Genomic DNA, 115,343 nt, shown 5'->3' with positions numbered 1-115,343 from the left:
AACCAAATAAAAAAGCCTGCCCCGGGGGGCAGGCTAACGACGCCAAAGCCATGGTCATGAAAGACCGACAATTTTCAAAAAGCGCATTGCCGGGTACGATTTGAATCATCGGAATGGCTGGTTCAATCGTCGGGATGGCCAGTGCTGGCAAACTTGCCGCCCTGATAAACCACGGCGGGGTCATCGGGGTCGAGCTCTCCTGCAGCAGCTTCGGTTTCCGCACGCCACGGTTCGGAACTGTCTTTCGGCACCCAGCCCAGAAACGAGGACTTGCGGTTGTCCCACCAGCGCTCGCTGTTGTTCGAGACACCATAAATCACGGTGCATCCCAGCTTTGGCGCCACAAACGCCCGCTCCAGCAGGGCCACGAAATCTTCCACACTCATCCAGGTGGCCATCATTCGGGTATCGGCCGGCTTAGGGAAACAGGAACCGATGCGCACGTTCAGGGTTTCAACATCGAACTTGTGATAGTAAAGACTGGCGAGATCTTCACCAAAGCACTTGGAGACGCCATAGAGCGAATCGGGACGGCGTGGCGAGTCGGTATCGATATGCGTCGTGCGCGGATAATAGCCAATGGTGTGGTTGGAGCTGGCAAAGACGATTCGCGGCCGGCCATGATGTCGGGCAGCCTCATAAAGATTATAGGTACCGACGATATTGGCCTGAAGAATATCCTGCCAGGGCTTTTCAACCGAAATGCCCCCCAGATGCACAACGCCATCACAGTCGCGCACCAGGTCACTGACGGCCGAGGCATCAGAAAGCTCGCAGCGCACGAACTCTTCGTGATCGTCGCCTGCCTCAAGCTCGACAATATCGGATAGGCGTACATTGCGCGCCAGACGCGATAGATGCGGGCGCAGGGCCTGACCCAACCCACCGGCAGCGCCGGTCACCAGAAGACGATTCAGCATGCATGATTCCTTGTACGAGAGAGTAAAAAGGCAACGCTACTCGATCACGCCCGGCAGCCACATGGAAATCACGGGGATGTAGGTTACCAACATAAGCACGACAAACAGCGCCAGATAAAAGGGCCAGATAGTGCGTACGGCATGCTCCATTTTGATCTTGCCGATCACGCTGCCCACGAACAGGCAGGCTCCGACCGGCGGCGTACAAAGCCCCATGCCAAGATTGATCATCATGACCACACCAAACTGAATGGGGTCCATGCCGAACTGAGTTGCAATCGGCAAAAAGATCGGCGTACAGATCAAAATCAGCGCTGCCATATCCATGATCATGCCCAGTGCCAGCAATAGCACGTTGAGCATCAAAAGAATCACGATAGGATTGTCAGAGATATCCAGCAGCAGATCGGTCAGAAGTTCCGGCACGCTATACAGCGCCAGCAGATAGGAAAACGCCGAGGCGCAACCCACCAGAATCATCACCAGCGACGTCGTGCGCACTGACTGATACACCGCTTTTTTGAAGTTGTTCCAGCGCAGTTCACGATAGACCAGAGCGGTCACCACAATGGCGTAAATGGCGCCGAAGGCACCCGATTCAGTGACCGTCAGGATCCCCGAGAGTACTCCGCCGACAATGATAATGGCCGTCATCAGTCCGGGCAGCGCCGCTATCAGGCTGATGATCAGAGTGCGCCAGCCCGGGAAGGTCTCGGCCGGGTAGCCGCGTTTAACCGCCACCACATAGGCGGCAACGGCAAGGGCCACACACATCAGAACGCCCGGCACGACACCGGCCATGAACAGCTGGGTGACCGAAATACCGCCACCGGCGGCAACGGCATAAAGAATCATGTTGTGGCTGGGCGGAATGACCACACCGGCAATCGAGGAGGTCACCGTGACATTGACGGCGTAATCGGCGTCGTAGCCTTTCTCCTTCATCACCGGAATCAGAATTGAGCCCAGCGCCGAGGTGTCGGCTACGGCGGAGCCGGAAATGCCGCCAAAGAGCATCGAGGAGCTGACGTTGACCAGCCCCAGTCCGCCGCGCACGCGCCCTACTGCTGCTGACGCCAGTCGTACCAGCCGGTCGGAGATACCGCCGTGGAGCATCAGCTCGCCGGCGAAAATGAAAAACGGAATCGCCAGCAGCGAAAAGACCGAAATACCCGAAAGAATGCGCTGAAAGCCGACAAAAAGCGGCAGGCCTTCGTATAGAAAGGTGGTAACGGCGGCCAGACCCACGGCAAAGGCCACCGGCGCTCCAATGACAAGACCGATGGCGAATACGCCAAACAAAATTATCAGACCCATGCTCTTTACACCCTTGTCTTATGGGTAAGGCGCTCAACGATGTTGGCGCCGGCAAACACCACCATCAGGACACCGCAGATGGCCAGAGGCGCTGCCCGCCAGCTCTCCGTCAATCCGATCATGGGGATCGCTCTGGTCGTGTTGTCCATCATCAGGATGCTGCCCTGCCAGGCCATGAATCCGCCAAAGACAAGGACAAAAAGATCGGCAAGATGGCACATGATCGTTCTGGGAATGGCCGGCAGGGCCTCGCGCACCATATCAATGCTCAGATGCGTGTTATGGCGTACGCCGGCGGCGGCGCCCAGACAGGTGATATACACCACGATGAGCAGCGAGGACTGCTCGACCCACGTCGGGGTGTTATTGAGCACGTAGCGGCCAAAGACCAGCCAGCCAAACGAGACGATCAAAAAGACCAGCAGCACACCCGAGACCATGATGCACAGATGGGCGAGCCCATCGAGCATACGCCCTGCCACGCCCGTGCGCGGATGATCCTCGGGTATGTCCCTGATCTGATCGGTAGAACTATCCATGGTGCGTACACTCCCGGACCCGCCTGACTGAAAACATTCAGGCGGGCCTTCCGCGGTGGTTGTTTTACTGTGCGTTGCGAATATCGTTGAGCAGGGGCTCAAGATCGGGATGTTTCTTGACGAAGGCGGCGTAGATCGGCTCCATTTTTGCCTGGAAGGCCGGCTTGTCCACTTCATTGATTTTCACGCCGGCCGCAAGGACGTCTTCACGACTCTTTTTGGAACCTTCCGCCCAGAGCTTTCGCTGAAGCGTTGCGGCATCCACTGCGGCCTGACGCACAATTTCCTGATCCTGGTCGGACAGCTTGTCCCAGCTGCGCTTGGCAATACACAGGCACTCGGGGAGGATCAGGTGCTCGGTCTCGGAGTAATATTTCGCGATCTCGTCATGACCGCTGGATTCATAGGAGGGGAAATTGTTCTCGGCCCCATCAAGCACACCGGTCTTCAAGGACTGATAGACCTCGCCATACGCCATGGGCGTGGCATTGCCGCCGAGCGCATCGATCATCTCGACGTAGAGGTCATTGTTCATGACGCGAACCTTGAGTCCCTGCATGTCCTCGGGTTCATTGATGGGACGCCTGGTGTTGTAGACGCTGCGGGCGCCTGAATCGAACCAGGACAGCGCCACCAGATTTTTCTTTTCCAGCGCATCGGCAAAACGCTGACCGATCTCGCCATCCATGACCTTATGCATGGCGTCAATGTCCTTGAACAAAAACGGCAGCGACAGCACGTCGGTTTCCGGGACGATCGGTCCCATCGGACCCATATTGAAGTTGGCAAAATTCAGCGCGCCACTGCGCGTCTGCTCGATGGCATCAGGCTGATCGCCAAGCACACCGTTGTGAAAGATCTTTGCCTTGATGCGCCCGTCCGTGTTCTCGGTCACTTCCTTGACGAAGCTGTCGAGCGCCACACTGTTGGGGTAGCCAGGCGGATGCACGTTCCACCCCCGCCAGTTATCGGCCTGCGCCGGCAGCGTCATGCCGGCCATTACGCCTACAATCGCTGCGGCCTGAAAACAGTAAACAGGTTTCAGGAAGGATTTGATCGACATGGCATGCGCTCCTTGCGGTTAGAAATCAAAGCATTTCGCCGGACAGCGCTGTTCCCGTACGCTGGGCAGAAAGTCGCCATGTCCAGTGGAAGTCGAGCAGTCCGACTTGATGCTTGTCGGCTGCTGACTATCAAATGCCTGTTCGAATGGGAACGGCATGGCTGGGATGCAATTTGTCATACATCATATCTATGTCACCACTATACGATATGTCATTGAACCTTATATATAGAACATAGGCCTTGACTTATTCTTTGCGTCATGGCGACCACCAACGCCGTGTCAAGGGCGACCGTTCATGAAAAAGGGGAAGGCCCTGTTGGGCCCTCCCCCTTGATAATCAGCGTCTCATCAGCGGTGATGAGGCCTCAACGGCGCGCAATGATCCAGATGGCATGAATGATGCCGGGAATGTAGCCCAGCAATGTCAAAAGGATGTTGACCCAGAACTGCAGCCCGAGCCCTACCTGGAGAAATACGCCAACCGGGGGCAGCAAAATGGCAAAAATGATCCTGATGATGTCCATATCTTAACCTCACTTCATTGGTGAAAGTGTTGTAACGGCGCCAGTCCTGCTGCCGTGTCAGTACGAATATGAGGGCCGTCAGTACCAAAGCCAAGGCCATGCCCCAAAGCGCCCCGGCACATGTGTGTTCTCATATCCAAACACAAGGAGCGCAAGTGTAGACGCTCAAGGAGTATCGCGCGATCAGCCAAGTCGTGGCTGGCCGTTGGAGGCCATGATGCCGCCATCCACCGGCAGATTCACACCGTTGACAAAGCGCGCGTCATGGCTTGCCAGAAAGACGATGACGTCACCGACTTCCTCGGCTTCAGCCGCACGGCCCAGCGGCATGCGATCGGCAAAGGCCTTCATGAGATCCTCATCACCGGTAATGCTGCCGGTCAGATCACTTCGGGTAATGCTGGGGCAGACCGCATTGACGCGCACGCCCTCGTGCCCGTAATCCAGCGCCATGGCTCGCGTCAGATTGCTCACCGCGCCCTTGGAAGCGTTATACATGCTCATGTTCCAGTCACCGCCAAGCCCCGATACCGAGGAGACGTTCACGATGGCCCCCTTCGTTTTCAAAAGCTCGGGGAGAGCGGCGCGACTGGCGTAAAACACACCATCCACGTTAATGCTCATGACCTGCTTCCAGTCATTAACGTCGGCCTCGTGCACCTTTCCACCCGGAGCGACGCCTGCGTTATTGACCAGGACATCAATCCTGCCGAATCGATTGACCACGTCGGTCACCAGCTGATTCATCGCATCGCCGTCAGAGACGTCTGCCACATGAACCAGCGTCTCGCCGTCGATGCTGTCGGCCACACGATCCAGCTTCTCTTTCGTCCGACCGATCAGGACCACTTTCGCGCCCTCACTGGCGAAGCGCCGAGCTGCCGCCTCACCGATGCCTGACCCTGCACCGGTCACCATGACTATCCTGTCATCAAAGCGTTTCATCGTGCCTCCTGATTTATGCTGTGTGACGTTGATATCGACCGAAGCTGATGATGCCCGGCGTCTTTTTGAGACCGAACATCATTCAGGACATCCGGTACTACTGATACTCGGTACCGCACACTCGTGTTTCATGCTCAAAAAGGTAACGGTATAAAATTTAACAGGGCGACTTTTGGAGACTGGCCTGAGACACGTTGCTGTGAGGTTCGACGCTTCGCGTCAGCCACACGTTGCCGCCAATGATCGAGTCGTGCCCGATCGTGACGCGACCCAGAATGGTCGCACCGGCGTAAATGACCACATCGTTTTCCACGATCGGATGGCGAGCATGCCCCTTCTCCAGCTGACCGTTTTCATCGGCCGGAAAGCGTTTGGCGCCCAGCGTGACGGCCTGATAGATCCGCACACGATCGCCAATAATGGCCGTCTCTCCGATGACCACACCAGTGCCGTGATCGATGAAAAAGCCAGAGCCGATGCTGGCGCCAGGATGAATGTCGATCCCTGTGGCCGAATGGGCCGCCTCGGACACCATCCGGGCCAGCAGCGGCGCCCCGGTCGAATAGAGCTGATGCGCCAGACGGTGATAAATGATGGCAGTGATGCCCGGATAACACAGAAGCACCTCATCCACACTGCGCGCCGCCGGATCACCGCGATAGGCCGCCATGATATCGATATCGAGCCAGTGACGAATGGTCGGCAACATGGCGCCAAAATCGCGCACGATGTTGATGGCCTGGTCGGAATGATCCTGCGGCGCTTCGCCGCGACGCATGGCGGTGTGATCGAGCTCCAGCAGAACCTGATCGAGCAGCGCATTGAGCGCGGCATCCAGCGTGTAGCCGACAAAGTAGTCTTCGCTGTGATGGCGCAGGTTGGAAGGCCCCAGCCGCATGGGGAACACGGCGCCAATAACGGCCTCGACTACCTCGTTGATGATCTCGCGTGACGGCAGGCTGCGCCCGCCGGATTCGTTGGTGCGTCCGTGATCGGCACGCCACTGCTCGCGGGCGTCCCGAAGATCATGCACCACACTATCGAGCTGCCAGTCGATGGCGTGATCCGCCTTGCTGTAATGATTTAACCGTGCCATGTGATTGTCCTGGAGTGCCGAACGCATCGCCTGCCAGAGCCCTGCGATGTGTCATGTCGTGAGTCAATATGCTGTTGAGCGTAGCGCAGTCGGCCTGACACGGCTCGTGGATCTCGCCCGGCCCCCATCTGCGTCACGGTCGCGTGTCAGTGCGACAGAAAAACCTGTGCCTTTAAGTGGGCACCGGGGCAGCATTTTTCAATGAAGTCCCGCGGCCGATATACCGACGGCTCAATCAGCGGGCGGAAGCGCCCACCAGCTCGGCAGCAGATGTTGAATCTCGCGACGCCTGAAACGATCATCAATAAGATGGATAACGCCTCGATCCTCGGGGGATCGAATCACACGGCCGGCGGCCTGTACGACTCGCGTGATGCCCGGATAGAGATAGGTGTAGCGGTAGCCATCACCAAACAGGGTATCCATGCGCGCTTTCATCTGCTCGTTGACCGGATTGAACTGCGAAAGCCCGAGCGTCGCTACAAAGGCGCCGATCAATCGCTCACCAGGCAGATCGATGCCCTCACCGAAGATGCCTCCCAGCACGGCAAAGCCGATCCCCTGCCCTTCACGTGTAAAGCGTGCCAGAAAGGCATCACGTTCCGGCTCTGACATCCGTCGGCCCTGGGACCACTGCACAATATCCGGTACGTGGTCGGCCAGCGCTTCGCTGACCTGCTCGAGATAGTCAAAGCTGCTGAAAAAGGCCAGATAGTTGCCGGGACGCTGGCGAAACTGGTGCGCTATCAGTTCGGCGATGGGCTCAAGCGAGGCGCGTCGGTCGCGATAGCGCGTTGAAATATGACCGGCCAGATGGACCTCGAGCTGGCAGGCCATAAAGGGGGAAGCCATTTCAAGCCAGGGCGTGGCGGCATCAAGCCCGAGCTGATCACGATAGTAGTGGCCCGGCGAGAGCGTGGCCGAAAACAGGATAGTGGCATGGGCGGCCTCAAGGCGCGGCGCCAGCAGCGGCGCCGGCACCACATTGCGCAGTGACAGCGTCACGTGGCGTCCCCGTCGCTCGATATCCAGCAGATAATGACCAGGCGCCACCTCACCGGCGAGCTCGGCAATGCGTGTGATCTGCATGGCTTCAAACCAGGCCTCCAGCAGCACGCTGTCCAGGGCGACAGGGGTGTCGACCATGAAATCCCCGACGGCGGTGACGAACTGCGACAGCGCGTTAAACAGCTTGCGCGGCGGCGCCTCAAGACAGACGTAATCGCCCTCATGTTCTCGCAGCAAGGCCTTCCACTGCCGCCAGAGTCTATCCAGCGGCCGCTTGAGTTCGCCCGGGGCATCACGCCGGGCCGCCGCGAAGCGGCCCTGATCAAATTCGGCGCCATACATGGCCCGCCCACGTTCGACGAGATTGTGCGCCTCATCAATCAGGAGACTGACCCGCCACTCATGCTGTCGCGTCAGGGCATACAGCATCGCGCTGGTATCAAACCAGTAATTGATATCACCGATCACGACATCGCACCAGTGCGCCATCTCCTGCCCCAGATAATAGGGGCAGACACGATGGGCCAGCGCGATACGTCGAAGGCCCTGATGGTCCAGCCAGCCTGCCTGCACCGCGGCCCGGCGTGCGTGGGGCAGCCGATCATAAAAGCCGCTGGCCAGCGGACAGCTCTCCCCATGACAGGCAAGCTCCGGGTGCTCGCAGGCCTTGTCGCGCGCGATCAGCTCCAACGTGCGGACGCCGGGGTCACCCTGAATTTCAGGCGTATGCGCCATGCCCAGCGTGGTCAGCGCCTCGAGTGCCAGCCGACGCCCGGTGGTGCGCGCAGTGAGAAAAAACAGCCGATCAAGACGTTGCCCCGGCATCGCCTTGAGAGCGGGAAACAGCGTCCCCAGTGTCTTGCCGATCCCGGTTGGCGCTTGCAGCATCAGATCACGCCGGGTGCTGATCGCCTTGAAGACGCTTTCCGCCAGCGCCCGCTGGCCGGGGCGAAAGTCGGCATGTGGAAACGAAAGCTGCGCCAGCTGCCGAGTGCGAGCGACTTCGTGCGCAAGCTCCTGCTCGGCCCAGTCGGTGAAGCGCTCACACTGCTCGATAAAGAAGGCCTCCAGCACAGCACGCGTCATCTTTTCTACCAGCACACTTTCCCGCTGCTGCTCGATGTCGAAATAGACCAGCGCGACCTCAAGCGAGTCGAGCGAGCGCTCGCGGCACATCAGCGCGGCGTAAATCTTTGCCTGGGCCCAGTGCAGAGCGCGCTGATTGGCCGGCATGGCATCAATATCGCCGCGATGGGTCTTGACCTCCTCCAGCCTGTCGAGCGTCGGATCAAACCCATCGGCGCGCCCCCGCACGATCAGCGAGCCGTACCGGCCTTCGAGCATCACTTCGTGCTCGTAGTGCTCGCCCCGGCGTGAAGCCACCACCTGATGGCCGGCAATGCCCTGCTGCGCAGTAGGTGCAGGCGTGAATCGCAGGTCCAGATCGCCCGTACGGGCGGTAAACTCACACAGCGCCCGCACCGCCACCCGATAACGCGGCGATTCAGCCTCCTGAGCCAGCGTGCTCATGAGAGGTCCTCATCCGGACACCAGCGCACGTGACATACCGTGACCGGCATATCATGGCGTGCGCAAAAGGCAATCCAGCGCTTCTGGTTATCCTGTAGCCGATCCCCGGGGCCCTTGACCTCGATCATCTCGTAGCGCGCCGAGCCTTCAGGAGCGTTCGGATAGAACCGGATGAGATCCGGCATACCGGCGCGGTTGGCCCGAATGTCGGTCACCAGCCGCTCGAACCAGAGGCGCAGATGCGCCGGTGGCAGACATTCCAGTGCCAGCGCCAGCAGCGCTTCATCCAGCGCACCCCAGTGCACAAAGGGGGACTGAATGCCCTGCTTTTCCTGATAGCGCTGCCGGATGTTCTCCTGCCATGTTCCCGCCTCCAGCCGCGCCAGACAGTGGGTGAAATACGATTCGCGCTGCGGATAAAACTCCGGGCGCATCAGGTCGGCAGGGCCGCTTTGAAACGGGTGAAAGAAGGCACCGGGCAGCGGAGCGAAGATGGCCTCCCAGCACAGCAGGCCAAAGAGTGCATTGATCAACGTGTTTTCGACATAAAACACCGGCGCATCCAGCGAATGGAGATGCTCACGTACGGCCCGCTCGACCGAGGTGCTGCGCGGCAGGGTCAGGTCACACCGTTGGACAGGTGCCGGTGCCTCAACCGATGGCTTCGCCATGCCGAGCGCGCGATGCAGTCTCGGCTGGATACGCGCTGCCTGCTGACGCTCGGCTTCACTGGTGGGCACATTCTGGGCATCACGGCACAGCGCCAGCGCCGACTCATGCTCGCCCAGCCGCTCCAGTACTCGAATGCGACGAATACGCGCCTCACCGTGATGACTTTGCGCGTAAAGCTCGACGGCGCGCTTCAGGGCTCCCTGACGCTCACAATGGCGAGCCATGGCGTAGAGCACGCGGCCCCGGCGCGCCTCAAGCCAGACGCTGTCGTGCAGACGCGGGGGCAGTGCCGCCAATACCGCATCGATATCGTGACCGGCCTCAAAGCGCTCCAGGCAGTCATGAATCTGCCAGTAGCGCTCGATATCCGTGCGAGACTGAAAGGCCCGGGAGTCACTCGTGAAAGGCACGACCTCAAAACGGTAAATGCCCTGATCTGCCAGCACGAACTCGGAAAACTGCTGGCGCAGATTGCCAAAAAACATCAGACGAAGCCGCTCACACACCATCATGGTGGTCAGTCGAACCACTTCGGACGCCATGGGCTGCCCTGCCACCGAGTGCCAGTCATCAAACGTCAGCGCCTGATCAAACACCGGCGTCAGGGCGTCTTTCAACAGTGCCTTGCGATCACGGGGCCGGCTCAGGTGATCACGGAACATGCCGACCAGTTCCTCACGCGTAAAAAGGTCGAACAGTTGCTCCAGCGTGAGGCAGGGGCTCGTGTCTACAAGCCCCTGTTCAATCAGCGCAGCAAGTGCCGTTTGAGCCTCTCCGATCTCATCATAGACAAGACGATCGAGTCGAAAATGCTCTCCCTTGCGCATGACCATACGTACCAAAAGTGCTTTCGAAGGGACGGGCAGGGACTGGAAACGCATGATGAAATCGCGCTCCTCCTCATCAAGCAGGTCGGCATAGCGCTCGCTGACCCAGGTCACGACGTTGTCAAAATTGACCAGGTAGTAGAGCGGGTCGTTCAGCGAATCCGCAACGCTTAAAAGGGGGGCATCAGTGGACGCGGCACAGTCAGGTGTACTGTTCATGTATACATGATATCAGTGGGCTCGGGCCGGTGGCGAGCGTCACGCCCGAACACTATTGCATGCGGTGGTGGCCGGTATACACTCGGCGATCAAATCGATGACAACATCGGCTTCAAGACAAGGACAACGACAATGAAAGCACTGTTAAGCGCCACCTGCATCGCCACCCTGCTGATCTCGGGCGGTGTCATGGCCAAAACTCCGGACAACGTCAAGCTGGCCATCGATGTGCCGTATGAGCCCTTTGTCTATCGCGCCCCTGATGGAGAACTCGAAGGCTTCGAGATCGATCTGGGCAACGAACTCTGCAAGCGCGCTCAGCTCAAGTGCAGCTGGGTCGAGCAGCCCTGGGACGGCATTATCCCGGGACTGCTGGCGCGCAAGTACGACGCCATTTTGTCCTCCATGGCGATTACGCCGGAGCGCGAACGCCAGGTCCTGTTTTCGATTCCCTACTACAACACCCCCAGTATCTGGATTACCGCCCGTGACCGCGATATCAACATTGATGATCGTGACAGCCTCAAGGGATTGAGCGTTGGCGTCCAGCGCGGCTCCATCCGCGATGTTTACGTCACCGAAATGTACGGCGACGTTCTCGACATTCGCCGCTATGGGTCTTCCCAGGACGTTGAAAACGATCTTAAAACCGGCCGACTGGATCTGGCCTTTGAAGACTATCCGCTGGCCATCGAAAGCATCGATTTTCGCAATGACGACAGCCCCTTCAAGCAGATCGGATCCGAAATCAGCACGCCCAAACGTATTTTTGGCAGCGGCGCGGCCATGGCATTTCGCACGCGCGACAAGGCACTGGCCGAGAAATTCAATCAGGCCATTCGCGATGTCTACAGTGACGGTACCTTTGACACCCTGATGAACAAGTATTTCGACTACGACCTTTCCATCCACTCGGAACTCGCGAAATAACATCGGTGAAATAACAGGTCAGACCTTACGGGCAGGCACCAGCCTGCCCTTTTCCCTTGATGGCCCTCGCGCCGCCTTTCGAACCGATTCAGGACGATTTCGTGGAACATCGCACTCATGAGCTGCTGGGCTCCGTACCCGGTCATATCAGCCAGCTGCACAGCTTTCATTACGGCCCGCAGGACAGCGAACGCAGCGTCTATATTCAGGCTTCACTGCACGCCGACGAACTGCCGGGCATGCTGGTGGCCTTCAAGCTCAAACAACACATGGCCGAGCTTGAAGCTGCCGGCCTTTTACACGCACGCGTGTGTATCGTGCCGATCGCCAACCCGATCGGACTGACCCAGCAGTTGATGGATGTTCCATTGGGGCGCTATGAACTGGAAACCCTGAAAAACTTCAACCGCCATTACGCGGACATGACCGACGCCATTGCCGACAATCTGGAGTCAGCACTGGGCGAAGGGGAAGGCGATAACACACGCATCATCAGAGATCGTTTTCTGGCCGCGCTGGAAAACAAATCACCCGCCAACGCCCTGGAATCCCTGCAGCTCACCCTGCAACGACTCGCCTGTCAGGCCGATTACGTGCTGGATCTGCACTGCGATTTCAACGCCGTGGCGCATCTGTACACCACCCCCGCCGCCTGGCCAACGTTCGAGCCGCTGGCGCGCTATTTCGGCGCACATGCCAGCATGCTGGCGACCGATTCCGGCGGCCAGTCCTTTGATGAATGCTTCACACTGGCCTGGGAGCAGCTACGCGAGCGTTTCGGTACACGCTTTCCGATTGCCTATGGCACCCAGTCCATCACCCTGGAGCTTCGTGGACAGGATGACGTCGATCATGAACTGGCCGATCACGACAGTCGCGCTATCGTTGACTGGATGACGCATCTTGGGATGGTCCATGGAGAGGCACCTACACTGCCGCCACTCCCCTTTCCACCCACACCGCTGGCAGCCATGGAGTTTCTGGTGGCACCCCACGGGGGTCTGCTGGTCTTTCATGCCCATCCGGGGGATCAGGTGGTCTGCGGTCAGCTCGTGGCCGAAATCATTGATCCGATCGAGGATAGCGTCCATGAGGTACGCGCCACACAGGACGGCATGATCTATGCCAGAAGTCAGCGACGCATGGCTACCGCCGGCATGATCGTGGCAGATCTGGCCGGCCACGAGAGCCGTCGTAGCGGTTATCTGCTGGCTCCCTGAGACCGGGCCTTTTCGCGGGAAACGTCACTACCAATGGTTAAACCCTGCTTTCGTCATGTGACAATTTTGTTGTGCTGAAATGCAGATAATCCTGGCGTAACCGCCAACATGAGATAGATTTAAGACAGTACAAGGTTTATCCATCCAGCGGAGTCAGGACACCATGCTCAAGAATCAGATCGAAGGCGAAACCAAGACTGCAGTAGGCAAGGCGCAGGAAGCCTATGGTGACTTTGCCGATGATAACGAGATGCGTACCGAAGGTCGTCTGCGCAGCGCAGCAGGTCAGGTACAGTCCCAGTATGGTGAAGTCGTTGACAATGCCCGCGAGTTTACGGTCAAGCAGCCGGTCGGCGCGCTGGCCATTGCAGCAACCGTCGGCTTTGTACTGGGTGCGCTGATCACACGTCGCTGATCACCGCTCAGGCACAACGGCCTGCAAAAAACCGGCTCCCATGGGAGCCGGTTTTTATATGGGTGCGTGACAGAATCCGACATCAATGGCCGAGCATCAGGCAGGGGCTAACCCGTCAGATTCACACAAAGGGCAATAAAAAACCGCCCGGGGAAGTGGGCGGTGAACAGGAAACCAGAAGTGATGACGTCCAGTATAGGCGGTCCTGACGGAACTGCCAGGAGAACTGTCGTGTCCTTCAGGATGGCTTACCAATCGAGCGCCTGCTTGACGAAAGGGATCGTCAATCGACGCTGCGCCGACAGCGATGCACGATCAAGGCGGGTCAGAAGTGCCAGCATGTCGCCCAGCTTTCTTGGCCCGCGATGCAAAAGATAACGCGCGACCTCATCAGGAAGCTGCATGCCACGCTGATGCGCTCGAAGCCGCAATACTTCAAGGCGATCCTGATCACTGAGCGGCTGCAGATGAAAGGTCATCCCCCACCCCAGACGTGACGCCAGATCCGGCAGCACCACCGGCAGCACTCGAGGAGAGGCCTGAGCCGCGATGATCAGCCGGCAATTGGCATCTCTCAGGCGATTGAAGCAATGAAAAAGGGCTTCTTCCCAGCGCTTGCGGCCGATCACCCTCTCAAGATCATCAATGGCGATCAGATCCAGCGCCTCCAGATCCTCAAGCATATGCGGCGGGAAATGCCCAAGATCGTCGAGCGGCAGATACAGCGCCCTGGCCCCCCGATTACTGGCTTCCAGACAGGCCGCCTGAAGCAGATGGGTACGTCCGCTGCCGGATGCTCCCCACAGATAAATAAACTGCTCGCCGCCATCATCAAGCTGATGGCGCAGATGGGTGACAAGACCTGCATTGGCACCGGACCAGAAGCTGGCAAACGTGACATCGTCACGCGCGCCAACTCCTAGTGGAAGCTGTAGGGTATCCGGACTCATTACGGCGTCCATGCTCAAAACAAGGGGAACAGCAGTCACATTATCATGAACCCGATGGCTCCGGGCAGCCTATCGATGGACAAGCATGCCGCGCTGCCATTGCGGTGCGATTGGGCATGGCCGATGGTACAATGCCGGCCTTCTTGATTATCGCTCTGGCCCCGGCCGGAACCCCGTCTCATTTTCAGTGACAGGACCCCAACATGACCGAGCCCTCGTCTCGTGATTCCCTCTCCTACAAGGATGCCGGTGTTGATATCGACGCCGGTAATGCGCTGGTCGAGCGCATCAAGCATGTCGCCAAGAGTACAACGCGACCGGAAGTAATGGGCGGGCTTGGCGGTTTTGGCGCCCTGTGCCAGCTTCCCAGCGGCTACCGCGAACCGGTACTGGTGTCAGGTACCGATGGCGTTGGCACCAAGCTCAGGCTGGCCATGGATCTGGGGCGTCATGACACCATTGGTATCGATCTGGTGGCCATGTGTGTCAACGATCTGGTGGTCGCCGGTGCCGAGCCGCTGTTCTTTCTTGACTACTACGCCACCGGCAAGCTGGATGTCGAGATGGCTGCCGATGTGGTCACGGGCATCGGCGAAGGCTGTCGTCAGGCCGGATGTGCGCTTGTCGGTGGCGAGACTGCCGAGATGCCGGGCATGTATGAAGGTTCCGATTACGACCTGGCAGGCTTTTGTGTCGGGATCGTTGAAAAGTCGGAAATTCTGGATGGTTCAAAGGTCGGCGAAGGCGACGTGGTACTGGGTCTGGCCTCAAGCGGCCCCCACTCCAATGGGTATTCGCTGATTCGTCGCGTGCTCGAACGCAGCGGTGCCGCCCCTGATACGCGCCTTGAGGACGGCCAGACCCTACGCGATGCGCTGATGGCACCTACCCGCATCTACGTCAAATCGCTTCTGGCCATGCTCCATGACAGCGACGTGAGCGTGCACGCACTTTCCCACATTACCGGTGGCGGCCTGCTCGAAAACATTCCTCGCGTATTGCCGGACAACACCAGCGTCCATATCGATGCACAGGCCTGGCCGCGTCCTGCCATCTTTGACTGGCTGCAGCGCGAAGGCAACATCGATGAAACCGAGATGCATCGCGTGCTCAACTGCGGCATCGGCATGGTGGTCGTGGTAGCGGCCAGCCAGGCCGAGCAGGCCGAGACCTTCCTGGAAAGTACGGGAGAAACCGTGTACCGACTGGGTCATGTCAGCCGCTCGGATGATACACAGCCCGGCGTTGTGCTTGAAAACGCACGTCAGTAATCGAGCAGGAAACGTCATGTCCGATAGCGAAACCTCCGAGCAGGACTTTCAGCCCGAACAGCCTGACCGCCAGCGGCTGGTCGTGCTGATCTCGGGTAGCGGCAGCAATCTGCAGGCGCTGATTGATGCTGAAGCCCATGATGAGCTGGGCGGTGAAATTGCTGCCGTCATCTCCAACCGTGGAGATGCCTATGGACTGGTACGCGCCCGCGAAGCCGGAATACCGGCCGTGGTACTGCCTCATCATGAGTACGACTCGCGCGAAGCCTTTGATGCCGCACTGGTGAAGGTCATTGACCGTCATGCCCCGGATCTGATCGTGCTGGCCGGTTTCATGCGTATTCTGACACCGGCCCTTGTACGGCGCTATCACGGCCGCATGCTCAACATCCACCCTTCCCTGCTGCCGCAATATCGTGGGTTGAACACGCATGCACGTGCACTGGCAGACGGCGTATCGGAACATGGGGCCAGCGTGCATTTCGTCTCCGATGAGCTCGATGGTGGCCCTGTCGTGGTTCAGGCAGCCGTCAAAGTGGCCTCCGATGACGATGAGGCAACTCTGGCAGAACGGGTGCTCACCCGAGAGCATGTGATCTATCCGATGACGGTGCGCTGGTTCATGCAGGGGCGCCTCAAACTCACGCCTGAAGGCCCACGTCTGGACAATCACCCGTTACCCGCAAGCGGGCTTCGGCTGTCTCCGGACGATGTGACCGAAGAAGACCTCTGAAGCCCTCCGCGCGGCGCTCACTTGAAGCGCCGCGTGTGTGAACAACGCCATCACCGGCCCTCGGTGGTGGCGTTTTTGTTTATTCAGGCCGATTCATTCACACCTGATTCGAGTGTCATGATTTGCCGATCCGCCTTGAAGGCTTTTGTGTGTTCATCGTTCAGACTTGCTGCGTTGATCGGTTATGCCAGGCTTATGACCTGATCAATCACTTGATTGAGTCTGTCAGGAAAACAGGGAAGCTTTCACATGAAATATCGTCCGCTCGGCAACTCCGGCCTGCTGGTTTCTGAAATGGCACTTGGCACCGTTCCCTTCGGTGGCAGCGGTGGCTTTGAAAAGGCGGCCAGTGTCGATGTTGATGGCGCACGACGCCAGTTTGATATGGCGCTGGATGCCGGCGTCAACCTGATCGACACGGCAGATCTCTACTCAAAGGGCGAAGCCGAAGAGCTGGTTGGTCGCGCCCTTGGCGACAAGCGCAACGACATCATTCTGGCCAGCAAGGCGAGAAGCCCGATGAGCGACAACCCGAACCATAGCGGATTCTCGCGCTATCACTTGATTAATGCCTGTGAGGCGAGCCTCAAGCGTCTTGGCACCGACCGCATCGATCTTTATCAGATGCATAACTGGGATGGCATAACGCCGGTCGAGGAGATGCTTTATGCCCTCGACCACCTGATACAAAGCGGCAAGATCCGCTATTACGGCACGTCCAATTTCACCGGCTGGCAGATGATGAAAACCATCGGCAAGGCCGAACTGCATCACCTGATGCCGCCGATCAGCCAGCAGATCTATTACACGCCGGAGTCTCGCGAGGCGGAGTACGAATTGATGCCGCTGTCGATCGATCAGAATATCGGCACGCTGATCTGGGGGCCGCTGGGGGAAGGCGTCTTCAATGGCAAGCTGCGTCGTGGTCAGAAGGCGCCGGAGGGCACACGCCAGGGCAATGGCTGGCCCGAGCCCTACATCCATGACATGGAGCGCGCTTATGACATCATCGAGCTGCTGGCCGAGATTGGCGAAAAATACAATGCATCGATTCCTCGTACCTGCCTTGCATGGCTCAAGGACCGTCCGGGTGTGACCTCACTGATCATCGGCGCTCGCAATGAAGCGCATCTAAAGGATGATCTGGCCGCTGCCGAGATGACCCTCAATCAGGACGATATTGACCGTATTGAAGCGGTGACACGCCCGGCCCCACAGTACCCATACTGGCATCGCGTGGTGTCCGGCATGGATCGTATCGACAGGGCCGAAAAACCCTTCATCGATCATTACCGCAAGACCATCGAGAACCGCAGCGACCAGCGCTGATGATCAGCAGTGTTCATTAAGGCGTAAAACAGGGCCCGCCCATTGGGTGGACCTTGTCAATCAAATACTGCCCTGAACACCAAAGTATGACGCATAAAAAAGGCCCCCAATGTTTAATTGGGGGCCTTTTCGCGCGAAGCCCCGAAGGGCTCCAATCATGCCTGAGGCATTAACGCTTGGGCTTCGGACGGCCCTGAACGGCCTTGAAGCGCGGGTTGGACTTGCAGATAACGTAAACGCGACCGCGACGCTTGACGACCTGACAATCCTTGTGGCGAGTCTTGGCTGACTTGAGTGAGCTGACGACCTGCATGCTACCTCCGTCTCCCTGAATGATCAGGGGCGATTAAATCCGTGATTTCAACATTGTCGCCAGCAGGATGGATACTGCTGACGACAGTGTCATTGATATATCTGAACAGACCTCTACAGCCATCCAGCAGATGGCCGAGAGCGATCTATCAGTCCTGATTCATCTGCTGCTTGATCAGGTCACCGATAGTGGTCGGACCGGAAGTCTCGGTCTCCTGCTCACGCATGTTGCGCATGTTCTGACGAGTCTCGTCCTGATCCTTGGCGCGGATAGACAGGTTGATGACGCGGTTTTTGCGGTCAACACCGACAATGCGTGCTTCAACGCTGTCGCCTTCGTTGATCACGGTACGGGCGTCTTCAACACGGTCACTGCTGATCTCGGAGGCCTTGAGTACGGCGATGACGTCAGTTGCCAGTTCCACGTAGGCTTCACGGGCATCCACTTCGGTCACACGACCGGACACGAGTGCGCCCTTGTCGTTAACGGCCAGGTACTCGGACATCGGATCGCTTTCCAGCTGCTTGATGCCCAGCGAGATGCGCTCACGCTCCGGATCGATCGACAGGATGACGGCCTCGGCTTCTTCACCCTTGCGATAGCGACGAACGGCTTCTTCGCCAGTCTCGTTCCAGGAGATGTCGGAGAGGTGCACCAGACCATCGATGCTGCCATCCAGACCGATGAAGATACCGAAGTCGGTGATCGACTTGATGGTACCGGAGACACGGTCGCCCTTGGCAAAGCGCGAGCTGAAGTCTTCCCACGGATTGGAGGTGCACTGCTTGATGCCCAGCGAGATACGACGACGTTCTTCGTCGATATCCAGCACCATGACTTCAACATCGTCACCGACCTGAACCACCTTGGACGGATGGATGTTCTTGTTGGTCCAGTCCATTTCGGAAACGTGAACCAGACCTTCAACACCCTCTTCCAGCTCGGCAAAGCAGCCGTAGTCGGTCAGATTGGTCACGCGTGCGTTGACCTTGGTGCCTTCCGGGTAACGATTCTTGATGTTGACCCACGGATCTTCGCCCAGCTGCTTCAGACCCAGTGATACGCGGTTGCGCTCGCGGTCAAACTTCAACACCTTGACATTGATCTCGTCGCCAACAGCCACGATTTCGCTCGGATGCTTGATGCGCTTCCAAGCCATATCGGTGATGTGCAGCAGGCCGTCAACACCGCCGAGATCGACGAAGGCGCCGTAATCGGTCAGATTCTTGACGATACCGTTGATCTGCTGGCCTTCCTGCAGTGTCGCGAGCAGTGCTTCACGCTCGGCACTGTTTTCGGCTTCAAGTACGGCACGGCGAGAAACGACAACGTTGTTGCGCTTCGCATCGAGCTTGATGACTTTGAAGTCGAGTTCCTTGTTTTCCAGGTGCGCGGTATCGCGAACCGGACGGACATCGACAAGCGAGCCCGGGAGGAAGGCACGGATGGAATTGACATCGACGGTGAAACCGCCCTTGACCTTTCCGTTGATCACGCCCTTGACGACTTCGTTTTCCTCGAAGGCTGCTTCCAGTTCCTTCCAGGCTTCGGCACGCTTGGCCTTTTCGCGAGACAGGCGTGTCTCACCGAAACCGTCTTCCACGGCTTCCAGCGCAACCTTGACTTCATCGCCGACCTTGATGGTCAGTTCACCATTGTCGCTACGAAACTGTGCCGCAGGGATCTGCCCTTCGGATTTCAGCCCGGCGTTGACAGTGATCCAGTCACCTTCAATGTCCACCACGGTCGCCATGACAATGGCACCGGGTTCCATGTTGATGTCCTGAAGAGACTGTTCAAACAGTTCTGCAAAGCTTTCGCTCATGGTATTCCTATAGTGATCAACAAAAAGCAACCGGGACGGCTGCATTCTCCACGCCACCAACAAGCGCGGGCCAATGACAAACTCCCCGGGGACGTTAACGCTGGTTAGACGTGGCAGGGTTTACAGATGTTGACCGCTGCCACCCCATGACGTCTTGCCGGGGCCTCCGGAAATTCAGGCGCTCATTGCGGGCTTTTCAAACCACGCAGGGAGAGAAGTGCTTCAATGCGTGCCACGACATCCGGGATCGAAAGCTCGGTCGTATCAATCGTGACCGCATCCTCGGCAGGCCTTAATGGCGCCACCGTTCGCTGCATGTCACGCGCGTCCCGAGCCTCTATCTCCTTTAAAAGGCTCGAAAGGCTAGCATGTTGTCCGGCCTGCCGCAACTGATCGTGTCTTCTTCGCGCCCTTTCCTCGGCGCTGGCTGTCAAAAATATCTTGAGCGGGGATTGCGGAAAGACCACGGTGCCCATGTCACGACCATCGGCCACCAGCCCCGGCGCTTTGGCGAACTCACGCTGACGTGCCAGCAGTGCATCACGCACGCCAGTGATCGCGGCAACCTGTGAAGCGCATCCACCGACATGCTCGTTGCGAATGTCGGCGCTGACATCCTCGCCTTCCAGCATGATCCGTGTGTGTTCGCCTTCGCTGACAAAGGTCACATCCAGGTCACGCGCCACCGACTCAAGGGCGACACCATCGGTCATTTCGATACCACGACGCAGGGCAGCCAGCGCCGTCAGACGATAGAGCGCCCCCGAGTCCAGCAGATGCCAGCCCAGATCCTGGGCGACCAGTCGACTGATCGTGCCCTTGCCGGCCCCACCGGGGCCATCGATGGCGATGACTGCTGCATTGGCCTGCTGACTCATGCGTCCTCCGAAACGACCTCAAGCTGCATGCCGACCTCTCGGACCAATGCAGGAAAGTTGGGAAAGGACGTCGCCACGTTGGCGCAGTCACGAATGGTGATGTCTCCCTCGGCGCACAGGGCAGCCACGGTAAAGGCCATTGCAATGCGATGGTCCCCAAGGCTTTCAACTTCGCCCCCGTGATAACGGCCACCCACGATGTCGATACCGTCTTCGACCACCGTGTTGGCCACGCCCAGGATATCCAGACCGTCGGCCATGGCCTTGATACGATCGGACTCCTTGACCCGCAGTTCAAGCGCATCGCGAAGGCGGGTGGTACCACGGGCATTGGCCGCCGCGATAAAGAGCACCGGAAACTCATCAATGGCAAGCGGCACCTGATCCACCGGGATATCAATCCCGTGCAACTCGGCGTGACGCACCCGCACATCGGCGACCGGTTCGCCGCTGACCTTGCGCTCATTGAGCAGCTCAATATCGGCGCCCATCTCGCGCAGGATGTTGATGACACCAACACGAGTCGGATTGATACCCACGTGCTGCAGGGTCAGATCCGCCCCGGGGGTAATGGAGGCAGCCACCAGGAAGAACGCTGCCGAGGAAATGTCCGCCGGCACATCGATGAAGCCGCCAGTGAGCCGACCACCGCCTGCGATATGGGCCACATCCTCATGACGAGCGACCGGATAGCCAAAGGCGGTCAGCATACGCTCGGTATGATCCCGAGTCGGCGCCGGCTCACGCACCCTGGTATCGCCGGTGGCATACATGCCGGCCAGCAGCAGGCACGATTTGACCTGAGCACTGGCCATGGGCAGATCATAATCGATACCGGCCAGGCGCTGCCCTCCGCGAACGGTCAGCGGTGGGCGACCACCCTCACCGGTATCAATGACGGCGCCCATCAGTCGTAGCGGGTCAGCGACGCGCCCCATCGGGCGACGATTGAGAGAGTCATCGCCAGTGAGCGTGACATCAAATGTCTGTCCGGCCATGAGCCCTGCAAACAGGCGCATGCTGGTACCGGAGTTGCCCAGATACAGGGCGCCTTTTGGCTGTTTCAGGCCGTGAAGACCCACCCCGTGGATGACCACACGGCCGGCCTGAGGACCTTCAATCGCCACGCCCATTTCACGAAAGGCCTGAAGCGTGGCCAGGCTATCCTCACCTTCAAGAAAGCCTTCCACGGTCGTTACGCCTTCAGCCAGCGCACCCAGCATGATGGAGCGATGCGACATCGACTTGTCGCCAGGCACTCGAATGTTGCCCCTGACCTGACCGCCGGCGCTCGCACGGTACACAACGTTTCTGGTTTCCATGACCTGATAGCTCTTCTGGCTGAGTAATCTGTCGAAATAATGTCGCGCGTGACTGGCGCGGGAGAATATGCCCAGCATGGCATCGCCGTCACCGCGTGCCACGGCAGTACGAAGTTCGCTGACGCCGGCCTCGAATTCCGAAAGCGCTTCAAGCACCGCTTCCCGATTGGCGAGATAGATGTCGCGCCACATCACCGGGTCACTGCCCGCAATGCGGGTGAAATCACGAAAGCCACCGGCAGCGTAGCGAAAGATGTCGAGCCGATCATCCTGACGCGCCAGCGTGTCGACCAGTGAAAAGGCCAACAGATGCGGCAGATGACTGGTCCGCGCCAGCACCTCATCGTGACGCTCAACCGTCAACTGCTCGATATGGGCGCCACAGGCGCGCCATAGATGTTCAACGCGTTTCAGGGCCTGCGGATCGGTATCGGCTTCAGGGGTCAGAATCACACGATGACGCTGATACAGCGCTGGATTGGCGGCCTCAACGCCGCTTTTCTCTGCACCGGCGATAGGATGACCCAGCACCAGCCAACTTGGTACTCGACCAAGCGCCGCTCGGATCTGATCACGAATGGCCGATTTGGTACTGCCCACATCGGTCACTACCTGACCGTGACGACGAAGCTGGCTCAGCTGCGCCATGACCGGTGCAATCGCCATGACCGGTACGGCCAGCACGATCAGCGAGACATGAGGCAAAAAGGCAGCCGGGTCTGCACCACCATCATCAATCAATCCCATGCGCCGCCCCAGAGCGACCTCATTGGGATTGAGATCAACGCCAAAACAGCGCCCGGCATAACCGGAATCGCGTAGGGCCGCCAGCAGCGAACCGCCGATCAGCCCCAATCCGATGACCAGAATACCGGGCTCTTCGGACAATACGGTCGACGCCCCTGAAATGGCCTGCTCGCTCAAAGCACACCCACCGGATAGGACCCCAGTACGCGCACGTCGGCGGCCCGCAGCCTGACTTCTTCCAAGGCCGCCTGCACGCGCGGCTCTTCCTGATGCCCCTTGAAATCGATGAAGAAGACGTAATTCCAGAGACCATGGCGAGAAGGCCGGCTCTCAAGACGCGTCATATCGACATGATGTCGATGGAAGGGTTCGAGCAGGTCATGCAGGGCACCCGGCTGATTACGCATGGAAGCCACCAGCGACGTCTTGTCCTCACCACTGGGCGGCACATCGTGGTTGCCGATGATCAAAAAGCGCGTCGAGTTGTCCGGCATGTCCTCGATCTTTTCTTCGAGGCGCTCAAGGCCATAAAGCCGCGCGGCCATGTCACCGGCAATGGCTGCGGTGTGCCATTCGCTTTTGACCCGGCGCGCCGCTTCGGCATTGGAGGACACGGCCACACGTTCGGCGTGCGGATAGTGGGCATCAAGCCACTTGCGACACTGTGCCAGCGACTGTGAGTGGGAATAGATGCGCGACACCTTGTCCCGGCGCGTGTTGCTGCCGACCAGTAGGTGGTGATGAATACGCAGAACCACCTCGCCACAGATCCGCAGGGAGGTATCCATGAAGGAGTCCAGCGTGTGATTGACCACGCCCTCGGTCGAGTTCTCGACCGGCACCACCCCATAGTTGGCAGCACCCGCCTCGACCTCGCGAAAGACCTCATCGATGGCCGGCAACGGCTTGCAGACCGCACTGTCACCAAAATGCTTGAGGGCAGCCTGCTGGGTAAAGGTGCCTTCCGGCCCGAGATAGGCGGCACGCACTGGCTTTTCCAGCGCCAGACAGGCCGACATGATCTCCCGGAACAGGCGCGCCATCTCCTCGCCCGCCAGCGGCCCCTTGTTGAGGGCCATGATGCGCTTGAGGACCTGAGCTTCGCGCTCGGGGCGGTAGAACACTGCCTCCGGGTCTTCGGCCAGTTTGACATGAGCCACCTGCTGGGCGCAGGCCGCACGCTCACTGATCAGATCGAGAATCTGCTGATCCAGCGTATCAATGCGATCACGCAGGGCGCCAAGATCCACGCCCTGATCGTTATTGTCGAGAGAAGAAGACTGATCGGTCATGTAGTTACCCGTAGCGACGCTCGAAATCCTGCATGAAGGCCACCAGCCGATCAACGCCCTCTTCCGGCATGGCGTTATAAAGGCTGGCACGCATACCGCCCACGCTGCGATGCCCCTTGAGTGTCAAGAGACCTGCCGCCTCGGACTCGGCCAGAAACGCCTTGTTCAGCGTTTCGTCACCCAGCACAAAAGGCACATTGGTCAGCGAGCGATTGGCTGCAGCAATCGGATTGGAATAGAAGCCGCTGTTATCGATGGCCTCATAAAGCTTTTGCGCCTTGCGACGATTGATCTTCTCGATCGCATCGACACCGCCCTGCTCCTTGAGCCACTCAAAAACCAGCCCCGACAGGTACCAGGCATAGGTTGCCGGCGTATTGAGCATCGAGCCGTTATCAGCAAAGGCCTTCCAGTTCAGCATGGAGGGCGTTTCGCGGCGCGCCTGATCCAGTAGATCATTACGCACGATCACGATGACAATCCCGGCCGGACCGATGTTCTTCTGCGCACCGGCATAGATGACGCCGAATTTCGAGACATCTACCGTGCGCGACAGGATCGAGGAGGACATGTCACAGACCAGTGGCGTCTCGACCTGGGGCACGTAATCCATCTGCAGCCCGCCGATGGTTTCGTTATCACAATAGTGCAGATAAGCTGCATCCTCTGATAGCGAGAGCGCTTCCTGACCGGGCGCAGCGGTATAGCCGTTACCCTCGGAAGAGGCCACCATGTGCGCCTCGCCCAGATGCCGACCTTCCTTCAGGGCCTTCTGTGACCAGATACCGGTATCCAGATAATTACCGCGACCGCCCTTCCCCAGCAGATTGAGCGGTACACACCCAAACTGCTGAGTAGCACCGCCCTGCATGAACAGCACGCTGTAATTGTCCGGTACCTGCATCAGCTCACGCAGATTGGCCTCGGCGCGTTCTGCAACAGCAATGAAGGCCTCACTGCGGTGACTCATCTCCATGACGGAAAGGCCACGCCCCTCAAAATCAAGCATCTCATCGCGTGCGCGCTCAAGCACGGCGGTGGGCAGCGTGGCGGGGCCGGAACAGAAATTGAAATGTCGGGTCATGTCAGGTCTCGACGGGCTTGAAAAAATAACGGCGCCTTTCCATGAAAGGCGCCGATGGTTCTACTCTTCGCGGGCCGGATCGGCATCGCCGTCATCGGTGCCTGCAGAAGCCTGATCGGCCTCGTCGGTCAGCACCTCTTCATCATCAACCAGCGCCTCATCGTCCTTTTCCAGCTCGTCAAGACGAACGGTGGACACGAGGCTTTCGCCCTTGACGGTACGAATCAGGGTAACGCCCTGCGTATTACGCGAGCTGATGGATACCTCGCTGACCCGGGTACGGACCAGTGTGCCCCGATCGGAGATCATCATCATCTCGTCGCTTTCGCCAACCTGGATGGCGGCTACCAGCGGCCCATTACGCGCCGTGGTCTGCATGGCGATGACCCCCTGACCACCACGACCACGCAGCGGAAACTCCTCGAGCCGGGTACGCTTGCCGTAACCATTGCTCGAGGCCGTCAGGATATAGCACTGCCCTTCACTGACCTGAGACGCTTCAACTTCGGTCTCATCGTCAGCACTTTCATCGATGGTGGTCGTGCTGGGAATAATCAGGCTGATGACCCGAGCATCATCCAGCAGACGCATGCCTCTGACGCCGCGTGCCGTACGACCCATGGCGCGCACGTCATTTTCGTCAAAGCGGATGGCCTTGCCGTTGGAGGACAGCAAAATGGCATGATCGCTACCGGAGGTGATGGCCGCCCCTACCAGACGGTCGCCCTCATCAAGATCAAGGGCAATCAGACCGGCACTACGCGGACGCGAAAACTGATCCAACGTGGTGCGTTTGACCGTACCGTTGGCCGTGGCAAAGAAGATATAGCTGTCGTCGCGATACTCCTTCACCGGCAGGATCGCCGTGATCCACTCGCCTTCATCCAGCGACAGCAGATTGACCAGCGGACGCCCACGCGACCCGCGCGAGGCCTGCGGCATTTCATAGACCTTGAGCCAGTAGACCTTGCCGCGATCAGAGAAGAGCAGCACGGTGTCGTGAGTCGAGGCCACCAGCAGATGCTCAATGACGTCCTCATCCTTCATGCTGGTCGCCGACTTGCCACGACCGCCCCGCTTCTGCGCCTGATAATCGGACAGCGGCTGGGTCTTGGCATATCCGCTTCTGGAGATGGTGACCACCATGTCCTCCGCAGCAATCAGATCTTCCATCGTGAGATCGCGACGGCTGTTCTGAATTTCGGTACGACGCTCGTCACGATACTGATCGCGCACGGCTTCAAGCTCTTCGCGAATGACTTCCATCAGTCGGTCGGCCGATGCAAGGATGCGGGTCAGCTCGGCGATGGTATCAAGAATACCCTTATACTCATCCAGCAGCTTTTCGGTCTCGAGACCGGTCAGGCGGTGCAGGCGTAGCTCCAGAATCGCCTGAGCCTGTGCCGCCGACAGTTGATAGCGCCCGCGATCATCCGACAGCCCGCAGCTCTCCTCGAGATTGTCAGGCTTGCAGGAGGTCGCACCAGCACGGTCCAGCATGTCGATGACCTGACCCGGCATCCAGTCGCGCGCAATCAGCTTTTCCTTCGCTTCGGCCGCATTGGGCGAGGCCTTGATCAGCTCGATCACTTCATCGATGTTGGAGATGGCGACCGTCAGGCCTTCAAGAATGTGGCCACGTTCCTTGGCCTTTCTCAGCTCATACAGCGTTCGGCGGGTGACCACTTCGCGGCGGTGGCGAATGAAGGCTTCTAGCAGCTGCTTGAGATTCAGCGTTTTGGGCTGACCGTTTTCCAGCGCCACCACGTTGATACCGAACACTGTCTCAAGCTGGGTCTGGGAAAAGAGGTTGTTGACGACCACATCGCCTGACTCGCCGCGACGGGTTTCAATGACGACGCGCAGACCGTCCTTGTCGGACTCATCGCGCAGCTCGGCAATGCCCTCGATGCGCTTGTCCTTGACCAGCTCGGCAATCTTTTCGATCAGACGGGCCTTGTTGACCTGATAAGGCAACTCGGTCACGACAATGTGATCACGGCCGGTCCGCTCATCGTGCTCGACGGTATGACGGGCGCGAACATGAATACGCCCGCGACCGGTACGATAGGCATCCAGAATGCCGGCGCGGCCATTGATGATGCCGGCAGTCGGAAAGTCCGGCCCCGGAATGTATTCCATCAACTCGTCGATACTGAGCGTATGGTCCTCGATCAGCGCCAGACAGCCATCAATGACCTCGCCCATATTATGAGGCGGCACATTGGTGGCCATGCCCACGGCGATACCGGAGGCACCGTTAACCAGCAGATTGGGCACGCGTGTTGGCAGCACCTCGGGGATACGCTCGGTGCCGTCGTAGTTGTCGACCCAGTTAACCGTATCCTTTTCCAGATCCGAGAGCAGCTCATGTGACAGGCGGGCCATACGCACTTCGGTGTAACGCATGGCCGCAGCGCTGTCGCCATCGATCGAGCCGAAGTTGCCCTGCCCATCCACCAGCATGTAGCGCATGGAAAAGTCCTGGGCCATGCGCACGATGGTGTCATAAACGGCGCTGTCACCATGCGGGTGATACTTACCGATGACATCACCCACAACACGCGCCGATTTCAGATAGGACTTGTTCCAGTCGTTGCGCAGTTCATGCATGGCATACAGCACGCGACGGTGCACCGGCTTGAGTCCATCCCTGACATCGGGAAGCGCTCGACCGATGATGACGCTCATCGCGTAATCAAGGTACGACTGCTTCAGCTCGTCCTCGATATTGACTGGCAGAATCTCTCTGGCGATCTCACCCATGGGTCGTCAAATCCTGGTCCTGTTCAAGAAGTCCTGCAGCCTGAACACCCCGGCCACGCGGGCCATCGGGTAGTCAGGCGCGAACACCCGTAATGCAATCACGACGCACACATGATTGCGCACGGATGATCCAATTGGTTGGTGCCGATTGTACCACAGCCCTGATGCGCTCCGGCAGACAGCGATGCAATCCGACGATGATTTGAGCCCCTGCCCGAAAGGTCGCTGTCAGGCCCGGCATTGATGACGGACATTACCGGTTAGTCCAGGAGTATGGGATCAAGCGACGCCAGCGCTGGCACCTGCGCCTGCCATTCGACATAATGTGCGCCTTCAAGGAAAGGACGCTATGTGGTTCAAGCATTTACAACTTTATCGCCTGCTCGATGAGCAGGACTGGTCACTGGATCAGCTCACACAAGCCCTCGACACCCATCGCTTCACGCCGGTCACCGAGACTCAGGCCCGCCGGGTGGGCTGGGCAGCGCCTGCCGGACGCCATGGCGATCAGCTGGTGCACGAGATTCAGGGACATCGTCTGATGACACTGCTGCGCCAGGAGCGTCTGCTGCCGAGCGCGGTCGTCAAGGAAACACTCGAAGAGCGGGTCGAGGCACTGACCGCACAGCAGGGCTATCCACCCGGGCGTCGTGACAAGCTGGCACTCAAGGAGCGTATCGTCGAGGAACTGCTGCCACGTGCCTTTACCCGCACCACGCGCACGGATCTCTGGTGGGATACGAAGCGCCGTCTGATCGGCATCAATGCCTCGAGTGCCAAACGCGCCGAGGAGATGCTTGACGTATTGCGTGAATCGCTTGGATCGCTCAAGGTCATTCCGCTGGCGCCGCAGACGCCGGCCGGACGCACCATGACCACCTGGCTGACCGACCCGACCACTCGTCCGGAAGGCATGCTGCTGGGGGATCAGATCGAGCTTCGCGCCAAGGGCGATGACGGCATCCTTCGTGCCCGCAGCATCGACCCGGACGGTGAGGAAGTGCGCATGTCACTGGACGTGGGCCGTCAGGCCAGCAAGCTGGCACTGAACATCGAAGAGCAGATGACACTGGTGCTGCAGGAAGACATGTCCATCAAGTCGATTCGTTTTGCCGATGCCGTGCTCAAGGAAATCGACGATACCGATAGCGACGACAATCCCGTCATGCAGATGGAGACCGAGTTTGCGCTCATGGCCCATGTACTGGGTGATACTGCCGAGCGACTGATGCAGTGGCTTGGCGGCGAAGCGACACCGGCACCTGCCGCCCCATGAATCAAACGTCTGACGACCCGGAACCCGAGATGACCTCTTCCCCGGATGCGCTACCGCCCGTAGACGACTTCGAGGCCATACGCCCCTACAACGACAACGAAGTCGTTGATACGCTGGCTCGCCTGGTCAGAAACGATGAATTCATCGATACCATCACGCGCTATCGGCTGCCAAAACTGGCCCGCTTCGCGCCACGCGTGGCGCGGGCGCTGGTACGCCATGGCCTCAGGCGCGCGGTTCGAAACATCCATACCGTGGGGGATTTTCAGGATCACATCTCCCATTACATGGCGCGCATGATTCAGAACACGACCAATACCTTCAGCGTGGAAGGTCTTGAGAAGCTGGATCAGCAAAAGGCCTATCTCTTTATCGGCAACCATCGCGATATCGCGCTCGACCCGGCCTTCGTCAACTACGCGCTCTATCATAGCGGCCGCAGCACCGTGCGTATCGCCATCGGCGACAACCTGCTGCAAAAGCCCTATGTGACCGATCTCATGCGGCTCAACAAGAGCTTTATCGTGCCGCGCTCGGCGCGGGGCAAGCGGGCAATGCTGGTAGCCTACCAGCAGCTTTCCAATTATATTCGACAGTCGATTATCAAGGATAACCATCCCATCTGGCTGGCACAGCGCGAAGGCCGTGCCAAGAATGGCGTGGACCGCACCGACAGCGCGATCATCAAAATGCTGGGCATGGCGCGGCGCATGGAAGACAAGGACGCCTCGGTCAACGACACGATTGCCGAGCTGCGCATCGTGCCCGTTTCCATCAGCTACGAATTTGATCCCTGCGATCAGCAAAAGGCGCGCGAACTCAAGGCCCGCCATGAGGGCGTGGCCTATGAAAAGATCGCCTACGAAGACATCCTCTCGATTGCCGCCGGCATTACCGGCAACAAGGGACGTGTCAGGCTGGTGTTCGGCACGCCGCTGACGGACGAGCACGACAGCTATGACAGTGCCGCTCAGGAGATCGACCGCCAGGTGCTCAGCCACTATACGCTCTACCCCAGCCACTACCTGGCGCTGGAAGCTACCGGCCATGCGCCCGAGCTTGTCGACCTCAGTGACATCACTCCGGCTGATCGTCAGGCCTTCAACACGCGACTGGAGCAGGTGCCGGAAGACCTTCGCCCCTGGTGGCTGTGCCAGTACGCCAACCCCGTGCTTAATCGCGCAGGGCGCGACCCGCTCTAACCCGCTGCCATATGCCTGACCCGACACTGCCTTGAGCATGCGCCCTGAACCGGGGCGCATGGCAGGCGGCGTTATTTACGCCAGAAGGTTGGTGTCAGCAGTACCAGCACGGTCAGGATTTCCAGACGCCCCATCAGCATACCGATGCTCAGCATCCACTTAGCGGCGTCCGGCAAAGGCGCAAAATTCCCCGCTGGGCCGATGATATCGCCAAGCCCCGGGCCGACATTGGCGACGGCTGTCGCGGCGCCCGAAAGCGCCGTGACAAAATCCAGCCCCATCAGCGAGAGCCCAAGTGCCAGCACCGCCACCGTAAAGAAGAAGAAAAAGGAGAAGGCGATAACGCCCCGAATCTGGTCATCGGTCAGCACGCGCCCGTTATAGCGCTGCACAAACACGCCGTTGGCATGAACCAGGTAGCGCAGCTGATTGACCAGCATGATCAGGCCGACCTGAAATCGAAAGACCTTCATTCCCCCACTGGTGGACCCGGAGCAGCCACCGACAAAGGTCAGATAGAAAAAGGCCGCTGCCGACAGCGGGCCCCATGCCGTGTAGTCATCGGTGGCATAGCCGGTGGTCGTCACCACTGACACCACGTTGAACGCGACCTGCGTCAGCGCATCGAAAAACTCCATGCCGCGGACGGTGCGATACAGGGTCAGCAAGGCAATGACGACCACCAGCAGCGCCAGAAGCCCCCTGACCTGCTGATCCTTCCAGAGCACGCCCGACCGTTCCCGCGCCATGCGGATATACAGTACAAAGGGAAGCGCGCCGGTCAACATGGACAGCACGCTGAGCCACAGGATGACAGGTTGATCGGCGTACTGTCCGAAAGAGGCGTCATAATTGGCAAAACCGCCGGTCGCCACTGACGTCATGCCATGCACGACGGCATCCAGTGGCAGCATGCCCGCCAGCCAGTAGCTGACAATCGAGACAATCGTAAAACCGACATAGACCAGACCGATGGCCTTGGCGACCGTACCGGCTCGCGGCAGCACCTTGTCGGACCAGTCCGAGGATTCGGTCTGGAAAAGGCGCATGCCGCCGACGCGCAGAAAGGGCAATACCGCGATGGCCATCACGATGATCCCGACGCCGCCGACCCACTGCATCAGACCACGCCAGAGCTTGAGGCCGTCCGAGAGATGTTCGATACCCACCAGCACGGTCGCCCCGGTCGTGGTAATGGCCGAGACCGACTCAAACACCGCATCGGCCACCGACAGACGCGGCGCGCCGAACTGCATGGGCAGACTGGAAAAGGCCGACATGACGACCCAGCTGGAGGTGGTCAGAATAAACATCTGCCGGGGGCGCAGCTCGATGTGCACACCCCAGGTCAGCAAAATGAACACGACACCCGTGCCGAAGGTGACCGCAAAGGCCCATAGAAAGGGCCACATCTGCCCATCGCCTTCCAGGGCCAGCAGGGCCAGCGGGATCAGCATGAACAGGGATAATACCAGCAGCAGCATGGCCAGAATGCGCAGGACAGGGCCCGCTCCGGCCGGATGACGGAAAAGCGGCAGACGCAGCATGCATCGCATCCAGAATGATCAACAGGTGCGCGCTACTATAGCGGTTTGAGGAAAGGGACGCAGCCGGGAAGGCTGATAAAAACAAAAGCCGGCGCAAGGCCGGCTTTAAACACAATTCTTAAACCTTTGGATCATCACCAGCTTTCGTACACGCTTTTGGCATGTACTGGGCATCAACGGTCGCCGTACAGGACCACGCACCATCCTTGGTTCTATTCAGAGCAATATTTTTACCGGTTAAAGAAGAGCTGGCACCCGTGCCAAAAGCAATTTGCACTGATGCAACGCCGTTATTGCTGTCATTTTTCGCTGGAATGCTTAACGTACCCATCTTCACGTCAGCAGGCGTGATACCGATAAAGCCTGCATCGTTTGGCGTCATGCTGAGGGTCTGCCCTCTCAGCACTGACTCTTCGATACTGACCTGCGAGCTTTTGAGCGTCGCCAGTGCAGAACCCGTTTCCGACCTCGCCACATAATCCTGATAGCGCGGCACGGCAATGGCCGCCAGTACACCGATGATGGCGACCACGATCATCAGCTCGATCAACGTAAAACCACCCTGCCTGCGTGCCATTGTTATGCCCTTTCCATTGATTGCATGTGTCCCTGTGACGACTCACAGGATAACGGTATATTTTGCGCCTGATATCCGACTGACGCAGAGCCTTTAACGACAAAAGCTAACGGAACTTTAGAGAAACGACGCCCCGCCGATAACACGGGGCAAGTCGCCAATCCCTCTGGCCATATGGATTACGTGCATGTCGGATGCTTTCACCCAACTCTCTGCCAACCCCCTGCGCAGCCTTGCCCGTCAGCTGGTCGAAGACGGGCTACTGGACGCCGACCGCGCGCTGGCGCTTGAAACTCAGGCGCAGCAGGAAAAGCGCCCGCTGCTCAGGCTGATTACTGAAGAGACCGATGTGTCACCGCGCGATGCCATTCAGAGTGCCGGCTGGGCTTTCGGGCTGGGCTGTGTTGATCTGGAGGCGATCCCGGTCGCTCGCCTGCCACCGCTGCAAGGTCTGCCGGAATCGATGATCCGCCGGCTGGGCGTGCTGCCCCTGATGCGCCACGAACGCTGTCTGATCGTGGCGGTGGATGATCCCTCTCGCCTGCCAGAACTCGATGAGCTTCAGTTCGTGATCGGCATGAGCGTGGAAGGCATGCTGGCACCGGCCGAGCAGCTCTCTGCCAGACTCGAGCAGTATCTGAAGGTACACGGCGAAGGCGCGCTGGCGCTGCTGGAGGGTCATAACGCCCTTGAGACGCTGGCGCTCGAGGAAAACGACCTTGCACTGGATCAGGCCGAAGATGCCTCATTTCAATCCAGCGATGATGCGCCGGTCGTGCGCTTCGTCAAACAGATCCTGCTCGACGGCATTCGGCGCGGCGCCTCGGACATCCATTTCGAGCCGTTTGAGGAGAGCTTTCGAATCCGCTTTCGCGTCGATGGCATTCTCGTGGAAGCTTCCCGACCGCCGGCACAGCTTCGACAGCGTATTGCAGCCCGCATCAAGGTGATGGCAAAGCTGGACATCTCCGAGCGACGCCTGCCCCAGGATGGCAACATGCGCCTGAAGCTGTCGAGCCGACGACACGTTGAATTTCGTGTCAACACGCTACCAACCCTGTTTGGTGAAAAGATCGTCATGCGCCTGCTGGACCCGGACAGCGCCCGCATGGGCATCGATGCGCTGGGCTTCACGCCCGAACAGCGCGCCATCTTTGAACAGGCCATTGCACGCCCCCAGGGCATGATTCTATCGACCGGCCCTACCGGCAGCGGCAAGACGGTGACACTTTATACGGCTCTGAATCTGCTCAATACCGAGGCGCGCAATATCGCCACGGCCGAGGACCCGGTCGAGATCAAGCTGGAAGGCATCAACCAGGTCAACGTACGACCCAATATCGGCTTTGATTTTGCCGCCGCCCTGCGTGCTTTTCTGCGTCAGGACCCGGATGTGGTGATGGTGGGGGAAATTCGTGATCTGGAAACCGCCGAAGTCGCCATCAAGGCGGCCCAGACCGGACATCTGGTGCTATCGACACTACACACCAACTCTGCTGCCGAAACCCTGACTCGTCTGGGCAACATGGGCGTGGCCGGCTTCAACATCGCCACCTCCATCAGCCTGATCATCGCTCAGCGACTGGCACGCCGCCTGTGTGAACGCTGCCGACAGCCGGTCACCCTGCCCCGCGAAGTGCTCAGACATCAGGGACTCAATGACGAGGAAATTGATCAGGCCACGCTGTATCAGGCCGTAGGCTGTGAGCACTGCACACATGGCTACCGGGGACGTGTGGGGATTTATGAAATGGTGCCGATATCCTCTGCCATGAGCCATTTGATCATGCAGGATGCCGGTGCCATGGCGCTGGCCGAGCAGGCGCGACGAGAAGGTCATCACGACCTGCGCCGCAGCGGTTTGCACAAGGTGCTGACCGGACTGACCACGCTGGAAGAACTCAACCGGACCATTCAGGAGTAATCATCACCATGGCAACGTCTGCCCTGTCAAAACGCTCATCGGCTTCATCGGGCCAGGCCACGACCTTTCGGTGGATGGGCAAGAATGGTCGTGGCGAACGGGTCAGGGGTGAAATGCATGGTATCAATGAACACGACATTCGCCGCCAGCTGTCCTCTCAGGGCATTATTGTTACCCGCCTGAACCGCAAGCGTCATCTGCCCGGCATGGGCCATCGCATCCGGGGCGAGGACATCACCCTGTTTGCGCGTCAGATGGCGACCCTGATTCGTGCCGGTGTGCCCTTGCTGCAGTCTCTTGAGGCGGTTGCCAACGGTACCAACCGTCCGGCCCTGCGACACTTCATCGAAACCATCAAAAGTGACGTTTCCAGCGGCATGAGCTTTTCGCAGGCACTGGCGGCGCACCCACGCCATATCGATCAACTGTTTGTTCATCTGATCGAGGCCGGTGAACAGGCCGGCGCCCTTGACCGCATGCTCGATCGCGTCGCCACCAACAAGGAGCGCCTTGATAATCTAAAGGCACGCGTTCGCAAGGCGCTGTATTACCCTGCCGCCGTGGTGGCCGTGGGCATTGCCGTAACGGCGCTTTTGTTGATCAAGGTCGTACCGCAGTTTGAAAGCATGTTCGCAAGTTTTGGCGCCGAGCTACCGGCCCCGACCCGAATCACCATTGCGCTTTCGGATGCCGCCCAGCAGCTATGGTGGCAAATATTGCTGGCAGCGCTGGCCGCAGGGATGTTTACGCGGCGTATGCTTGCACGCTCACCGGCGCTGGCCTTACAGGCAAGCCGATTGATGCTCAGACTCCCCGTCATCGGGCCAGTCATCGAGAGAGCCGCCATTGCGCGTTTTTCGCGCACCCTGGCCACCACCTTTGCCGCGGGCGTGCCCCTGATGTCAGCGCTGGAAACGGCGAAAGGCGTCTGCGGCAATCTGGTGTTTGAGCAGGCCATTGAACGCGTGCGCCAGGACGTCAATACCGGCCAGCAGCTCAATTTTGCCATGCGCACCACCGGGCTTTTCACCCCCATGACCCTCCAGATGGTAGCGATCGGTGAAGAATCAGGCGCCCTTGAAGCCATGCTCAATCGCGTGGCCGATTTTTATGATGTCGAGGTCGAAAACCGGGTCGATACACTGACCACTCTGATGGAGCCTCTGATCATTGTGGTCCTGGGCTCTCTGGTAGGCGGCGTGGTGGTGTCGATGTATCTACCCGTATTTGATCTTGGCAGCGCCATATAGGAGTCTTGAGGTGTCCCCGTTGACCGATCCCCTTCTGCTGTGTGTTGTAGCGCTGCTGGCACTGGCGCTGGGCAGCTTTCTCAATGTGGTCATTGCCCGACTGCCCCTGATGCTGTCCCGGCAGTGGACCCGAGAGGCGCATCAGACACTGTCGCTGACACCCCCGGTTCAGCCTGCCTGCAATTTGCTCGTGCCGCGCTCTCGCTGCCCCGGATGCGAAGCGCCCCTTGCATGGCATGACAATATTCCCCTGCTGGGCTATCTGAAGCGTCGAGGCCGCTGCGCACAGTGTCGATGCGCCATCAGCGTGCAATATCCACTGGTCGAAATGGCAAGCCTTGCCCTGGTGCTCTGGATCGTATGGCACCATGGCATGACCCTGACGGCCCTGACATTGATACTGGCCTGCCTGACGCTGCTGGCACTGGCCGTCATCGATTGGCGTACGATGCTGCTGCCGGATGTACTCACCCTGCCACTGCTATGGGGCGGGTTGCTGTATCAGCTGACAAACAATGCCGACAGGCTGGCAGAGAGCGTGGTCGGCGCGATGGCGGGATACGGTATTGCCTGGGGATTTTACTGGCTTTTTCGCCTTGCTACGGGCAAGGAAGGTCTGGGTCATGGAGATTTCAAGCTTCTGGCCGCACTGGGCGCATGGTGTGGCTGGCAGGCCCTGCCGCTGATTCTGGTCCTGTCCGCCACCACCGGAGCGGTAGTGGGCATTGTCTTGCAACTGCTCATTCCTCGACTGCGGGGGGCACCGATGCCCTTCGGCCCCTTTTTGAGTGCGGCGGGCATGCTGATCCTGCTGGGCGGTGACAGCCTTGTCGAGCTGTATTACAACATCATCGGCCTTTCCGGAATCTAGGCCATGGACGCCTCTTTCAACTCAGGGCATCACAACGCTTATCTGTGGGAGATTTCATGCTGATTATCGGCCTGACCGGCGGCATAGCAGCCGGCAAGACCACCATCGCCGAAGCCTTTGCCAGACGCGGGGCAGTCTGGGTGGATGTAGACCACCTGGCCCGGGAGATCGTCATGCCGGGCGAGGCGGCGCTGGCAGATATTCGTGCGCGCTTTGGCGAGCCTGTCATGACAGAACAGGGCGAGCTCAATCGGGCCGCCCTGCGCCAGATCATTTTCGATGACGTCCAGGCGCGTCATGACCTTGAGGCCATTACCCATCCCCGCATTCGTGAGCGACTGATTCAGCGTCTTGAAGCCCTGTCGGGACCTTATGCCCTGCTGGTCTCACCGCTGCTGCTGGAAACCGATCAGCATCAGCTGGTCAATCGGATTCTGGTGATCGATGTGCCTCCCGAGGAGCAGATCCGAAGGACCTGCGAACGAGATGGCGTCCCCGAATCGCAGGCCCGCGCCATTGTGGATGCCCAGATGTCACGCAATCGACGACTTGCCAGCGCCGATGACGTTATCGACAATGTCGGCAGCTTTCACGTGGTTGATGCCCGAATCGATCGGCTCGATCTTTTTTACCGCCAGCTTGCGAGCCAGTACAACGCCCCATGAGTAATGAGAATCAGACTCCTATCGTCCCGTGCCCCCAGTGCGGCAAGCGCCTTTACTGGACCAGCGATAACCCGTGGCGTCCGTTTTGCTCCAAACGCTGCAAGATGATCGACCTTGGTGCCTGGGCGGATGAATCTCATCGAATTGCCGGAGAGCCCGCCATGGATGATGCAAGCCTTGATGAGCTCATGAATCGCATCGAGCGCGGCGACTAGGCGCTCAAACGCTCCACGAATGCAAAAGGGCCACCCCATCGGGTGGCCCTTTTTTTAAGTATCCGCCAGCCCGATTTAGCGCCAGAAGTCACGAATCGAGGCGATGCCCTGCGCACCCACGGCGCGAGCACGGTCACCATCATCACGAGAGGTACCGCCAAGGGCATATACCGGCATCGTTACTTCTTCCACCATCTGCTGAAGATCGTGCCAGCCGATGGTCACCGCACCTGGATGGCTCGGGGTCTCGCGCACCGGTGAAAGTGTTGCAAAATCACACCCCAGCCGCTGGGCCTGAGCAAGCTGCTCGGCATTGTGTGTAGAGGCCGCCAGCCACTTGTCATCCCCTATGGGGCGATGTGTAAGGGCCATCAATTCACGGCTGGGCAGATGCAGTCCGTCCGCATCCACGGCACGGAAAACCTCGAGCGAACAGTTGAGGATCAGCGATGCACCGTGCTCTCGACAGGTCGCCAGAGCACGTTCGGCGCGAGCACGATAAGCGTCTTCGCCCAGATCATGCGCCCGCAGCTGCACCAGCTTGATGCCGTCCTCCACCAGCGCACGCTTGAGCTTGCGATCAAAGTCTTCTTCGTCGCTGGCTTCCCCCGTGATCAGATAGTCATGCGGCAGGGTCACGGCACGAATGATCGGGCCGTTGGCCGCCGGGAAAGCATAACGACCGAAATCGTCCGGACTAACCCAGCGTACGGCCTGACCTTCACGCCCCCAGGGTTCGCCCTCAAAATCATGGGTCTCCCAGACGTCGAGCAGGATGTGCTTGTCGGGGTATTCATGATGAACGCGAATCAGCGGCTGAGCCCGTTGAATATTGATGCCCAGCTCTTCGCGAAGCTCACGACGCAAGGCTTCAAGTCCGGTTTCATACGGGGCCAGCTTGCCACCGGGGAACTCCCACAGCCCACCCTGATCGGCAATCGATGGCCGCCGTGCAATCAACACTTGGCCCTGATCGTTGAAGATGGCCGCAGCGGCGACATGTACCCTTCTTTTCGGCATGCTGGCATGACCTTTCATGATGCGTGAATATCAATCGGTAAAGGGAGCGACACGACACTGCCACCCCAAAATGTGATAGCGACCGCGCGGCTTGCGCGTGTCAGCTGCGATAGTCGGCATTGATGGAGACATAGTCGTGGGAGAGATCGGATGTCCACACCTGCTCTTTTGCCGCCCCTCGACCCAGTCGGATGGTGATGTTGATCTCTTCCTCGGCCATGACAGCAGCGCCGGCTTCCTCACGGTATTCCTGAGCGCGCCCCCCCTGACGAGCAATGGTGACACCATTGATATCAATGCCTACCTGACTGACATCAAAATCTTCGATGGGCACCTTGCCTACCGCCATCAAAAGACGGCCCCAGTTGGCATCGCTGGCATAAAGCGCGGTCTTGACCAGCGGAGAATGTGCCACGCTGAAGGCGACCGCCAGGGCTTCTTCAACGCTTGCCGCTTCTTCGATGGCGACGGTGACAAACTTGGTGGCGCCTTCGCCATCACGAACGATCGCCTGCGCCAGTGATAGCAACACCTCATCCAGTGCGTGGGCAAACGTCGCCAGTGCCTCGTCACTTTCGATGGCAACACCTCGTCCCGTGGCCACCAGAGTGCAGGCATCGTTGGTGGACGTATCGGAATCGATCGTAATGCGATTAAAGCTGCGATCAACGCTTTCACGCAGTAGTGCCTGCAGCGTGTCGTGAGCGATGGCCGCATCGGTAGCCACAAAGGCCAGCATGGTCGCCATGTTAGGGCAGATCATGCCTGCCCCCTTGGAAATACCGTTGATGATGACCGGCTGACCTTCGACCATGATCGTGCGCGTGGCGCCCTTGGGGCGCGTATCGGTGGTCATGATGCCTTCAGCCGCGGCCTGCCACTGTTCATCATCCAGCGAGGCCAGCGCCTCATCCAGACCATTGCGAATCCGCTCGACCGGCAGCGGCTCTCCGATCACTCCGGTGGAAAAAGGCAATACCTGCTCCGGCAGCTGACCGGTGCGCTCGGCGAGTGCTGCGCAGCACGCCAGCGCATCCTGCATGCCAGACTCCCCGGTACCGGCATTGGCGTTGCCAGTGTTGATCAGCAGATAACGCGGGGCACCGTCTGCGAGATGGCGTCGAGCCACATGTACCGGCGCCGCGCAAAAGGCGTTGCGTGTGAAGGTCGCGGCCACATGGCTGCCTTCAGCCAGTTCAAAAATGACCAGATCACGACGATCTACCTTCTTGATGCCGGCCCGGGCAGTACCCAGTCGCAGCCCTTCGATACGAGGCATATCGGGAAAATGCGCTTTACCTACGGCCATGACCACTCCCCTGTGCTGTTCCTGTGGCCTGCCCGGCGCCTTTACGGTCACCGGGCAGTGCGGGTACATCAATGATTATTTATCGAGACTGCCGTGACAGTGCTTGTACTTCTTGCCGGATCCACACGGGCAAAGGTCGTTACGACCAACCTTCGGCTCTTCACGACGTACGGTCGGGTTCTGAACGGCTTCAGCCGCAGCAACTGCCTCTTCGCTGATCTCGGGCGCCGGCACATCTTCATGAGCGACATCGGTACGTGTCATCTCACTGGTCTGCTGTTCACGCTGCAGATTTTCACGGCGCTCGCGCTCGAGCGTTTCCGGATCTGCCTGCTGACGCACCTGAACATGACTCAGGATGCGCACGACATCTGACTTGATGTTGTGCAACAGCGTCTGGAACAGCTCGAAGGATTCGCGCTTGTATTCCTGCTTGGGATTTTTCTGGGCGTAACCACGCAGGTGAATGCCACGACGAAGATGGTCCATCGACTGAAGATGTTCCTTCCAGCGGGTATCGAGCACCTGAAGCATGACCTGCTTTTCAAAGCGACGCATGGTCTCGTCACCGACAGTGGCCTCTTTCTCGGCCCATGCCTGACGAAGCTGCTCGTGCAGACGCTCACGCAGCATCTCTTCGTGGAAGCCCTCGTCGTCACGCGCCCAGGCAACGACCGGTGCCTCAAGATTGAACTCCTGACGCAGATGCTCTTCCAGCCCGGGCAGATCCCACTGTTCGGCCAGACTCTGCGGCGGGACGTAGCTCGAGATGGCGTAATCCAGCATCTCGACACGCAGCCCCTGAACGTTTTCGGAGACGTCATCGGAGGCCAGGATTTCATCACGCTGGTCGTAGATAACGCGACGCTGGTCGTTGGCCACGTCGTCATATTCCAGCAGCTGCTTGCGCATGTCGAAGTTGCGCCCTTCTACCTTGCGCTGAGCGCGCTCGACGGCGTTGCTGACCATCTTGTGCTCGATGGCTTCGCCTTTCTCGAGCCCCAGCACGCCCATCATCTTCTGTACGCGCTCGGAGCCGAACAGACGCATCAGGTTATCTTCCAACGACAGGAAAAAGCGGGTCGAACCCGGGTCCCCCTGACGACCGGAGCGGCCACGCAACTGATTATCGATACGGCGTGATTCGTGACGCTCGGTGCCGATCACATGCAGACCGCCCGCCTCAATGACCGCATCGTGGCGTTTTTGCCATTCGGCCTTGATGGCTTCGATAGCGGCATCGCCCGGATTGTCGAGCGCGGCTACTTCAGACTCCCAGTTACCGCCCAGCATGATATCGGTACCGCGACCGGCCATGTTGGTGGCAATGGTGACGGCAGCAGGACGACCCGCCTGAGCGATGATCTCGGCCTCACGATCATGCTGCTTGGCGTTGAGAACATTGTGGGCCAGCTGCTGCTTGCGCATCATTTCGGAAAGCACCTCGGAGCTTTCGATCGATGCGGTACCCACCAGTACCGGACGACCTTCGGCCTGCTTGACCTTGATGTCCTCGATGATGGCTTCGAACTTCTCATGGGTCGTCATGAAGACCAGGTCGTTAAGATCCTTGCGCGCCCTTGGCTTGTTGGTCGGAATGACCAGCACATCCAGGTCGTAGATCTCACGAAATTCGAAGGCTTCGGTATCGGCCGTTCCGGTCATGCCAGAGAGCTTTTCATAGAGACGGAAGTAGTTCTGGAAGGTCGTGGACGCCAGCGTCTGACTTTCCTTCTGGACTTCAACGTTTTCCTTGGCCTCGACTGCCTGGTGAAGACCCTCCGACCAGCGTCGGCCGTGCATGGTCCGCCCGGTGTGCTCATCGACGATGATGACCTCACCCTTGGCCACCACATAGTCCACATCGCGGTGAAACAGATGCTTGGCTCTGAGCGCAGCAGAGACGTGATGCAAAAGCCCTAGGTTATGGGCCGCATATAGTGAATCTTCATCGGGCAGCATGCCGGCCTGACGCAGAAGATTTTCGATTTCGTTGTGACCGCGCTCGGTCAGCTCGATCTGCTTTTGCTTCTCATCAATGATGAAATCGCCGGTTTCGGGATCTTCCGGATCTTCGCTGGGTACCAGCGGCGCGACCAGCTGATGAATGGTGCGATAGATCTCGACGTTTTCATCCACGGGGCCCGAGATGATCAGCGGCGTGCGTGCCTCATCGATCAGAATTGAATCAACTTCGTCGATAATGGCGTAGTTGAGTCTGCGCTGAACCTTGTCGACCTGAGAAAAGGCCATGTTGTCGCGCAGATAGTCAAAGCCGTATTCATTGTTGGTGCCATAGGTAATGTCGCAGGCGTAGGCCGTGCGCTTGTCTCTTGGCTGCTGCCCGGCATAAATAACGCCCACGGACAGACCCAGAAACTCGTACAGCGGGCGCATCCAGTCCGCATCACGGCGGGCCAGATAGTCGTTGACCGTAACCACATGCACACCCAGCGCCGGCAGTGCATTCAGATAGACCGCAAGGGTCGCGACCAGCGTTTTACCCTCACCGGTCTTCATCTCGGCAATTCGGCCCTCATTCAACGCCATGCCGCCAATCATCTGGACATCGAACTGGCGCATGCCCATCACGCGTTTGGTGGCCTCACGCACGGTGGCAAAGGCTTCGGGCAGCAGTTTTTCGAGCGTCTCGCCATTGGCAAGACGCTCGCGAAACACCAGGGTCTGCTGCTGCAGTGCAGCGTCATCAAGAGCAGCAATGGACTCTTCCAGTGCATTGATGCGCGTGACCGCCTTGCGCATGCGTCTGATTTCCCGGTCGTTCTTGCTGCCGACCATTTTACGTAACAGCGTATTCAGCATCTCTTTATCCTGTGTCGTCGTGTCATGTTCTTAACCAATGCAATGACACGTCGAAGGCGGTCCGCGGCGCGACAGCACATCATGGCCTGTCGACATCCCAAGCCAGGGCCTGGCGGGCAATACCGCGCGCACGATACACGGGAGAGCAGCCGGCAAACACCAGACACGCAGCACCAGACGTCTGAGGCGATAGCGACGACGCGACTCGGCGCGAATGTGTTCTGGCGAATGGAAGCAGATCCGAATTAACTGTGCAGCCGTGCCGTCAAGGCGAGCATCGGCCATACCGATCGGCAAAAGGCAGCCAATCAGAATACCGGCCAGCCACCATCGAGTTCTAAAGCCCCGTGGCAGGCGGAATGTGCGAGCGGGATGGGTCATGCTGTCAATCTGAGGATCAGCCGTGATAAATTGGCGCCATCCTTAATGATCGCGCGGCAGGGCCATGAGTATAAAGGGTAAAGGAGTACGCGCCCAGCCCGTGGGGCAATTGTTACGCACCCGAGGTTCTCTGGCACCACTGATCCAGACGGCAGGGGTTCTTCTCGAGGCTCAGGAACATCTGTTGGACAAGCTGCCCGATGAGCTGAAGGACCACGTTCGCGTGGGCGGCTACCATGACGGCCACCTCACGCTGATGACGGATCGCGCCGTCTGGTTGACCTGGCTGCGCTTTGAGCGCCAGCGCCTGCTGACTCTTTTACGACAGCTTCCCGCATTTGAGGGGCTCAAGGGACTGACCTTCAAGGTACGCCCCATCCAGCCGGCCTATACTCCACAGGCGCAAACCCGCGAACTCCCGGAAGCCGCAGCCGACCAGCTTCGTGAATGCGCCCGCGACATCACCAGCCCTCGCCTTAAAAAATCGCTTGAACGGCTGGCGTCGCATTCAGGTCATGACCACGAATAACTACGGTCGCCTCTGATCCGGAATGTCTATCAAAAAAGAATCTTCGACAACGAAAAAGGCATCGATCAGTGATCGATGCCTTTGACTGTTGAGGTTTCTACCAGGGCAACCCGATGGGTTACATGGCCATCGCTGGCTCAGAGTAAGAGATCGGCGAGGTTTCGCGGTCCTCGAAAGTCACGATTTCATAAGCTTCCTGGTGCTGCAGCAACGCGCGCACCAACTGATTATTGAGCCCGTGACCTGACTTGTAACCCCGGAACTCACCGATCAGGCTATAACCGAGCTGGTAAAGGTCGCCGATAGCATCGAGCACCTTGTGACGCACGAATTCGTCTTCATAGCGAAGACCATCTTCATTCAGAATGCGGTACTCATCGACAACGATGGCGTTATCCAGGCTGCCGCCCAGTGCCAAATTCTGAGAGCGCAGAAATTCGATATCACGCATAAAACCAAAGGTACGTGCGCGGCTGACTTCCTTCACGAACGACGTCGTTGAGAAATCGACGCTGGTTGTCTGCTTCTGGCTGGCAAAAACAGGATGATCGAAGTCGATGGCAAAGCTGACCTTAAAACCGTCATGTGGCAGGAAGGTCGCGTACTTGTCGCCGTCCTTGACCGTCAACTCCTGCTTGATACGGATAAACTTCTTGGCGGCTTCCTGCTCGGCGATACCTGCCGATTGAATCAGGAAAACGAACGGACCGGCGCTGCCGTCCATGATGGGCACTTCGGGCTCGCTGAGATCAACAAAGGCGTTGTCGATACCCAGACCCGCGAAGGCTGACATCAGATGTTCGACCGTGGAAACGCGAACGCCGTCGACGGCGACTGCTGTACACATGGTCGTGAAATGGACATTTTCCGGGTGTGCCGGAATGCGAACAACCGGGTCCAGATCGGTACGTACAAACACGATTCCGGTGTTGGCCGGCGCTGGGCGCAGCGTCAGATAAACCTTTTTACCTGAGTGCAGGCCAACGCCTGTCGCGCGAATGGTGTTCTGTAGTGTTCTTTGACGGATCATAGTCTGGGCTACCAGGCAGGAAACATTCAAACAGTTGTTTATATGGTAACAGTTCCCTTGGGGTTCGACAACGAACAGTGTTCGATTAGTCGATTTTTATATTATTATCACCATCATAAAACTTGGCGGCCCCGAAGGGCCGCCCAATCAGATCAATCCGCCTGACGGCGCAGGAAGGCAGGAATGTCCAGATAGTCGTCCATTTCCTGAGACTTCTGGCGACGCTCACGAGACGCCTTTTGCTGTTCCTTTTCCTTCTCTTTTTCCCGCGAGGCTGCCTGCTGTCGTGAAACGGCCGGCTGACGTGCCATTCGACGGTAGTCCGCCTGATCGTTGCGAGAAGTCTGCGTTTGACGCGGTGTCGCCTTTTCGACACGGCCATCAAGGCCTGCGGCCACAACGGTGACACGCAGATCGTCGGTCATTTCCATATCGATGGCGGTACCCACCACAATGGTGGCGTCCTGAGAAGCGAACTCCTGCACCGTGGCACCGACGTCATTGAACTCACCAATGGAAAGATCCGGGCCGGCCGTGATGTTGACCAGAATGCCGCGCGCGCCATTGAGATCGATATCTTCCAGCAGCGGGCTGCGAATGGCTTTCTCGGCCGCTTCACGGGCGCGGTTTTCACCCATCGCCGTACCGGTACCCATCATGGCCATGCCCATTTCGGACATCACCGTACGAACGTCTGCAAAGTCGACGTTGATGATACCCGGGCTTGTGATCAGCTCCGCGATACCCTGAACGGCGCCAAGAAGCACGTCATTTGCAGCACTGAAGGCCGTCAGCAGGCTGGCATTCTTGCCCAGCACCGTCAGCAGCTTTTCATTGGGAATGGTGATCAGGGAGTCGACATGTTCGGAGAGCTCTTTCATGCCCTCTTCGGCAGCACGCTGTCGCTTGGGCCCTTCAAACGGGAAAGGACGCGTGACCACCGCCACGGTCAGAATGCCCAGTTCCTTGGCCACCTGCGCAACAACAGGTGCACCACCGGTACCGGTACCGCCACCCATGCCAGCGGTGATGAATACCATGTCGGCACCCTGCAGGAGCTCTGCAATACGCTCGCGGTCTTCCATGGCGGCCTGACGGCCGACTTCCGGGTTTGCCCCGGCACCCAATCCCTTGGTAATTTCACTGCCCAGCTGCAAGACGGTCTTGGCAGCAACTCTCTTGAGCGCCTGCGCATCGGTGTTCGCGCAGATGAATTCAACGCCTTCGATATTGCTTTCGACCATGTGGTTGACAGCGTTGCCGCCGCCACCACCTACGCCGATTACCTTGATTACCGCGCTGCTGGATGGCGCATTGTCTACAAGCTCAAACATAACCCCGTCTCCTGGACCGCCAAGGCAGTCCTGTCAGAAATTTCCTTTTAACCAGCCCTTGATCCGCGTAATGGTTGAGGAGAGCCGCTCGTTGTCCTGGCGCTCGGACTGGTAACGTCTTGGCTGCTCATCCCGGCGGGGTTGGGCCGTAGAACGCGAGTAGCGAGAATATTTCATGCCGTAGAGTAACAAACCAACCCCGGTCGAATAAATTGGATTGCGCACGACATCCGCCAAACCCCGTACGTTCTGCGGACAGGCAATACGCACCGGCATGTGAAATATTTCCTCTGCCAGCTCCCCTACCCCTTCCATTCTTGAGGTGCCGCCTGTCAATACGATACCGGCGGCGACCAGATCTTCATACCCACTGCGCCGAAGCTCTTCTCTCACCAGGGTAAAAAGCTCTTCATAGCGAGGCTCGACCACCTCGGCCAGATGCTGCCTGGAAAGATCGCGTGCCGGGCGGTCTCCCACACTGGGCACCTTGATCATTTCATCGCTGGAAGCCAGCTGTGTCAGCGCACAGGCATATTTGACCTTGATGTCTTCGGCATACTGGGTCGGTGTCCGCAATGCCATGGCAATGTCATTGGTGACCTGATCACCGGCAATGGGGATGACGGCCGTATGCCGGATAGCGCCTTCAGTGAAGACGGCAATATCGGTAGTACCACCACCGATATCCACCATGCATACGCCCAGTTCACGCTCATCCTCGGTCAGCACGGCATAGCTTGAAGCCAGCTGCTCAAGGATGATGTCGTCCACTTCTAGACCGCAGCGACGAACACATTTTTCGATATTCTGGACGGCGTTGAGTGCCGCAGTCACCAGGTGAACCCTCGCCTCAAGGCGCACGCCCGACATACCCAGTGGCTCACGAATGCCTTCCTGAGTATCGATGGCATATTCCTGCGGCAGCACATGCAGAATCCGCTGTCCTTCAGAGATGGCACGAGCGCGGGCAGAATCAATGACGCGGTCAATATCTGACGGCGCCACTTCGCGCTCCTTGATGGCCACAACACCATCGGAATTCATGGAACTGATATGGCTGCCGGCGATTCCGACATAAACAGAGTGGATGTCGCACCCTGCCATGAGTTCGGCTTCTTCAACGGCGCGCTGAATCGACTGCACCGTGGATTCGATATTGATGACCACCCCTTTTTTCATGCCATGCGAGGGGTGAGAGCCGATGCCGGCAATTTCGATGCCGCCGTCATCAGTGGGTTGTCCAACAATGGCCACAACCTTGGATGTTCCGATATCCAGCCCGACTACCATATTGGAAGCGTTGGTTTCTCCTGCCATAGGTCGGGCCTACTCCCTGATCAACCTGTTAATACGCACAATTATCTCAATCGCGTTTAATTAAAAAAGTAACTGGCGTAATTACGCGTTAATAATACTGAAAAGACTTCCCGAGAATACGGTGATTTCAAAGCGAAAGAAATACCCATTTCCCCTCATGGCCCGTGTTTTTACGCAACTTAACGAGAACGTCTCATTTATCCATCCGAATTATCATTTTCGGGATCATTTTCGCCGTGCCATGCCACCGATACCCCATTGGGATAACGCAAATCAATATAACGGATATCATCACGGTCTTTAGAAAGACCACGCTGCCATGCCGTCATGAAACGCTCAAGTCGCATATCCAGGTCTGTTCGCCCAAGCATGATCCAGAAGGCATTATCAAGTTGAACACGCCAGGCACCACGAGGCTCGAGCCGCAATTGGGTGATGGTCAGATCCAGGCGCGCAAACTGCTTTTTCAGCGCATCATAATAGGCAAGCACTTCGGGGCCACTTCCCTGCGGGCCTGCCAGCCATGGTCTGGTGCCTACATTGCTGATGGGGCCGGCGGCAAAAGGCTCACCCTGGGCATTGAGCAATGAGCCATCATTCCACCAGGCCACAGGGCGCTGCTCATAAAGCTCGAACGTCAGCGCGTTAGGCCACCGTCTGGAAAGACGCACGTCCTTGAGCCAGGGCACTTCGAGCGCTTCCTGACGCAACTGACCGATATCCACCGACAGCCAGCTTTCTCCAGCAATCAGGGGTGAAAGCTGATCCTGCAGATAGGCAGCATTGACATATTCCAGATCCCCCCTGATGGAGACACGCTCGATCGGCTTGTCCAGCCATATCCAGAGGGTGCGACCACCTGCCACCAGCAGTGCCACAATGAGAATCAGCCCCAGCAGGCGATTGGAAGTTGCCGTTGTCATTGCATGCCCTGTATCGAAAAACAGGTTTTAAACACTTTGCTCATTACAGGGCAACGCCATCGAGCCTGAGTTCACAACGGGCCAGCGAAAGGCTGATACCGCCAATATCGCCGGCGCCCTGCGTGATCAGAATGTCATTGTCATCAAGCACGTTGCCCAGAATGTCTGCCAATGCTTCGCGGCTTTCGACAAAAAGCGGCGAGGTCTGCCCACGCTGACGAATGGACCCTGCCAGCGCACGCGAGTCGGCGCCGGTAATGGGCGCTTCTCCGGCGCTGTAAACGTCCAGCAACAGAAGCTGATCCACGCCTGAAAGTACCCGGACGAAGTCTTCATAGAGATCGTGGGTTCTGGAGTAGCGATGCGGCTGATAGATCATGACCAGTCGCCGATCCGGCCAGCCCTCACGAACGGCCTGAATCACCATTTCCACTTCACGAGGATGATGGCCATAGTCATCTACCAGCATGACCGGCAGCCCACTATCGGTACTGGCGGGCAGCTGGTAATGTCCCTGCACCTGAAAACGTCGCCCGACGCCTGCAAATCCTGCCAGAGCCTTAATGATGGACGCGTCGCTGACACCGGCATCCGTCGCTACCGCAATGGCTGCCATGGCATTCAGGGCATTGTGGCGACCAGGCATGGCCAGTCGAACATTGATCGCGGCATGCGGCTCGGGACGACAGGCTGTAAACGAGACGGTATCGCCCTGTTGGGAAAAATCGGTAATCCGGTAATCGGCGTTGTCGTCAAACCCATAGGTGACAAACTGACGCTGAATTCTGGGCAATAGCTCGTGCACGACCGGGTCATCAAGGCAGACAATGGCCAGCCCATAAAAGGGCAGGTTGTGCAGAAATTCGATGAAGGTATCCTGCAGACGACCGAAATCGCCCTCATAGGTTGCCATGTGATCGGCATCAATGTTGGTCACGATCGCCGTCATCGGCTGAAGGTGCAGAAAGGAGGCATCGGACTCATCTGCCTCGGCGACCAGGTATTCGCCCTCCCCCAGCTGCGCGTTACTGCCGGCACTGGTAAGCCGCCCGCCAATGACAAAGGTCGGATCAAGCCCACCCTCGGCCAGAAGGGTAGCCGTCAGACTGGTCGTTGTGGTCTTGCCATGCGTGCCCGCCACCGCAATCCCGTGGCGAAAGCGCATCAGCTCGGCAAGCATTTCGGCGCGGCGTACCACCGGCACTCGATGTTCCCGTGCCGTCACGACCTCTGGATTGGTCGGGTCCACAGCGCTCGACACTACTACCACATCAGCATCACGCACGTTGTCGCCGTGATGGCCGATATTCACCCGGATTCCGCACTGGCGCAGATGTGCCACGACCGCAGACTCGCGCAGATCACTGCCGCTGACACAAAAGCCCTGATTGGCCAGTACCTCGGCAATGCCACACATGCCAGAGCCGCCAATGCCTACAAAATGAATACAGCGTATGCGACGCATACCGCTGCGTGCCTGCATCTGATTACTCAAAACCTGTCTCCATACAGCCCTGGGCCATGATGTCGGTCGCCTCCAGCTGCGCCACGCTTCTGGCACGCCGTCCCATTTCCAGCAATCGATGAGCATCCAGCAATTCGCCAAGCGTGTCACTTAACGCCTGTACGCTCGTCTTCGACTGAGGAATCAATTGCGCCGCACCGGCCTCGACCAGATAATTTGCATTGATGGTCTGGTGATCATCCACCGCGTGTGGAAACGGCACCAGAAGTGATGCCCTGCCCGCCGCGGCAAGCTCGGTCACCGTCAGCGCACCGCTGCGACAGACCACCAGATCAGCCCATTCATAGGCCTGTGCCATGTCGCCAATAAAATCGGAAACGTTCGCCTTGACACCTGCTGCCTCATAGGCCTCGATGGTGGCAGCCTCCTTATTGCGGCCGGCCTGATGTCGAATCTCGGGCCGGACATCGTCTGACATCAGGGCAAGCGCTGCGGGAACACGCTCATTGAGTACCTGTGCTCCCAGTGATCCACCCACAACCAGCAGCCTCAGCGGCCGTGCCGTCAGCGCTTCAATCCCGCGCGAGACTTCACCAATCGCCGCGATCTCCTGACGGACGGGATTGCCGATCACGATCGGATGACGAGCGTCGTCAAAGGCATTGGGAAAGGCGGCATACACGCGGCGGGCCAGGCGGGCCAGCACCTTGTTGGTCATTCCCGGCAAGGCATTCTGCTCGTGAATGATCAGCGGCACCTTCATCAGCCAGGCAGCCAACCCACCGGGGCCGCTGGCAAATCCACCCAGCCCGACCACCAGCGATACATCCAGTGATCGAATGGTGCGCCGTGCCTGATGGACGGCCTTCCAGAGTCGCCATGGCGCCTTGAGCCAGCCCAGCGCTCCGTTACCACGTAACCCGACAACCGACACATGGTGCAGAGGAATGCCCGCCTCGGGCACCAGGGTATTTTCGATGCCCCGGGGCGTGCCCAGCCAGTGTATCTCGACCCCTCTTGCCTGCAGGGCGCGCGCCAGCGACAGCGCAGGCACCACATGCCCACCGGTCCCCCCCGCCATGATCAGTGCCTTCCTGGGACGTGTACTCATGCCGGTGTCTCCGCGGTGGCACTGCGAGAGCGTTTGCGTGCAGCGCGACGACGTCCCCTGGTTTCACCATCAATGCGCAAAAGTACCCCGACCATGGCGCCACTGACCATCAGACTAGACCCACCGTAGCTCAGTAGCGGCAGCGTCAGACCCTTGGTCGGCAGGAGCCCTGCATTGACCGCCACGTTAATAAAGGACTGTGAGGCAAAAATGATGCCGATCCCGTAGCAGACGTAGGCTGCAAACAGATGACCACTCTCTTCGGCATTGCGTCCGATGCGAAAACAGCGATAGACCAGCACGGCAAAAAGGGCGACGGCGCCTACGGCACCCAGCATACCGAGCTCTTCTGCCAGCACTGAGAACACGAAGTCGGTGTGTGCCTCCGGCAGATAAAAGAGCTTCTGGACGCTATTGCCCAGACCAAGACCACTCCAGCCACCGCGACCGAAGGCGATCAGCGCCTGAGTGAGCTGATAACCGGAACCGTACTGGTTGGCCCACGGATCAAGAAAGCTGGAAATACGGGCAAGGCGATAAGGCTCCGATATCGCCACAAAGGCGCCAAGCGTTACTACACCGCCGGCCAGCAGTATAAAGCGCCAGAGCGATGCCCCTGCCAGCAGCAGCACCCCCATGGTGGCCGCCAGCATGACGACCGCTGCACCGTAGTCCGGTTCGAGAATCAGCAGAATACACAGGGAAAAGGTCAGCATCAGCGGTGCCATGAAGCCCCACCAGCTGCGACGCAGACGTGTCAGGTGACGCTCGGTATAACCGGCGATATAGATGATCAGACAGAACTTGCCGACTTCGGAGGCCTGAAGGTTGATGGGGCCCAGATGGATCCAGCGGCGACTGCCGTTCACCTCTCGTCCCACGATCAAAACGGCGGCCAGCAGAATGGCCGCCACAAGTAAAAGCGTCGGCCCGTTGGCGCGCCACCACACGGAAGGAATGCGCATGACCAGCAGCGCAATGCTCATGGAAGCCAGCACAAAAATGCCGTGACGAATACTGTAATACCAGGGATTGCCGGTCTGGCTGCTGGCCACCTCCGTTGAAGCCGAGGTCACCATGATCCAGCCAATAACCATCAATGTAATGGCGGAAAGCACCAGCCAGCCATCGATGGCATGGCGCTCGGTAGAAAAACGTTCTGCCAGAGATTTCATGAATGCGGCTGCCACTGTTTAAGCCACGCACAGAAGAGATCTCCGCGCGCTTCGAAGTTATCGAATTGATCAAGGCTGGCACAGGCAGGAGACAACAGTACCGCATCGCCCGGCTGCGCTACGCCCATCGCATGTTGCATGGCCTGCTCGAGCGTGTCCACGACCACGACCGTGACCGATGCCTCAAGTACATGCGCCAGCTGCGCCCGATCGCGCCCGTAGACCACGACGGTTCGTGCATAACGGGAAAGCGGCTCAGCCAGCGGCGCAAAATCAGCGCCCTTCCCCACGCCACCGGCCAGCAGCACCAGCCGCCCGGACAGGGTCATGCCGATGCCTTCGATGGCCGCAAGCGTGGCGCCCACGTTGGTACCCTTGGAATCGTTGATCCAGGTCACCCCATTGATGTCCGCCACTCGCTGCGCCCGATGCGGCAGGCCTGCAAAGTGCGTCACGGTCTCGATCAGACGCTCACGTGGCCAGCCGGACTCGTGCCCCACCGCCAGCGCTGCCAGTACGTTAAGAAGGTTATGCTGACCCGGCATCATGACATCGCGTGCCGCCATGACTGTCTGTTCGCCCTGCATGAGCCAGACCTCGTCACCGCACGAGTCAAGCCCCCAGTCGTGGCTGCTAATGGGATGGTCACTGCCAAAGGAGCGCGTACGCACCACACGAGCCGCATCGCATGGCATGGTGGCAGGATCATCACGGTTGATGATGGCGACACCGGCCCCGTTGAAGATCTGCTGCTTGGCGCGCCCGTAACCGGCCATGCCGTCATGCCGGTCCAGATGGTCACTGCTGAGGTTAAGATATACGGCCACATCGGCATTCAGCTGCGGCGTGGTTTCCAACTGAAAGGACGAAAGCTCCAGCACGAAGCATGCCGCCTCAGGCCGCTGCGCCAGAAGGGTCAGCGCCGGCGTCCCCAGATTACCGCCCACGGCCACATCGATGCCGCAGGCATGGGCCATATCCCCAACCAGTGTCGTCACCGTCGATTTGGCGTTGGAACCGGTAATGGCAATCAGCATGGGACGCTGGTCCCGCTCGTTCAGCGCCTCAACGAAAAGTGCGGTTTCACCCACAACCTCCGGACCGGAGCGCGGCAGGCCGGGCGTGCGGACATCGACACCGGGACTCAGGATAATTCTGCCCGCCCGCTCAAGTGCCAGTGCACTCAGATCACCGCAGTGCACCGCGACGTCGGGATAAAGACGCTGAAACTCGGCAAGCCCTGCCGGTTGTGCGCGAGTATCGGCCATGACAAAGGGCTCGCCCCGGCGAATCAGATGCTCGGCGATGGCCAGTCCCGAGCGGCCAAGCCCGACAACAACACTATGATGCGACTCGATCAGCATGAGGAAGTCGCCATATCAGCGAATTTTCAGAGTGGCCAGACCCAACAGGACCAGCACCACGGTAATGATCCAGAAACGGATGATGACACGCGGTTCAGGCCAGCCCTTCAACTCAAAGTGGTGATGAAGCGGCGCCATGCGAAACACACGTCGGCCGGTCAGCTTGAACGAGGTTACCTGTACAATGACCGAGACGGTCTCCATGACAAAGACCCCGCCCATGATGAACAGCACGATCTCCTGTCGCACGGCGACCGCCACCATCCCCAGAGCAGCGCCCAGTGCCAGCGCACCAACATCGCCCATGAATACCTGAGCCGGATAGGTGTTAAACCAGAGAAAGCCCAGCCCCGCACCGATGATGGTGCCACAGAAAACGGCCATCTCGCCGGCACCGGGCACCGAAGGAATGTGCAGATACTCGGCAAACATGGCGTTGCCGCTGGCGTAGGCAAAAACACCCAGCCCCATGGCAACCAGCACGGTCGGCATGATCGCCAGCCCGTCCAGACCATCCGTCAGGTTAACGGCGTTGGAGCTGCCCACGATCACCAGATAGGTCAGCAGGATGAAAAAGGGTCCCAGCTGAATCACGATGCTTTTGAAAAACGGCACGATCAGGCTGGTTTCGACCGGAGAGGCCGACGTCGCATAGAGCGCCACGGCCACGGCAAGGCCGATCACCGACTGCCATAGATATTTCCATTTGGCCGGCAGGCCGCGTGGATTCTTTTCGACCACCTTGCGATAGTCATCAACCCAGCCGATCGCTCCAAATCCCAGTGTGACCAGCAATATTAGCCAGACGTAGTGATTGCCAAGGTCAGCCCACAACAGCGTGGAGATCGCGATCGACAGCAGAATCATCACGCCCCCCATGGTGGGCGTTCCAGCCTTGGACAGATGCGACTGCGGGCCATCATCACGAATCGCCTGTCCGATCTGACCGGCGACCAGCCGTCGAATGACCCAGGGGCCAATCATCAATGACAGCAAAAGTGCAGTCAGCGTGGCCAGAATCATTCGCAGGGTCAGATAACCAAAAACGCTGAAACTGGTTTGAAAGGAAGAGAGCAGTTCGGCAAGAAAAAGCAACATTATGAATAATCACCTGAAGATTCTGATCGAAGCGCATTGACCAGACGGTCCATTCCGGCGCTGAGAGATCCCTTGATCAGCACGCTGGCATTGGTAGGCAGAGAATGTTGAGCAAACTCGATCAGCGAGGCCCAATCATCGAAATGGCGCCCACGCTCCCCAAAGGCAGTTGACGTCGCTCTGGCAGGTTCGCCGATCGTGATCATTCGATCAATATCGAGTGTGCGAGCGTACCGCCCCAGCGCCTCATGCGCCTCGTCGCTGTAACGTCCCAGCTCGCCCATGGCACCGAGAAAACACCAGCGGGGCCCGGGACGCTGCACCAGCGTCTCCAGTGAAGCCCGCATGGCGCCCGGATTGGCGTTATAGCTGTCATCAATCAGCGTGGTACCGCGAATGCCTTCAACCATCGCCATTCGCCGGGCCACGCCTTCGGCCTCGTTCAGACCTGCCAGAATATGTGTCGATGCACAGCCCATGGCATGCGCCACGGCAGCGGCACCCAGCGCATTCATGACGTTATGACGCCCCATCAGCGGCAGCGCTACTCGCCCCAGCGCATCGCCATCGATGGTGAGTGTAAACTGATAAAACCCTTCATCACTGACCATATCAATGGCCTGAACGCGGGCAGGCACATCAATTCCGAAGTCCAGAACGTCATGACGGGAGGCAAGCGCCGCCCAGAGACCATAAAAACGATCGTTGCGATTGAGTACCGCAATGCCATCAGGCGACAACCCCGACAGTATCTCGGCCTTGGCTTGGGCAATGTGACCGGCACTACCGAACTCGCCGATATGGGCATCGGTAACGTTGTTGATCAATACCACATCCGGGCATGCCAGCGCGGTCGTCCAGGCAATTTCACCCGTATGGTTGGCACCGGCCTCGATCACGGCCTGCTGACAGCGCCCGTCAAGCTGCAAAAGCGTCAGCGGCACGCCGATATCGTTATTGAGATTGCCGCGGGTGGCATGTGTCGGCGCGCTGCGCGACATAATCGCCTCACAAAGGGCGCGCACCGTGGTCTTGCCACTGTTGCCCGTAATGGCCGCCAGCCGCCCCTGCCACTGAAGACGGTGATGACGCGCCAGCAGTCCGAGCGCCAGCCTCGTATCCGCTACCACCAGCTGTGCGATGTCGGTCTCAAATGCGGTATCAACAATCGCAGCGATGGCACCGCGATCACGGGCCGTCTGGAGAAAATCATGGCCATCGAAACGCTCACCGCGAAGCGCCAGAAACACGTCCCCTGCCTGCAGGCTGCGGGTATCAGTGACAATGCGACAGGTGGCGGCTCGCGCGAAATCACCTCCCGGGTCGATAACGGCATCGGCAGGCAAACGCAGTGCTTCAATGATTTTGGGCGGTGTATCACTCATGCCAGTGGGCCTCCAGCGCCAGAGACGCCACGTCCATATCGCTGAACGGATAGCGTACGCCCTGAATCTCCTGATAATCCTCATGCCCCTTGCCGGCCAGCAGGATAACGTCCTGCGCGCCCGCCCTGGCCACGACATCGGCAATGGCTTGCGCCCGCCCGGCCACTTCGCGAACGTGCGCACCTTGCGGCATCTCCGACATGATCATGCGGCGGATATCCTCGGGTGGCTCACTACGCGGATTATCGTCGGTCACCACGACTTCATCGGCAAGCAGTGCTGCCACGCCCCCCATCAAGGGGCGCTTGCCGGTGTCGCGATCTCCGCCGCAGCCCAGCACACACCAGAGCCTGCCCGGCACATGCTCACGCAGGGCCAGGAGCGCATTGCGAAGTGCATCGGGCGTGTGAGCGTAATCCACCACCACCGCAGGTGCATCGGGCCGTGCCAGCAGCTGCATTCGCCCGGGAACAGGGGTCAGTTGCTCTGCCGCCTTCATCAATGCGTCCAGCGGACTGCCAAGCCCGTAGAGGGTCGCGATGGCCAGCAGTACATTATCCAGATTGAAGCGCCCCATCAGCGAAAGCCGCAGAGTCCGTTCCCCTTCCGGTGTCATGATGCCTGCCTCAAGGCCAAGACGCTGCGCCTGCCAGCGGCGCACCTGAAAGTCATGACTGTCCTGGCTGCCGACCCTCAGCACGCTCGCCTTTTTGGACACACCCGCCAGCATCAGGCGGGCCAGGGCATCGTCTGCGTTGACAACGGCAAGCTCAAGCTCGGGACGCTGAAAAAGACGAGCCTTGGCGGCGGCATAAGCGGCCATGCTCGGGTGATAGTCCAGATGATCGCGGCTCAGATTGGTAAAGACCGCCGCACGAATACAACAACCGCTCAGGCGATGCTGATCAAGCGCGTGAGAGGATGCCTCCAGCGCCACGCGTTCGGCACCGGCAACCGCCAGTTCGCGCAGACGCTGCTGCAGCGAGATGGCATCCGGCGTGGTCAGTCCGGCGTGCTCGAGCATGCCCGGGCGGCCACTGCCCAACGTGCCGATCAGACCGGCAGGCGTTGCCAGCGCCTCGCTGAGCGCAGCGATGTAGTGCGTTACCGAGCTCTTGCCATTGGTACCGGTCACCGCAATCTGCTCAAGCGAGTCAGGCACCCCCATGACCAGTGATGCCAGTTGACCCAGCCGCTCGGGCAGATCATCCAGTATCAGCAGATCATCGGCCGTTTCCTGCCAGGGCGGAGCCACAAGAATCAGCGCTGCCCCCCTGTCGCGCGCCTGGTCAATGTACTGTCGACCATCGACACGGGTGCCGGGCAGCGCCACAAAAACATCACCAGTCTCGACATGGCGTGAATCCAGCACCAGACGTGCCTCATCCGCCAGCGGCAGCGTGTCGGTGTCGGGCCAGAGCCGTGCAATGGCATCGGCCAGCGTGCTGGTCGGCAAATCAGGCACCAGGCGCCTCCTTGCTCTGATCGTCGGGGGGAACATCCAGAAGGCGCAGCGCATTGCCAGCTACTCTGGAGAAGATGGGCGCAGCCACCAGGCCGCCGTAATACTCTTTACCCTTGGCATTATCGATCGAAATCACGGTCACGATGCGAGGATCGCTGGCCGGTGCAATGCCAACGAAGTTGGAGCGATAGGCCTCTTTCTGATACCCCGTATCGCCAATTTTTCTTACGGTACCGGTCTTGCCGGCCACCCGATAGCCTTCAAGCGCCGCACGCGTGCCACCACCGCCGGGTTCCACGACCGTTTCCATCATCTGGATCAGTTCGTGAGCTGTCTTTGAGGACATGACCTGATGCCCCTCGGGTGGCTTGTTCAGCTTGAGCAGCGAGGGCGGCAACTGCTTGCCATCGTTGGTAATCGCCGTATAGGCACTGGCGAGCTGTACGGCATTGACCGATAGCCCATACCCGTAGGAGAGCGTGGCCCGCTTGGCCTTGGACCAGCTGAACGGCGAAGGCAGGCTGCCGGTGGCTTCTCCGGGGAAGCCAAGCCCGGTGGGATGCCCCAGCTTCATCGAGTCATAGACGTTCCAGATGGCATCATCCGGAAGGGCCAGAGCCATATGCGTCATGCCGATATTGGAGGAGTGGGTAATGACCCCGGTCATGTCCAGCTTGCCGAAGTTGCGAGTGTCCTTGATGGTATAACCATCCACCATCATCCAGCCGGGGGTGGTATCCATGGGAGTATGCGGCGTGAACTTGCCCGACTCGAGCCCCGCACTCATGGCCAGGGGCTTCATGACCGACCCCGGTTCGAAGGCATCGGTCAGCGACCGATTACGCAATCCTGCCGGATCCACGCTGGTGCGATTATTGGGGTTATAGGATGGCAGGCTGACCATGGCCAGCACCTCGCCCGTATGGGCATCCATCATTACGAGGGTGCCGCTGTCAGCGTTGTGTTCATTGACCGCCGCCTTGAGCTCGCGATAGGCCAGATACTGAAGGCGCAAATTAATCGACAGCGTCACATCACCGCCCGGATGAGCCTCTCGAATCATGTGTAGATCACGCACCAGCTGACCCTTGCGGTCCTGAAGCACGCGACGCTGCCCCGGACGACCGGACAGATAACGATCAAAGGCCAGCTCCAGTCCTTCCTGACCGTGATCATCGATATTGGTCATGCCCACCAGCTGGGAAGTTACTTCACCGGCCGGATAGTAGCGCTTGTACTCGTGACGACCATGCACACCGGGAATATCGAGTGCCAGCACACGGCTGGCAGGCTCGGGCGTGACCCGCCGCTTGAGATACATGAACTCCTTGTCGCGGTAGCTTTTCACCCGCGCCATAAAGTCCGCGGGCCGCTCATCCAGCGCCTTTGCCAGTCGAGTCAGCTGTACCGGGTCCTCGGGAAGGTCCTTCGGATTGGCCCACAGGGTCACCACGGGGGTAGAAACCGCCAGCGGCTCGCCATCGCGGTCGGTAATCATGCCACGGTGGGCATCGATGCTCTGCACACGAATGGTTCGCGAGTCCCCCTGGCCCTGCAGGAACTGATGGTCGAAAACCTGTAAATAGACAATGCGCCCGACCAGCACGGCCATGGCCATGAAGATGATGGCCAGTACGAATCGGTAACGCCAGATTGGCATGGCCGCCACATGACTGGCAGCCGTATCCCCGCCATACATGCGCGCATTGCGTCCGACGCGGCGGTTTTGTTCACTCATGGCCGCATGACCCTGGTGTGGTGGACATCCGGCACATGCATCTCGAGACGATCACGCGCCAGATTTTCGATACGTGAAGGGGTCGACCAGGTACTCTCTTCCAGCAGCAAACGACTCCAGACCGTTTGAAGCTGGTCATGCTTGTGCTCCATGGTCTGAAGGCGCGCATATTGAGAGCGCGTGTGATAGGCCGTACTGATCACACCCAGCGCTGAAAAGATGACCAGCAGCAGCATGGCCAGAATCACGCCATGCAGGAAGGTCAGGCGGAGCCGAAAGGGCCACTGCCATTGACTGCGCGAAGGAGAGCCGGAAGTGCGTTCAACCATGGCGACTAGCTCTCCTGCCCCAGCTTGCGAGCCACACGCATGACTGCGCTGCGGGCACGGACATTAAACCCGGTTTCCTGATCATCCGGGCGAATCGCCTTGCCGACAGGTGCCATGTCGCGACGAATCTGGTCCTCGCGAAGCGGCATGTGCCGTGGCAGGTGCTGATCGCCCCGTGACTTGTCACGGATAAAGCGCTTGACCAGACGATCTTCCAGCGAGTGAAAACTGATCACCACCAGCCGTCCATCGGGAGCCAGAGCCTCAAGCGCGGCCTCCAGGGCACGCTCGAGCTGACCCAGCTCATCATTGAGATGAATACGAATGGCCTGAAAGGCACGTGTGGCAGGATGGCGTCCCTTTTCCCACGCCGGATGCGCCGTCTTCAAAAGCTCGGCAAGTTCCACGGTACGGGTAATGGGGGCTTCCTTGCGCTGCGTGACGACCGCCCGAGCCAGACGCCTGGCAAAACGCTCCTCGCCCAGACGCTTGAAGACGTCTGCCATCTCGCGCTCGGAGGTTTCGGCAATCCATTGGGCCGCACTGATGCCCGAATCGGGGTCCATGCGCATATCAAGCGGGCCGTCGCGCATGAAGCTGAAACCACGGCTGGCATCATCAAGCTGAGGAGACGACACGCCAACATCCAGCAAAATGCCGGAGAGCTTGCCGTGGACGCCCTGCTGACGCGCTACTTCGCCCAGATCAGCAAACGTGGCGCGCGCGATACTAAATCGTGAATCCTCGATGTCTGCGGCGGCGGCAAGTGCATCAGGATCGCGGTCGATGGCGACCAGGCGCCCCTGATCACTCAGGCGGTCAAGGATGGCGCGGGAATGCCCGCCACGCCCGAAAGTGCCGTCCAGATAGAGGCCGTCGGGCCGCTGAACGAGGGCATCGACGGCACCCTCAAGCAGGACGCTTTCATGCTTGTGGTCTTGCCGGATACCTGGGGTCTGATTCATGAGGACTCAAGGGATGTTTCAAGGGGAAAACAGGTGGGAGTCGGCCTGTAAGCCGGGTTCTGTCGAGAACAGTCATTCCTCTAGGGCGTTCGTCACCGAACGCCTCAAGCAACCTACCCGAACCCGACGCGGGCCACGCCAATGGGTTCCTATTCGGTCTTGCTCCGGATGGGGTTTACCATGCCACGACCTGTTACCAGGCGTGCGGTGCGCTCTTACCGCACCCTTTCACCCTTGCCGTCGGTGCCGAGAGACCCGACACCGCTTGGGCGGTCTACTCTCTGCTGCACTTTCCGTCGGCTCGCGCCGCCCAGGCGTTACCTGGCATCCTGCCCTGTGGAGCCCGGACTTTCCTCCCCCGAACCCGAAAGTTCAGCGGCGACTGTCCGGCCGACTCCCAAGCGCGCAAGAATATCAGTGCCGAACCCCGGCTCCAAGCGCGTTAACCATTTTTATCCTTGTGCACCGGCCCTGGTGACCTACAGGCAACAATTAATTACAAAAACCACCATCCTTGATCGCCTGCGCACGCTGATACCAGTCGCTCTTGCGACCACCCAGTATACGAGTGGCCACACTGGCCGATTGCTTGACCCCCACCCCCTCCTCCAGCAGCGAGGACAACAGCTGATCACCATCAATCTGGCCGCTGTCGGCGGGTGCCTTTTCAGGCGCCGGCGCCATCATGACCACAAATTCACCACGCATCTGATCGGGGTCATCCATCATGCGCGCCAGCAGAGTGCTCGCCGTCCCCTGCAAAAAGGTTTCAAAGGTCTTGGTCAGTTCACGAGCCACGACAAGGTGACGTTCACCGAACACGATCTCGATATCCTCCAGCAACTGGCGAATCCGATGCGGCGACTCATAGAGCACAATCGTTACCGGCAGCTCGACAACGTCGCTCAGACGCTGGCGTCGTCCGGAACTTTTGGCCGGCAAAAAGCCTTCGAACAGAAAACGCTCGGTCGGCAGCCCTGCAGCACTCAGCGCCGTGATCAGCGCGCTGGGTCCGGGAATGGGAATAACGGTGTAATCGGCCTCCCGCAGTGCCTGCACCAGACGATAGCCGGGGTCAGAAATCAGCGGCGTGCCGGCATCACTGATCAGCGCAACGCGCTGACCGTCATCAAGCGCTTGTCGGATGCGCTCGATTCGCGAGGTTTCATTATGTTCGTGAAGCGACACCAGCGGCACCCTCACCCCGATATGATCGAGCAGGCGCACGCTGTGACGGGTATCTTCTGCCGCGATCAGATCGGCCTGTGCCAGGGTATCCATGGCGCGTCTGGAGAGGTCGTCAAGGTTACCAATCGGTGTGGCAACCACGTACAATGCGCCCTTGCTAAAACTATTCATGTCATCACACTACACTGGTTCGGACGCGTCATTGCTTTCGGATTTGCCTGTGTCATGACCAAAAACGGTACAGGCTCGACTGGAGCTGCATGGTACGCCGTGCAGTTCGCGGACGCCACGCTGTGGCGCCATCATGGAGACCGGCAAGAAAAGGAACTGCCCAGGCATGCGAACATCATTTACCAGACTGGCCGGCGCGGCCATGGTGGCACTCACACTGGCAGGCTGTGCCGGCACATCGGGCATTGTTAATCGCTTTGGCGGTCAGTCGCCCAACGACCTGCTGACCCAGGCCCAGCAGCAACAGGGCAGCGAGGCGGCCGCCACCCGCCTCCAGGCGGCCGAACTGTTTCAGCGTCAGGGCGACAACCAGCGCGCATTGGACATTGCCAACTCGCTCGACCGTTCGGTCCTCTCCAGTGATCAGCAGCTTCGATGGGCACTGCTGAGCTCGCGCGCGGCCCTTGAATTACAGGACCCGCAGACAGTGCTGGCCGCAACCAGCCTTCTGGATAGCGCCGCGACCCTGCCGGACAACGAAAGAAATACGCTGCTTGAGCGCCGCGGCCTGGCACAGGCCATGAACAACCAGCCGTTCGATGCAGCGCAGACCCTGATTGCCCTGCAGCAGCAAACAGACGACACCCAGCTCAATGACACCATCTGGCGACAGCTCAATCGCCTTGATCCGGGCCAGCTTGATCAATTGGCCGGCCAGGGCAGCGTGGCTGCCGGCTGGGCAGAGCTTGCACGACTGCAGCGCCAGCAGGGTGCCAATATTGGCGCTCTGACCGATGCCATCAGCCAGTGGCAGTCCAATAATCCTCGCCACCCCGCTTCTCGTCGCCTGCCGTCAGACCTGGGAGCACTGGACGAAATCCGTGACCAGGAGATCCGCAAGATTGCGGTATTCCTGCCTCAGAGCGGTCCGCTGGAATCCATCGCCACCGCGATTCGTGAAGGCATCGAAACACGCGCTGATGATGTCCGAAGCCAGGGCGGGCAGGTTCCCGAGCTGGTTTTCTATGACACTACCGGCCAGGACATCGAAAGCCTTTATGCGCGCGCCACCATGGAAGGCGCCCAGGCCGTCATTGGACCGCTCAGCAAGGAGCAGGTCTCTCAGCTGGAGACTCGCGATAGCGTTGCCCTGCCGACGCTGGCGCTCAACTACGGTACGCATGATCACAACAGCGCCCGGAATCTGTTCCAGTACGGGCTCTCGGCCGAGGACGAAGCGCGTCAGGCAGCCCAGCGCGGCCAGCTCGACGGTCGTCACAGGGCGGGCGTCATGGTGCCAAACAATGAGTGGGGCAGCCGCGTCCTGGGTGCCTTCCAGAAGCAGTGGCAGCAGGAAGGCGGTGAACTGGTCAGCGTCCAGAATTATGATCCTTCCGCCTCTGCCACCTCTGCAGTCAAGTCAGTACTCGATGGCGGTCGTGGCCGACCGGACATGCTGTTCCTGCTGGCCCTGCCCGGCTATGCCCGCCAGGTGCCTCCGACCCTTGATTACTACAACGCTGCCAATCTGCCCATCTATGCGACCTCACACGTCTATGAAGGCTCGCCTCAGCCGAGGCTCGACCACGACCTTGATGACGTGATGTTCGTGGACATTCCCTGGCTGATTCCCGAAGCCGCTGCCGGCGGCAGTGACGCCCTGCCCTTTGAGTCGACTCGCGAGCGGCTTATCCATGATGATCAGCCATCCATGATCAAGCTTCATGCCATGGGCGTTGATGCCTTTGAGCTGGGACGTCGACTACCGGTCATGAACGCCATCGGAGGGTTTGAACTTTACGGCGCCACCGGCCGATTGGCCCCCGGTCAGGATGGCCGGGTCGTTCGCACCCTGCCCTGGGCCGTCTTCCGTAACGGTCAGCCAACGCTGCCCTGAGTTAACGTGGCCTTTCGACCCTTCAGCAATCGCCAGCGCGGTCATGACATCGAGTCGTTGACCGCGCAATGGCTTGAACGACAGGGTCTTGTCATGGTCACCCGCAACCAGCACATCCGCGGCGGTGAAACCGATCTCATCATGCGCGATGGAGAGACGCTGGTCTTTATCGAAGTCCGTTATCGTGCCAGTGCTTCGCACGGCTCCCCGCTGGAAACCATCACACCTGCCAAGCAGCGAAAGCTGATCCGGGCGGCGCATTTTTATCTACTCGACAAGCGGTTATCATGCCCCTGCCGCTTCGATGCGGTCGGGGTGACGGGAGAACCTCCCGGGCATCTGCACTTTGACTGGGTCAAAAGCGCCTTTGACGCCTTTTGAGTCCGGTAGTGACGCCGCGGAAATATAACGCCATTGACAATGTGAAGAGTGCCATGGACTTTCAATCACGCATCATCGATCAATTTAACGCCAGTATCGACGTCAAGACCTGGTCGAGCGAGGTCCTGCCGCCCTTCATCGAAACGGCCAGCCAGATCATGGTCCAGAGCCTGATCAATGACGGCAAGATCCTGACATGCGGCAACGGGGGCAGCGCCGGTGATGCCCAGCACTTCTCATCGGAACTGCTTAACCGCTTTGAACGCGAACGCCCAAGCCTGCCGGCCCTGGCATTGACCACCGACTCTTCGACCATCACCTCGATCGCCAACGATTACAGCTACAACGATGTCTTCTCCAAACAGATTCGGGCGCTGGGTCAGCCTGGTGATGTTCTACTGGCCATCTCTACCAGCGGCAACTCCGCCAACGTCATTCAGGCCATTCAGGCCGCCCATGATCGCGACATGATTGTGGTCGCCCTGACCGGCCGAGACGGTGGCAACATGGCTTCACTTCTGGGACAGGAAGATTGCGAGATTCGGGTCCCGGCGACCGTCACCGCTCGTATTCAGGAAGTGCACCTGCTGGTCATTCACTGTCTTTGCGATTTAATCGACCACCAGCTCTTTGGCAGCAATGAATAAATATACACTTTTCCGACTTACAGGCACCCTGCTGCTCGGCGTCGCGCTTGCGACCAGCGGCTGCAGCACTATCACCGGCAGCAACGGTTATGGGACTCGTACCAGCTATGCCATCGACCAGGACACGCAGACTGCCCGCATGCTCTGGGACAGCATTCGCGCTACCGACAGCCTGGATAACACCCATATCAATGTCGATGTCTATAACGGTTTTGCATTGCTGACCGGTCAGGTAGGGACCGAAGCCCAGAAGGCACAGGCAGGCGAACTCGCCACACACCTGAACGGCGTGCGCCACCTGCGCAACGAGTTGAGCGTCGAACCCAACAGCTCAACGCAACAGCGACTGCAGGACACCTGGATCACGTCGCGTGTGAAGGCCCGCATCACCGCCAGTAATCACATCAACAGCGACAGGGTCAGGGTTCTGACCGAGAATGGCACGGTGTATTTGATGGGGATGGTTCGCGCCAGCGAAGCAGACTACCTTGTTCGGCTGGTCTCACAGACCAGCGGCGTAAAACGCATCGTCAAGGCCTTCGAATATCTGGGCGTATAAGCCCCCGCAAGCTGCCTACCCTTGCCCGATATAAAAAACAGGCAGTCATAAAAAAACGGACCCGCCATCATGGCGGGTCCGTTGGTATAACGATAGCGGGCGATTACTTGATGACTTTCAGGGACGGGCGTCCCTTGGGCGGGCGTGAACCGCCGTCGTCGTCATCATCGTCATTTCCACCCTCGCCATGATCCTCATCCGTTCTTGCCACCGCGCCCAGATGAGAGTCCCGCTCGTCGAGGTCATCATTATCGGGCTCGGCCGAATCCGAAGCGTCGTCCGGCATGACAGGCTCCTGACCGAAGACCATGCCCACACCGTTTTCACGCGCATAGATGGCAATGATGGCATCGATGGGCAGCTCAACGGTCATCGGCTGGCCGCCAAAACGTGCATTGAAAGCCACCATGTCGTTTTCCATGAAAAGCTCTCGAACGGCGCCCGGACCGATATTGAGAACAATCTGGCCATTCTGGACGAACTGTTCTGGTACCACCACACCCGTGCGCTCGGCATCGACAACGACATAGGGTGTGCAGTCGTTGTCCAGCAGCCACTGATACAACGCACGAATCAGATAGGGACGGCTGGAATGCATGATTTCACCTCACTGAAGAATGCATCAAAATATACGTCCTGCGCATCAATCAGTATGTTTGCTGCAGGCAATGACCTGCCTGCAGCGATGATCCGATCAGGTTCGAAGTTCGCGCTCTGACTCAAGAAGCGATGCCCTGAAGGCATCTCGCGCGAACAGTCTTTCCATATACCCCATCAGCGGCTTGACCTGCTGCTCGGGCAGCTCAACGCCCAGTGCCGGCAAACGCCAGAGGATGGGGGCCAGGCAGCAATCCACCAGCGAAAACTCTTCGCTCATGAAAAAAGGGATATCTTCAAAAATCGGGCTGATGCCGATAAGGCTCTCGCGCAATTCCTTGCGCGCCTGCTCGACTTCCTTCTTGGAGCCCGGCGACAGAATACGCTCCACCATCGGGCACCACTCACGCTCGATACGATGCATCCAGAGGCGGCTTTGCGCTCGCGCCACCGGATAGACCGGCAACAGCGGCGGATGCGGAAAACGCTCATCCAGGTACTCCATCATGACCTTGGACTCATAAAGAACCAGATCACGATCGATCAGTGTCGGCACACTATTATAAGGATTGAGGTCGGCCAGCTCCGCCGGACGATGCTCATCGTTGACTTCAATGATGTCAACGGAAATCCCCTTTTCGGCCAGCACGATCCTGACGCGATGGCTGTAATGGTCGTCACTGCCTGTATAGAACGTCATTGACGATCGTTTGGCCACAACACCCATAGAAAGTCCTCACTTTAATGACGAGCTGGATAATAACACGAGAGCACGCCTTTCGGTTGCCGGATTGGCAACCACAGCGCTTAACAGAAATGCAAAAACTGTCCTGCAGACACAAAAACGCCCGGGGAAAACACCCGGGCGTCCTGTGACATGACGTCGAAGCTTAACGCTTGGAGAACTGGGGACGACGACGTGCCTTGCGAAGACCGACCTTCTTACGCTCGACCATACGCGCATCACGCGTGACGTAGCCGGCGCTGCGCAGAGGTGTACGCAGTTCTTCATTGTATTCCATCAGGGCACGAGTGATGCCGTGACGAATGGCGCCTGCCTGTGCAGAACCGCCGCCACCCTGAACGGTGACATAAATGTCGAACTGTTCGGTCAGCTCGGTCAGCTCGAGCGGCTGGCGCACGACCATCTGTGCGGTCACGCGGCCGAAGTATTCGTTGAGCTCACGCTTGTTGACCGTGATCTTGCCATTGCCCGGACGCAGAAAAACGCGCGCGGTAGAGGTCTTGCGGCGGCCTGTGCCGTAGTACTGCTGCTGTGCCATGAAAATGTTCCTTTAGAGATTCAGTGCCTGGGGTTGCTGTGCCGCATGAGGATGCTCACCACCGGCATAAACCTTCAGCTTGGAGTACATGGCGCGACCCAGCGGGCCCTTGGGCAGCATTCCCTTGACGGCGATTTCGATAACGCGCTCGGGAGCGTGGTCGATCATCTGCTCGAAGTTCATCGAACGCAGGCCGCCCGGATAACCGGTATGGCGATAATACTGCTTGGCAAAGGACTTCTTGCCGGTCACACGAACTTTCTCGGCGTTGACAACAACGATGTAGTCACCGGTATCAACGTGAGGCGTATATTCGGGCTTGTGCTTGCCACGCAGGCGGCGAGCGATCTCGGTTGCCAGTCGACCCAGAGTCTTGTCTTCCGCGTCGATGACATACCAGTCGCGCTGCACGGACTGCGGTTTGGCGCTGAACGTCTTCATGTATGAATCACCATGGTTGTGGCGAGAGCGTGGCTTCTGCCCTGCCAATCCCTATTTTTCTTGGTTGTTGCCCCTGCAGGCAGACACAACAACGATAAGCGAGCGCGCATTGTACAGAGCCAGCGTCCGACGAACAAGGGATAATCACATTCAGGGCTTGTGAGTCAACGCCAGATAATCGCTTGATTGCATCTCCTGCAAACGCGACACGGTACGCTCGAATTCAAAGGCAAGCTCGCCACCGCTGTAGAGCGATTCCGGCTCGGCTTCCGCCGACATGACCAGCTTGACGGCGCGATCATAGAACTCATCTACCAGATTGATGAAACGGCGCGCCTGATCCTCGATGGCCGCCCCCATGACCGGTACATTGGAAATCAGAACGCTGTGATACTGCCTTGAGAGCTCGATATAGTCGTTTTGGCTGCGCGGGCCATCACAAAGCGTTTTGAAATCGAACCAGACCACGCCCTCATGGCAGCGGCGAGCCTTCAGCGCTCGCCCATTGATACGCAGTGTCTCTTCTTCACCCGGTTCTCCTGCCAGATGCGCAAAACTCTCCTGCAAGGCCTCGTCAGCACTGTCACCGGCCGGTGTATGAAACACCTCTTCGCGGGTCAGTGTGCGCATTCGATAATCGATCCCCGCGTCGACATTGACCACCTCGCAGTGGCGGTTGAGCAGATCGATGGCGGGCAGAAAGCGATCCCGCTGCAGACCGTTTTTATACAGCTCATCCGGCACGATGTTGGACGTTGTCACCAGCACTACACCCTGGGCAAAAAGGGCATCGAGCAGATTGCCGAGGATCATGGCATCGGTAATGTCCTTGACGAAAAACTCGTCAAGGCAGATGACTCTGGCCTCACCGGCCAGTTTTACCGCTACCTGAGTCAAAGGATTTTTCTGACCCTTGTGAATTTCAAGTTCCTTGTGCACCCGCTGCATGAAGCGATGAAAGTGCGTGCGCATCTTGTCATCAAAGGGCAGGCTGTCATGAAAGGTGTCCACCAGCCATGTCTTGCCTCGACCTACGCCGCCCCAGAAATAGAGCCCCTTGATATCGGGCTCGGCAGGCGCGCTCGGCGCTGACGGAGCACTTTTTTTGCCAAAAAAGCCTGACATTTTCGACTTGATCCCATTATCCGCCGCAGCTGTGGCAGGTTTCGGGCGCGGCCGACTGGTCAGCGCTTCATAAAGACGCTGGAGATGCTCGACGGCCTTCTCCTGAGAGCTGTCATGCTGGAAGCCTTCGCGTTCAAGATCCTGCCGGTACTGTTCTCGCGGGGAAAGTCTGGACATGTTATCTGGTGCCTTGCGGAAGATCGGATGCTCATGATTGTACAGTGTGACACGCCCTGAATCGTCCTGTCGGTAGTGAGATGTCAGCGCTTGCGGGTACGATTATGTCGTGAGTGAATTGACCCGGACAATACGACGCCTTCTATAATGGCCTATCTCAGGGTCACGCTGGTCGTGCATGCAATCAGCATCAAAAGAGGGGAATAGCGGTGAACGAAGGCAATATTGATTGGGTAGTCGCCATTGTGGCACTGCTGGCAGGTATCGTGATCGGCGTGCTGATTCGCCATTTTTCGGGCAGCCAGAGAGCCACCAGCCAGAAACTCAAGCAGCGTCTGGCCGAAACCGAACTTGAACTCAAGGAACTGCGCGAGAACGTGAACACGCACTTTGCGGACGTCACGACGCTGGCACGCAATATCACTCGCCAGAGTGAAGAACTTCAGGCCCGGCTCGACGCCGACGTCAGCGCTCTGGCCAGCGACCCGTCACTCAAGCGCCGCCCGAATACTGATGCACTCGAAGAGAGCGAAGAAGATACCGGCGCTCTTCACATCCCACGTGATTACGCCGACAGCAATGGAACGCTTGATGAAAGCTACGGGCTGCGTCAGAAGCAGGAAAATCACGGTACCGACCCGCAACCTCCCCGCTATTGATCACATCATCACTGTCGCCGGCCCCCCCGGCGACAGCTATACCGGATTGTCGATATCGACAAAGCGATGCTCGATATCATGGCGCTGTGCCAGCCACTCGCCCAGTGCTCTTATACCATCACGCTCGGTGGCATGATGGCCGGCCGCATAATAGGTAATCCCCATCTCCCGGGCCAGATGTGTGGTTCGCTCCGACACCTCACCGGAAACAAAAGCATCCATACCGGCCTCTGCCGCATCAATAATCATGTCCTGCGCACCGCCCGTACACCATGCAATACGTCGGACAGGGCGATCATGACCTGAAATCATCAATGGCTTGTGTGCCAGCTGCTGGTGAAGCTGCTCGGCCAGCGTCTGCTGCGAGCACTCGGCCATCTCGCCATGATATAAAAGTCCCTGCCCCACCTCACCGTCAAGGACGCCCCGTACCGTCCAGCCCATGCGCTGCGCCAGCAGAACGTTATTGCCAAGCGTCGAGTGCGCGTCCAGCGGTAGATGCCAGGCCACCAGATTAATGTCATGACCCAAAAGCGTGGCGATGCGGCGCTGCTTCATGCCGGTAATCGCCACCGGTTCGTTTTTCCAGAAATAACCATGATGAACCAGCACCATATCAGCCTGCCATGCCACCGCTTCATCGAGCAGATTCTGGCTGGCCGTCACTCCGCTCATGACACGCCTGACCCGTTCACTACCCTCCACCTGTAGACCATTGACGGTAAAGTCCTTGAAACGCTGCGGCGCGAGCAGTGACTTCATGTCTTCCAGCAACACCCTGCGCTCAGTCATGCTCTTGTCTCCCGGCCATCGATTTTGAAAGTGTCACACCAGTATCAGGCATTGCTGACCACTGAGTGATAAACTCGCTCAACTTTTATACGACATTGCGACCGGCACAACACAAGGCAGCTTCCCTGCCTCAAATGCCGGTTTGAACAACCTGCAAGTCTGCAGCTCCGGGCTGCCTGTTTCAAAAAGGATGTTGTCATGCGCCGATTTCTGGTGCCCCTGATCTGGCCTGTTGTCTGTGGTGTATTGCTGGCGCTGGTCATGCTGGATCACATGCCACAGATCATCGACAGTGGCGACCGCTCTGCCAGCGATGGCCGGCAGGGCCAGACCGTTACGCTCCCATCCGTGACACCGACGCCCACCCCTCCCGTTCAGCGCACGCCGCCCATCACACGAAATGCAGCACCCCTTCAGCGCGGCCCCGGCACGGCAAGTTATTCCGACGCCGTACAGCATGCTGCCCCTGCCGTGGTCAACGTCTATTCGTCAAGGCTGGTAGAGCGTGATCATCACCCACTGATGTCCGACCCCTTCTTCGAGCAGTTTTTTGGCAACAGTCAATCCGGGCGCCGTCGCATGCTGTCGAGTCTTGGCTCCGGCGTCATCGTCAGCGATGAGGGCTATATCCTCACCAACAACCACGTGATCAGCGGCGCCGATGAAGTACAGGTGGCCCTGCGAGACGGCCGAGAAACGCTGGCCACCGTGATCGGCACCGACCCGGAAACAGATCTGGCCGTGCTCAAGATCGATCTGAATAATCTGCCGGTCATTGACCTTGCCGATGCGACCAATACCCGCGTTGGCGACATCGCCCTGGCCATTGGCAATCCCTTCGGCGTGGGACAGACCGTGACCATGGGCATCATCAGCGCCACCGGCCGCAATCATCTGGGCCTGAACGCCTATGAGGATTTCATCCAGACGGACGCGGCAATCAACCCGGGCAATTCAGGAGGAGCGCTGGTCAATGCAGAAGGAGCACTGGTGGGCATCAACACGGCCATCTTCTCGCGCACCGGCGGATCGCAGGGCATCGGGTTTGCCATTCCCACCAATCTGGCGCATGGCATCCTCAACGATCTGGTGACCCGCGGGCGTGTGGTCAGGGGCTGGCTGGGCATCGAGGCGAGAGAGGTCAGTTCCAGCCTGGCCTCGTCGCTGGACATCAACGCCCCGCGCGGGGTCGTGGTCTCGGATGTCGTGGATGGTGGGCCGGCAGCTCAGGCGGGTATCAAGGTAGGTGATCTGATTCTGTCGATAGACGGCAAGCCGCTGCTGGATGCCCAGACAGCCATGGTGGATATTGCAGAAATCGAACCCGGCAAGCAGTTACCGATAGAGCTTTATCGCAACGGCAAACGATTCCAGGTGACGGTCAGCGTGGGGGAGCGCCCCAGCCGACCGGTGACGCCGGTTCAGCCCGACAGCTGACCGGCGATCAATGACGATCAAACCAATCGATCAGCGCTTGTGGCTATCGATACGGTTTTCTGCCGAACGAGCGTGCGCCGTCAGCGACTCACCTCTTGCCAGCACCGATGCGGTCTGCCCCAGTGTTGACGCACCCTGCGGCGAGCACTGGATCAGCGACGAGCGCTTCTGGAAGTCATAGACACCCAGTGGCGAGGAAAAACGCGCCGTACCGGAAGTCGGCAGGACATGGTTGGGCCCGGCACAGTAATCGCCCAACGCTTCGGCAGTGTAGCGCCCCATGAAGATGGCACCGGCATGACGAACGTGTTCAACCAGCCGCTGCGGCTCTTCTACCGAAAGTTCCAGATGCTCCGGGGCAATGCGATTGATCAGCGTCAGCGCCTGCGTCTCGTCCTCCACAAGAATCAGGGCTCCGCGACGCGACAGCGATTCACGAACAATGTCGGCACGCTCAAGCGTCGGCAGCAGACGCTCGATGCTTTCTGCGACGGCTTCCAGATGCCGAGCATCCCAGCTGATCAAAATGGCCTGGGCATCTTCGTCGTGCTCGGCCTGGGAGAACAGGTCCATGGCCAGCCAGTCTGGATCGGTGCCGCCATCGGACACTACCAGAATCTCGGACGGCCCGGCGATCATGTCGATGCCGACCTGCCCGAACACGGCGCGCTTGGCCGTGGCCACAAAAATATTGCCCGGCCCCACGATCTTGTCGACCTTCGGGATCGTTTCTGTGCCATAGGCCAAGGCTGCCACGGCCTGAGCGCCGCCGATGGTGAACACCCGCGCGACACCGGCCACGTGTGCGGCAGCCAGCACCAGCTCATTGAGCACGCCATCCGGTGTCGGCACGACCATGACGATGTCTTCTACCCCAGCGACATGCGCCGGAATAACATTCATCAGCACCGATGACGGATAAGCCGCCTTGCCGCCGGGCACGTAGACCCCTGCCCTGTCGAGTGGCGTCACCTTCTGACCCAGCAGGGTGCCGTCGGCCTCCTGATAGGACCAGGATTCGGGCTTTTGCCGCTCGTGATAGGCGCGAATGCGATCGCCCGCCACTGCCAGCGCCTGACGCTGCGCTTCCGGCAGCCCCTGCCACGCCCGCTCAAGCCGTTCGGCCGTCAACGTCAGTGCCGACATGTCCTGAACATCAAGGCGATCGAACTGACGGGTCAGATCGATCACGGCAGCATCACCGCGACTGCGAACATCAGCGATGATGCGATCAACGCTTTGCTGGACCTCGGCGCTTGAAACGCTCTCCCAGTCCAGCAGTGCACCCAGCCGGGCTTCAAAATCCGGCTGCCGTGTAGAAAGTCGATGTATGCTCTGTTTGTCCATTACGACTGAATCACTCCTTGCCTTCCGGCGCCTGCCGGAGAGTATCGTGCTGCATCGATGGCGTGATGCCCTGTCGAAACATGGCTGCTGGCAGCCAACCGGATCATGGACGTCAGGAGGTCACATCGCTCTGGCGACGTTCAGCCACCGCCTGCCCCAGACGTTCGATCAACGGCCCCAGTCGCGCATGCTCCACCGTCATGGACGCCTTGTTGACCACCAGCCGGGTACTGATGTCGGCGATCAACTCACGCGGCGCCATGCCGTTGGCCCGCAGGGTATTGCCGGTATCCACGATATCGACAATCTCATCTGCGAGGTTCATGAGCGGTGCCAGCTCCATCGCGCCATAAAGCTTGATGACTTCGGCCTGAATGCCCAGGTCCGAATAGTAACGCCGGGCAATATTGACGAACTTGGTCGCCACACGACGTCGGGCACGCCCGGGGGTGACACCTTCAATACCCGCGGTCATCAAACGACAGCGTGAAATATCCAGATCCAGCGGCTCATAAAGTCCCTGAGCACCATGCTCGAGCAGGACATCCTTGCCGGCCACACCGACGTCCGCGGCCCCCATCTGCACATAGGTCGGCACGTCGACGGCCCGCAAAATAACCAGTTTGACGTTGTCGAGCGTGGTATCGAACAGCAGCTTTCGGCTCTTGTCGAGCGGCTCCAGCGGCTCAATGCCGGCAGCAGCCAGCAGCGGCAGCGTCTCCTTGAGAATTCGCCCCTTGGAGAGCGCCAGTATCAGCGGTTTACTCATGTGATCTTCAATGGCTGCAAAAATGAATCGGCATGGCGTGCACCCCAACGGCCTCTTAGCGCGGCACGCGGCGAATACGCGCCCCCATCAGCTGAAGCTTTTCTTCAATGCACTCATAGCCGCGATCGATGTGATAGATACGATCCACCACGGTTTCACCTTCGGCGACCAGAGCGGCAATCACGAGGCTTGCCGAGGCACGAAGATCGGTCGCCATGACCGGCGCACCGCTCAAGTGCTCAACGCCGTTGACCAGTGCAGTGTTGCCTTCCAGTGAAATATCCGCGCCCATGCGATTGATTTCCTGCACGTGCATGAACCGGTTTTCAAAGATGGTTTCCACTACGCGACCGCTGCCTTCCGCGACGGCATTGAGCGCCACGAACTGAGCCTGCATATCGGTCGGAAAGGCAGGATAGGGTGCCGTGCGGATGTTGACTGCCTTAGGTCTGCGACCATGCATGTCCAGCGAAATCCAGCCATCACCGGTTTCGATCTCGGCGCCGGCCTCTTCCAGCTTGAGCAGCACGGCTTCCATGGTATCGGCGCGAGCATTACGCACCCGAACCCTGCCACGAGTCGCGGCAGCGGCGACAAGAAAGGTACCGGTTTCGATACGATCAGGCATGACATCATAGCGACAGCCATGCAGTCGCTCGACGCCCTCAATGGTGATCGTGCTGCTGCCATGACCACTGATGTTGGCTCCCATCGCGATCAGACACTCGGCCAGATCCACGATCTCGGGCTCGCGCGCGGCGTTTTCCAGCACGGTCCGCCCCTTGGCGAGCGTGGCGGCCATCAGAAGATTTTCCGTGCCCGTGACCGTGACCGTGTCCAGCACGATATGTGCACCTTTCAACCCGCCCGGCGCTCTGGCGCGGATATAGCCGCCCTCGACACGGATATCGGCGCCCATCGCCTGCAGCCCCCGGATGTGAAGATCGACCGGACGCGAGCCGATGGCGCAACCGCCGGGCAGCGAGACATCGGCGGTACCAAAATGCGCCAGCAACGGCCCGAGCACCAGAATCGAGGCCCGCATTTTCTTGACCAGATCATAGGGTGCGTGACAGTCCCTGACGCGACCATCGAGCTGGATGCTCATCTTCTCGCCCATGATGGGCTCAACCCCCATGCGCCCAAGCAGCTCGAGCGTGGTGGTAATGTCCTGCAGATGAGGCAGGTTGCCAATGATAACCGGCTCATCGGCCAGCAACGTGGCCGCAAGAATAGGCAGGGCCGAATTCTTGGCACCCGAGGTCCAGACTTCGCCGGACAGCGGCCGGCCACCGCTGATAATCAGTTTATCCATTCACCAGACTTCCAAGGCAATCAGGCACGATCTGAATCAGGCGACGTCTCGGCCCGCTGAGCCGGTGTCATGGTCCTGATACTAATGGCATGCAGCGCACCGCTGGCAATCTCTTCGGAAAGCGCGGCGTAAATGAGCTGCTGACGCTTTACAGGTGTCAGTCCTTCAAAGACATCGCCGATGGCGGTGACCTGGAAGTTGCACCCTTCTCCCTGAACCTGAAACTCACACGATTCAACGCGCGCCTCAAGCAGGCGCTTGACCTCATCAGGCTGCATGATGACTCCTTTACTGGTTTGTTGGTCGCCAATGGTAAATGAAAAGCATGACCCCGCGCGAATGGACATAAAAAAAAGCGGCGTCATTGACGCCGCTTTCCAATCAAGGAGCCGGAAGACTCGGAAAGTCATGTCTCCTCGGCGGAGGCAAATGAGGTTTCATGGGCCGGAAAGACATCGCCGAGTTCGGCCATCTCGATCAGTTCGCGCATGCTGTCGGAAAGCGTGATGCGATCGACTTCCAGCTTTTTTGACTGTGCAGCGCGCAACCATTCAAGCAACACCGAGATGGTCGCGCTGCTGGTTCGGCTGACACCACACAGATTGAAAGAAACTTGGGGTCCATCGTATCCCTTCAGCCAGTCGATGCCGGCCGTCGCCAGATCGGAGGCGTTGTCAAAACCCGGCGCCCCCTTCAGATAAAGGGCGGCCTCGCGGGCTTCAAGTGTGACAATGTCATCACTGTAGAGCTTTTCGCTCATCAGCCCTGAGCCTTCTGGTTATCCCCATCGCCATCTTTCAGATCAACATCAGGCGCCCAGCCATTGATGACGGCATCAAAGTCACGATTGTTGGAACGCATGGCCTGATCGAACTGGTTACGAAAGGTCAGCCCCAGATTGATGCCATTGACCACCACATTGATAACCTTCCAGCTACCATCGCGATTGCGAAGCGTGTAGGACACCGGGTAGCGTTCACCGCTGGCAGCGATCACTTCCATATCGACACTGGCCTGATCGTCGTAGCGCTGATTCTGATTGTCCATCACCCGAACATCCTTGTAGTCAAACGTCACCAATCCCTGGGCATAAGTATCGATCAGCGTCTGCTTGAATACGCGTGCGAAGCGGCTGCGCTGCTCTGGTGAGGCGGCCTGAAAATATTTGCCCATGACGCTTGCCGACGCGTAACGCCAGTCAACGATGGGATCAATATTCTGTTCGACCACACTTTTCAGCTCGTCAGGATGATTGCGATAGCGGTCCTGATTGTTGTCGAGCTTTGACATCAACTGATCGACGCTTTGACTGACGACCTCGTGCGGAGACTGGCTGGCCGCCTGAGCAGACAGGATGCCCATACCGAGCACCGCGGCAACCAATACGCCAACATAACGGGAGACCCTTTTCATCTACTGCACCTCCTGAATATACAAATTGCACGGATGCCAACCTGCTACGCCGACATCCGACCTTGATCCGGACTACTTGGACATGTTCGAGACAAACTGCTGAATCAGCTCTTCAAGCACCAGCGCCGACTGCGTATCGCGGATGGTTCCACCATCCTTGATCATTTCAGGCGCACCACCGGTCGACAGACCGATGTATTTCTCGCCCAGAAGTCCTGCCGTCAGGATAGACGCCGTGGAGTCTTCCGACAGTTTTTCGCCAACATCACTGTCGATTTTCATCGTCACACGCCCCTCAAGCCACTTCGGGTCCAGCTCGATGCTGGTGATCCGACCAACGGTAACGCCCGCCATGGTGACCCTTGAGCGCTCCTTCAAACCACCGATATTGCTGAAATTCGCATATACCGTGAAATTTTGTTCAGCCTGCCCTGGAGCAAAACCACTTACCTGTAGACCCAAAAAGACGAGTCCCAGAAATCCGGCCAGTACAAAGGCACCGACACCGGCTTCAAGCCACTTAGAGCGCTTCATTAGAATTCTCCAAACATCAGCGCGGTCAAAATGAAATCCAGCCCCAGTACGGCCAGCGAGCCAAAGACGACGGTTCGAGTCGTGGCACGCGAAATCCCCTCGGAGGTCGGTACGAGATCGTAACCCTGAAAGACAGCGATCCATGTCACGACGACACCAAAGACCACGCTTTTCAACATGCCATTCACGACATCATCCATGAAGATCACGCTGCCCTGCATGTTGCCCCAGAACGAGCCCTGATCAACGCCCAGCCAGTCCACGCCCACCAGGTAGCCACCCATGATGCCGATCACGCTGAAAAATACGGTCAGTATCGGCATGGACAAAAAACCGGCCCACAGACGCGGCGAAATCACCCGGCGCAGCGGGTCGACACCGATCATCTCCATGCTGGAAAGCTGCTCGGTCGCCTTCATGAGACCGATTTCAGCCGTCAGAGCTGAACCGGCTCGCCCGGCAAACAGCAGTGCGGTCACGACCGGCGCCAGCTCTCGCAGCAGTGACAGCGCCACCATCTGCCCCAGCGCCTCGTCGGCTCCAAAGCCGGACAGCACCAGATAGCCCTGCAACGCAATGACCATACCGATGAAAAGGCCCGAAACAGCCACGATGGGCAGAGACATGACACCGACAAAGTACATCTGTCGGAGCCAGAGCCTGGCGCCCTCCAGCCGGGGCAGATGACACAGGGCCTGCGCCAGAAAGATGGCACTGCGCCCGAGCGACTCGAGCGTATTCAGCGTCTTGCGCCCCAGAAAGATCAACGGTGACATCAAGACACCTCCGAGGGCGCAAGAATATCCTCGTAGAAATTCTTCGAAGGATAGTGAAAGGGCACCGGACCATCGGGTTTGCCCTGGATGAACTGGCTGACCCGCGGGTCCTGCGCCTCGCGCAGTGAGGCCGGTGACCCGCTGGCCATGACGCGACCATCGGCAATGACATAAACATGATCAGCGATCGACAGCGTCTCCTTGATATCGTGAGACACCACAATGGCTGTCATATTGAAAGCGCTGTTGAGCCGACGAATCAGGGTGACCAGAACGCCCATGGAGATGGGGTCCTGACCGACAAAAGGCTCATCGTACATGATCAGATCCGGGTCCAGCGCAATGGCACGTGCCAGCGCCACACGCCGGGTCATGCCGCCGGAAAGCTCGGCAGGCATGAGATCACGGGCGCCACGAAGGCCAACGGCCTGCAGCTTGATCAGCACGAGGTCACGGATCATGTGCTCGGGCAGGTCAGTGTGGACCCGGATCGGAAAGGCCACGTTTTCAAACACGCTCAGATCCGAAAACAGCGCCCCGCTCTGAAACAGCATGCCCATGCGACGGCGCATGCGAAACAGCGCCTGCCGGGACAGTCGATGCACGTTGTCATCACCGACATGCACACTGCCCGAATCGGGCGTGAGCTGTCCGGCGATCAGCTTGAGCAGGGTTGTCTTGCCAGTGCCACTGGGTCCCATGATGGCGGTAATGCGCCCTTTTGGGATCTCCAGATCAACGCCCGAAAAAATGGGTCTGCCAGCTCGCGAGAAATGCAGATTCTCGACGCTGACCAGTGTTGAGTCGGACATACAACTCCTGAATGAACACAAAAGGATATGGAGTTAGCGAACATCGTATCCGAATTATGCCCGCCCCCACCAGCCTCAGTTATCGGCAACTGCCACAAAGGCATAAAAATCGGCCATTAACACCATTTTCAGGTCAGAAAGGTCTGACATCGATGCCCTTGATAAGGCCTGTCAGGTTACGCTTGTGCCCCGAACCATCCGGCGTCAGAATTCACGGCCATGACCACACCAGATATCGATCACGACTTTTTGGCCAGCGCACGCCGTACTCTCTCGCTTGAGCAAAACGCTCTGGGAGATCTGTCAGCGCGTCTTGATGCCCCCTTCACCCACGCCTGTCAGCATATCCTCAAGTGCCGCGGGCGAGTGGTGGTCACAGGCGTTGGCAAGTCAGGGCATGTGGGCCGCAAGATCGCAGCCACGCTTGCCAGCACCGGCACCCCCTCTTTTTTTGTGCATGCCGGCGAAGCCAGCCATGGCGATCTGGGCATGCTGGTGCGCGATGATCTCGTTCTGGCGCTATCCAATTCGGGAGAAACGGCCGAACTGACCGCCCTTCTGCCGTTGTTCAAGCGCATGGGAACGACCATGATTGCCATGACCGGCAACGTCTCCTCGAGCCTTGCTCGTCATGCCGACGTGCATCTGGATGTCAGCGTCGCCCAGGAAGCCTGCCCGCTGAACCTTGCCCCGACCTCCTCCACGACGGCGACGCTCGCCCTGGGAGATGCGCTGGCGATCGCTTTGCTTGAAGCGCGCCGATTTAGCCCCGAGGATTTTGCCCTGTCCCACCCGGGTGGCACGCTGGGCAAGCGGTTACTGCTTCGCGTGGAAGATTTGATGCATACCGGCGATGAGCTTCCGGTCGTCCGACAGGATGCACGACTTGGCGAAGCGCTGATCGAAATGACGCGCAAGGGCCACGGATTTACCTGCGTGACCGATGACACTGATCGCCTCGTGGGCATCTATACCGATGGTGACCTGCGACGCACGATCGATCGCCACGGTGATGTCCGCCAGCTGATGATCCATGAAGTCATGACACCCGGGGGGCGTACCATCGAGGCACAGACCCTTGCAGCAGAAGCCGTCAGGGTCATGGAAGATCATCGCATTACGGCGCTGGTCATCGTCGATGCCCAGCACCAGCCGACCGGGTTGCTCAAGATGCATGATCTGCTTAGAAGTGGCATCGTCTAGCCTTGAACTCAGCCACGCTCACTGCTCGTACCCCCTGGCTTCACCAGCTACCAGAAACGAGTTCAAATCATCGATTGCCACGCCGGAGAGCTGACCCTGCACGCCATGACACCATCCAACGATATCAGTGCCTTACCAGATAAACTCGCTCACCCCATACGTCTAGTGGCGCTCGACGTTGATGGTGTCCTGACCGATGGTCGCCTGCGCTACGCGGCACAGCCGGAACAGGATGGCGACAAGGTATTTCATGTGCGTGACGGTCTTGGTCTGAAGCTGATCATGCAGGCCGGTGTCGAGGTCGCCCTGATCACCGGCAGGATTTCTCCCGCCGTCGACCGGCGCGCGCAGGAGCTGGGCATTCGTCACGTCATTCAGGGCCGTGAGGACAAACAGGTCGCTCTGAAGGCCCTGATGGCGGAACTGGCACTCCAGCCTGATGAGGTCTGCTACTGCGGCGATGACCTGCCTGATCTGGGCGCCATCCTGTATGCAGGGCTGGGAGTAACGGTTTCAGATGCACCGGACTATATTCGTCAGCGAGCCGATCTGGTAACCCGAACGCCGGGTGGACATGGCGCAGTGCGTGAACTCTGCGAATGGCTACTTAACGCACGAGGCGTCTGGCAGGATATCATTGATGCTCATGAGCGGCTCTGAGGCTGCATCGCTTATTCCGACAGGACGTGCATATGGCTTTTCGAGACAGACTCCCTTCCGGACGCACCCGGGCACGCCTTGGCATTCTGGTGCTGGTGCTCGCTCTGGGGGGCGTACTGACGCTGATCGATCAGCGCAATACCCTGATGTCTCCCGGGCCAGCGCCGGATAGCGAGCAGGGTGTCCCTGATTATTATCTCGAAGGCGTCACCTATACCCGATTCGACGACCAGGGCCGCGTCTCACAGACCATGGAAAGCCCACGTGTGTCTCATACACCTGCTGACGATGTGACCCGAGCCGTCACCCCACACTTCACGTTGCTGGGTGATGATGGCAATCGCTGGACAGCGGATGGTGAGCACGCCACGCTCGGCCCCAATGCCAACACGTTCGAACTAAGCGGCAATGCCGTGCTGCATCAGCCGGCGGACAACTGGCAACTTGAAACGGACGTGCTGCATTATGATATACCGTCCCAGCATGCCTGGAGCGACAGTGGCGCCGTGTTCACTCAAAACGAACAGCGTACCCGGGGCGACTGTTTCAACGGCTGGGTCAGCGAGGATCGCATGACGCTTGAGGGCAATGTACAGGGTTTTCACCCGCCCATTCGTCAGTAATCGCTCTCTTTTTTACACATGAATGATGACAAGGATCTCCCATGACGCGCCCTCTGCTGCTGTGTACCTCTGCCCTGCTGCTGGCAATGCTCGGCCAGCAGGCCATGGCTCTGGAAAGCGATCGCCAGAAACCCATCAACATTGGCGCCGACGCCCTCAACATCGATAACCGCGCCGGCACAGCCGTCTATACCGGGGCCGTCGAAGTCGATCAGGGCACCATGAAGCTGCGCTCCACTCGCGTCGAGCTCAAGCGCGCCCAGAGCGGTGGCCTTTCGAGCCTGACCGCAAGGGGCGGTGATGGTGGACGCGCCTATATCGAGCAGCAGCCGGCACCTAATGATCCGCTGGCAAAGGGATGGGGCAATACCATCATCTATCACGCCGGAGAGCGACGCGTTGAGCTGATCGGCAACGCTGAACTGCATCAAAACGGTGACACCTTCAACGGCGGCTACGTGGAATATTTCCTCGACTCACGCCAGGTCAACGCGCGTGGCAGCCAGAGCGCGAAGAGCAGCAGCTCTGAAAGCAGCTCGGGCGGGCGTGTTCGCATGCAATTGACTCCCGAAGAGCAACAGGGCAGCAGCCAATGAAAACCCTTCACGCAGCCCATCTGGCCAAAAGCTTCAAGGGGCGCCGTGTCGTTCAGGACATCAGCCTGTCGATTCGACAGGGAGAGATCGTGGGGCTTCTGGGCCCCAATGGGGCCGGCAAGACCACCTCGTTTTACATGATCGTCGGACTGATCCAGGCCGACGCCGGCCATGTTGCCATCGATGATCTTGACCTGAGCCGCCAGCCGATGCACAAGCGTGCCCACGCCGGCATCAGCTACCTGCCTCAGGAAGCCTCGATCTTTCGCAAGCTGTCAGTGGCCGACAACATCATGGCCATACTTGAAACACGCAAGGATCTGGATCGCCAGCAACGCCAGGAACGGCTCAATCAACTGCTCGAAGAATTCAGCATCAGCCATATTCGCGACAACATGGGCATGAGCCTGTCCGGCGGCGAGCGCCGGCGTGTGGAGATTGCCCGCGCACTGGCCATCGAACCGGCCTTCATTTTGCTTGATGAGCCCTTTGCCGGCGTTGACCCTATCTCGGTCGGCGAAATCAAGGGCATTATCCGCCAGCTTCGTACCCGTGGCATTGGCGTTCTGATCACCGATCACAACGTGCGTGAAACGCTGGATATCTGTGACAACGCCTATATCGTCGGCAGTGGCCTGATCATTGCTGAAGGCGACGCCAACGCCGTGCTGAATAACCAGCATGTACGCGATGTCTATCTGGGCCACGAATTTCGCCTTTAACCCTCTGGGGTTATTAACTGATGGCATGATAATTGCAGTCTTTAGCGCCTTCAGCACTTGCAAGGGCGCCGCGGACTGGATAGCGTGATATTACACGTTGGCGACCGGGCTTTACGAACATGATGAAACCCGCCTTACAGTTGCGCACGGGCACTCATCTCACCATGACGCCCCAGCTGCAACAGGCCATCCATCTGCTGCAGCTGTCTACGCTGGATCTGCAGCAGGAACTCCAGATGGCGCTGGAAAGCAATCCTTTACTGGATATCGAGGAGGAGCAGACGCTTGAGGTACCGGAGACCCCGTTATCTCAGGAGGAATGGTCCAGTGATATCCCGGAAGAATTGCCACTGGATGCTCGCTGGGACGATGTCTATACCAACGGCAGCGCTTCCTCCAACGTCGCCGATGACAGCTGGAATATCGAGCACAACGCCGTAGCCGTCGACCTGACCTCGCATCTTCGCGAGCAGATTCTGTTGATGGACATGACCCCACGCGAACAGCTGATCACCGATACCCTGCTGGACGCTCTCGAACCCAGCGGCTACCTCGGCACGGGTCTGGAAGACCTTGGCGAGGGGCTTCGGCAGCAAGGCCTCGGGGATCTCAAACAGTCTGAAATGGAGCACATGCTTTCGCAGCTCCAGCGGTGTGAACCCACTGGCGTTTTTGCACGCGATCTGCGCGAATGCCTGCTGCTACAGCTTGATCTATTGCCGGATGACACGCCCTGGCTTGCCCAGACCCGGCGCATGGTTCGTCAGTTCCTTGAACCACTGGGACAAAATGATCGCCGCCTGCTAAAGCGCCGCCTGAGTCTTGATGATGAAGCGCTCGATGACGTGATTCACACCATCCGGTCGCTCAACCCACGACCGGGTCGCGAATTTGAGGCCGTGGACCAACATCTCGTCATTCCCGATCTGGTGTTGCGTTATCACGCCCGCCATGGCTGGCAGGTTGAGCTCAATCAGGAATCCCTGCCACGTCTTCGCATTCAGCCCGACTATGCCGCCCTTGTACGTCGCGCCGACAAGAGTGACGACAATACCTTTCTCAAACAGCATCTTCAGGATGCACGCTGGCTGCTCAAGAGTCTCTCGAGTCGCAATGACACTCTGCTGCGGGTAGGGCAGGAAATCATGACACGTCAGGCCGGCTTCATTGAACACGGCGATGAAGCCCTCAAACCCATGATTCTTGCCGATATCGCCCAGGCCGTGGAGATGCACGAATCCACCATTTCCAGAGTGACCACGCGCAAATACATTCATACGCCGCGTGGCATCATGGAGCTCAAGTATTTCTTCTCAAGCCATGTGGGCCAGGAAGGTGATGCCCATGCCAGCACGGCCATTCGCGCCCGGATACGCAAGTTCATAGAAGACGAGACCCCAAGACGCCCGCTGTCTGATGCTCGACTGGTACAACTTCTGGCTGACAACGGCATCATGGTCGCCCGGCGCACCGTCGCAAAATACCGCGAGGCCATGGGCATTCCCGCTTCCAGCGAGCGCAAGCGTCTGGCCTGAAGGAGGTCAAAAAAGAGAACAACATCATTCAGGGTTTGCGCTGACGGGAAAAGCGTTACAATCTGAGAGTAGCCGGAACAGGCTTGCAGGTCCGGCAGTCCACATGGACAACCGGTTATCCGTTTCGATTCAGGGAGCATGCCATGCAGGTAAACATTACCGGGCACCACGTCGAATTGACCGATGCACTGCGCGAGCACGTCAATCAGAAGCTTGCCAAGCTGGAACGTCACTATGACAACATCACCAATGTTCAGGTGACACTGTCTATTGAAAAGGAGCGCCAGCAGGCCGCGGCCACGCTACATGCCGCAGGTGCCGAACTTCATGCTCAGGCCGAGCAGGAAGACCTTTATGTTGCCATCGATGCCTTGACCGAGAAGCTTGATCGTCAGCTGCTCAAGCACAAGGAGAAAACACAGGCCCGCTCCCAGGGCAACGGCAAATACCTGTAACCCATGACACTTGACCAGATACTCCCCTCCGACCGAATCCTGTTTGATGTGGAAGGGGGCAGCAAGAAGCGCGTGCTGGAATATTTCAGCGGGTTCATCTCACAAAACATTCCCAGTCTCGATAGCCAGGAAGTCTTTTCCCGACTGATCAGCAGGGAACGTCTGGGGAGTACCGGTGTGGGGAATGGCGTGGCCATTCCCCATGCTCGCAATTCACACTGCCGCCAGCCACTGGCTGGATTCATGCGCCTTCAGCAGGCCGTGGATTTTGATGCCATCGATGGCGAACCCGTCGATCTGCTTTTTGTGCTGCTGGTCCCTGAAGCTGCCGAAGACACGCATCTCTCCCTGCTGGCGCAGATTGCTGAAGTCATGAACGCTGCCGAAACCCGGCACGCCCTGCGCAATGCCCATGATGAGCAGGAACTTCATGACATTTTGATGCAGGCCATCAGTCAACTTTCAACGAGAGTATAAGCAGCATGGCCATGGAACTTGTTATCGTCAGTGGACGCTCCGGTTCCGGCAAGTCCATCGCGCTACAGGCACTGGAAGATCAAGGGTTTTATGCCATCGACAATCTTCCCGCGATGCTTCTGTCTGCCCTGATCGATGAGCTCGAAGCCGGTAGCCCGCACCGAAACCGTGTCGCGGTCAGCATTGATGCCCGTAACCTTCCCAGTGAGCTGGAGCGCTTTCCGGAGCATCTGGAGGCACTTTCCACGCGCGGCATTCATTGTAGAGTGGTCTATCTGACCGCGGACTCACGTGTACTGCTGGAGCGCTATGCGGCCACACGACGTCGTCACCCTCTGACGCGCGAAACCCAGATGACACTGGCCGAGGCCATCGAGGCGGAGCATCAGTTCCTCTCTCCCCTGCGGTATACCGCAGATCTGATCATCGACACGTCCGGTCAGTCCGTTCATGACCTGAGGCGCCGCGTGGCCGAACAGGTAGCACGTCATGACATCAATGACCTGACGTTGACCTTTGAATCCTTTGGTTTCAAGCGCGGCGTGCCACTGGATGCCGATATGGTGTTTGACGTGCGCTGCCTGCCCAATCCTTACTGGGACCCACGCTATCGCACCCAGACCGGCCAGGACAGTGACGTCATTGCCTTTCTTGAAGCCCATGACGAGGTCAAGGCGATGTTTGGCGACATCTGCCAGTGGCTGGAGCGCTGGTTGCCTTCCTACCTGGCCAGCCATCGCAGCTATCTGACCGTGGCCATCGGCTGTACCGGTGGCCAGCATCGTTCGGTGTATCTGGCCGAGCAGCTCGGCGAGCATTTTGCCGGTCAGTTCCCGGCCGTACGGATCCGACATCGGGAACTGACCATCCAGCGCGCTGTCAGCGAGGCGGGTGATGCTTCAGCGTGAACTGACCCTGACCAATCGTCGCGGCCTTCACGCGAGAGCCGCGACGCGGCTTGTACAATGCTGTCAGCCCTTTTCGTCTCGCGTGACAATTTATCATGGTGAAAGAAGTGCCGATGCCGCGAACATCATGTCGCTTTTGATGCTGGCTGCTCCCTGTACCAGCGTGGTCCATGTTCATGTGGAAGGTGACGATGCCGAAGAGGCACTAACGGCCATCGTGGCGCTTTTCGAGGCGCGATTCGACGAGGATCAATAGATCCTGATCCGAAGATTGACGGTCGCCGGGCATTCACGAACATTGTTCGACACTCTGCTAGAATACGGCTCCTGAATGGGCTGACACAGGGATGTCACAACAATGAGCAATGATCAGAAAGGACGTCAGCCTCGTCTGGAGCGACTCGAAAACGCCCTGGCACAGCGGGAAATGGATCAGGTTCGTCGCCTGCTTCGACGTGGTCTTCCACCTGCCGATGTTGCCCAGCTGCTGGAATCCATCCCGCCGCGTGAGCGTGACATCCTCTGGGAGCAGGTCGACAACCCCGCCAAGGGCGAGATTCTTCAGTATCTCAACGATGACATCCAGACCGAGTTTCTAAACCGGATGGATGCCTCTCAGCTGTTGGTAGCGACCCAGCAGCTCGACAATGATGATGCAGCGGATCTGCTGCAGCGTCTGCCCCACGCCACGCTCGAAAACATACTGTCGATGATGACGCCCAGCCGTCGGGCGAGCATCGAGATGGTATTGTCCTACCCCGAGGACACGGCCGGGGGACTGATGGATACCAACACCATCACGATCCGCCCGGAGGTCACGCTCGATGTGGTTTTGCGCTATCTGCGTCGACACCGGCGCCTGCCTGAATCCACCGATAACCTGCTGGTCGTGACGCGACACAATGAGCTGATCGGCGTACTGCCCATCAATCGGATTCTGGTCAGCGCACCCGGCATCAGCGTGCGTGAAATCATGGACACCGACGTTGTCACCCTCACGGCGTTGATGCATGAAGATGAAGTGGCCAGCATCTTTGAACGCAGGGATTTGATCTCGGCGCCGGTCATCAGTGCCGACAATCGTCTGTTGGGGCGCATCACCATTGATGACGTGGTCGATGTCATTCGTGAAAACTCGGCGCGCACCATGATGAGCATGGCCGGTCTCGAGGAAGAAGAAGACACCTTTGCGCCGGTGCTGCGCACCAGCCGCCGACGTGCCGTCTGGCTGGGCATCAACCTGATCGCCGCCACCATTGTCTCGATTGCCATCGGCTTTTTCGAAGACACCATCCAGCAGATTGCCGCGCTGGCCGTGTTGATGCCCATCGTTTCCAGCATGGGGGGTATCGCCGGTTCGCAGACCCTGACCGTACTGATCCGAGGCCTCGCGCTGGGACACGTCTCAGGCGCCAACGTACGCTGGCTGGTAGTGCGCGAACTCCTCTCCGGCTCGATCAACGGTGTGCTCTGGGCAGTCATCGTGGCCGTCATGGCCGTGGCGCGCTTTCATGACATGACGCTGGGCGCCATCATTGCCATGGCCATGGTCATTAACCTGCTGGTGGCAGCACTGGCAGGCACCCTGATTCCGGTCATCCTGAAAAAACTTTCAATTGACCCCGCGCTATCTGGTGGTGTTCTTCTAACCACCATTACCGATGTTGTGGGCTTTGTGGCCTTTCTGGGACTGGCCACTGCCATGTACTGATAAAACGCCAGGTCCTTCAGGGCATCACCCTGCCCTGAAGGCATCACTATCTATCTAGCCAGCCACCATCATGTCGTCAATCAGCCAGCTGCCGGTATGCACGCTGCTGCGTCGATCGATGTCATCGCCCAGCCCCACGAGATTGCCGAACATGTCCCGCAGATTGCCGGCAATGGTGAACTCTTCCACCGGGGCCACAATTCGGCCCTTCTCGACAAGAAAGCCTGCGGCACCACGGGAGTAATCGCCCGTGACCGTATTGACGCCCTGTCCCATCAGCTCGGTGACCATGACGCCACGCTCGATATTGGCCATCAGTGCCTCATGAGACGTCAATGGCGCCTGCAGGCGTACGTTGCGCGCCCCACCAGAGTTGCCGGTGGTGACAAGCCCCAGCCGCCGTGCGCTGTAGCTTGAGAGCATCCAGCTGGCCAGCCGCCCATCCACGATGAAGTCATTATCTCGCGTATAGACCCCCTCATCGTCATAGGCACTGCTGGCGATGGCACCATACTCGCGCGGACGTTCGCCCAGACTCAACCATTCAGGAAAGAGAGACTCCCCCATCGCATCGCATAGAAAGGAGGACTCGCGGAAAATGGCGCCTCCGGCAATGGCGTTGAGCAGGTGTCCGATCAGGGACCGCGCCATATTGGGCGTGAAAATCACCGGCATCCTGCCGGTATCCATTGGCCGCGATCCCAGACGCGCCATGGCCTGCTCGGCGGCCACACGTCCGACAGATTCGGGCACCCTGAGATGTGAGGGGTCACAGCTGACGGTATAGTCATGATCACGCTGCATTCCGGCATCGTCTCGGGCAATCATCATGCAAGAAAGCGCGTGATGGCTGGCCCGAGTCGCCCCCAGAAAGCCATGGCTATTGCCGTAGACGCTCACGCCCTCGCTGGTCGTAAGCGAGGCGCCATCACTGCTGTCGATGCCCGCCACGGCAAGCCCGCCCTGCTCACAGCGCCTGGCCAGTTCGATGCCATCATCAGGTGCCAGCGTCCAGGGATGATGAACGCCCATATCGGGCAGCTCACGTGCCAGCAACGCCGGATCCGCCAGTCCGGCAGCCGGATCCTCGGCCGTATAGCGAGCAATATCGAGTGCCCGTTTGACGGCATCCATCAGCGAGGTCTGTGATGCATCACTGCTGGAGACGCTGGCCCGCCGCTTCCCGAGGTAAAGCGTGACGCCAATGCCCTGATCCCGCGCCATTTCCAGTGTCTCGACGCTGCCCTTGCGGACGTTGATTTCCATGCCCTGCTGGACACTGGCACCAATCTCGCAGGCATCGGCCCCGGCGCGACGGGCATGTTCCAGTGCCTGCGTCACGGCCGCTTCCAGTGCTGCCTGCTGACCATCTATATCGAGTGTGCTCGCCATGGCGCTCTCCTGTCTGCCCTGGAGGGGGAACGAGCCTGATATACTCTCCCCCCTTGTTTATTTGTCCTTCGCTTGCCGGAGCTCTTGCATGTCGCCACGAAAAAAATCACGCGCGCCCTCAGTCGAGGAGCCGTCGTCTGATACCGATAGCCAGCATGATGAGTTTCATCATGACAATGGCCGCCCCAACAAGACCCGCCTGAAACAGGAAGCGCAGGACCTGAAGGAACTGGGCGAACAGATCATCGCCATGTCCGAGACCGAGCGTGCACGCCTGCCGCTTTCCGATGACCTGCTGGCGGCCATCGACGAAACCCGACGGATTACCTCGCGCGAAGCCCGACGCCGTCACATGCAGTATGTAGGCAAGGTCATGCGTCACGAACACCTCGACGAGATTCGTACCGAACTCGACAACATGTCCCGTGAAAAGCGTCAGCGCGAACTGGGCTTTCATCACCTTGAACAGTGGCGTGACCGCCTGATCGAAGGCGATAACGATACCGTTACGGCCTTCGTCAGCGAATACCCGGATGTGGATCGGCAGGCACTGGGGCAACTGGTACGTAATGCCCGGGCGGAACGCGCCGCGGAAAAACCTCCCGCGAGTGCTCGAAAGCTCTTTCGCCTGATTCGCGATACCGCCGGGCTCTAGGTATGCACCAGGTCGGCCGCTTTAACCGGAAGTGCCGCCGACCGTCATGGCATCGAGCTTCAGGGTGGGCTGGCCGACGCCCACCGGCAGGGACTGACCGTCCTTGCCACATACTCCCACTCCGGTATCCAGCGCCAGATCGTTGCCGATCATCGAGATGCGTCCCATCGACTCGGGGCCGTTACCGATCAATGTCGCGCCGCGTACCGGAGTGGTAATCCTGCCGTTCTCGATCAGATAGGCCTCGCTTGCCGAGAAGACAAAGCGACCCGAGGTAATGTCGACCTGCCCGCCGCCAAAGCTTGAGGCATAAATGCCATGGTCCACCGAGGCGATAATCTCTTCGGGGTCATGCTCGCCTGCGAGCATGTAGGTATTGGTCATGCGCGGCATCGGCAGATGCGCGTAGGATTCGCGCCGCCCGTTGCCGGTCGGCGCCATGCCCATCAGACGCGCATTGAGACGATCCTGCATGTAGCCGGTCAGAATGCCGTCCTCGATGAGCGGCGTATACTGTCCGGGCGTGCCTTCGTCATCAACGCTGAGTGACCCTCGCCCGCCCTCGCAGGTGGCATCATCCACAACAGTTACGCCACGTGCGGCAACCTGCTCACCGATCCGCCCGCTGAACGCCGAGCTGCCCCGACGGTTAAAGTCACCTTCAAGACCATGTCCTACAGCCTCATGCAGCAATACGCCGGGCCAGCCATTACCCAGCACCACCGGCAACTGACCGGCCGGCGCGTCAATGGCCTCCAGATTGACCAGCGCCTGACGAACGGCTTCCCTGGCATACTGATCAGCCACATCCTGGCGTACGAACTGCGTCAGTGAAAAGCGACCGCCACCACCGGCACTGCCGCGCTCCCGACGCCCATCACGCGTGGCAATCACCGACACGTTAAAGCGCACCAATGGGCGTAAGTCCAGCGCCTGGGTGCCATCACTGTTTTGCACCATCACCGCGTCATAGGAGGCACTCAGGGAGACGCTGACCCGCGTCACGGCCGGATCCGCAGACCGTGCAATCCGGTCGGCACGCTGGAGCATGGCGACCTTGTCGTCGGCGCCCAGCGAATCAAGCGGATTGGCACTGTCATAGCGTGGGACAACAGTCACTGGCGCCTCGACCGCGACCGGCGGCGTGCGCTGACCGGCACGCACGATCAGGGAGGCGGTATGCGCCGTGCTGGCAATGGCTTCGCGACTCAACTGATTGGAATAGGCAAAGCCGGTCTGCTCATGATGCTGCGCCCGAATGCCCAGGCCGCTGTCGATGCTGTAACCGGCTTCCTTGACCTCACCGTCTTCCAGCGCCCAGGACTCGCGCCAGCTGCGCTGTAAAAAGATGTCGGCAAAGTCGATGCCCGGCCCCATGGCGCTTTCAAGGCCCTCATTGAGCGCTGCATCATCAAGCCCGTGAGCCTCGAGCAGCAGGGCCCGGGCGTCATTCGATCGAGTGTCCGAAGGGGATGGCATTGTCATCAGCGCGTATGCTCCAGCTTGACCTGTGGCGTCTCCCATGGACCCGCCACGTGATAATGAACCTGCGATACCCGGTCCAGCCAGGGCTCGAACAGCTTGTGTAATAGATAAAGCACACCACCCACCTGAGGGGCGCCCACCAATACAGCGGCCAGCGGCAGGTTCTGGGTCACCGGCACGGTGACCCACAGATGGGCATCCAGCGTACGTGCCGGTATATCCACCTGTCCAGCCACGGAAAAATGGGTAGCAGAGCCATCAAAAAGGACCGGGTCGACCGTGCGTATCACGCCATCATGCAGCGTCGCGTGGGCCTTGACCGATTTAAAGGCAATCCCGGAGCGAGTGACATCCGAGAAATTGAATTGCAATCGTCGTATCAGGTTATCCAGATTCAGGAGTGACACCAGATTGGCCCAGCGTGACTGAACAAAGGTCAGCCGCCCACTGCCAAGCTCTGCACCGATGCTGCCGTCAACGCTTGTCACATCGAATTGCCACGGTGCCCCCGGCCAGGCCAGCTTCGTGTGGATACTGGCCTGATCGGTCTGCAAAACATTATCAACGCCCAGAGAGGCCATGGTTTTACCCAGGTCTCCCGCACTGGCATCAAGACGAAGACGACTCAGGCTGGGCAGAGTACCGGCCTGCTCCCACACCAGCTCTCCGTCGGCATCCAGGTCGCTCATGCGAATCCGTAACGGCGAGATATCGATGCGCTGATCATCAGAGTGCCAGCGGCCCGAAAGACTGCCCAGAGTGCGCCCGTCGAGTCGCACCTGATCAATGTCAAACTCGCCATCCCCAAGACTCGCCAGCCCTTGCGGATAGGCGGTCAGCGTCTTGTCAGCGCCCTTGCCTGACCCCTCGGCTGTCTCGCTGGTGCGTTTGGCCTCGGTCATGAGCGGGGTCAGATCCAGCCAGTCGATATGAACGGCCACCGGTAATGCCGGATTGTCACGCCAGTCCGCTGTCCCGCTCAAAAAGGAGCTGTCCACGCTGGCGTGCCAGTCGTTCCCCTGCACAACACCGACCCCTCGAGCGCTGCCAAGGCAGGTCACTCCAAACAGAACACAGTCAGTATCGACCGAGATGCGTTCAATGGGCGAAATTTTCTGCGACGGCGCATCCGGGCGTCGGCGGCGGCTGTTGTCATCGGCAGTATCCGAGAGCTGTGAAATGGCCAGCTGCCAGGCCACCAGATCCAGCCGATCGGCATGCCAGTTGACCTGCCAGTGCTCCTGATCGGGCCAGGCAATGCCATCGGGCGGCATCTGTTCCAGCCAGACCTGCCCCTGATGGCTGTTATGACGCCAGCGCGCTCGCACCAGATCGCCCACTTCAAGCTCGCCGGCACCGCTGCCCACATCAACGTCCAGCGTTAGCGGCAGCGGCGTATCCGGGGATTTCTGAAAGGGTTGAGGCAGCTGTAGTGACAGTCCTTTCAGCGGCGTCTGCACATGGATCTGCGCACCGCCATCACCCAGTGTGATCTGCGCCGTGTAGTCGATCGGGCCATGAACAATGGGAATGATATTCTCAAGTCCCAGCCAGCCGGCCACGCCTTCTGCATAGCCATGCCCCGAAATATCGATACCGCCGTCCATCAGGCGCAATCGTGCCCTGACCGGCCCTTCAAAAACGCGAGCATCCAGCGTGCCGGTAATGCTGCTTTGCTGATGGCGATAGCCATAATGGGCATGACCCTCGATATCAGTTACGGTCAGATCCGACTCTTTCGAATACAGCGTGCTGCCGCTCAGCAGGGCATCGCCATCGATGGTGACTGCCTCCGGATCCGTCGTCGGCAGGGACACGTTGACCGAGCCGATCAGGCTACCGCTGGTGCGCCAGGTATCGAGCGTCTCGCTCAGGGACTGATCTTCAAGCGGGGCCTTCTGTAATAGTGACAGTAGATTTCCCGCATCACCGGTCACCAGCGCCGAGAGCGTAAACTGCTGATCGTGAAGCGCGGCCTTTGCCCCACGCGATACCATGCCCATCAGGTTGGCATGGGTAATGTCGGCATCAAAATTGTCGCCCGACATGGTAAAACGACCATCAAGGGCGGTAACCGGCGGCCAGCCCTCCTGCCAGGTCATGCTGACATTGCGCGCCTCGACCGACAGCTTGACCTTGTCTTCATCGGGCGCCTTAGGGCGGTCATCATTGAACACCAGCCGCAGCGCCACATTCCCTTTTGGAATGTCGGCACGGTGGATGCGCTTATCCAGCCAGACCCGCACCTCGGGGTCCTCAATGGCACGTACGGGCAGCCACTCTCTTGGCCTGGTGGTGGAAACATTTTCGAAGGCAACATCCATGTTAAACCGCTCGGGCTTGCCCGGCGGTGCCGTCAGGGCAAAGTCGCCCTGAGCGTTGGCCCCTCGATGTTCAAGCTCAATATCGCGACCGCCAAAGCGAATCTCGCCATCGTCACCAACACTGAAGAACAGCCGACCGCTAACGTTTTCAAGCGTCCACGGCGTCAGGAAGACCCTGGGCAGGTTCAATACGGTTTCGCGCGCACCAAACTGTATCTGCGCATCAAGTCCCTCGGCCGTCAGCCAGCCGTCCACCGGTCCGAATCCCGGGATCTGCTGCACGGGCTGCCCAGAGGCATTTTGAAGTGCTGCACGTGTTTCAATGGGGCCGCCCCTGGTGCGGCGAATGGAAACACCCTCTACGCGGCCCTTGAGCGCCATGCCGGCCAGCATCCGGCGACTTTCTCCGTCCGGCAATGGCAACAGATCCGAAATGGCCGAGAGATCGTCGAGCGCCAGCGGCGTGGTGGTCACGCTGAAATCGGCAAAATCACTTGAGGCATCAAGTTCAACGGCTTTAGGCAGCAGCGAGAGTGCCTGCCCCTCACGTGCGAGCCCCAGCTTTTCGATACCGCCGTGCCAGCGGCCGTCCGGTGTTTGTTTGATGCCGGCTTCCAGCGCCAGGTCATTGAGGGTGAAGGCCGAGTCATGATGCGTGCCGGAAAGTTCGGGCACGTTGAGCGACAGCCTGGCAGATGTCATGGCGCCCTTTTGCCAGCTCGCCCAGAGCGAAGCCTGCCCGCGAGCATTTTCGAAATCGTAATTCGGCCAGAGCCCGTCCCAGAGCGTCGCCAGACGGCGAGCCTGCTCGGCATCGACATTGACCTGGAGCTGCCCATCCAGTGATGAGACATCATCGAAGCGACCCGCCAGTCTGAAGCCGGCCTCATCGGCGCCTTCCCAACGCGCCGAAGCCGCCATCGTGCGCGTACCGTTTCCGGCCTTGCCGATCGTCACCCGATCGAGCAACAGCAAGGCGTGTCCGAGCGAGGCCTCATCAGGGGCCTGATCGTCTGAAGCCTCCTCCGTCGAGCGGGGATGAAAGTTGATACGGCCATTCTCGAAATCGGCCGATTGCTGCATCAGCGACTCGACCCATGCCGTCAGACGCTCGGGAGTGAATTCAAGGGGCTTATCGTTGTTATCCTTCCGGGAAGGCCCCCACCCCCACTGACCCGGCGCGGTCTCATAGAGATCGAGTGTGGCCTCTCGCGCACGAAGGGAAGAGAGCTTCAGGGGCTGCCCTTTCAGCAGGTCAAACACATCGAGATGCGTCTCCAGCGACCCCAGCGAGACCAGCGAGCGCGTCCCCTTATCGCCATCCAGCGCGAGATTGTTCAGCGCCACCACCAGATCACGCCCTTCGAGCTCAATACGCAGGTCCTGCCAGCGCACATGATATTGCGCCGGAAGGTCCAGCAGCTCGAGCACCTGCTGCTGCACGTTGGGCTGATTCAGCACGCCAAGACGCAGTGATGTGGTGATCACCGCCAGCAGCAGTAAAATGATCGCCAGCAGGGTCAGCAGCCAGCGCGTCAGGATTCGAAGCGAAGACATGATCACATCAGTACGATGTCGTACTGCTCCTGACAATAGTGCTGTTCCACCTGGAAACGGATGGTCTTGCCGATAAAGCTTTCCAGGTCCGCCACCGCCGTCGATTCCTCTTCATGCAGCCTGTCTACCACGCTCTGGGCCGCCATGACCAGATAGGTCTCCGGCGAATAGGCCCGCTCCTCGCGCATGATTTCACGAAAGATCTCGTAGCAGACGGTCTCGGGTGTCTTGAGCGTACCGCGCCCCTTGCACACCGGGCATGCCTCGCAGAGTACGTGCTCCAGACTTTCCCGGGTCCGCTTGCGCGTCATCTGAACCAGACCCAGCTCGGTGACGCCGGACAGTCGGGTTCGGGCATAGTCTCGCTCGAGCGCCTTTTCCAGCACCCTAAGCACCTGACGCTGATGATCGCTGTCGAGCATATCGATGAAATCGATAATGATGATGCCGCCCAGGTTGCGCAGGCGGAGCTGTCGGGCAATCGCCGTGGCCGCTTCCAGATTGGTCTTGAAAATGGTCTCTTCGAGGTTGCGATGCCCCACAAAGGCGCCGGTATTGACGTCAATGGTGGTCATGGCCTCGGTCTGATCGATGATCAGATAGCCGCCGGACTTGAGATCGGCACGGCGCTCCAGCGCGCGCTGCAGCTCATCCTCGACTGAAAAGAGATCAAAGATGGGTCGCTCGCCCGGATAATATTCGATGCAGGACTCCAGCGCCGGCATCAGCTCACGGGCGAAATCACGCAGCCGATCGTGGGTTTCCCGCGAATCGATCCGAATGCGCTCGATGCCCTCGCGCATGACATCGCGAAGCGTGCGGGTCGGTAATGCCAGATCCTCGTAAAGCACCGCCGGCGCTTTCGTGTCCCGGCGCGCCACATCAATCTTGCGCCACAGTCTGAGCAGAAACTGCATGTCGGCGGCCAGCGACGGCTCATCGACCCCTTCGGCCGCCGTACGGATAATAAAGCCCCCGACCAGACCGTCCCGGGCGCTGGCCTGAGCGTTGACCATGTCCCGAAGGCGCTCGCGCTCCGTCTCATCTTCAATGCGCTGGGAAACGCCGGTATACGCTGCCCCCGGCATATACACCAGATAGCGTGAGGGAATCGAAAGTTGGGTGGTCAGTCGCGCGCCCTTGGTACCCATGGGGTCCTTGATGACCTGCACCACCAGCGCCTGCCCTTCATGCACCAGCGTTCGAATCGGCGCGGCTTCCTGCCCGGGATGCCCGGCGGGCATCAGCTCATGTGCGTGAATAAAGGCCGTTCGGCTCTGGCCGATATCGACAAAGGCCGCCTGCATGCCCGGCAGGACACGCACAACCTTGCCCATATAGATATTACTGACGATGCCCCGGCACTGGTCCCGTTCGATCCAGGCCTCCTGCAGCACGCCGTTTTCGACCACGGCCACCCGGGTTTCCATAGGCGTCATGTTGATCAGGATTTCACCGCTCACAACGTCCCTCCCGTTCGCCGTCACGATCATCCATCCATGGGGTCACGCCCTGTCGTGCGAGCAGCTGCGCGGTTTCGCACAGGGGAAGACCGACAATGCCCGACCAGCTGCCCTCAATGCGTGAGACGAACATCGCCGCACCGCCCTGAAGCGCATAGCCACCGGCCTTGTCGCGTCCTTCACCACTACCAACATAAGCGTTGATTTCGCGCGCTTCCATCACTCGAAAATGAACGTCGCTGATCACGCAGGCCTCGAAAAGCCCGGCAGGACCGGTCACGGCCACGGCGCTGATCACCTGATGCGAACGGCCCGACAGGCGGCGAAGCCACGAGCGGGCCTGCTCATCATGGATCGGCTTGCCCAGAATCTGACCATCCAGCGACAACGCAGTGTCGCCGCCCAAAACCGGCAGTGTCGTGGCAAGCGCCCGCTGACCGGCCAGCGCCTTTTCACGGGCCAGGCGCACCACATAGTCATAGGCAGGCTCATCGGGCTGCGGCGTTTCATCCAGATCCACCGGACACGCGCGCGCGGTCACCCCAATGGTCGAGAGCAGTTCAAGGCGCCTGGGGGACGCCGAGGCAAGAATCAGATCAGGCGATGACATGCGTATGGAATATCCGAAAAAAGGGCTGCAAGGGGCGCCCCGACTCACCGAACGGTAGCTGGTCTGGCAAAAGCGAACGGAAATCAAAAGGAGGCAAAGCGTCGTCGTACGATCTGCATCAGGGTAAACAGCCAGGGCCATAGTATGCCACCCAGAAGCGCTGCATAGACAAACTCGAGATGAAGTGGCGCCCCAAGCAAAATGGCCCGCAGCCACTGCTCGAAAAGCTGCATCAGAGCCAACACGATCGTGACCAGCATGGCCTGTCGCCAGAGCGCGTAGATCCGCATGCGCTGATACAGCAGCAGCGTCAAAAAGGCGATGGTGGCATATAGCAGAGCGTTCTCCCCCAGCGGCGTGCCCTGCAAAAGATCGATCAACATGCCGATTAAAAAACCATGAAAGACGCCGACACGATATGGCGTGATGATGCACCAGTAGATCAGGATCAGTCCCACCCAGTTGGGCCGCCACAGAAGCCACTCTTCAGGCAGGGGCATGACCTGAAGGATCAGGCCACACAGAAAGGACAGTGGAATGACCGCCGAATAGCCTCTCATTGACGCGTCTCCTGACGACCAGGGCGAACCACCTGAAGGGCCGCATCGACGGCCTCGGGACTCAGCCGCTGACGGGTGGGCTTGAGCTGATCATGAGTAAACAGCAACAGGAAATTGCGGCTGCGATCAAGTTGCGCGACGGGCTTGACCTCCACGGTGGCGAAGGGAGTACCGGCGTTGCGCACGATCCGGCTGACGCGTGCTACCGGATAGCCTTCCGGAAAACGACCGGTCAGCCCCGAGGTCACCAGCAGGTCACCCTCGCGGATATCAGTATTATTGGGCACATTATCCAGCGTCAGATGATCGGGCTGACCGGCACCGCGCGCGATAAAACGCAGACCATTGCGATTGATCTGGACAGGCACCGAGTGACTGGCATCGGTAATCAAAAGTACCCGGCTTGAATAGCGCGACACCGAAATGATCTGCCCAACCAGCCCTGCCGAATCCACCACCGGCTGACCGCTGTATACGCCGCTTTGCTGGCCACGATCGATGATCATCTGCTGCAGGAAGGGATCATTGTCGAGCGTTAAAAGCCCTGCCGTCAGCCAGGGAATTTCCTGACGCGGCGCGGCCTTCAAAAGCTCACGCAGACGGGCGTTTTCCTCGGAAAGACTGGCCATGCGCTGAACGCGCTGTGACAGGGTCAGAAGTCGCTCGCGAAGCCGGCGATTTTCATTGACGAGCCGGGTCTGATCGCTCAGTGCCAGAGAGGCCAGACTCAGGCCTCGTGCTGGCAGGCTAACCACCCACTGAACCGGGGCGACCACAGTGGAAATCTGGGCACGCACGTCATCCATCCAGCTCATGCGCTGGTCGGCAAACATTAAAAAAGACGCCAGAATGACGCATAGGATCATTCGGTAACCGGGAATGGGACCGTGCGAAAAAAGCGGTTTGATAGGCCTTCCTCCCGCGAACCGTATGCAGCCGGCGCAAGGGCGCCGGCTGCCGCTGACATCAGTCGGTAGACAGCAGTTCGAAGGTGTGCTGATCGATCATTTCAAGCGCCTTGCCGCCACCGCGGGCCACACAGGTCAGCGGGTCCTCGGCAATAATGACCGGCAGTCCGGTCTCTTCGGCAATCAGCTTGTCGATATCGCGCAGAAGACCGCCACCGCCGGTGATCACCAGACCACGATCGGCAATGTCGGAGGCAAGCTCCGGAGGCGACTGTTCCAGTGCGCTCTTGACCACGGCCACGATCGAGGCCAGCGGCTCCTGCAGGGCATCCAGAATCTCGTTGGAGTTCAGGGTAAAGCTGCGCGGAACACCTTCGGCAAGATTACGTCCTCGAACATCGATCTCGCGCAGCTCACCGCCGGGCCAGGCGCAGCCGATCTCTTCCTTGATGCGCTCGGCCGTGGCTTCGCCGATCAGGCTGCCATAATGACGACGCACGTAGGCCGTGATGGCTTCATCAAACCGGTCACCGCCCACACGCACGGATTCGGAATAGACCACGCCGGACAGCGAAATGATGGCGATTTCGGTCGTACCACCACCGATATCAACCACCATCGAACCAGTAGCTTCCTCGACCGGCAGACCGGCGCCGATCGCAGCCGCCATCGGCTCCTCGATCAGAAAGACTTCACGGGCACCTGCCCCTTCGGCAGATTCCTTGATGGCGCGACGCTCAACCTGCGTCGACATGCAGGGAACACACACCAGTACGCGAGGGCTGGGCGTCAAAAAGGTGCTTTGATGCACCTTTCGAATGAAATACTGCAGCATCTGTTCGGTGACGGTGAAGTCGGCAATGACGCCGTCCTTCATCGGACGAATGGCTGTGATGTTGCCGGGCGTACGCCCCAGCATCCGTTTGGCATCAAGGCCAACAGCGGCCACGCTTCTCATGCTGCCGGACTGGCGAATGGCCACGACCGAGGGTTCATCAAGCACGATACCGCGACCACGTACATAAATCAGAGTATTGGCCGTTCCCAGATCGATCGACAGATCACTGGAAAACAACCCCCGTAAACGTTTAAACATGAAAGTCTTTCACCTGGGCCAGACCGGAACTTGTGCGGATGCAAACGGTATCATCGCCGTCATGATGCGGCAAGCAGCCCGCCTGCCATGCTGTCGCTGCTTATGATACCTTCTTCCTACAATGTGGCCTCCCTTCTTTTTGTTGGTTTTATGCAGCCCGATCAGAAGTCGGACGTCACGCTTTTGCAATTCAACCCTGCATTGTTCAAAGGTAGAACCGCCATGGCTATTGAACACGCCAATGTTCTGCGCGCAGCGCATCTGGCCCGTCTGGGCGTGAGTGATGCCCAGGCGGAACGCTATGTCGATGATCTGTCTCGCATTCTCGAGATGGTAGACCGGCTTTCCGAGATCGACACCGACGGTGTCGCACCGCTGTCTCACCCGCTGGATGCTACCCAGCCACTGCGTGCCGACGAGGCAATCGAAGCTGACCGCCGCGACACCTTCCAGAAGATCGCCCCGGCCACGGCAGACGGCCTTTATCTGGTGCCGCGCGTGGTTGAGTGATTGACTGACGCCCCCTGACCGGCCTGACATGCGACAGATCAGAGATACTGCCCCGACCCCGGGCAGCCAAGGAGTTAAAAGCCCCCATGCATGACAAGACACTTGCCGAACTGGCCCGCGGCCTAGCTGCCGGTGACTTTTCCAGTCGTGAGCTGACGAGTTCGCTGCTTGAGCGCATCAAGCGCCATGACCCCGCGCTCAACAGCTTTATCACTGTCACCGGCGAGCAGGCCATCAAGGAGGCCGAGGCTGCCGATGCCCTGCGTCACAAGGGCGAGGCCGGCATCCTCAGCGGTCTGCCGCTGGCCTACAAGGACATTTTCTGCACCGAGGGCGTACGCACCAGTGCCGGCTCGAAGATGCTGGATAACTTCATCGCCCCCTACAACGCCACCGTGGTGGAAAAGCTTCGCCACGCCGGCACGGTCAGCCTTGGCAAGACCAACATGGACGAGTTCGCCATGGGCTCGTCCAACGAAAACAGCTATTACGGTCCGGTCAAAAACCCCTGGAACCCGACGCTGGTTCCCGGCGGTTCATCAGGCGGCAGTGCAGCCGCCGTCGCGGCCGGTCTCGTTCCGGCTGCACTGGGCACCGATACCGGCGGTTCAATCCGTCAGCCGGCGGCCTTTTGTGGTATTACCGGTCTCAAGCCGACCTACGGGCGTGTCTCGCGCTACGGCATGATCGCCTACGCCTCGAGTCTTGATCAGGCAGGTCCCATGGCCCGTACGGCCGAAGACTGTGCGATGCTGATGAATGCCATGGCCGGTCATGACGCGCGTGACTCCACCAGCGTGTCACGCAACGTGCCTGACTACACCCAGGGGCTGGACAAGCCGCTCAACGGCCTCAAGATCGGTCTGCCGGTTGAATACTTCGGTGAAGGTCTGGCGCCCGAAGTCGAGACAGCAGTGCGCGAAGCGGTCCGAGTGTATGAATCCCTTGGTGCCCAGGTCATCGATGTCAGCCTGCCGCATACCAGCATGGCGATTCCGGCCTATTACGTCATCGCCCCGGCCGAGGCCTCCGCGAACCTGTCACGCTATGATGGCGTGCGCTTTGGGTATCGCTGCGAAGACCCGGTCGATCTCGAAGACCTCTACAAGCGTACCCGCGCCGAAGGCTTCGGGGACGAGGTCAAGCGCCGCATCCTGATCGGCACACACACCCTCTCCGAAGGCTTTTTCGATGCCTACTACCGCAAGGCACAGCAGATTCGCCGCCTGATCCGTCAGGATTTCCTCGACGCCTTTGCCCGTGTGGATGTGCTCATGGGACCGGCTGCGCCGACGACGGCGTTTGAGCTGGGGTCCAGGGCCGACCCGGTGCAGATGTATCTGCAGGATATCTACACCATCGCCATCAACCTGGCCGGCATCCCGGGTATCAGCGTACCTGCCGGTCTGGTCGACAATCGTCCGGTAGGCCTTCAGATTCTGGGACCGCATTTCGGCGAGGCCCATCTTCTCAACGTGGCGCATGTCTATCAGCAGGCCACGGACTGGCATCAGCGCCGGCCCGAGATCAAGGAGTAACAACATGCAGTGGGAAGTCGTGATCGGGCTTGAAGTCCACGTGCAGCTTTCGACCTGCTCGAAAATCTTTTCCGGCGCCTCGACCGCTTTTGGCGCCGAGCCCAATACCCAGGCCTGCGGCATCGACCTCGGACTGCCGGGCACGCTGCCGGTGCTCAACGAAAACGCCGTGGCCATGGCAGTGCGCTTTGGCCTGGCCATCAATGCCGAGATCCCTGAATACTCGGTGTTCGAGCGCAAGAACTATTTTTACCCGGACCTTCCCAAGGGCTACCAGACCAGTCAGATGGCCCATCCGGTGGTCGGCCGCGGCGAAGTCGACATCACCCTGGGCGATGGTACGGTCAAGACGGTGCGCATCCATCATGCCCACCTTGAGGAGGATGCCGGCAAGTCGCTGCATGAAGACTACAGCGGCATGACCGGCATTGATCTCAATCGGGCCGGCACGCCACTTCTGGAAATCGTCTCCGAGCCCGACATGCACAGTGCCGAAGAGGCTTCTGCCTATATTCGCGCCATTCATGCCATCGTGACCTATCTGGGCATTTCGGATGGCAACATGGCTGAAGGCTCGATGCGCTGCGACGTCAACGTCTCGCTGCGCCCGAAGGGCCAGGAAAAGCTGGGCACCCGCGCCGAGATCAAGAACGTCAACTCCTTTCGCTTCGTCGAGCGCGCCATCGCCTATGAAATCGAGCGCCAGAGCGAGATTCTTGAGGAAGGGGGCGTCGTCGTTCAGGAAACCCGGCTCTACAACCCGGATCTGGACGAAACGCGCTCGATGCGAACCAAGGAGGAAGCCAACGACTATCGTTACTTCCCCTGCCCCGATCTGCTGCCCCTGATGCTGGATGAAGCCTATGTCGAGCATCAGCGTTCGCTCCTGCCGGAGCTGCCGAGCGAGAAGCGTCAGCGCTTTGTCGACGCCCTTGGGCTGTCTACCTACGATGCCGACGTTTTGACCGGCTCACGCCCACTGGCCGAGTATTTTGAAGCCGTGCAGCAACACTGCGGGGATGCCAAGCTCGCGGCCAACTGGGTACAGGGCGATCTGCTGGGTCGACTCAACCGGGATGGACTTGACATTACCGAAAGCCCGGTCAGCGCCGAGCAGCTCGGTGGTCTGCTCATGCGTCTGGCCGATGACACCATCAACGGCAAGGCGGCCAAGCAGGTCTTTGCCGATCTGTGGGAGTGCAAGGGCGAGACGGCCGACGAGATTATCGACGCCCGCGGCCTCAAGCAGGTCACCGATACCGGTGCCATCGAATCCCTGTGCGATCAGGTCATTACCGATAACCCGGTACAGGTGACCCAGTACCGCGAAGCGACCGAAGACAAGCGCGGCAAGATGATCGGCTTTTTCGTCGGTCAGGTCATGAAGGCCTCACGCGGTACGGCCAACCCGCCGCAGGTCAACGCCATGCTCAAGGAAAAGCTTGACGCCCTGCTGTAGTCTCTTGCCATCACAACAAGACATGACGCAAGTAAGCACCGAGCACAAAAGGGGCGCCAGCAGGCGCCCCTTTTTCCTATCGTTCATGTCTTTTTGATCACATCATTACCGAGCGGCCACAACGGGCCATCACTCCTCGATCGGTGGGGTCGGCAAAATGCACATATCGTGGACTTCCACGTGTTTTGGCTGGGTCAATGCAAAAACCACCGAGCGGGCAATGTCATCCGGCGTCAGGGCATTTTCCTGCGGCTCATCGAAAAAGGGCGTATCCACCACGCCCGGCTCGATCAGCGTGACCCGCATGCCGCTGCCCTTCACCTCCTCGCGCAGATTGTAGGCCATGCTCTGCACGGCGCTTTTGGTCGCGCCGTAAAAGGAGCCCGGCATGACCCGGCGTCCGGCAACGGACCCCGTGATCAGCACATGCCCACGGCGCTTTTTAAGCTCGGCCATGGCCGCACGTACCGTCAGCGCTGGTCCCAGCACGTTGGTCAGCAGTACCTCGCGCCACTCTTCCGGGTCACTGCCCCCATAGCCCCGTCCCTCAAGACCACGCCCTGCATTGGCAAACACGGCGTCCAGACCACCGAAATGCTCAACCACCGAGGCCACCAGCTGCTCCTGTGCCTCCCACGACTGGACATTGCAGGTAAACGCCATCGAACGAACGCCGTATTCCTGCTCAAGAGATTCGGCCAGTGTTTCAAGACGTTTGGTACTGCGCGCTGCCAGTGCCACGTTATAGCCGGCCTGTGCCGCATGGCGGGCGCTGGCCTCACCGATGCCGGTGGACGCGCCTGTAATCAAAAGTGTTGGATTGGCCATCTCTGCCTCCTGTGCGACCGGACCCATAAAATCCTGAGATCAAGAATGTGCAATGAGCCTGGCAAGCTCCTTCGAAGCGCGCCACCAGCACGTGCGGAAGGATTGCCTGCAAACCAGAGACAGCCCATCTACCCTTTCAGCGACCATGACAGGCACCGTGCTTTTCGGCTATTTTGGAGTAACCCCTTTTATTGTCCTGTATCAATGAATGACCTGGCGTTTACACGCAAGCGCCAGGTGACCACAACAATGGATGTCGGTCGCAATCGCGCGTCAGACAAGGAGAAATTCATGACCGGCCTGACGTCTCCGATCGTCGAACGCCACTCCGTAGAGGACGTACCATACGCCTCTCTCAATCATGACATTCACACCACCCTGACGCAGGCGCTCAAGGATGACGACCGCCAGGGCATGATTCGTGATGCCATCAATCACCACCTGACTGCCGCCGGTGGCTATCTGCGTGCCCGGCTGGGCTATCACACCGGCCGGGCGCTGGGGCTTGCCCATGAACAGGCGTTGATCTGTGCCTGCATCAGCGAGCTTTTACACAACGCATCCCTCATCCACGACGACGTGCTCGACCACGACAGCATGCGACGCGGCCAGCGAAGCGTCTGGCGCGTCTGGAACGAAGGTGTGGCGATCTGTCTGGGTGATCTGTTCATTTCCGCCGCCTACGGCCTGATGAGCGGGCTGAGCCCTCATGCCGAACGTCTGCCAGTGCTGCTGTCCTGCGTGCATTATCACGTCCAGACCACCATTCACGGCCAGGCCGAATGCTTCAGCCTGGCGATGGGCCCCGAGCCCGACTTCGAGCAGTGCAGCCAGGCTGCCTGCGGCAAGTCCGGCCCGCTGTTTGCGCTCTCGCTTGAGGCGCCGCTTTTGCTGACCGGCCATGAAAGCGCCATCCACAACGCCCGCGAGGCGGCGCTGACGTTTGCCACGATCTACCAGCTTATCGATGACATCGAGGATTTTGACAGCGACATGACCGATCAACAGCAAGGTGCCTGCAATATGCTTCACGCGCTGGGCAACCGTGGCGATGCCACCCCAATGGCCTCGGCGCTGGATTACGGTCGCCACCATCTGAACCGCACGCGCCAGCTGGCAGGCACCCTGCCCGACGGCTGCGGACAGGCTCTGATCGAGGAAGCTCATCGACTCGAGGAGAAACTGATCAGCGTCACGGGTGGCCGCTCATGAGCCGTGCTCTGGTGATCGGCGGTGGATTTGGCGGCATGGCTGCCGCCCTGCGGGCGCGCAAAAAGGGCTATGACGTCACGCTCATTGAACGCTGTGAATCGCTTGGCGGTCGGGCCCAGGTCTTTACCGATCAGGGCTTTCGCTTTGACGCCGGCCCTACGGTGATCACCGCGCCCTTTCTGTTCGAGGAGCTCTTTGAACTTTTCGGCAAACGCCTGGAGGACTATGTCGAGATGGTCGCGCTCGACATCTGGTATCAGTTTTATTTCCAAGATGGGCGCACCTTCGATTACGGCACTGACATGTCGGCGACGCTCGCCAGCATACGCCGCTTCAACGAGCGCGACGTTCAGGGCTATCAGAACCTTTTAAAAACCTCAAAAGAGATCTTCGAGATCGGCTTCGAGCAGCTTGCCGACCGCCCCTTTCATCAGTTCTCGACCATGGCCGCGCAGATTCCGGCCCTTTTGAAACTGAAAAGCTATCGATCGGTATGGCAGATGGTCTGTGCCCACATCGAGGATGACAGCCTGCGTCAGGCCTTTTCGATTCCACCGCTGCTGGTGGGCGGCAATCCCTTTCGGACCACCAGCATCTACGGCCTGATCCCCTGGCTTGAGCGCAAATGGGGCGTGCACTTCCCCATGGGGGGGACCGGCGCGCTGGTGGCGGCACTTGAGAAGCTGATGCGCGATGTCGGCATCACCATCGAGACTGGCACCACCATCAAGCGCATCCTGAGTGAGCACGGGCGTGCCAACGGCGTGGAACTTGAAAGCGGTGAGAAGCTGCCGGCCAACGTGGTCATCAGCAACGCCGATGCGGCGCATCTATATACCCACATGGTGGACCAGGTCTCGACCAGCGCGAAACTCAAGCTGGCCGGCGCCAAATATTCGATGGGCCTTTTCGTGCTCTATGTCGGCACCAACCGGCAGTTTCCTCAGGCCGAGCATCACACCATCTGGATGGGCCAGCGCTATCGTGAGCTGCTTGAGGATATTTTCGAACATCGCGTGCTGGCCAACGACTTCTCGCTCTATGCCCATCGCCCGACCGCGACCGACCCCTCCTTTGCGCCGCCTGGCTGTGATTCCTTCTACATCCTCGCTCCGGTGCCGAACCTGCAGGGCAATGTAGACTGGTCACGCGAAGGCGACAAACTCGGCAATGCCATCATCGATGCGCTCGATCGCACCACGATGCCGGGCTTTCGCGAATCGATCGTCACCCGCTTTCATATGACCCCGCAGGATTTCAGCGAGCGCTATCTCTCAATGCATGGCACCGGCTTTTCGATTGCGCCCATTTTCCGCCAGTCGGCGTGGTTTCGCTTTCATAACAAGAGCGAAGTGCTGGAAAACCTTTACCTTACCGGCGCCGGCACCCATCCTGGCGCCGGGCTGCCGGGCGTGCTGTCGAGCGCCAAAGTGGTGGATCACCTGCTGCCGGATGCCGACGCATGACGCAGTCCGCCCAGCACGCCAGTGCCGAGGCCATTCTGGCCAGACACGGCAAGTCGTTTCGCTTCGCCAGCTACTTCATGGAGCGAGACGATGCCCACGACGCTGCGCTTCTATACATGGTCTGTCGCGAGCTGGATGATCTGGCCGATCAGGACATGCCCACTGACGCCGAGAACGAAAGCGCCCATGCGCGTCTGATGACCGTGCGCCGCGAGCTCCTGGCCGGCAGCGGCCATGACCCGCTCACGCATGTGCTGATCGACCTTCAAACACGGCGTGGGCTGGATACTCGCGCAGCCGTGGCGCTGATCGATGCCCTGATCGAAGATGTTCGTACCCCGGCCCTGATTGGCGATGAGCGGGAACTGATGCGCTACTGTTACGGCGTGGCCGGAGCCGTTGGTGTGTTGATGTGTCCGGTGGTCGGTGCCGATGACAGCGCCATTCCCCACGGCATCGATTTGGGACTGGCGATGCAGATGACCAACATTGCCCGCGATGTGCGAGAAGACGCCGGCATGGGCCGCCGCTACCTGCCGGCCGACTGGGTGGATCATTTGTCACCTGAAGAGATGATGCGTGCCGATCATGATCAGCGCGCGCGGGTCGCTCGCGCCATTGATCGTCTGCTGACCCTGGCCGAGACCTATTACGCCAGCGCCGCCGACGGCTTTGACCGTATTCCCGGCAAAAACCGGCGTGCCATTGCCGTGGCCGCCGACGTCTATCGCGCCATCGGCCTGCGCCTGCGCCACGAACGTCTGGCCTGGTGGCAGGGGCGCGTCCACGTCTCGCTGCCGGGCAAGGCATGGATCGCCGCCCGCCGTCTCGGTGGCCGCGGTGCCATCAGTGCCAGCCACCGCGACAGCCACGATGCGTCGCTGCATCGCCACATTGCCGACCTGCCCGGCGCCCATGCACTTGATGCGTCATGAGCACTGATGCCCTTGATCTCGTGATTCTCGGCGGCGGCTGCGCCGGGCTGAGCCTTGCCTATCGACTCGCCCAGCACCAGGGAGCACCGCGCACCCTGATCATCGACCCGCGCGGTGACTACACCAACGACCGCACCTGGTGTGGCTGGCCGGTTACCGCGCACCCCTTTCAGGATGATGTTCGCGCCCGCTGGCATGACCTGACGCTTCATACCCGGGAGGCCAGCACCACGGTTAAAAGCCGGCGCTACCCCTATGAAATGCTCGAAGCCGAGCGTTTTTATAGCCGAACGCTGGCCGCTGTTGAGGCGCACCCATCCATCGCAAGAATGCAGGACCATGCAGTCGACGTCGAAGATCGCGAAGACGGCGTGACCGTGACGCTGGAAAGTGGCGAGACGATTCAGGCCCGTTTCGGCGTGGACACGCGTCCGCATCCGAAACCGCTGGCCTCGCCGTGGCTGTGGCAGGATTTCGCCGGCATCAACGTCCAGGCCGACAACATCCCCCAGCACGCCGAGCTGATGGACTTTCGTGTCAGCGATGACCCGCAGGCCGGCATCGACTTTCTCTATGTGTTGCCCTACGCGCCGGATCAGGCTCTTTTCGAGTGGACACGCTTTGGTCGGCCACCCACCAGCCCGATTACGCTTCAGGGCAAACTGGAAAATTATCTGGAAACCCGTTTTGGCACGGGGGGCTGGCAGGCACTGCGCCGTGAAACCGGCACGCTACCCATGGCGCCGCCGACGCGCGCCAACGGCCTCTCGGTGGTCGTCACCGGTGCCTATGGCGGTGCCATGCGCGCCGCCACCGGCTACGCCTTTCATGCCATTCAGCGCTGGGCCGATGAGTGCGCCGATGCACTGCTCAAGGGGCAGCCGCCGGCAGGCGCCCGACCAGGACGGATACTGCCGCATCTGGATCGTATCTTCATGAGCACGCTGGCACGTCACCCCGAGCGCGCCCCCGAGTTCTATCGGATACTGTTCGAAAATGCCTCGACCGATCGACTCATCCGCTTTCTAAGCGGCGTCCCCAGCGTGCGCGATACCCTGTCAGTGATGAATGCCCTGCCCTGGGCGCCCTTGATCGCAAGTACGCTGCGTCAGGCACTGCCCGAACGCACATGACTCACGCTGGCATCCGTTCGAGATAGCGCTGCAATTTGCGCACCGCTTGCGTAGTATCCTTGAACATATCCTGTTTCACCTGAGCCGCTTGATCATGACCGATACCCTTGCCGTTGATACCCATGAAGCACGCCAGTTTCTGGAAGATCATCCTGATATTACCCAGATCGATGTCCTGATCAGTGATCTCAATGGCGTGCTGCGCGGCAAGCGCATTCCGCGCTCAAGCCTTGAAGAGGCCTATAGCAGCGGCATCAATCTACCGGCTTCCATTTTTGCACTCGATATCACCGGCAATACGGTTGAGGAAACAGGTCTGGGGCTCGACAGCGGTGATGGTGATCGGGCCTGCTTGCCGATCGGCGGTACGTTGGTGCCGGTCTCCTGGCATCAGCGCACGCCGACGGCGCAGCTTCTGATGACGATGGTGGAGCCCGACGGTAGCGGCTGGCATGCCGACCCGCGTCAGGTGCTGGCACGGGTGCTTGAAGGCTTTACCCGTCAGGGGCTGACGCCGGTGATCGCCATCGAGCAGGAGTTCTACCTGCTTGACGCAGAGCGCAATGACCGCGGCCAGCCTCAGCCGCCACGCTCGCCGCTGACCGGTGAGCGTGCACGCTCCAGCCAGCTCTACTCGATCAGCGAACTTGATGAATACGCCGACTTCATCGACGCCATTCACGAGGCCTGTACCCAGCAGGGGCTCCCGCTGGATACGGCGCTGAAGGAGTGCGCACCGGGTCAGTTCGAGATTAACCTGCGCCACCGCAGCGACGCACTGCGCGCCTGTGATGACGCCGTCATGCTCAAGCGCGCCATCAAGGGGGTGGCTCAGCAACAGGGGTTCGAGGCGACCTTCATGGCTAAACCCTGGGGCAACGAAGCCGGCAGCGGCACCCACGTGCATATCAGCCTGCTCGATGAACAGGGCCGCAACGTCTTTGCCGCCGAGGACAAAAACCCCATGGGCAGCGCGCTGCTGCATCAGGCCATCGCGGGCGTCCTGGAACTGATGCCGGCTTCGATGGCGATCTGTGCCCCCAACCTCAATGCCTTTCGCCGTTTTCAGCCCGGGCTTTACGTACCGATGACGCCTTCCTGGGGGCTGGATAATCGCTCGGTAGCGGTACGCATTCCCTCAGGGCCGACAGCCGCCACGCGACTTGAACATCGTGTCGCTGGTGCCGACGTCAACGTTTATCTGCTGTGTGCGGTACTGCTGGCGTCCATGGCGCACGGGCTCGATGAAGCGCTGACACCGCCGGCGCCGATCGAGGGCAACGCCTACACCCAGCTCGAGGCCACCCTGCCCGACTCCTGGGGCGTGGCGCTGGAGCTGTGGATGGAAAGTGACGTACTGGGCGAGCGACTCGGGCGAGCCTTTCAGCATATCTACTATGCCAACCGACAGGCCGAGCGAGCGCTGGCGCAGCGCACCGTCAGCGCGCTGGAATATGACTGGTATCTGCGGCTGGTCTAGGCGCTAAGCAGCCATGGACTGACCCTGCCTACCGTATGTGCAGAATCGAGAAAAATCCCATGAGGTATCAATGAACAGGCGTCGCTCAAGCGTGCCGGCCTTCTCGTTGGCCATGGCAGCAGGGGCTGCGATCTGGGCGCTGTCTCCTTTGGCAAGTGGTCACACGGAGCCCTGGGACAGCGCCCTCTATTACAGCGTGGCTCTGGTGCTGGCTGGTATCGGGTCAGCGCTTGTGACGTCCGGGCCCCTATCGGCTCTCCATGCCGGCTGTCTCATCGGGCAGATACTTTTTGCAATGACGTTACTGCCGATCGAGCCACTGTTTGTCGTGGGTATCGGATTTATGCTGGCATGGTCGCTGCTGTTTCTCGCCAGCGCCGGGCTTTGTCTTGTCGTTCGTCCCATGCTTATCCGCGCGTTCAGACAACGGTTCTAACCCAGCCGCAGCAATGCCACTCCGGACAAAATGATCACGCCGGCCACCAACCGCTGGCGACTCAGACGTTCCCTCAGAAAGAGTGCCGAAATCGCGAGCGCAAAGAGCACGCTGGATTCACGCAGCGCCGCGACCAGCGCAATGGGTGCCTGACTCATCGCCCAGATGGTCGCGCCATAGGCGGCCATCGACATCGCTCCCCCGAGCAGCCCGACGCGATAGTGCTCAGCAATGGCGGTCAGCGTCCGGCGACCACGCATGGCCCATAACAAAAGCCCCATGCAGAGGCCGTTGAGTGCGAAAAGCCAGAGCACATAGCCGATGGCATCATGATTGGCACGCGCTCCCAGTCCGTCACTGAGCGTGTAGGAGGCAATGAAGGCAGACGTCACGAGTGCACTGGCCAGCCCGGCGCGAGGCAGCCCTGTCCGGCCGGCACCGCGTACGGCCATCCACCAGATACCGCCGGTCAGCAGTGCCACCCCACCATAGCCGATCAGTGAAGGCTGATCCCCCAGCGCCATCAGTCCGACCAGTGCCACAATCAAGGGCGCCGACCCGCGCGCGATGGGATACACCTGACCAAAATCACCGCTGGCATAGGCGCGCGCCAGAAACACGTTATAGCCCACGTGCAAAACGGCCGAGAGCCCAAGCCAGGGCCAGGCCGCGGCACCGGGTACGCTGACGGCAGGCAGCATGACCAGCGCCAGAACGCCCGCGCCGACCTGAATCAGCGTGACCGCCAGCAGGCGATCGAGCCCCACGCGCACCAGGGCATTCCAACCGGCGTGCAGCGCAGCAGCGCACAGGACGATGGTGAAAACGTGTGCACTCATCGGAAGGAGACGCCAATGTCACAGGGCGCGACCATCACATGCCCAGCCGGTCGCGCAGCGCGTAGTACCAGGCACCCATGGCGGAAAACGGCACGGCAAATCGTCGTCCGCCGGGGAACGGCAGATGACGGATACCGGCGAAGGCGTCAAAGCGCGTACTGTCGCCCTTGATGATCTCCCCCACCAGCCGTCCGGCCAGATGCGAGGACGTCACCCCGTGGCCGGAGTAGCCCTGGGCGTAATAGACGTTATGGTTGAGCCGCCCGAACTGCGGCAATCGATTAAGCGTCAGCAGGAAGTTGCCACTCCAGGCGTAATCGATCCTGATGCTTTCAAGCTCGGGGAAGGTTTTCAAAAGCTTGGGGCGAATGGCACCCTCGATGCTGGCCGGGTCGCGACCACCATAGGTCACCCCGCCGCCGTAAATCAGGCGGCGCTCGCCCGATAGCCGGTAGTAGTCGAGCAGATAATTGCTGTCCTCGACGGCACGGTCAGTGGGCAAAAGCCGCTGTGCGGTTGTCTCGTCCAGGACTTCGGTGGCGATGACCTGGGTGCCGCAGGGCATGGAGCGGTCGGCCAGCTCGGGAATGACATCGCCCAGGTAGGCATTGCCGGCGATCACGACACGCTCGGTTTCGATCATCCCGCCGGCGGTATGAATTTTCACCCGCTCACCGTGCTCAAGGCGCGTCATCGGTGAGTGCTCGAAAATGACACCGCCAAGGGACTCGAAGGCTGCTGCCTGTCCCAGCACCAGATTGAGTGGATGGAGATGCCCGCCGGAGTGATCGAGCAGCGCGCCCGTATATCGCGCGCTGCCAATCTCGCGACGATAGGCCTCGCCTTCCAGCAGTTCCAGCTTGCTGTGGCCGTACTTTTCCCACAGCGCCTTGTGATGTTTCAGAGCCGCCAGCTGCTTGTCATTACAGGCGGCAAAAAGGTTGCCGTTTTTGAGATCGCACTGGATGGCGTATTGCTCGATGCGCTCGCGGATGATGCGATTGCCCTCGAAGGCCATGTCGCCGAGTGCCCGGGCAGAAGCCTCTCCAAAGCGCGCCTCGATCATGTCCATGTCGCGGCTGTAGCTGTTAACGATCTGACCACCGTTGCGACCGCTCGCCCCAAAACCGACACGCTGCGCCTCGAGCACCGCGACGCGAAAGCCCTGCTCGGCCAGATGCAGGGCGCTGGAGATACCGGTAAAGCCAGCGCCAACCACACAAACATCCACGCCTCGATGGCCGGCAAGTGCCGGGCGCTCGGGGGTCGCATTCATGGTGGCGGCATACAGCGAGCGGGTGTGGCCGTCGCGGTGACTTGATGTAGATTCAGGCTGGGTCACGACGTTTTACCTTGCATCACGGCCCGGGACTTCGGGCCGTTGTGGTTTAGCGACTGCGCATTTCATTGTTGAGCTGTGACAGCGTCCCTAACTGCGCCGTGTCGATCCGGGGCACAAACACCAGTCGCGAGCGCTCCTCTTCACTGAGGGCCGAGGGAGGTTGCTTCAAGGCATCATCAAGCTGATCAAGTGCGGCCGCATTGGGCGTGGCGTAAAAGGTATAATTGCTGATGCGCGCGGCCACATCAGGCCGCAGGGTATAGGCAATGAAGGCCTGCGCCAGCTCGGGATGCGGCGCCCGCTTTGGAATCACCAGCGTATCGATACCGCGCTGGGAGCCTTCCTCGGGTACGAAAAAGCGCAAGTGGCCGTAGGTCTCGGGGTCCTCGGCCTGACGCCAGGCAAGGTCACCGTTGTAGGTCATGCCCATGGCGCTCACGCCGCGCACGATCTGATCGATGGTCGCGGTGCTGTCGGTAAAGCCGATAAAGTTCGACCGGCCCTTGGTGCTCATCAAAAGGCGCGCACTGTTCACCCACTGGTCCTTTTGCGTACAGTCAAAACCGTCGCCCAGCGAGGCGCAGGCAGCGCCGAACAGCACCTGTGGGTCGCCGCCCAGCAGGGTAAAGGGCGCACTTGAGTTCACGTCAGGATCAAACAGCGCCGACCAGCTGCGCGGTACGTCATCGAGTACCCGGCTATCATAGACGATTCCGGTCACGCCCCACTGATAGGGCACGCTATAGTGATTGCCCGGATCATAGGCAGGATCCTGAAATTCCGGTAGCAGGTTCTCAAGGCCCGGCAGATGATCATGGTCCAGCGGCTGAATGAGATCGGCGGCAATCAGGCGGGGGACAAAGTAGTCGGTCGGCACCACGACGTCATACTGGGCATCGCCGCCGCTGCGCAGCTTGGTGAACATCTCGGCGTTGGAGGTGAAGAAGTTCTGCACGATGCGAACATCATGTTCGCGCTCGAAATCCTCCAGTACCTGCGGTGGCATGTACTCCGTCCAGTTGAAGAGATAAAGCGTATCGGCATGCTCTTCGCCGGCACTGGCTGCCAGGCTCACGCCGGCCAGCATCAGGGCGCCGGTTCGCCACCACCATGATCGCGTCATTGCTCTTTCTCCCTTAATGATCCCTTTATGGATATTGTTGTGTGGTTCAAAGGCCAGGGTTTATCTGAAAAGTCGGTGAGCGAAGACAAGACAAGGCAAAAATTGGCGAAGAAACGGAGTTTACGGGGTGTAAATGAGTATTCTGAGCCATTTTTTAGCGCTGTATTGTCGAGCGCAGGCACTTTTCAGGCCAAGCCTAGACGCGCAGCAGCAGATGCTCCCTCTCCCATGAGCTTATCACCCGGTAATAGGCCAGATGTTCGGCGCGCTTGACCGCCAGGTAGCTCTTGACGAAGCGTTCGCCAAGCACATCTGCCAGCGCCTCACAGGCATCAAGTGCATCCAGTGCCGGGCCGACATCATTGGGCAGCGCTACGCCGCCGGTCCAGGCCGTGCCGGTCAGCGGCGGGCGCGCCTGAAGTCGGCTCATCATGCCCAGATAGCCGCAGGCCAGCGAGGCGGCCATCACCAGGTAGGGGTTGGCATCAGCGCCGGGCAGGCGATTCTCGACCCGTGTGGCCTCGGCATTACCTACCGGCACCCGCAGCCCGACGGTGCGATTGTCATACCCCCACTCGACATTGGTGGGCGCCGAGCCACCATATTCACTGGGCATCAGCCGCCGCCAAGAATTGACGTTGGGGGCAAAAAACGGCATGGCCGCGGGCATCCAGCTCTGTAACCCGCCGATGTAGTTCATGAAGAGTTCGCTGGGCTGGCCGTTGTCGCCGGCAAAGAGATTTTCTCCGCTTTCGGCGTCCACCAGACTCTGGTGAAGATGCATGGCACTGCCCGGCTCATTGGCCATGGGCTTGGCCATGAAGGTGGCGTACATGCCGTGGCGCAGTGCAGTTTCGCGCAGTGTGCGCTTGAAAATTACCACCTGATCGGCCAGATAGAGCGGATCACCGTGCTGGAAGTTGACTTCCATCTGCCCGGCGCCTTCCTCGTGAATGAGGGTATCGATGTCGAGCTGCTGAGCCTCGCAGTAGTCGTACATCTCCTCAAACAGCGGATCGAATTCGTTGACGGCATCAATGGAAAACGACTGACGCCCGCTTTCCTGCCGCCCGGAGCGCCCGATCGGCGGCTCCAGTGGATAGTCCGGATCGGTGTTGGTCTTGACCAGATAGAACTCGACCTCGGGCGCAATCACCGGCTTCCAACCGCGGGCCTCGTAAAGGGCCAGCACCCGCTTTAGAACGTGACGGGGCGCGATCTCGACCGGCTCGCCATTCATGTAATAACAGTCGTGGATAATCTGGGCAGTGGGGTCTTCCGCCCAGGGCACCAGGTAGGCGGCGGCCGGGTCGGCAATCAGCTGCATGTCGAGCTCGGCGGCATTCCAGAAGCGCAGAGCCTCGTCATCGGGATAACCACCGGTCACCGACTGGATAAATATCGAATCCGGCAGGCGCGGTCGTCCACCGTTGAGATACTTCCCGGCCGGCATGATCTTGCCCTTGAGAATCCCGGTCAGGTCGCTGACCAGACATTCCACTTCGGTGATGCGATGCTCTTCAAACCAGTCCGTCAGTACCACCGGATGATGCTTTAGCGTCATGTCGGCCTCCCCAGCCGAGCCTGATCACGGGTATCAAAAGGGCTGCCAGCCCGAATGGCAGGCAGTCCGTCACGTGCCTTAACGTGACTGCACTTCATTCCACAGCTGCTGATAGCGCTGCAGGTCCTTGCCCGACAGCGTGGGCGTGAACTTCAGCCGTGCCATGTCCTCATCGCTGGGCAATGACGGGGG

At 59.3% G+C, this 115,343-nt stretch carries 108 protein-coding genes and 1 other RNA gene (1 of these 109 cut by a window edge); 41 read left to right on the top strand and 68 right to left on the bottom strand.

Annotated features, from left to right (window positions below; all coding sequences use genetic code 11):
- Positions 1 to 122 precede the first annotated feature (122 nt).
- From B9H00_RS15695 to B9H00_RS15655, 9 genes are all read right to left on the bottom strand, one after another.
- A complete protein-coding gene (locus B9H00_RS15695) occupies positions 123 to 920 on the bottom strand; it encodes an NAD-dependent epimerase/dehydratase family protein (RefSeq protein WP_086901439.1) in 798 nt (265 codons plus the stop codon).
- A 36-nt stretch (positions 921 to 956) separates the two neighbouring features.
- Positions 957 to 2,237, bottom strand: a complete 1,281-nt coding sequence (locus B9H00_RS15690) for a TRAP transporter large permease (protein WP_086901438.1) — start codon at positions 2,235 to 2,237, stop codon at positions 957 to 959.
- A 5-nt stretch (positions 2,238 to 2,242) separates the two neighbouring features.
- A complete protein-coding gene (locus tag B9H00_RS15685) occupies positions 2,243 to 2,776 on the bottom strand; it encodes a TRAP transporter small permease (RefSeq protein WP_086901437.1) in 534 nt (177 codons plus the stop codon).
- 64 nt (positions 2,777 to 2,840) lie between these two features.
- Positions 2,841 to 3,839 carry a TRAP transporter substrate-binding protein gene (locus tag B9H00_RS15680; protein ID WP_086901436.1) on the bottom strand — a complete coding sequence of 333 codons (999 nt, stop codon included), beginning with the start codon at positions 3,837 to 3,839 and terminating at the stop codon, positions 2,841 to 2,843.
- 368 nt (positions 3,840 to 4,207) lie between these two features.
- Positions 4,208 to 4,366 (bottom strand): YqaE/Pmp3 family membrane protein, encoded by a 159-nt coding sequence (locus B9H00_RS15675; RefSeq protein WP_086623067.1) that lies wholly within the window; start codon positions 4,364 to 4,366, stop codon positions 4,208 to 4,210.
- Positions 4,367 to 4,549: 183 nt separating this feature from the next.
- Positions 4,550 to 5,311, bottom strand: a complete 762-nt coding sequence (locus B9H00_RS15670; RefSeq protein WP_086901435.1) for an SDR family NAD(P)-dependent oxidoreductase — start codon at positions 5,309 to 5,311, stop codon at positions 4,550 to 4,552.
- Positions 5,312 to 5,468: 157 nt separating this feature from the next.
- Positions 5,469 to 6,407 carry a serine O-acetyltransferase EpsC gene (epsC, locus tag B9H00_RS15665; RefSeq protein WP_086901434.1) on the bottom strand — a complete coding sequence of 313 codons (939 nt, stop codon included), beginning with the start codon at positions 6,405 to 6,407 and terminating at the stop codon, positions 5,469 to 5,471.
- Between the two features lie 231 nt (positions 6,408 to 6,638).
- Positions 6,639 to 8,945: an ATP-dependent DNA helicase gene (locus B9H00_RS15660; RefSeq protein WP_086901433.1), complete on the bottom strand. Its 2,307-nt coding sequence runs from the start codon at positions 8,943 to 8,945 to the stop codon at positions 6,639 to 6,641.
- On the bottom strand, positions 8,942 to 10,663 hold the full coding sequence (locus tag B9H00_RS15655) for a VRR-NUC domain-containing protein (RefSeq protein ID WP_086901432.1): 1,722 nt from the start codon (positions 10,661 to 10,663) through the stop codon (positions 8,942 to 8,944). Before B9H00_RS15655 ends, B9H00_RS15660 begins: the two co-directional genes overlap by 4 nt.
- Before the next feature lie 132 nt (positions 10,664 to 10,795).
- On the opposite strand from B9H00_RS15655, the gene B9H00_RS15650 reads away from it, so the two are divergent.
- The 3 genes from B9H00_RS15650 (at position 10,796) to B9H00_RS15640 (ending at position 13,228) form a co-directional block, all read left to right on the top strand.
- Positions 10,796 to 11,593, top strand: a complete 798-nt coding sequence (locus B9H00_RS15650; protein ID WP_086901431.1) for a transporter substrate-binding domain-containing protein — start codon at positions 10,796 to 10,798, stop codon at positions 11,591 to 11,593.
- A 101-nt stretch (positions 11,594 to 11,694) separates the two neighbouring features.
- Positions 11,695 to 12,813 carry a succinylglutamate desuccinylase/aspartoacylase family protein gene (locus tag B9H00_RS15645; RefSeq protein ID WP_086901936.1) on the top strand — a complete coding sequence of 373 codons (1,119 nt, stop codon included), beginning with the start codon at positions 11,695 to 11,697 and terminating at the stop codon, positions 12,811 to 12,813.
- 163 nt (positions 12,814 to 12,976) lie between these two features.
- Positions 12,977 to 13,228: a CsbD family protein gene (locus B9H00_RS15640; RefSeq protein WP_086623074.1), complete on the top strand. Its 252-nt coding sequence runs from the start codon at positions 12,977 to 12,979 to the stop codon at positions 13,226 to 13,228.
- Positions 13,229 to 13,476: 248 nt separating this feature from the next.
- Here B9H00_RS15640 and hda read toward each other — a convergent pair whose 3' ends face one another.
- Positions 13,477 to 14,178, bottom strand: a complete 702-nt coding sequence (hda, locus tag B9H00_RS15635) for a DnaA regulatory inactivator Hda (protein ID WP_086901430.1) — start codon at positions 14,176 to 14,178, stop codon at positions 13,477 to 13,479.
- A 203-nt stretch (positions 14,179 to 14,381) separates the two neighbouring features.
- Between hda and purM the strand changes: the two genes are divergently transcribed.
- From purM to B9H00_RS15620, 3 genes are all read left to right on the top strand, one after another.
- A complete protein-coding gene (gene purM, locus B9H00_RS15630; protein ID WP_086901429.1) occupies positions 14,382 to 15,449 on the top strand; it encodes a phosphoribosylformylglycinamidine cyclo-ligase in 1,068 nt (355 codons plus the stop codon).
- Positions 15,450 to 15,465: 16 nt separating this feature from the next.
- Positions 15,466 to 16,182: a phosphoribosylglycinamide formyltransferase gene (gene purN / locus B9H00_RS15625; protein ID WP_086901428.1), complete on the top strand. Its 717-nt coding sequence runs from the start codon at positions 15,466 to 15,468 to the stop codon at positions 16,180 to 16,182.
- A 249-nt stretch (positions 16,183 to 16,431) separates the two neighbouring features.
- A complete protein-coding gene (locus B9H00_RS15620) occupies positions 16,432 to 17,511 on the top strand; it encodes an aldo/keto reductase (RefSeq protein WP_086901427.1) in 1,080 nt (359 codons plus the stop codon).
- 169 nt (positions 17,512 to 17,680) lie between these two features.
- Here the strand turns inward: B9H00_RS15620 and ykgO are convergent, their stop codons facing one another.
- From ykgO to gyrA, 7 genes are all read right to left on the bottom strand, one after another.
- Entirely contained in the window at positions 17,681 to 17,824 is a 144-nt protein-coding gene (gene ykgO, locus B9H00_RS15615; RefSeq protein ID WP_086901426.1) for a type B 50S ribosomal protein L36, read from the bottom strand.
- 148 nt (positions 17,825 to 17,972) lie between these two features.
- Positions 17,973 to 19,649, bottom strand: a complete 1,677-nt coding sequence (gene rpsA / locus B9H00_RS15610; RefSeq protein ID WP_086901935.1) for a 30S ribosomal protein S1 — start codon at positions 19,647 to 19,649, stop codon at positions 17,973 to 17,975.
- Between the two features lie 182 nt (positions 19,650 to 19,831).
- Positions 19,832 to 20,527: a (d)CMP kinase gene (cmk, locus tag B9H00_RS15605; protein WP_086901425.1), complete on the bottom strand. Its 696-nt coding sequence runs from the start codon at positions 20,525 to 20,527 to the stop codon at positions 19,832 to 19,834.
- A complete protein-coding gene (locus tag B9H00_RS15600; protein WP_236944306.1) occupies positions 20,524 to 22,773 on the bottom strand; it encodes a bifunctional prephenate dehydrogenase/3-phosphoshikimate 1-carboxyvinyltransferase in 2,250 nt (749 codons plus the stop codon). The genes cmk and B9H00_RS15600 overlap by 4 nt, the downstream gene beginning before the upstream one ends.
- The gene (gene pheA, locus B9H00_RS15595; RefSeq protein ID WP_086901423.1) at positions 22,770 to 23,888 is read right to left on the bottom strand and encodes a prephenate dehydratase; all 1,119 of its coding nucleotides are present in this window, start codon (positions 23,886 to 23,888) and stop codon (positions 22,770 to 22,772) included. Before pheA ends, B9H00_RS15600 begins: the two co-directional genes overlap by 4 nt.
- Positions 23,889 to 23,892: 4 nt before the next feature.
- Complete coding sequence (gene serC, locus B9H00_RS15590) at positions 23,893 to 24,972, bottom strand: 3-phosphoserine/phosphohydroxythreonine transaminase (protein WP_086901422.1); 1,080 nt, start codon at positions 24,970 to 24,972, stop codon at positions 23,893 to 23,895.
- Positions 24,973 to 25,032: 60 nt separating this feature from the next.
- Positions 25,033 to 27,738, bottom strand: coding sequence for a DNA gyrase subunit A (gene gyrA / locus B9H00_RS15585; RefSeq protein ID WP_086901421.1), 2,706 nt, complete (start codon positions 27,736 to 27,738; stop codon positions 25,033 to 25,035).
- Between the two features lie 349 nt (positions 27,739 to 28,087).
- Between gyrA and B9H00_RS15580 the strand changes: the two genes are divergently transcribed.
- Positions 28,088 to 29,014, top strand: a complete 927-nt coding sequence (locus tag B9H00_RS15580) for a recombination-associated protein RdgC (protein ID WP_086901420.1) — start codon at positions 28,088 to 28,090, stop codon at positions 29,012 to 29,014.
- A gap of 29 nt (positions 29,015 to 29,043) precedes the next feature.
- Entirely contained in the window at positions 29,044 to 30,216 is a 1,173-nt protein-coding gene (locus B9H00_RS15575; protein ID WP_086901419.1) for a 1-acyl-sn-glycerol-3-phosphate acyltransferase, read from the top strand.
- Positions 30,217 to 30,287: 71 nt separating this feature from the next.
- Here the strand turns inward: B9H00_RS15575 and B9H00_RS15570 are convergent, their stop codons facing one another.
- Both B9H00_RS15570 and B9H00_RS15565 read right to left on the bottom strand, forming a co-directional pair.
- The gene (locus tag B9H00_RS15570; protein WP_086901418.1) at positions 30,288 to 31,763 is read right to left on the bottom strand and encodes a TrkH family potassium uptake protein; all 1,476 of its coding nucleotides are present in this window, start codon (positions 31,761 to 31,763) and stop codon (positions 30,288 to 30,290) included.
- Between the two features lie 118 nt (positions 31,764 to 31,881).
- Positions 31,882 to 32,340 (bottom strand): pilin, encoded by a 459-nt coding sequence (locus B9H00_RS15565; RefSeq protein ID WP_086901417.1) that lies wholly within the window; start codon positions 32,338 to 32,340, stop codon positions 31,882 to 31,884.
- A 187-nt stretch (positions 32,341 to 32,527) separates the two neighbouring features.
- Between B9H00_RS15565 and pilB the strand changes: the two genes are divergently transcribed.
- The 5 genes from pilB to yacG are packed head-to-tail and all read left to right on the top strand — an operon-like array spanning position 32,528 to position 37,265.
- Positions 32,528 to 34,264, top strand: a complete 1,737-nt coding sequence (pilB, locus tag B9H00_RS15560) for a type IV-A pilus assembly ATPase PilB (protein WP_086901416.1) — start codon at positions 32,528 to 32,530, stop codon at positions 34,262 to 34,264.
- Between the two features lie 8 nt (positions 34,265 to 34,272).
- Positions 34,273 to 35,514 (top strand): type II secretion system F family protein, encoded by a 1,242-nt coding sequence (locus B9H00_RS15555; RefSeq protein WP_086901415.1) that lies wholly within the window; start codon positions 34,273 to 34,275, stop codon positions 35,512 to 35,514.
- Between the two features lie 10 nt (positions 35,515 to 35,524).
- Positions 35,525 to 36,385: a prepilin peptidase gene (locus B9H00_RS15550; RefSeq protein ID WP_407656527.1), complete on the top strand. Its 861-nt coding sequence runs from the start codon at positions 35,525 to 35,527 to the stop codon at positions 36,383 to 36,385.
- Between the two features lie 56 nt (positions 36,386 to 36,441).
- Positions 36,442 to 37,050: a dephospho-CoA kinase gene (gene coaE, locus B9H00_RS15545; RefSeq protein WP_086901414.1), complete on the top strand. Its 609-nt coding sequence runs from the start codon at positions 36,442 to 36,444 to the stop codon at positions 37,048 to 37,050.
- Positions 37,047 to 37,265 (top strand): DNA gyrase inhibitor YacG, encoded by a 219-nt coding sequence (gene yacG / locus B9H00_RS15540; RefSeq protein WP_086623091.1) that lies wholly within the window; start codon positions 37,047 to 37,049, stop codon positions 37,263 to 37,265. The genes coaE and yacG overlap by 4 nt, the downstream gene beginning before the upstream one ends.
- Before the next feature lie 75 nt (positions 37,266 to 37,340).
- Here the strand turns inward: yacG and B9H00_RS15535 are convergent, their stop codons facing one another.
- From B9H00_RS15535 to B9H00_RS15520, 4 genes are all read right to left on the bottom strand, one after another.
- Positions 37,341 to 38,285: a Nudix family hydrolase gene (locus B9H00_RS15535; RefSeq protein ID WP_086901933.1), complete on the bottom strand. Its 945-nt coding sequence runs from the start codon at positions 38,283 to 38,285 to the stop codon at positions 37,341 to 37,343.
- 100 nt (positions 38,286 to 38,385) lie between these two features.
- A complete protein-coding gene (argJ, locus tag B9H00_RS15530; protein ID WP_086901413.1) occupies positions 38,386 to 39,594 on the bottom strand; it encodes a bifunctional glutamate N-acetyltransferase/amino-acid acetyltransferase ArgJ in 1,209 nt (402 codons plus the stop codon).
- Positions 39,595 to 39,669: 75 nt separating this feature from the next.
- Positions 39,670 to 42,417, bottom strand: a complete 2,748-nt coding sequence (gene secA, locus B9H00_RS15525) for a preprotein translocase subunit SecA (protein ID WP_086901412.1) — start codon at positions 42,415 to 42,417, stop codon at positions 39,670 to 39,672.
- A gap of 30 nt (positions 42,418 to 42,447) precedes the next feature.
- The gene (locus tag B9H00_RS15520) at positions 42,448 to 42,798 is read right to left on the bottom strand and encodes a hypothetical protein (protein ID WP_086901411.1); all 351 of its coding nucleotides are present in this window, start codon (positions 42,796 to 42,798) and stop codon (positions 42,448 to 42,450) included.
- A gap of 64 nt (positions 42,799 to 42,862) precedes the next feature.
- On the opposite strand from B9H00_RS15520, the gene B9H00_RS15515 reads away from it, so the two are divergent.
- Complete coding sequence (locus B9H00_RS15515; protein WP_086901410.1) at positions 42,863 to 43,327, top strand: DUF721 domain-containing protein; 465 nt, start codon at positions 42,863 to 42,865, stop codon at positions 43,325 to 43,327.
- 118 nt (positions 43,328 to 43,445) lie between these two features.
- Here the strand turns inward: B9H00_RS15515 and lpxC are convergent, their stop codons facing one another.
- The 16 genes from lpxC to rsmI form a co-directional block, all read right to left on the bottom strand.
- On the bottom strand, positions 43,446 to 44,357 hold the full coding sequence (gene lpxC / locus B9H00_RS15510; RefSeq protein WP_086901409.1) for a UDP-3-O-acyl-N-acetylglucosamine deacetylase: 912 nt from the start codon (positions 44,355 to 44,357) through the stop codon (positions 43,446 to 43,448).
- A gap of 152 nt (positions 44,358 to 44,509) precedes the next feature.
- Positions 44,510 to 45,691 (bottom strand): cell division protein FtsZ, encoded by a 1,182-nt coding sequence (ftsZ, locus tag B9H00_RS15505; RefSeq protein ID WP_086901408.1) that lies wholly within the window; start codon positions 45,689 to 45,691, stop codon positions 44,510 to 44,512.
- A gap of 33 nt (positions 45,692 to 45,724) precedes the next feature.
- The gene (ftsA, locus tag B9H00_RS15500) at positions 45,725 to 47,008 is read right to left on the bottom strand and encodes a cell division protein FtsA (RefSeq protein ID WP_086901407.1); all 1,284 of its coding nucleotides are present in this window, start codon (positions 47,006 to 47,008) and stop codon (positions 45,725 to 45,727) included.
- A gap of 197 nt (positions 47,009 to 47,205) precedes the next feature.
- The gene (locus B9H00_RS15495; protein ID WP_086901406.1) at positions 47,206 to 47,931 is read right to left on the bottom strand and encodes a cell division protein FtsQ/DivIB; all 726 of its coding nucleotides are present in this window, start codon (positions 47,929 to 47,931) and stop codon (positions 47,206 to 47,208) included.
- Between the two features lie 43 nt (positions 47,932 to 47,974).
- On the bottom strand, positions 47,975 to 49,396 hold the full coding sequence (murC, locus tag B9H00_RS15490; protein WP_218919321.1) for a UDP-N-acetylmuramate--L-alanine ligase: 1,422 nt from the start codon (positions 49,394 to 49,396) through the stop codon (positions 47,975 to 47,977).
- 22 nt (positions 49,397 to 49,418) lie between these two features.
- Positions 49,419 to 50,507 carry an undecaprenyldiphospho-muramoylpentapeptide beta-N-acetylglucosaminyltransferase gene (gene murG, locus B9H00_RS15485; RefSeq protein ID WP_086901404.1) on the bottom strand — a complete coding sequence of 363 codons (1,089 nt, stop codon included), beginning with the start codon at positions 50,505 to 50,507 and terminating at the stop codon, positions 49,419 to 49,421.
- The gene (gene ftsW / locus B9H00_RS15480; RefSeq protein WP_086901403.1) at positions 50,504 to 51,682 is read right to left on the bottom strand and encodes a putative lipid II flippase FtsW; all 1,179 of its coding nucleotides are present in this window, start codon (positions 51,680 to 51,682) and stop codon (positions 50,504 to 50,506) included. The genes murG and ftsW overlap by 4 nt, the downstream gene beginning before the upstream one ends.
- The gene (gene murD / locus B9H00_RS15475) at positions 51,679 to 53,046 is read right to left on the bottom strand and encodes a UDP-N-acetylmuramoyl-L-alanine--D-glutamate ligase (RefSeq protein ID WP_086901402.1); all 1,368 of its coding nucleotides are present in this window, start codon (positions 53,044 to 53,046) and stop codon (positions 51,679 to 51,681) included. Before murD ends, ftsW begins: the two co-directional genes overlap by 4 nt.
- A gap of 15 nt (positions 53,047 to 53,061) precedes the next feature.
- A complete protein-coding gene (gene mraY, locus B9H00_RS15470) occupies positions 53,062 to 54,144 on the bottom strand; it encodes a phospho-N-acetylmuramoyl-pentapeptide-transferase (protein WP_086901401.1) in 1,083 nt (360 codons plus the stop codon).
- Positions 54,144 to 55,529 carry a UDP-N-acetylmuramoyl-tripeptide--D-alanyl-D-alanine ligase gene (locus B9H00_RS15465; RefSeq protein ID WP_086901400.1) on the bottom strand — a complete coding sequence of 462 codons (1,386 nt, stop codon included), beginning with the start codon at positions 55,527 to 55,529 and terminating at the stop codon, positions 54,144 to 54,146. Before B9H00_RS15465 ends, mraY begins: the two co-directional genes overlap by 1 nt.
- Positions 55,522 to 56,994 (bottom strand): UDP-N-acetylmuramoyl-L-alanyl-D-glutamate--2,6-diaminopimelate ligase, encoded by a 1,473-nt coding sequence (locus B9H00_RS15460; protein ID WP_236944304.1) that lies wholly within the window; start codon positions 56,992 to 56,994, stop codon positions 55,522 to 55,524. Before B9H00_RS15460 ends, B9H00_RS15465 begins: the two co-directional genes overlap by 8 nt.
- Positions 56,987 to 58,732 (bottom strand): peptidoglycan D,D-transpeptidase FtsI family protein, encoded by a 1,746-nt coding sequence (locus B9H00_RS15455; RefSeq protein WP_086901398.1) that lies wholly within the window; start codon positions 58,730 to 58,732, stop codon positions 56,987 to 56,989. The genes B9H00_RS15460 and B9H00_RS15455 overlap by 8 nt, the downstream gene beginning before the upstream one ends.
- Complete coding sequence (gene ftsL, locus B9H00_RS15450; protein ID WP_086901397.1) at positions 58,729 to 59,061, bottom strand: cell division protein FtsL; 333 nt, start codon at positions 59,059 to 59,061, stop codon at positions 58,729 to 58,731. The genes B9H00_RS15455 and ftsL overlap by 4 nt, the downstream gene beginning before the upstream one ends.
- A 5-nt stretch (positions 59,062 to 59,066) precedes the next feature.
- Positions 59,067 to 60,026: a 16S rRNA (cytosine(1402)-N(4))-methyltransferase RsmH gene (gene rsmH, locus B9H00_RS15445; RefSeq protein ID WP_086901396.1), complete on the bottom strand. Its 960-nt coding sequence runs from the start codon at positions 60,024 to 60,026 to the stop codon at positions 59,067 to 59,069.
- A 32-nt stretch (positions 60,027 to 60,058) separates the two neighbouring features.
- An RNA gene (gene rnpB / locus B9H00_RS15440) (RNase P RNA component class A) lies at positions 60,059 to 60,424 on the bottom strand.
- Between the two features lie 94 nt (positions 60,425 to 60,518).
- Entirely contained in the window at positions 60,519 to 61,385 is an 867-nt protein-coding gene (gene rsmI / locus B9H00_RS15435) for a 16S rRNA (cytidine(1402)-2'-O)-methyltransferase (protein WP_086901395.1), read from the bottom strand.
- A gap of 166 nt (positions 61,386 to 61,551) precedes the next feature.
- On the opposite strand from rsmI, the gene B9H00_RS15430 reads away from it, so the two are divergent.
- Genes B9H00_RS15430 through B9H00_RS15415 form a run of 4 tightly spaced genes read left to right on the top strand, consistent with a single transcriptional unit; the run spans position 61,552 to position 64,869 of the window.
- The gene (locus tag B9H00_RS15430) at positions 61,552 to 63,282 is read left to right on the top strand and encodes a penicillin-binding protein activator (RefSeq protein ID WP_086901394.1); all 1,731 of its coding nucleotides are present in this window, start codon (positions 61,552 to 61,554) and stop codon (positions 63,280 to 63,282) included.
- A gap of 6 nt (positions 63,283 to 63,288) precedes the next feature.
- Positions 63,289 to 63,663 (top strand): YraN family protein, encoded by a 375-nt coding sequence (locus B9H00_RS15425; RefSeq protein WP_086901393.1) that lies wholly within the window; start codon positions 63,289 to 63,291, stop codon positions 63,661 to 63,663.
- Positions 63,664 to 63,716: 53 nt separating this feature from the next.
- Complete coding sequence (locus B9H00_RS15420; RefSeq protein ID WP_086901392.1) at positions 63,717 to 64,310, top strand: phosphoheptose isomerase; 594 nt, start codon at positions 63,717 to 63,719, stop codon at positions 64,308 to 64,310.
- A complete protein-coding gene (locus tag B9H00_RS15415) occupies positions 64,303 to 64,869 on the top strand; it encodes a BON domain-containing protein (RefSeq protein ID WP_086901391.1) in 567 nt (188 codons plus the stop codon). Before B9H00_RS15420 ends, B9H00_RS15415 begins: the two co-directional genes overlap by 8 nt.
- Positions 64,870 to 64,972: 103 nt before the next feature.
- Here B9H00_RS15415 and B9H00_RS15410 read toward each other — a convergent pair whose 3' ends face one another.
- From B9H00_RS15410 to zapE, 5 genes are all read right to left on the bottom strand, one after another.
- Positions 64,973 to 65,467, bottom strand: a complete 495-nt coding sequence (locus B9H00_RS15410) for a ClpXP protease specificity-enhancing factor (RefSeq protein ID WP_086901390.1) — start codon at positions 65,465 to 65,467, stop codon at positions 64,973 to 64,975.
- A gap of 96 nt (positions 65,468 to 65,563) precedes the next feature.
- Positions 65,564 to 66,193, bottom strand: a complete 630-nt coding sequence (gene sspA, locus B9H00_RS15405) for a stringent starvation protein SspA (protein ID WP_086623115.1) — start codon at positions 66,191 to 66,193, stop codon at positions 65,564 to 65,566.
- 163 nt (positions 66,194 to 66,356) lie between these two features.
- The gene (rpsI, locus tag B9H00_RS15400) at positions 66,357 to 66,749 is read right to left on the bottom strand and encodes a 30S ribosomal protein S9 (RefSeq protein WP_086623116.1); all 393 of its coding nucleotides are present in this window, start codon (positions 66,747 to 66,749) and stop codon (positions 66,357 to 66,359) included.
- A gap of 12 nt (positions 66,750 to 66,761) precedes the next feature.
- On the bottom strand, positions 66,762 to 67,190 hold the full coding sequence (gene rplM / locus B9H00_RS15395; RefSeq protein WP_086623117.1) for a 50S ribosomal protein L13: 429 nt from the start codon (positions 67,188 to 67,190) through the stop codon (positions 66,762 to 66,764).
- Positions 67,191 to 67,340: 150 nt separating this feature from the next.
- Positions 67,341 to 68,492, bottom strand: coding sequence for a cell division protein ZapE (gene zapE, locus B9H00_RS15390; RefSeq protein WP_086901389.1), 1,152 nt, complete (start codon positions 68,490 to 68,492; stop codon positions 67,341 to 67,343).
- A 209-nt stretch (positions 68,493 to 68,701) separates the two neighbouring features.
- On the opposite strand from zapE, the gene B9H00_RS15385 reads away from it, so the two are divergent.
- Positions 68,702 to 69,151: a YhcB family protein gene (locus B9H00_RS15385; RefSeq protein WP_157663234.1), complete on the top strand. Its 450-nt coding sequence runs from the start codon at positions 68,702 to 68,704 to the stop codon at positions 69,149 to 69,151.
- Positions 69,152 to 69,187: 36 nt separating this feature from the next.
- On the opposite strand, the gene B9H00_RS15380 is transcribed toward B9H00_RS15385, so the two are convergent.
- Positions 69,188 to 69,943 carry a Nif3-like dinuclear metal center hexameric protein gene (locus B9H00_RS15380; protein WP_086901387.1) on the bottom strand — a complete coding sequence of 252 codons (756 nt, stop codon included), beginning with the start codon at positions 69,941 to 69,943 and terminating at the stop codon, positions 69,188 to 69,190.
- 198 nt (positions 69,944 to 70,141) lie between these two features.
- Between B9H00_RS15380 and B9H00_RS15375 the strand changes: the two genes are divergently transcribed.
- A complete protein-coding gene (locus tag B9H00_RS15375; RefSeq protein ID WP_086901386.1) occupies positions 70,142 to 71,380 on the top strand; it encodes a Do family serine endopeptidase in 1,239 nt (412 codons plus the stop codon).
- 30 nt (positions 71,381 to 71,410) lie between these two features.
- Here B9H00_RS15375 and hisD read toward each other — a convergent pair whose 3' ends face one another.
- The 9 genes from hisD to B9H00_RS15330 form a co-directional block, all read right to left on the bottom strand.
- A complete protein-coding gene (hisD, locus tag B9H00_RS15370) occupies positions 71,411 to 72,727 on the bottom strand; it encodes a histidinol dehydrogenase (protein WP_086901385.1) in 1,317 nt (438 codons plus the stop codon).
- Between the two features lie 112 nt (positions 72,728 to 72,839).
- Positions 72,840 to 73,496, bottom strand: a complete 657-nt coding sequence (gene hisG, locus B9H00_RS15365) for an ATP phosphoribosyltransferase (protein ID WP_086623122.1) — start codon at positions 73,494 to 73,496, stop codon at positions 72,840 to 72,842.
- A 55-nt stretch (positions 73,497 to 73,551) separates the two neighbouring features.
- Entirely contained in the window at positions 73,552 to 74,811 is a 1,260-nt protein-coding gene (gene murA / locus B9H00_RS15360) for a UDP-N-acetylglucosamine 1-carboxyvinyltransferase (protein ID WP_086623123.1), read from the bottom strand.
- A gap of 20 nt (positions 74,812 to 74,831) precedes the next feature.
- The gene (locus tag B9H00_RS15355) at positions 74,832 to 75,089 is read right to left on the bottom strand and encodes a BolA family protein (RefSeq protein WP_086901932.1); all 258 of its coding nucleotides are present in this window, start codon (positions 75,087 to 75,089) and stop codon (positions 74,832 to 74,834) included.
- A 128-nt stretch (positions 75,090 to 75,217) separates the two neighbouring features.
- Entirely contained in the window at positions 75,218 to 75,571 is a 354-nt protein-coding gene (locus tag B9H00_RS15350; protein WP_086901384.1) for an STAS domain-containing protein, read from the bottom strand.
- Entirely contained in the window at positions 75,571 to 76,224 is a 654-nt protein-coding gene (locus B9H00_RS15345) for an MlaC/ttg2D family ABC transporter substrate-binding protein (protein WP_086901383.1), read from the bottom strand. Before B9H00_RS15345 ends, B9H00_RS15350 begins: the two co-directional genes overlap by 1 nt.
- Before the next feature lie 72 nt (positions 76,225 to 76,296).
- Positions 76,297 to 76,758, bottom strand: coding sequence for an outer membrane lipid asymmetry maintenance protein MlaD (gene mlaD / locus B9H00_RS15340; RefSeq protein WP_086901382.1), 462 nt, complete (start codon positions 76,756 to 76,758; stop codon positions 76,297 to 76,299).
- Positions 76,758 to 77,534, bottom strand: a complete 777-nt coding sequence (mlaE, locus tag B9H00_RS15335; protein WP_086901381.1) for a lipid asymmetry maintenance ABC transporter permease subunit MlaE — start codon at positions 77,532 to 77,534, stop codon at positions 76,758 to 76,760. Before mlaE ends, mlaD begins: the two co-directional genes overlap by 1 nt.
- The gene (locus B9H00_RS15330; protein WP_086623129.1) at positions 77,534 to 78,346 is read right to left on the bottom strand and encodes an ABC transporter ATP-binding protein; all 813 of its coding nucleotides are present in this window, start codon (positions 78,344 to 78,346) and stop codon (positions 77,534 to 77,536) included. The genes mlaE and B9H00_RS15330 overlap by 1 nt, the downstream gene beginning before the upstream one ends.
- 219 nt (positions 78,347 to 78,565) lie before the next feature.
- Between B9H00_RS15330 and B9H00_RS15325 the strand changes: the two genes are divergently transcribed.
- The 11 genes from B9H00_RS15325 (at position 78,566) to mgtE (ending at position 87,236) form a co-directional block, all read left to right on the top strand.
- Entirely contained in the window at positions 78,566 to 79,549 is a 984-nt protein-coding gene (locus B9H00_RS15325) for a KpsF/GutQ family sugar-phosphate isomerase (RefSeq protein ID WP_086901380.1), read from the top strand.
- 105 nt (positions 79,550 to 79,654) lie between these two features.
- Entirely contained in the window at positions 79,655 to 80,209 is a 555-nt protein-coding gene (locus tag B9H00_RS15320) for a KdsC family phosphatase (protein ID WP_086901379.1), read from the top strand.
- Between the two features lie 32 nt (positions 80,210 to 80,241).
- A complete protein-coding gene (gene lptC, locus B9H00_RS15315) occupies positions 80,242 to 80,832 on the top strand; it encodes an LPS export ABC transporter periplasmic protein LptC (RefSeq protein WP_086901378.1) in 591 nt (196 codons plus the stop codon).
- A 41-nt stretch (positions 80,833 to 80,873) separates the two neighbouring features.
- The gene (lptA, locus tag B9H00_RS15310; RefSeq protein WP_086901377.1) at positions 80,874 to 81,428 is read left to right on the top strand and encodes a lipopolysaccharide transport periplasmic protein LptA; all 555 of its coding nucleotides are present in this window, start codon (positions 80,874 to 80,876) and stop codon (positions 81,426 to 81,428) included.
- Entirely contained in the window at positions 81,425 to 82,150 is a 726-nt protein-coding gene (lptB, locus tag B9H00_RS15305; protein ID WP_086901376.1) for an LPS export ABC transporter ATP-binding protein, read from the top strand. The genes lptA and lptB overlap by 4 nt, the downstream gene beginning before the upstream one ends.
- A gap of 119 nt (positions 82,151 to 82,269) precedes the next feature.
- Positions 82,270 to 83,685, top strand: a complete 1,416-nt coding sequence (locus B9H00_RS15300) for an RNA polymerase factor sigma-54 (protein WP_086901375.1) — start codon at positions 82,270 to 82,272, stop codon at positions 83,683 to 83,685.
- 143 nt (positions 83,686 to 83,828) lie between these two features.
- Positions 83,829 to 84,140 (top strand): ribosome hibernation-promoting factor, HPF/YfiA family, encoded by a 312-nt coding sequence (hpf, locus tag B9H00_RS15295; RefSeq protein WP_086623136.1) that lies wholly within the window; start codon positions 83,829 to 83,831, stop codon positions 84,138 to 84,140.
- Positions 84,141 to 84,143: 3 nt separating this feature from the next.
- Entirely contained in the window at positions 84,144 to 84,617 is a 474-nt protein-coding gene (ptsN, locus tag B9H00_RS15290; RefSeq protein ID WP_086901374.1) for a PTS IIA-like nitrogen regulatory protein PtsN, read from the top strand.
- Between the two features lie 11 nt (positions 84,618 to 84,628).
- Entirely contained in the window at positions 84,629 to 85,525 is an 897-nt protein-coding gene (gene rapZ / locus B9H00_RS15285; protein WP_086901931.1) for an RNase adapter RapZ, read from the top strand.
- Positions 85,512 to 85,781, top strand: a complete 270-nt coding sequence (locus B9H00_RS15280; RefSeq protein WP_086623138.1) for an HPr family phosphocarrier protein — start codon at positions 85,512 to 85,514, stop codon at positions 85,779 to 85,781. The genes rapZ and B9H00_RS15280 overlap by 14 nt, the downstream gene beginning before the upstream one ends.
- 102 nt (positions 85,782 to 85,883) lie before the next feature.
- Positions 85,884 to 87,236 carry a magnesium transporter gene (gene mgtE / locus B9H00_RS15275; RefSeq protein WP_086901373.1) on the top strand — a complete coding sequence of 451 codons (1,353 nt, stop codon included), beginning with the start codon at positions 85,884 to 85,886 and terminating at the stop codon, positions 87,234 to 87,236.
- A 54-nt stretch (positions 87,237 to 87,290) separates the two neighbouring features.
- Here mgtE and pmbA read toward each other — a convergent pair whose 3' ends face one another.
- Positions 87,291 to 88,628 (bottom strand): metalloprotease PmbA, encoded by a 1,338-nt coding sequence (gene pmbA, locus B9H00_RS15270; protein WP_086901372.1) that lies wholly within the window; start codon positions 88,626 to 88,628, stop codon positions 87,291 to 87,293.
- A gap of 88 nt (positions 88,629 to 88,716) precedes the next feature.
- On the opposite strand from pmbA, the gene yjgA reads away from it, so the two are divergent.
- Positions 88,717 to 89,283: a ribosome biogenesis factor YjgA gene (yjgA, locus tag B9H00_RS15265; protein ID WP_086901371.1), complete on the top strand. Its 567-nt coding sequence runs from the start codon at positions 88,717 to 88,719 to the stop codon at positions 89,281 to 89,283.
- Positions 89,284 to 89,304: 21 nt separating this feature from the next.
- Here yjgA and tldD read toward each other — a convergent pair whose 3' ends face one another.
- The 7 genes from tldD to B9H00_RS15230 form a co-directional block, all read right to left on the bottom strand.
- Entirely contained in the window at positions 89,305 to 90,762 is a 1,458-nt protein-coding gene (gene tldD / locus B9H00_RS15260) for a metalloprotease TldD (protein WP_236944429.1), read from the bottom strand.
- 5 nt (positions 90,763 to 90,767) lie between these two features.
- The gene (locus B9H00_RS15255; RefSeq protein ID WP_086901369.1) at positions 90,768 to 94,649 is read right to left on the bottom strand and encodes a YhdP family phospholipid transporter; all 3,882 of its coding nucleotides are present in this window, start codon (positions 94,647 to 94,649) and stop codon (positions 90,768 to 90,770) included.
- Between the two features lie 2 nt (positions 94,650 to 94,651).
- Complete coding sequence (rng, locus tag B9H00_RS15250; protein WP_086901368.1) at positions 94,652 to 96,112, bottom strand: ribonuclease G; 1,461 nt, start codon at positions 96,110 to 96,112, stop codon at positions 94,652 to 94,654.
- Complete coding sequence (locus tag B9H00_RS15245; RefSeq protein WP_086901367.1) at positions 96,102 to 96,722, bottom strand: Maf family protein; 621 nt, start codon at positions 96,720 to 96,722, stop codon at positions 96,102 to 96,104. The genes rng and B9H00_RS15245 overlap by 11 nt, the downstream gene beginning before the upstream one ends.
- Positions 96,723 to 96,805: 83 nt before the next feature.
- Positions 96,806 to 97,282 carry a rod shape-determining protein MreD gene (mreD, locus tag B9H00_RS15240; protein WP_086901366.1) on the bottom strand — a complete coding sequence of 159 codons (477 nt, stop codon included), beginning with the start codon at positions 97,280 to 97,282 and terminating at the stop codon, positions 96,806 to 96,808.
- Positions 97,279 to 98,148, bottom strand: a complete 870-nt coding sequence (gene mreC / locus B9H00_RS15235) for a rod shape-determining protein MreC (RefSeq protein WP_086901365.1) — start codon at positions 98,146 to 98,148, stop codon at positions 97,279 to 97,281. Before mreC ends, mreD begins: the two co-directional genes overlap by 4 nt.
- A 100-nt stretch (positions 98,149 to 98,248) precedes the next feature.
- Positions 98,249 to 99,286, bottom strand: a complete 1,038-nt coding sequence (locus tag B9H00_RS15230) for a rod shape-determining protein (RefSeq protein ID WP_086623148.1) — start codon at positions 99,284 to 99,286, stop codon at positions 98,249 to 98,251.
- Between the two features lie 222 nt (positions 99,287 to 99,508).
- Between B9H00_RS15230 and gatC the strand changes: the two genes are divergently transcribed.
- From gatC to gatB, 3 genes are all read left to right on the top strand, one after another.
- The gene (gene gatC, locus B9H00_RS15225; protein ID WP_086901930.1) at positions 99,509 to 99,796 is read left to right on the top strand and encodes an Asp-tRNA(Asn)/Glu-tRNA(Gln) amidotransferase subunit GatC; all 288 of its coding nucleotides are present in this window, start codon (positions 99,509 to 99,511) and stop codon (positions 99,794 to 99,796) included.
- A gap of 86 nt (positions 99,797 to 99,882) precedes the next feature.
- The gene (gatA, locus tag B9H00_RS15220) at positions 99,883 to 101,334 is read left to right on the top strand and encodes an Asp-tRNA(Asn)/Glu-tRNA(Gln) amidotransferase subunit GatA (protein ID WP_086901364.1); all 1,452 of its coding nucleotides are present in this window, start codon (positions 99,883 to 99,885) and stop codon (positions 101,332 to 101,334) included.
- 4 nt (positions 101,335 to 101,338) lie between these two features.
- Positions 101,339 to 102,793 (top strand): Asp-tRNA(Asn)/Glu-tRNA(Gln) amidotransferase subunit GatB, encoded by a 1,455-nt coding sequence (gene gatB, locus B9H00_RS15215; protein WP_086901363.1) that lies wholly within the window; start codon positions 101,339 to 101,341, stop codon positions 102,791 to 102,793.
- 129 nt (positions 102,794 to 102,922) lie between these two features.
- Here the strand turns inward: gatB and B9H00_RS15210 are convergent, their stop codons facing one another.
- The gene (locus B9H00_RS15210; RefSeq protein WP_086901362.1) at positions 102,923 to 103,621 is read right to left on the bottom strand and encodes an SDR family oxidoreductase; all 699 of its coding nucleotides are present in this window, start codon (positions 103,619 to 103,621) and stop codon (positions 102,923 to 102,925) included.
- A 291-nt stretch (positions 103,622 to 103,912) separates the two neighbouring features.
- On the opposite strand from B9H00_RS15210, the gene B9H00_RS15205 reads away from it, so the two are divergent.
- The 6 genes from B9H00_RS15205 to B9H00_RS15180 all read left to right on the top strand — a co-directional run bounded on the left by B9H00_RS15205 (position 103,913) and on the right by B9H00_RS15180 (position 110,283).
- Positions 103,913 to 104,833 (top strand): polyprenyl synthetase family protein, encoded by a 921-nt coding sequence (locus B9H00_RS15205; RefSeq protein WP_157663233.1) that lies wholly within the window; start codon positions 103,913 to 103,915, stop codon positions 104,831 to 104,833.
- Positions 104,830 to 106,299 carry a phytoene desaturase family protein gene (gene crtI / locus B9H00_RS15200; RefSeq protein WP_086901361.1) on the top strand — a complete coding sequence of 490 codons (1,470 nt, stop codon included), beginning with the start codon at positions 104,830 to 104,832 and terminating at the stop codon, positions 106,297 to 106,299. The genes B9H00_RS15205 and crtI overlap by 4 nt, the downstream gene beginning before the upstream one ends.
- Positions 106,296 to 107,234: a phytoene/squalene synthase family protein gene (locus tag B9H00_RS15195; RefSeq protein WP_086901360.1), complete on the top strand. Its 939-nt coding sequence runs from the start codon at positions 106,296 to 106,298 to the stop codon at positions 107,232 to 107,234. The genes crtI and B9H00_RS15195 overlap by 4 nt, the downstream gene beginning before the upstream one ends.
- On the top strand, positions 107,231 to 108,367 hold the full coding sequence (locus B9H00_RS15190) for a lycopene cyclase family protein (protein ID WP_086901359.1): 1,137 nt from the start codon (positions 107,231 to 107,233) through the stop codon (positions 108,365 to 108,367). The genes B9H00_RS15195 and B9H00_RS15190 overlap by 4 nt, the downstream gene beginning before the upstream one ends.
- A gap of 94 nt (positions 108,368 to 108,461) precedes the next feature.
- Complete coding sequence (locus B9H00_RS15185) at positions 108,462 to 109,847, top strand: glutamine synthetase family protein (RefSeq protein WP_086901358.1); 1,386 nt, start codon at positions 108,462 to 108,464, stop codon at positions 109,845 to 109,847.
- Positions 109,848 to 109,917: 70 nt separating this feature from the next.
- The gene (locus B9H00_RS15180) at positions 109,918 to 110,283 is read left to right on the top strand and encodes a hypothetical protein (protein ID WP_086901357.1); all 366 of its coding nucleotides are present in this window, start codon (positions 109,918 to 109,920) and stop codon (positions 110,281 to 110,283) included.
- Here the strand turns inward: B9H00_RS15180 and B9H00_RS15175 are convergent.
- The 5 genes from B9H00_RS15175 to B9H00_RS15155 all read right to left on the bottom strand — a co-directional run.
- Positions 110,280 to 111,122, bottom strand: a complete 843-nt coding sequence (locus B9H00_RS15175) for an EamA family transporter (protein WP_086901356.1) — start codon at positions 111,120 to 111,122, stop codon at positions 110,280 to 110,282. The two genes, B9H00_RS15180 and B9H00_RS15175, sit on opposite strands and share 4 nt — an antisense overlap.
- Before the next feature lie 34 nt (positions 111,123 to 111,156).
- Positions 111,157 to 112,398, bottom strand: a complete 1,242-nt coding sequence (locus B9H00_RS15170) for an NAD(P)/FAD-dependent oxidoreductase (RefSeq protein ID WP_086901928.1) — start codon at positions 112,396 to 112,398, stop codon at positions 111,157 to 111,159.
- 112 nt (positions 112,399 to 112,510) lie between these two features.
- The gene (locus B9H00_RS15165) at positions 112,511 to 113,587 is read right to left on the bottom strand and encodes an ABC transporter substrate-binding protein (RefSeq protein ID WP_169713449.1); all 1,077 of its coding nucleotides are present in this window, start codon (positions 113,585 to 113,587) and stop codon (positions 112,511 to 112,513) included.
- A 196-nt stretch (positions 113,588 to 113,783) separates the two neighbouring features.
- A complete protein-coding gene (locus B9H00_RS15160) occupies positions 113,784 to 115,151 on the bottom strand; it encodes a glutamine synthetase family protein (RefSeq protein ID WP_086901355.1) in 1,368 nt (455 codons plus the stop codon).
- A 78-nt stretch (positions 115,152 to 115,229) separates the two neighbouring features.
- A protein-coding gene (locus B9H00_RS15155; RefSeq protein ID WP_236944303.1) for an ABC transporter substrate-binding protein crosses the window boundary here: on the bottom strand, positions 115,230 to 115,343 show its 3' end. 957 nt of this gene lie beyond the right edge of the window; the window shows 114 of its 1,071 coding nt (coding positions 958–1,071); its start codon lies off the right edge, out of view — the gene reads right to left on this strand; its stop codon occupies positions 115,230 to 115,232.

The organism is Kushneria marisflavi (assembly GCF_002157205.1).
Classification (GTDB): domain Bacteria; phylum Pseudomonadota; class Gammaproteobacteria; order Pseudomonadales; family Halomonadaceae; genus Kushneria; species Kushneria marisflavi.
This window is presented reverse-complemented; position numbering and strand designations above follow the sequence as displayed.

Bases quoted from the DNA above. Each gene is read 5' to 3' on its own strand.
- B9H00_RS15695 (WP_086901439.1), bottom strand. From the start codon at position 920: ATGCTGAATCGTCTTCTGGTGACCGGCGCTGCCGGTGGGTTGGGTCAG.
- B9H00_RS15690 (WP_086901438.1), bottom strand. From the start codon at position 2,237: ATGGGTCTGATAATTTTGTTTGGCGTATTCGCCATCGGTCTTGTCATT.
- B9H00_RS15685 (WP_086901437.1), bottom strand. From the start codon at position 2,776: ATGGATAGTTCTACCGATCAGATCAGGGACATACCCGAGGATCATCCG.
- B9H00_RS15680 (WP_086901436.1), bottom strand. From the start codon at position 3,839: ATGTCGATCAAATCCTTCCTGAAACCTGTTTACTGTTTTCAGGCCGCA.
- B9H00_RS15675 (WP_086623067.1), bottom strand. From the start codon at position 4,366: ATGGACATCATCAGGATCATTTTTGCCATTTTGCTGCCCCCGGTTGGC.
- B9H00_RS15670 (WP_086901435.1), bottom strand. From the start codon at position 5,311: ATGAAACGCTTTGATGACAGGATAGTCATGGTGACCGGTGCAGGGTCA.
- epsC (WP_086901434.1), bottom strand. From the start codon at position 6,407: ATGGCACGGTTAAATCATTACAGCAAGGCGGATCACGCCATCGACTGG.
- B9H00_RS15660 (WP_086901433.1), bottom strand. From the start codon at position 8,945: ATGAGCACGCTGGCTCAGGAGGCTGAATCGCCGCGTTATCGGGTGGCG.
- B9H00_RS15655 (WP_086901432.1), bottom strand. From the start codon at position 10,663: ATGAACAGTACACCTGACTGTGCCGCGTCCACTGATGCCCCCCTTTTA.
- B9H00_RS15650 (WP_086901431.1), top strand. From the start codon at position 10,796: ATGAAAGCACTGTTAAGCGCCACCTGCATCGCCACCCTGCTGATCTCG.
- B9H00_RS15640 (WP_086623074.1), top strand. From the start codon at position 12,977: ATGCTCAAGAATCAGATCGAAGGCGAAACCAAGACTGCAGTAGGCAAG.
- hda (WP_086901430.1), bottom strand. From the start codon at position 14,178: ATGAGTCCGGATACCCTACAGCTTCCACTAGGAGTTGGCGCGCGTGAC.
- purM (WP_086901429.1), top strand. From the start codon at position 14,382: ATGACCGAGCCCTCGTCTCGTGATTCCCTCTCCTACAAGGATGCCGGT.
- purN (WP_086901428.1), top strand. From the start codon at position 15,466: ATGTCCGATAGCGAAACCTCCGAGCAGGACTTTCAGCCCGAACAGCCT.
- B9H00_RS15620 (WP_086901427.1), top strand. From the start codon at position 16,432: ATGAAATATCGTCCGCTCGGCAACTCCGGCCTGCTGGTTTCTGAAATG.
- ykgO (WP_086901426.1), bottom strand. From the start codon at position 17,824: ATGCAGGTCGTCAGCTCACTCAAGTCAGCCAAGACTCGCCACAAGGAT.
- rpsA (WP_086901935.1), bottom strand. From the start codon at position 19,649: ATGAGCGAAAGCTTTGCAGAACTGTTTGAACAGTCTCTTCAGGACATC.
- cmk (WP_086901425.1), bottom strand. From the start codon at position 20,527: ATGAGTCAGCAGGCCAATGCAGCAGTCATCGCCATCGATGGCCCCGGT.
- pheA (WP_086901423.1), bottom strand. From the start codon at position 23,888: ATGACCGATCAGTCTTCTTCTCTCGACAATAACGATCAGGGCGTGGAT.
- serC (WP_086901422.1), bottom strand. From the start codon at position 24,972: ATGACCCGACATTTCAATTTCTGTTCCGGCCCCGCCACGCTGCCCACC.
- gyrA (WP_086901421.1), bottom strand. From the start codon at position 27,738: ATGGGTGAGATCGCCAGAGAGATTCTGCCAGTCAATATCGAGGACGAG.
- B9H00_RS15580 (WP_086901420.1), top strand. From the start codon at position 28,088: ATGTGGTTCAAGCATTTACAACTTTATCGCCTGCTCGATGAGCAGGAC.
- B9H00_RS15575 (WP_086901419.1), top strand. From the start codon at position 29,044: ATGACCTCTTCCCCGGATGCGCTACCGCCCGTAGACGACTTCGAGGCC.
- B9H00_RS15570 (WP_086901418.1), bottom strand. From the start codon at position 31,763: ATGCTGCGTCTGCCGCTTTTCCGTCATCCGGCCGGAGCGGGCCCTGTC.
- B9H00_RS15565 (WP_086901417.1), bottom strand. From the start codon at position 32,340: ATGGCACGCAGGCAGGGTGGTTTTACGTTGATCGAGCTGATGATCGTG.
- pilB (WP_086901416.1), top strand. From the start codon at position 32,528: ATGTCGGATGCTTTCACCCAACTCTCTGCCAACCCCCTGCGCAGCCTT.
- B9H00_RS15555 (WP_086901415.1), top strand. From the start codon at position 34,273: ATGGCAACGTCTGCCCTGTCAAAACGCTCATCGGCTTCATCGGGCCAG.
- coaE (WP_086901414.1), top strand. From the start codon at position 36,442: ATGCTGATTATCGGCCTGACCGGCGGCATAGCAGCCGGCAAGACCACC.
- yacG (WP_086623091.1), top strand. From the start codon at position 37,047: ATGAGTAATGAGAATCAGACTCCTATCGTCCCGTGCCCCCAGTGCGGC.
- B9H00_RS15535 (WP_086901933.1), bottom strand. From the start codon at position 38,285: ATGCCGAAAAGAAGGGTACATGTCGCCGCTGCGGCCATCTTCAACGAT.
- argJ (WP_086901413.1), bottom strand. From the start codon at position 39,594: ATGGCCGTAGGTAAAGCGCATTTTCCCGATATGCCTCGTATCGAAGGG.
- secA (WP_086901412.1), bottom strand. From the start codon at position 42,417: ATGCTGAATACGCTGTTACGTAAAATGGTCGGCAGCAAGAACGACCGG.
- B9H00_RS15520 (WP_086901411.1), bottom strand. From the start codon at position 42,798: ATGACCCATCCCGCTCGCACATTCCGCCTGCCACGGGGCTTTAGAACT.
- B9H00_RS15515 (WP_086901410.1), top strand. From the start codon at position 42,863: ATGAGTATAAAGGGTAAAGGAGTACGCGCCCAGCCCGTGGGGCAATTG.
- lpxC (WP_086901409.1), bottom strand. From the start codon at position 44,357: ATGATCCGTCAAAGAACACTACAGAACACCATTCGCGCGACAGGCGTT.
- ftsZ (WP_086901408.1), bottom strand. From the start codon at position 45,691: ATGTTTGAGCTTGTAGACAATGCGCCATCCAGCAGCGCGGTAATCAAG.
- ftsA (WP_086901407.1), bottom strand. From the start codon at position 47,008: ATGGCAGGAGAAACCAACGCTTCCAATATGGTAGTCGGGCTGGATATC.
- B9H00_RS15495 (WP_086901406.1), bottom strand. From the start codon at position 47,931: ATGACAACGGCAACTTCCAATCGCCTGCTGGGGCTGATTCTCATTGTG.
- murC (WP_218919321.1), bottom strand. From the start codon at position 49,396: ATGCGTCGCATACGCTGTATTCATTTTGTAGGCATTGGCGGCTCTGGC.
- murG (WP_086901404.1), bottom strand. From the start codon at position 50,507: ATGAGTACACGTCCCAGGAAGGCACTGATCATGGCGGGGGGGACCGGT.
- ftsW (WP_086901403.1), bottom strand. From the start codon at position 51,682: ATGAAATCTCTGGCAGAACGTTTTTCTACCGAGCGCCATGCCATCGAT.
- murD (WP_086901402.1), bottom strand. From the start codon at position 53,046: ATGCTGATCGAGTCGCATCATAGTGTTGTTGTCGGGCTTGGCCGCTCG.
- mraY (WP_086901401.1), bottom strand. From the start codon at position 54,144: ATGTTGCTTTTTCTTGCCGAACTGCTCTCTTCCTTTCAAACCAGTTTC.
- B9H00_RS15465 (WP_086901400.1), bottom strand. From the start codon at position 55,529: ATGAGTGATACACCGCCCAAAATCATTGAAGCACTGCGTTTGCCTGCC.
- B9H00_RS15455 (WP_086901398.1), bottom strand. From the start codon at position 58,732: ATGAGTGAACAAAACCGCCGCGTCGGACGCAATGCGCGCATGTATGGC.
- ftsL (WP_086901397.1), bottom strand. From the start codon at position 59,061: ATGGTTGAACGCACTTCCGGCTCTCCTTCGCGCAGTCAATGGCAGTGG.
- rsmH (WP_086901396.1), bottom strand. From the start codon at position 60,026: ATGAATCAGACCCCAGGTATCCGGCAAGACCACAAGCATGAAAGCGTC.
- rsmI (WP_086901395.1), bottom strand. From the start codon at position 61,385: ATGAATAGTTTTAGCAAGGGCGCATTGTACGTGGTTGCCACACCGATT.
- B9H00_RS15430 (WP_086901394.1), top strand. From the start codon at position 61,552: ATGCGAACATCATTTACCAGACTGGCCGGCGCGGCCATGGTGGCACTC.
- B9H00_RS15420 (WP_086901392.1), top strand. From the start codon at position 63,717: ATGGACTTTCAATCACGCATCATCGATCAATTTAACGCCAGTATCGAC.
- B9H00_RS15415 (WP_086901391.1), top strand. From the start codon at position 64,303: ATGAATAAATATACACTTTTCCGACTTACAGGCACCCTGCTGCTCGGC.
- B9H00_RS15410 (WP_086901390.1), bottom strand. From the start codon at position 65,467: ATGCATTCCAGCCGTCCCTATCTGATTCGTGCGTTGTATCAGTGGCTG.
- sspA (WP_086623115.1), bottom strand. From the start codon at position 66,193: ATGGGTGTTGTGGCCAAACGATCGTCAATGACGTTCTATACAGGCAGT.
- rpsI (WP_086623116.1), bottom strand. From the start codon at position 66,749: ATGGCACAGCAGCAGTACTACGGCACAGGCCGCCGCAAGACCTCTACC.
- rplM (WP_086623117.1), bottom strand. From the start codon at position 67,190: ATGAAGACGTTCAGCGCCAAACCGCAGTCCGTGCAGCGCGACTGGTAT.
- zapE (WP_086901389.1), bottom strand. From the start codon at position 68,492: ATGTCCAGACTTTCCCCGCGAGAACAGTACCGGCAGGATCTTGAACGC.
- B9H00_RS15380 (WP_086901387.1), bottom strand. From the start codon at position 69,943: ATGACTGAGCGCAGGGTGTTGCTGGAAGACATGAAGTCACTGCTCGCG.
- B9H00_RS15375 (WP_086901386.1), top strand. From the start codon at position 70,142: ATGCGCCGATTTCTGGTGCCCCTGATCTGGCCTGTTGTCTGTGGTGTA.
- hisD (WP_086901385.1), bottom strand. From the start codon at position 72,727: ATGGACAAACAGAGCATACATCGACTTTCTACACGGCAGCCGGATTTT.
- hisG (WP_086623122.1), bottom strand. From the start codon at position 73,496: ATGAGTAAACCGCTGATACTGGCGCTCTCCAAGGGGCGAATTCTCAAG.
- murA (WP_086623123.1), bottom strand. From the start codon at position 74,811: ATGGATAAACTGATTATCAGCGGTGGCCGGCCGCTGTCCGGCGAAGTC.
- B9H00_RS15355 (WP_086901932.1), bottom strand. From the start codon at position 75,089: ATGCAGCCTGATGAGGTCAAGCGCCTGCTTGAGGCGCGCGTTGAATCG.
- B9H00_RS15350 (WP_086901384.1), bottom strand. From the start codon at position 75,571: ATGAGCGAAAAGCTCTACAGTGATGACATTGTCACACTTGAAGCCCGC.
- B9H00_RS15345 (WP_086901383.1), bottom strand. From the start codon at position 76,224: ATGAAAAGGGTCTCCCGTTATGTTGGCGTATTGGTTGCCGCGGTGCTC.
- mlaD (WP_086901382.1), bottom strand. From the start codon at position 76,758: ATGAAGCGCTCTAAGTGGCTTGAAGCCGGTGTCGGTGCCTTTGTACTG.
- mlaE (WP_086901381.1), bottom strand. From the start codon at position 77,534: ATGTCACCGTTGATCTTTCTGGGGCGCAAGACGCTGAATACGCTCGAG.
- B9H00_RS15330 (WP_086623129.1), bottom strand. From the start codon at position 78,346: ATGTCCGACTCAACACTGGTCAGCGTCGAGAATCTGCATTTCTCGCGA.
- B9H00_RS15325 (WP_086901380.1), top strand. From the start codon at position 78,566: ATGACCACACCAGATATCGATCACGACTTTTTGGCCAGCGCACGCCGT.
- B9H00_RS15320 (WP_086901379.1), top strand. From the start codon at position 79,655: ATGACACCATCCAACGATATCAGTGCCTTACCAGATAAACTCGCTCAC.
- lptC (WP_086901378.1), top strand. From the start codon at position 80,242: ATGGCTTTTCGAGACAGACTCCCTTCCGGACGCACCCGGGCACGCCTT.
- lptA (WP_086901377.1), top strand. From the start codon at position 80,874: ATGACGCGCCCTCTGCTGCTGTGTACCTCTGCCCTGCTGCTGGCAATG.
- lptB (WP_086901376.1), top strand. From the start codon at position 81,425: ATGAAAACCCTTCACGCAGCCCATCTGGCCAAAAGCTTCAAGGGGCGC.
- B9H00_RS15300 (WP_086901375.1), top strand. From the start codon at position 82,270: ATGATGAAACCCGCCTTACAGTTGCGCACGGGCACTCATCTCACCATG.
- hpf (WP_086623136.1), top strand. From the start codon at position 83,829: ATGCAGGTAAACATTACCGGGCACCACGTCGAATTGACCGATGCACTG.
- ptsN (WP_086901374.1), top strand. From the start codon at position 84,144: ATGACACTTGACCAGATACTCCCCTCCGACCGAATCCTGTTTGATGTG.
- rapZ (WP_086901931.1), top strand. From the start codon at position 84,629: ATGGAACTTGTTATCGTCAGTGGACGCTCCGGTTCCGGCAAGTCCATC.
- B9H00_RS15280 (WP_086623138.1), top strand. From the start codon at position 85,512: ATGCTTCAGCGTGAACTGACCCTGACCAATCGTCGCGGCCTTCACGCG.
- mgtE (WP_086901373.1), top strand. From the start codon at position 85,884: ATGAGCAATGATCAGAAAGGACGTCAGCCTCGTCTGGAGCGACTCGAA.
- pmbA (WP_086901372.1), bottom strand. From the start codon at position 88,628: ATGGCGAGCACACTCGATATAGATGGTCAGCAGGCAGCACTGGAAGCG.
- yjgA (WP_086901371.1), top strand. From the start codon at position 88,717: ATGTCGCCACGAAAAAAATCACGCGCGCCCTCAGTCGAGGAGCCGTCG.
- tldD (WP_236944429.1), bottom strand. From the start codon at position 90,762: ATGCCATCCCCTTCGGACACTCGATCGAATGACGCCCGGGCCCTGCTG.
- B9H00_RS15255 (WP_086901369.1), bottom strand. From the start codon at position 94,649: ATGTCTTCGCTTCGAATCCTGACGCGCTGGCTGCTGACCCTGCTGGCG.
- B9H00_RS15245 (WP_086901367.1), bottom strand. From the start codon at position 96,722: ATGTCATCGCCTGATCTGATTCTTGCCTCGGCGTCCCCCAGGCGCCTT.
- mreD (WP_086901366.1), bottom strand. From the start codon at position 97,282: ATGAGAGGCTATTCGGCGGTCATTCCACTGTCCTTTCTGTGTGGCCTG.
- mreC (WP_086901365.1), bottom strand. From the start codon at position 98,148: ATGATCCTATGCGTCATTCTGGCGTCTTTTTTAATGTTTGCCGACCAG.
- B9H00_RS15230 (WP_086623148.1), bottom strand. From the start codon at position 99,286: ATGTTTAAACGTTTACGGGGGTTGTTTTCCAGTGATCTGTCGATCGAT.
- gatC (WP_086901930.1), top strand. From the start codon at position 99,509: ATGGCTATTGAACACGCCAATGTTCTGCGCGCAGCGCATCTGGCCCGT.
- gatA (WP_086901364.1), top strand. From the start codon at position 99,883: ATGCATGACAAGACACTTGCCGAACTGGCCCGCGGCCTAGCTGCCGGT.
- gatB (WP_086901363.1), top strand. From the start codon at position 101,339: ATGCAGTGGGAAGTCGTGATCGGGCTTGAAGTCCACGTGCAGCTTTCG.
- B9H00_RS15210 (WP_086901362.1), bottom strand. From the start codon at position 103,621: ATGGCCAATCCAACACTTTTGATTACAGGCGCGTCCACCGGCATCGGT.
- B9H00_RS15205 (WP_157663233.1), top strand. From the start codon at position 103,913: ATGACCGGCCTGACGTCTCCGATCGTCGAACGCCACTCCGTAGAGGAC.
- crtI (WP_086901361.1), top strand. From the start codon at position 104,830: ATGAGCCGTGCTCTGGTGATCGGCGGTGGATTTGGCGGCATGGCTGCC.
- B9H00_RS15195 (WP_086901360.1), top strand. From the start codon at position 106,296: ATGACGCAGTCCGCCCAGCACGCCAGTGCCGAGGCCATTCTGGCCAGA.
- B9H00_RS15190 (WP_086901359.1), top strand. From the start codon at position 107,231: ATGAGCACTGATGCCCTTGATCTCGTGATTCTCGGCGGCGGCTGCGCC.
- B9H00_RS15185 (WP_086901358.1), top strand. From the start codon at position 108,462: ATGACCGATACCCTTGCCGTTGATACCCATGAAGCACGCCAGTTTCTG.
- B9H00_RS15180 (WP_086901357.1), top strand. From the start codon at position 109,918: ATGAACAGGCGTCGCTCAAGCGTGCCGGCCTTCTCGTTGGCCATGGCA.
- B9H00_RS15175 (WP_086901356.1), bottom strand. From the start codon at position 111,122: ATGAGTGCACACGTTTTCACCATCGTCCTGTGCGCTGCTGCGCTGCAC.
- B9H00_RS15170 (WP_086901928.1), bottom strand. From the start codon at position 112,398: ATGAATGCGACCCCCGAGCGCCCGGCACTTGCCGGCCATCGAGGCGTG.
- B9H00_RS15165 (WP_169713449.1), bottom strand. From the start codon at position 113,587: ATGACGCGATCATGGTGGTGGCGAACCGGCGCCCTGATGCTGGCCGGC.
- B9H00_RS15160 (WP_086901355.1), bottom strand. From the start codon at position 115,151: ATGACGCTAAAGCATCATCCGGTGGTACTGACGGACTGGTTTGAAGAG.